The 115,343-nt window shown below is 58.8% G+C and carries 98 protein-coding genes and 1 pseudogene (2 of these 99 only partly in view); 47 read left to right on the top strand and 52 right to left on the bottom strand.

Annotated features, from left to right (window positions below; all coding sequences use genetic code 11):
- Positions 1-497, top strand: partial view of a 50S ribosomal protein L3 N(5)-glutamine methyltransferase gene (prmB, locus tag JQR87_RS11330; RefSeq protein WP_407297126.1) — the 3' portion only. 424 nt of this gene lie to the left of the window's left edge; 497 of the gene's 921 nt are visible here — the last part of the coding sequence; its start codon lies beyond the left edge, outside the window; it ends in the stop codon at positions 495-497.
- A gap of 20 nt (positions 498-517) precedes the next feature.
- On the opposite strand, the gene JQR87_RS11325 is transcribed toward prmB, so the two are convergent.
- On the bottom strand, positions 518-1,303 hold the full coding sequence (locus tag JQR87_RS11325; protein ID WP_407297127.1) for a hypothetical protein: 786 nt from the start codon (positions 1,301-1,303) through the stop codon (positions 518-520).
- 67 nt (positions 1,304-1,370) lie between these two features.
- Entirely contained in the window at positions 1,371-2,348 is a 978-nt protein-coding gene (locus JQR87_RS11320) for an alpha/beta hydrolase (RefSeq protein WP_407297129.1), read from the bottom strand.
- A 152-nt stretch (positions 2,349-2,500) separates the two neighbouring features.
- Here JQR87_RS11320 and aroC point away from each other — a divergent pair, with 152 nt between their 5' ends.
- The 6 genes from aroC to JQR87_RS11290 all read left to right on the top strand — a co-directional run bounded on the left by aroC (position 2,501) and on the right by JQR87_RS11290 (position 6,660).
- Positions 2,501-3,592, top strand: coding sequence for a chorismate synthase (gene aroC, locus JQR87_RS11315; RefSeq protein ID WP_407297131.1), 1,092 nt, complete (start codon positions 2,501-2,503; stop codon positions 3,590-3,592).
- 89 nt (positions 3,593-3,681) lie between these two features.
- Positions 3,682-4,830: an MFS transporter gene (locus tag JQR87_RS11310; RefSeq protein WP_407297133.1), complete on the top strand. Its 1,149-nt coding sequence runs from the start codon at positions 3,682-3,684 to the stop codon at positions 4,828-4,830.
- Between the two features lie 151 nt (positions 4,831-4,981).
- A complete protein-coding gene (locus tag JQR87_RS11305; protein ID WP_407297135.1) occupies positions 4,982-5,527 on the top strand; it encodes a 1,2-dihydroxy-3-keto-5-methylthiopentene dioxygenase in 546 nt (181 codons plus the stop codon).
- Positions 5,528-5,699: 172 nt separating this feature from the next.
- Positions 5,700-5,909 (top strand): PLD nuclease N-terminal domain-containing protein, encoded by a 210-nt coding sequence (locus JQR87_RS11300; RefSeq protein WP_021207933.1) that lies wholly within the window; start codon positions 5,700-5,702, stop codon positions 5,907-5,909.
- 3 nt (positions 5,910-5,912) lie between these two features.
- On the top strand, positions 5,913-6,104 hold the full coding sequence (locus JQR87_RS11295) for a PLDc N-terminal domain-containing protein (protein WP_407297138.1): 192 nt from the start codon (positions 5,913-5,915) through the stop codon (positions 6,102-6,104).
- Entirely contained in the window at positions 6,082-6,660 is a 579-nt protein-coding gene (locus JQR87_RS11290) for a histidine phosphatase family protein (protein WP_407297140.1), read from the top strand. Before JQR87_RS11295 ends, JQR87_RS11290 begins: the two co-directional genes overlap by 23 nt.
- On the opposite strand, the gene JQR87_RS11285 is transcribed toward JQR87_RS11290, so the two are convergent.
- Complete coding sequence (locus JQR87_RS11285; protein ID WP_407297141.1) at positions 6,657-7,547, bottom strand: DNA-3-methyladenine glycosylase family protein; 891 nt, start codon at positions 7,545-7,547, stop codon at positions 6,657-6,659. The two genes, JQR87_RS11290 and JQR87_RS11285, sit on opposite strands and share 4 nt — an antisense overlap.
- 161 nt (positions 7,548-7,708) lie before the next feature.
- On the opposite strand from JQR87_RS11285, the pseudogene speE reads away from it, so the two are divergent.
- Together speE and JQR87_RS11275 are read left to right on the top strand one after the other, a co-directional pair.
- Positions 7,709-8,568 (top strand): annotated as a pseudogene (gene speE, locus JQR87_RS11280) (polyamine aminopropyltransferase).
- A 384-nt stretch (positions 8,569-8,952) separates the two neighbouring features.
- Complete coding sequence (locus tag JQR87_RS11275) at positions 8,953-9,294, top strand: ribonuclease E inhibitor RraB (protein ID WP_407297143.1); 342 nt, start codon at positions 8,953-8,955, stop codon at positions 9,292-9,294.
- A gap of 10 nt (positions 9,295-9,304) precedes the next feature.
- Here the strand turns inward: JQR87_RS11275 and JQR87_RS11270 are convergent, their stop codons facing one another.
- Entirely contained in the window at positions 9,305-10,261 is a 957-nt protein-coding gene (locus JQR87_RS11270; protein WP_407297144.1) for a LysR family transcriptional regulator, read from the bottom strand.
- Positions 10,262-10,363: 102 nt separating this feature from the next.
- Here JQR87_RS11270 and JQR87_RS11265 point away from each other — a divergent pair, with 102 nt between their 5' ends.
- The gene (locus tag JQR87_RS11265) at positions 10,364-11,119 is read left to right on the top strand and encodes a sulfite exporter TauE/SafE family protein (RefSeq protein ID WP_407297146.1); all 756 of its coding nucleotides are present in this window, start codon (positions 10,364-10,366) and stop codon (positions 11,117-11,119) included.
- A 21-nt stretch (positions 11,120-11,140) separates the two neighbouring features.
- On the opposite strand, the gene JQR87_RS11260 is transcribed toward JQR87_RS11265, so the two are convergent.
- Complete coding sequence (locus JQR87_RS11260; RefSeq protein ID WP_407297148.1) at positions 11,141-12,529, bottom strand: MATE family efflux transporter; 1,389 nt, start codon at positions 12,527-12,529, stop codon at positions 11,141-11,143.
- Between the two features lie 119 nt (positions 12,530-12,648).
- Between JQR87_RS11260 and pdxB the strand changes: the two genes are divergently transcribed.
- The 8 genes from pdxB (at position 12,649) to JQR87_RS11220 (ending at position 20,669) form a co-directional block, all read left to right on the top strand.
- Positions 12,649-13,794 (top strand): 4-phosphoerythronate dehydrogenase PdxB, encoded by a 1,146-nt coding sequence (gene pdxB, locus JQR87_RS11255; protein WP_407297149.1) that lies wholly within the window; start codon positions 12,649-12,651, stop codon positions 13,792-13,794.
- A gap of 114 nt (positions 13,795-13,908) precedes the next feature.
- A complete protein-coding gene (gene dnaX / locus JQR87_RS11250; RefSeq protein ID WP_407297150.1) occupies positions 13,909-16,065 on the top strand; it encodes a DNA polymerase III subunit gamma/tau in 2,157 nt (718 codons plus the stop codon).
- A gap of 15 nt (positions 16,066-16,080) precedes the next feature.
- Complete coding sequence (locus JQR87_RS11245; RefSeq protein ID WP_025241324.1) at positions 16,081-16,407, top strand: YbaB/EbfC family nucleoid-associated protein; 327 nt, start codon at positions 16,081-16,083, stop codon at positions 16,405-16,407.
- A 125-nt stretch (positions 16,408-16,532) separates the two neighbouring features.
- On the top strand, positions 16,533-17,132 hold the full coding sequence (recR, locus tag JQR87_RS11240; protein WP_407297152.1) for a recombination mediator RecR: 600 nt from the start codon (positions 16,533-16,535) through the stop codon (positions 17,130-17,132).
- Positions 17,133-17,335: 203 nt separating this feature from the next.
- Complete coding sequence (locus tag JQR87_RS11235; RefSeq protein ID WP_407297154.1) at positions 17,336-18,325, top strand: ABC transporter substrate-binding protein; 990 nt, start codon at positions 17,336-17,338, stop codon at positions 18,323-18,325.
- A 95-nt stretch (positions 18,326-18,420) separates the two neighbouring features.
- Positions 18,421-19,164 carry an ABC transporter ATP-binding protein gene (locus tag JQR87_RS11230; RefSeq protein ID WP_407297155.1) on the top strand — a complete coding sequence of 248 codons (744 nt, stop codon included), beginning with the start codon at positions 18,421-18,423 and terminating at the stop codon, positions 19,162-19,164.
- Positions 19,164-19,937, top strand: coding sequence for an ABC transporter permease (locus JQR87_RS11225; protein ID WP_407297157.1), 774 nt, complete (start codon positions 19,164-19,166; stop codon positions 19,935-19,937). The genes JQR87_RS11230 and JQR87_RS11225 overlap by 1 nt, the downstream gene beginning before the upstream one ends.
- Before the next feature lie 48 nt (positions 19,938-19,985).
- Positions 19,986-20,669, top strand: coding sequence for an amino acid ABC transporter substrate-binding protein (locus JQR87_RS11220; RefSeq protein ID WP_407297159.1), 684 nt, complete (start codon positions 19,986-19,988; stop codon positions 20,667-20,669).
- A 6-nt stretch (positions 20,670-20,675) separates the two neighbouring features.
- Here JQR87_RS11220 and JQR87_RS11215 read toward each other — a convergent pair whose 3' ends face one another.
- The 4 genes from JQR87_RS11215 to hemN all read right to left on the bottom strand — a co-directional run bounded on the left by JQR87_RS11215 (position 20,676) and on the right by hemN (position 24,075).
- Positions 20,676-21,242, bottom strand: coding sequence for an SCO family protein (locus JQR87_RS11215; protein ID WP_407297161.1), 567 nt, complete (start codon positions 21,240-21,242; stop codon positions 20,676-20,678).
- A 53-nt stretch (positions 21,243-21,295) separates the two neighbouring features.
- Positions 21,296-21,844, bottom strand: coding sequence for an adenine phosphoribosyltransferase (locus tag JQR87_RS11210; RefSeq protein ID WP_407297163.1), 549 nt, complete (start codon positions 21,842-21,844; stop codon positions 21,296-21,298).
- A 10-nt stretch (positions 21,845-21,854) separates the two neighbouring features.
- Entirely contained in the window at positions 21,855-22,589 is a 735-nt protein-coding gene (fnr, locus tag JQR87_RS11205; protein ID WP_407297165.1) for a fumarate/nitrate reduction transcriptional regulator Fnr, read from the bottom strand.
- Between the two features lie 103 nt (positions 22,590-22,692).
- Positions 22,693-24,075, bottom strand: coding sequence for an oxygen-independent coproporphyrinogen III oxidase (gene hemN / locus JQR87_RS11200; protein WP_407297167.1), 1,383 nt, complete (start codon positions 24,073-24,075; stop codon positions 22,693-22,695).
- Positions 24,076-24,266: 191 nt separating this feature from the next.
- On the opposite strand from hemN, the gene nadE reads away from it, so the two are divergent.
- Positions 24,267-25,094, top strand: a complete 828-nt coding sequence (nadE, locus tag JQR87_RS11195) for an ammonia-dependent NAD(+) synthetase (RefSeq protein ID WP_407297169.1) — start codon at positions 24,267-24,269, stop codon at positions 25,092-25,094.
- A 49-nt stretch (positions 25,095-25,143) separates the two neighbouring features.
- Here the strand turns inward: nadE and JQR87_RS11190 are convergent, their stop codons facing one another.
- From JQR87_RS11190 to ccoN (JQR87_RS11135), 12 genes are all read right to left on the bottom strand, one after another.
- On the bottom strand, positions 25,144-25,869 hold the full coding sequence (locus JQR87_RS11190; RefSeq protein WP_407297171.1) for a sulfite exporter TauE/SafE family protein: 726 nt from the start codon (positions 25,867-25,869) through the stop codon (positions 25,144-25,146).
- Positions 25,862-26,071 (bottom strand): cbb3-type cytochrome oxidase assembly protein CcoS, encoded by a 210-nt coding sequence (ccoS, locus tag JQR87_RS11185; RefSeq protein ID WP_407297173.1) that lies wholly within the window; start codon positions 26,069-26,071, stop codon positions 25,862-25,864. Before ccoS ends, JQR87_RS11190 begins: the two co-directional genes overlap by 8 nt.
- A 42-nt stretch (positions 26,072-26,113) precedes the next feature.
- Positions 26,114-28,561 (bottom strand): heavy metal translocating P-type ATPase, encoded by a 2,448-nt coding sequence (locus JQR87_RS11180; protein WP_407297175.1) that lies wholly within the window; start codon positions 28,559-28,561, stop codon positions 26,114-26,116.
- Between the two features lie 7 nt (positions 28,562-28,568).
- Complete coding sequence (locus JQR87_RS11175) at positions 28,569-29,072, bottom strand: FixH family protein (protein WP_407297177.1); 504 nt, start codon at positions 29,070-29,072, stop codon at positions 28,569-28,571.
- Positions 29,073-29,080: 8 nt separating this feature from the next.
- Positions 29,081-30,493: a cytochrome c oxidase accessory protein CcoG gene (ccoG, locus tag JQR87_RS11170; protein WP_407297179.1), complete on the bottom strand. Its 1,413-nt coding sequence runs from the start codon at positions 30,491-30,493 to the stop codon at positions 29,081-29,083.
- A gap of 143 nt (positions 30,494-30,636) precedes the next feature.
- Positions 30,637-31,554, bottom strand: a complete 918-nt coding sequence (ccoP, locus tag JQR87_RS11165; protein WP_407297181.1) for a cytochrome-c oxidase, cbb3-type subunit III — start codon at positions 31,552-31,554, stop codon at positions 30,637-30,639.
- Positions 31,555-31,737, bottom strand: a complete 183-nt coding sequence (locus JQR87_RS11160; protein WP_407297183.1) for a cbb3-type cytochrome oxidase subunit 3 — start codon at positions 31,735-31,737, stop codon at positions 31,555-31,557. It abuts the gene before it with no gap.
- Between the two features lie 6 nt (positions 31,738-31,743).
- Positions 31,744-32,355, bottom strand: coding sequence for a cytochrome-c oxidase, cbb3-type subunit II (gene ccoO, locus JQR87_RS11155; RefSeq protein ID WP_407297184.1), 612 nt, complete (start codon positions 32,353-32,355; stop codon positions 31,744-31,746).
- 12 nt (positions 32,356-32,367) lie between these two features.
- Positions 32,368-33,795 (bottom strand): cytochrome-c oxidase, cbb3-type subunit I, encoded by a 1,428-nt coding sequence (ccoN, locus tag JQR87_RS11150; RefSeq protein ID WP_407297186.1) that lies wholly within the window; start codon positions 33,793-33,795, stop codon positions 32,368-32,370.
- A gap of 341 nt (positions 33,796-34,136) precedes the next feature.
- On the bottom strand, positions 34,137-35,072 hold the full coding sequence (gene ccoP, locus JQR87_RS11145; RefSeq protein WP_407297188.1) for a cytochrome-c oxidase, cbb3-type subunit III: 936 nt from the start codon (positions 35,070-35,072) through the stop codon (positions 34,137-34,139).
- A 98-nt stretch (positions 35,073-35,170) separates the two neighbouring features.
- Positions 35,171-35,782 carry a cytochrome-c oxidase, cbb3-type subunit II gene (gene ccoO, locus JQR87_RS11140; protein WP_407297190.1) on the bottom strand — a complete coding sequence of 204 codons (612 nt, stop codon included), beginning with the start codon at positions 35,780-35,782 and terminating at the stop codon, positions 35,171-35,173.
- Between the two features lie 11 nt (positions 35,783-35,793).
- Positions 35,794-37,218, bottom strand: a complete 1,425-nt coding sequence (gene ccoN, locus JQR87_RS11135; RefSeq protein WP_407297192.1) for a cytochrome-c oxidase, cbb3-type subunit I — start codon at positions 37,216-37,218, stop codon at positions 35,794-35,796.
- 82 nt (positions 37,219-37,300) lie between these two features.
- Here ccoN (JQR87_RS11135) and JQR87_RS11130 point away from each other — a divergent pair, with 82 nt between their 5' ends.
- Complete coding sequence (locus JQR87_RS11130) at positions 37,301-37,984, top strand: alpha/beta family hydrolase (protein ID WP_407297193.1); 684 nt, start codon at positions 37,301-37,303, stop codon at positions 37,982-37,984.
- A 65-nt stretch (positions 37,985-38,049) separates the two neighbouring features.
- Here JQR87_RS11130 and JQR87_RS11125 read toward each other — a convergent pair whose 3' ends face one another.
- Both JQR87_RS11125 and acnA read right to left on the bottom strand, forming a co-directional pair.
- Entirely contained in the window at positions 38,050-39,618 is a 1,569-nt protein-coding gene (locus JQR87_RS11125; RefSeq protein ID WP_407297195.1) for a methyl-accepting chemotaxis protein, read from the bottom strand.
- 231 nt (positions 39,619-39,849) lie between these two features.
- Entirely contained in the window at positions 39,850-42,525 is a 2,676-nt protein-coding gene (acnA, locus tag JQR87_RS11120) for an aconitate hydratase AcnA (protein WP_407297197.1), read from the bottom strand.
- 305 nt (positions 42,526-42,830) lie between these two features.
- On the opposite strand from acnA, the gene rlmM reads away from it, so the two are divergent.
- Positions 42,831-43,880 carry a 23S rRNA (cytidine(2498)-2'-O)-methyltransferase RlmM gene (gene rlmM, locus JQR87_RS11115; RefSeq protein ID WP_407297199.1) on the top strand — a complete coding sequence of 350 codons (1,050 nt, stop codon included), beginning with the start codon at positions 42,831-42,833 and terminating at the stop codon, positions 43,878-43,880.
- A gap of 65 nt (positions 43,881-43,945) precedes the next feature.
- The gene (tusA, locus tag JQR87_RS11110; protein ID WP_407297201.1) at positions 43,946-44,197 is read left to right on the top strand and encodes a sulfurtransferase TusA; all 252 of its coding nucleotides are present in this window, start codon (positions 43,946-43,948) and stop codon (positions 44,195-44,197) included.
- 28 nt (positions 44,198-44,225) lie between these two features.
- On the opposite strand, the gene JQR87_RS11105 is transcribed toward tusA, so the two are convergent.
- The 3 genes from JQR87_RS11105 to coxB are packed head-to-tail and all read right to left on the bottom strand — an operon-like array spanning position 44,226 to position 48,006.
- Entirely contained in the window at positions 44,226-44,585 is a 360-nt protein-coding gene (locus JQR87_RS11105; RefSeq protein ID WP_407297203.1) for a hypothetical protein, read from the bottom strand.
- Positions 44,585-47,116 carry a cytochrome c oxidase subunit I gene (ctaD, locus tag JQR87_RS11100; protein WP_407297205.1) on the bottom strand — a complete coding sequence of 844 codons (2,532 nt, stop codon included), beginning with the start codon at positions 47,114-47,116 and terminating at the stop codon, positions 44,585-44,587. Before ctaD ends, JQR87_RS11105 begins: the two co-directional genes overlap by 1 nt.
- Positions 47,113-48,006 carry a cytochrome c oxidase subunit II gene (gene coxB / locus JQR87_RS11095; RefSeq protein ID WP_407297738.1) on the bottom strand — a complete coding sequence of 298 codons (894 nt, stop codon included), beginning with the start codon at positions 48,004-48,006 and terminating at the stop codon, positions 47,113-47,115. Before coxB ends, ctaD begins: the two co-directional genes overlap by 4 nt.
- Before the next feature lie 144 nt (positions 48,007-48,150).
- Here coxB and JQR87_RS11090 point away from each other — a divergent pair, with 144 nt between their 5' ends.
- Positions 48,151-48,615 (top strand): DUF2231 domain-containing protein, encoded by a 465-nt coding sequence (locus tag JQR87_RS11090; RefSeq protein WP_407297207.1) that lies wholly within the window; start codon positions 48,151-48,153, stop codon positions 48,613-48,615.
- A gap of 72 nt (positions 48,616-48,687) precedes the next feature.
- Here JQR87_RS11090 and JQR87_RS11085 read toward each other — a convergent pair whose 3' ends face one another.
- Together JQR87_RS11085 and JQR87_RS11080 are read right to left on the bottom strand one after the other, a co-directional pair.
- Complete coding sequence (locus tag JQR87_RS11085; RefSeq protein ID WP_407297208.1) at positions 48,688-49,101, bottom strand: CopD family protein; 414 nt, start codon at positions 49,099-49,101, stop codon at positions 48,688-48,690.
- 134 nt (positions 49,102-49,235) lie between these two features.
- Positions 49,236-50,099 (bottom strand): ion transporter, encoded by an 864-nt coding sequence (locus tag JQR87_RS11080; protein ID WP_407297209.1) that lies wholly within the window; start codon positions 50,097-50,099, stop codon positions 49,236-49,238.
- A 253-nt stretch (positions 50,100-50,352) separates the two neighbouring features.
- On the opposite strand from JQR87_RS11080, the gene moaA reads away from it, so the two are divergent.
- The 6 genes from moaA (at position 50,353) to JQR87_RS11050 (ending at position 61,599) form a co-directional block, all read left to right on the top strand.
- Complete coding sequence (gene moaA / locus JQR87_RS11075) at positions 50,353-51,348, top strand: GTP 3',8-cyclase MoaA (RefSeq protein WP_407297210.1); 996 nt, start codon at positions 50,353-50,355, stop codon at positions 51,346-51,348.
- Between the two features lie 283 nt (positions 51,349-51,631).
- Positions 51,632-55,120 (top strand): chromosome segregation protein SMC, encoded by a 3,489-nt coding sequence (gene smc / locus JQR87_RS11070; protein ID WP_407297212.1) that lies wholly within the window; start codon positions 51,632-51,634, stop codon positions 55,118-55,120.
- Between the two features lie 180 nt (positions 55,121-55,300).
- Complete coding sequence (zipA, locus tag JQR87_RS11065) at positions 55,301-56,122, top strand: cell division protein ZipA (protein WP_407297214.1); 822 nt, start codon at positions 55,301-55,303, stop codon at positions 56,120-56,122.
- 259 nt (positions 56,123-56,381) lie between these two features.
- Positions 56,382-58,748: an NAD-dependent DNA ligase LigA gene (ligA, locus tag JQR87_RS11060; protein WP_407297740.1), complete on the top strand. Its 2,367-nt coding sequence runs from the start codon at positions 56,382-56,384 to the stop codon at positions 58,746-58,748.
- A gap of 310 nt (positions 58,749-59,058) precedes the next feature.
- Complete coding sequence (locus tag JQR87_RS11055; protein ID WP_407297216.1) at positions 59,059-60,375, top strand: Na+/H+ antiporter family protein; 1,317 nt, start codon at positions 59,059-59,061, stop codon at positions 60,373-60,375.
- Positions 60,376-60,504: 129 nt separating this feature from the next.
- Positions 60,505-61,599: an AI-2E family transporter gene (locus JQR87_RS11050; RefSeq protein WP_407297218.1), complete on the top strand. Its 1,095-nt coding sequence runs from the start codon at positions 60,505-60,507 to the stop codon at positions 61,597-61,599.
- Positions 61,600-61,604: 5 nt separating this feature from the next.
- Here the strand turns inward: JQR87_RS11050 and JQR87_RS11045 are convergent, their stop codons facing one another.
- The gene (locus tag JQR87_RS11045; RefSeq protein WP_407297220.1) at positions 61,605-63,593 is read right to left on the bottom strand and encodes a PhoX family protein; all 1,989 of its coding nucleotides are present in this window, start codon (positions 63,591-63,593) and stop codon (positions 61,605-61,607) included.
- Positions 63,594-63,749: 156 nt separating this feature from the next.
- On the opposite strand from JQR87_RS11045, the gene zapE reads away from it, so the two are divergent.
- Positions 63,750-64,892, top strand: a complete 1,143-nt coding sequence (gene zapE, locus JQR87_RS11040) for a cell division protein ZapE (RefSeq protein ID WP_407297222.1) — start codon at positions 63,750-63,752, stop codon at positions 64,890-64,892.
- Here zapE and JQR87_RS11035 read toward each other — a convergent pair.
- Positions 64,880-65,158, bottom strand: coding sequence for a peptidylprolyl isomerase (locus tag JQR87_RS11035; RefSeq protein ID WP_407297224.1), 279 nt, complete (start codon positions 65,156-65,158; stop codon positions 64,880-64,882). The genes zapE and JQR87_RS11035 overlap by 13 nt on opposite strands.
- A 241-nt stretch (positions 65,159-65,399) precedes the next feature.
- Between JQR87_RS11035 and JQR87_RS11030 the strand changes: the two genes are divergently transcribed.
- From JQR87_RS11030 to JQR87_RS11015, 4 genes are all read left to right on the top strand, one after another.
- Positions 65,400-66,539, top strand: a complete 1,140-nt coding sequence (locus JQR87_RS11030) for a gluconokinase, GntK/IdnK-type (protein ID WP_407297741.1) — start codon at positions 65,400-65,402, stop codon at positions 66,537-66,539.
- A gap of 43 nt (positions 66,540-66,582) precedes the next feature.
- Positions 66,583-67,860, top strand: coding sequence for a TRAP transporter large permease (locus JQR87_RS11025; RefSeq protein ID WP_407297226.1), 1,278 nt, complete (start codon positions 66,583-66,585; stop codon positions 67,858-67,860).
- Positions 67,861-67,912: 52 nt separating this feature from the next.
- Positions 67,913-68,929, top strand: a complete 1,017-nt coding sequence (locus tag JQR87_RS11020; RefSeq protein ID WP_407297228.1) for a TRAP transporter substrate-binding protein — start codon at positions 67,913-67,915, stop codon at positions 68,927-68,929.
- Positions 68,930-69,042: 113 nt separating this feature from the next.
- Positions 69,043-70,062 (top strand): LacI family DNA-binding transcriptional regulator, encoded by a 1,020-nt coding sequence (locus JQR87_RS11015; RefSeq protein ID WP_407297230.1) that lies wholly within the window; start codon positions 69,043-69,045, stop codon positions 70,060-70,062.
- A 39-nt stretch (positions 70,063-70,101) separates the two neighbouring features.
- On the opposite strand, the gene JQR87_RS11010 is transcribed toward JQR87_RS11015, so the two are convergent.
- Positions 70,102-71,016: a LysR family transcriptional regulator gene (locus JQR87_RS11010; protein WP_407297232.1), complete on the bottom strand. Its 915-nt coding sequence runs from the start codon at positions 71,014-71,016 to the stop codon at positions 70,102-70,104.
- 146 nt (positions 71,017-71,162) lie between these two features.
- Here JQR87_RS11010 and JQR87_RS11005 point away from each other — a divergent pair, with 146 nt between their 5' ends.
- Positions 71,163-72,389 carry an acyl-CoA dehydrogenase gene (locus JQR87_RS11005; RefSeq protein ID WP_407297234.1) on the top strand — a complete coding sequence of 409 codons (1,227 nt, stop codon included), beginning with the start codon at positions 71,163-71,165 and terminating at the stop codon, positions 72,387-72,389.
- A 241-nt stretch (positions 72,390-72,630) separates the two neighbouring features.
- On the opposite strand, the gene xylB is transcribed toward JQR87_RS11005, so the two are convergent.
- The 10 genes from xylB to xthA form a co-directional block, all read right to left on the bottom strand.
- Positions 72,631-74,154 (bottom strand): xylulokinase, encoded by a 1,524-nt coding sequence (gene xylB / locus JQR87_RS11000; protein WP_407297236.1) that lies wholly within the window; start codon positions 74,152-74,154, stop codon positions 72,631-72,633.
- Positions 74,155-74,164: 10 nt separating this feature from the next.
- The gene (locus tag JQR87_RS10995; protein WP_407297238.1) at positions 74,165-75,643 is read right to left on the bottom strand and encodes a mannitol dehydrogenase family protein; all 1,479 of its coding nucleotides are present in this window, start codon (positions 75,641-75,643) and stop codon (positions 74,165-74,167) included.
- Between the two features lie 97 nt (positions 75,644-75,740).
- Positions 75,741-76,844, bottom strand: coding sequence for an ABC transporter ATP-binding protein (locus JQR87_RS10990; protein ID WP_407297240.1), 1,104 nt, complete (start codon positions 76,842-76,844; stop codon positions 75,741-75,743).
- A gap of 38 nt (positions 76,845-76,882) precedes the next feature.
- The gene (locus JQR87_RS10985) at positions 76,883-77,716 is read right to left on the bottom strand and encodes a carbohydrate ABC transporter permease (RefSeq protein ID WP_011913322.1); all 834 of its coding nucleotides are present in this window, start codon (positions 77,714-77,716) and stop codon (positions 76,883-76,885) included.
- A 10-nt stretch (positions 77,717-77,726) separates the two neighbouring features.
- Entirely contained in the window at positions 77,727-78,671 is a 945-nt protein-coding gene (locus JQR87_RS10980) for a carbohydrate ABC transporter permease (protein ID WP_407297243.1), read from the bottom strand.
- A 73-nt stretch (positions 78,672-78,744) separates the two neighbouring features.
- Positions 78,745-80,055: an ABC transporter substrate-binding protein gene (locus JQR87_RS10975; RefSeq protein WP_407297245.1), complete on the bottom strand. Its 1,311-nt coding sequence runs from the start codon at positions 80,053-80,055 to the stop codon at positions 78,745-78,747.
- 308 nt (positions 80,056-80,363) lie between these two features.
- A complete protein-coding gene (locus tag JQR87_RS10970) occupies positions 80,364-81,269 on the bottom strand; it encodes an AraC family transcriptional regulator (RefSeq protein ID WP_407297247.1) in 906 nt (301 codons plus the stop codon).
- A gap of 68 nt (positions 81,270-81,337) precedes the next feature.
- Positions 81,338-82,273 carry a carbohydrate kinase family protein gene (locus JQR87_RS10965; RefSeq protein WP_407297249.1) on the bottom strand — a complete coding sequence of 312 codons (936 nt, stop codon included), beginning with the start codon at positions 82,271-82,273 and terminating at the stop codon, positions 81,338-81,340.
- 107 nt (positions 82,274-82,380) lie between these two features.
- Positions 82,381-83,751, bottom strand: coding sequence for a substrate-binding domain-containing protein (locus JQR87_RS10960; protein ID WP_407297251.1), 1,371 nt, complete (start codon positions 83,749-83,751; stop codon positions 82,381-82,383).
- 157 nt (positions 83,752-83,908) lie between these two features.
- Positions 83,909-84,721 carry an exodeoxyribonuclease III gene (gene xthA, locus JQR87_RS10955; protein ID WP_407297253.1) on the bottom strand — a complete coding sequence of 271 codons (813 nt, stop codon included), beginning with the start codon at positions 84,719-84,721 and terminating at the stop codon, positions 83,909-83,911.
- A 140-nt stretch (positions 84,722-84,861) separates the two neighbouring features.
- Here xthA and JQR87_RS10950 point away from each other — a divergent pair, with 140 nt between their 5' ends.
- From JQR87_RS10950 to JQR87_RS10925, 6 genes are all read left to right on the top strand, one after another.
- Entirely contained in the window at positions 84,862-85,500 is a 639-nt protein-coding gene (locus JQR87_RS10950) for a GNAT family N-acetyltransferase (RefSeq protein ID WP_407297255.1), read from the top strand.
- Between the two features lie 185 nt (positions 85,501-85,685).
- Positions 85,686-87,371: an autotransporter assembly complex protein TamA gene (locus JQR87_RS10945; protein ID WP_407297743.1), complete on the top strand. Its 1,686-nt coding sequence runs from the start codon at positions 85,686-85,688 to the stop codon at positions 87,369-87,371.
- Positions 87,368-91,060 (top strand): translocation/assembly module TamB domain-containing protein, encoded by a 3,693-nt coding sequence (locus JQR87_RS10940; RefSeq protein WP_407297258.1) that lies wholly within the window; start codon positions 87,368-87,370, stop codon positions 91,058-91,060. The genes JQR87_RS10945 and JQR87_RS10940 overlap by 4 nt, the downstream gene beginning before the upstream one ends.
- A 402-nt stretch (positions 91,061-91,462) precedes the next feature.
- On the top strand, positions 91,463-92,815 hold the full coding sequence (locus JQR87_RS10935) for an alanine/glycine:cation symporter family protein (RefSeq protein ID WP_407297260.1): 1,353 nt from the start codon (positions 91,463-91,465) through the stop codon (positions 92,813-92,815).
- A gap of 47 nt (positions 92,816-92,862) precedes the next feature.
- The gene (gene tpx, locus JQR87_RS10930) at positions 92,863-93,363 is read left to right on the top strand and encodes a thiol peroxidase (RefSeq protein WP_407297262.1); all 501 of its coding nucleotides are present in this window, start codon (positions 92,863-92,865) and stop codon (positions 93,361-93,363) included.
- Between the two features lie 304 nt (positions 93,364-93,667).
- Positions 93,668-94,846, top strand: a complete 1,179-nt coding sequence (locus JQR87_RS10925; protein ID WP_407297745.1) for an NAD(P)-dependent oxidoreductase — start codon at positions 93,668-93,670, stop codon at positions 94,844-94,846.
- Between the two features lie 147 nt (positions 94,847-94,993).
- Here JQR87_RS10925 and JQR87_RS10920 read toward each other — a convergent pair whose 3' ends face one another.
- The 5 genes from JQR87_RS10920 to JQR87_RS10900 all read right to left on the bottom strand — a co-directional run bounded on the left by JQR87_RS10920 (position 94,994) and on the right by JQR87_RS10900 (position 99,033).
- The gene (locus JQR87_RS10920; protein WP_407297264.1) at positions 94,994-96,289 is read right to left on the bottom strand and encodes a TRAP transporter large permease; all 1,296 of its coding nucleotides are present in this window, start codon (positions 96,287-96,289) and stop codon (positions 94,994-94,996) included.
- Positions 96,279-96,755, bottom strand: coding sequence for a TRAP transporter small permease (locus JQR87_RS10915; protein ID WP_407297266.1), 477 nt, complete (start codon positions 96,753-96,755; stop codon positions 96,279-96,281). The genes JQR87_RS10920 and JQR87_RS10915 overlap by 11 nt, the downstream gene beginning before the upstream one ends.
- A 45-nt stretch (positions 96,756-96,800) precedes the next feature.
- The gene (locus JQR87_RS10910; RefSeq protein ID WP_407297268.1) at positions 96,801-97,799 is read right to left on the bottom strand and encodes a DctP family TRAP transporter solute-binding subunit; all 999 of its coding nucleotides are present in this window, start codon (positions 97,797-97,799) and stop codon (positions 96,801-96,803) included.
- Between the two features lie 288 nt (positions 97,800-98,087).
- Positions 98,088-98,492 (bottom strand): hypothetical protein, encoded by a 405-nt coding sequence (locus JQR87_RS10905; protein WP_407297270.1) that lies wholly within the window; start codon positions 98,490-98,492, stop codon positions 98,088-98,090.
- Positions 98,493-98,634: 142 nt separating this feature from the next.
- Positions 98,635-99,033, bottom strand: a complete 399-nt coding sequence (locus tag JQR87_RS10900) for a DoxX family protein (protein ID WP_407297272.1) — start codon at positions 99,031-99,033, stop codon at positions 98,635-98,637.
- Positions 99,034-99,344: 311 nt separating this feature from the next.
- Here JQR87_RS10900 and tig point away from each other — a divergent pair, with 311 nt between their 5' ends.
- The 6 genes from tig to JQR87_RS10870 all read left to right on the top strand — a co-directional run bounded on the left by tig (position 99,345) and on the right by JQR87_RS10870 (position 107,775).
- Positions 99,345-100,655 (top strand): trigger factor, encoded by a 1,311-nt coding sequence (gene tig / locus JQR87_RS10895; protein WP_407297275.1) that lies wholly within the window; start codon positions 99,345-99,347, stop codon positions 100,653-100,655.
- Positions 100,656-100,742: 87 nt separating this feature from the next.
- On the top strand, positions 100,743-101,381 hold the full coding sequence (gene clpP, locus JQR87_RS10890; protein WP_407297277.1) for an ATP-dependent Clp endopeptidase proteolytic subunit ClpP: 639 nt from the start codon (positions 100,743-100,745) through the stop codon (positions 101,379-101,381).
- 118 nt (positions 101,382-101,499) lie between these two features.
- Positions 101,500-102,780: an ATP-dependent Clp protease ATP-binding subunit ClpX gene (gene clpX / locus JQR87_RS10885; RefSeq protein ID WP_407297278.1), complete on the top strand. Its 1,281-nt coding sequence runs from the start codon at positions 101,500-101,502 to the stop codon at positions 102,778-102,780.
- Positions 102,781-102,912: 132 nt separating this feature from the next.
- A complete protein-coding gene (gene lon / locus JQR87_RS10880) occupies positions 102,913-105,309 on the top strand; it encodes an endopeptidase La (protein ID WP_407297280.1) in 2,397 nt (798 codons plus the stop codon).
- 133 nt (positions 105,310-105,442) lie between these two features.
- Positions 105,443-105,715, top strand: a complete 273-nt coding sequence (gene hupB, locus JQR87_RS10875) for a nucleoid-associated protein HU-beta (RefSeq protein ID WP_019339231.1) — start codon at positions 105,443-105,445, stop codon at positions 105,713-105,715.
- Between the two features lie 206 nt (positions 105,716-105,921).
- Positions 105,922-107,775, top strand: coding sequence for a SurA N-terminal domain-containing protein (locus tag JQR87_RS10870; RefSeq protein WP_407297747.1), 1,854 nt, complete (start codon positions 105,922-105,924; stop codon positions 107,773-107,775).
- A 59-nt stretch (positions 107,776-107,834) separates the two neighbouring features.
- On the opposite strand, the gene fabI is transcribed toward JQR87_RS10870, so the two are convergent.
- The 6 genes in view from fabI to JQR87_RS10840 are tightly spaced (at most 2 nt apart) and all read right to left on the bottom strand, a layout consistent with a single transcriptional unit that may run on beyond the window.
- Entirely contained in the window at positions 107,835-108,629 is a 795-nt protein-coding gene (fabI, locus tag JQR87_RS10865; protein WP_407297283.1) for an enoyl-ACP reductase FabI, read from the bottom strand.
- Positions 108,610-110,259 (bottom strand): ABC transporter ATP-binding protein, encoded by a 1,650-nt coding sequence (locus JQR87_RS10860; protein ID WP_407297285.1) that lies wholly within the window; start codon positions 110,257-110,259, stop codon positions 108,610-108,612. Before JQR87_RS10860 ends, fabI begins: the two co-directional genes overlap by 20 nt.
- Before the next feature lies 1 nt (position 110,260).
- Positions 110,261-111,280 (bottom strand): ABC transporter permease, encoded by a 1,020-nt coding sequence (locus tag JQR87_RS10855; RefSeq protein ID WP_407297287.1) that lies wholly within the window; start codon positions 111,278-111,280, stop codon positions 110,261-110,263.
- A 1-nt stretch (position 111,281) separates the two neighbouring features.
- Positions 111,282-112,355: a microcin C ABC transporter permease YejB gene (locus tag JQR87_RS10850; RefSeq protein WP_407297289.1), complete on the bottom strand. Its 1,074-nt coding sequence runs from the start codon at positions 112,353-112,355 to the stop codon at positions 111,282-111,284.
- A 2-nt stretch (positions 112,356-112,357) separates the two neighbouring features.
- Positions 112,358-114,229, bottom strand: coding sequence for an extracellular solute-binding protein (locus tag JQR87_RS10845; protein ID WP_407297291.1), 1,872 nt, complete (start codon positions 114,227-114,229; stop codon positions 112,358-112,360).
- On the bottom strand, positions 114,226-115,343 hold the 3' portion of the coding sequence (locus tag JQR87_RS10840) for an extracellular solute-binding protein (protein ID WP_407297749.1). Its footprint extends 712 nt past the window's final position; 1,118 of the gene's 1,830 nt are visible here — the last part of the coding sequence; its start codon lies beyond the right edge, outside the window; the stop codon is at positions 114,226-114,228. Before JQR87_RS10840 ends, JQR87_RS10845 begins: the two co-directional genes overlap by 4 nt.

The following is a 115,343-nucleotide window of genomic DNA, read 5'->3' as shown; positions in this document are numbered from 1 at the left end:
GTATTGCCTGTGCCTATGAGTTTCTCGACGCGGAAGTGGTGCTGGCCGATCTATCCTTCGAAGCGCTGGAGGTCGCCAACCGCAACATTGAGCAGCACGGCCTTGAAGATCGGGTCTACACGGTGCAGGGAGATGGTTTCGAAGGGTTGCCCAAGCAGCGCTTCGACCTCATTGTCTCCAATCCTCCCTATGTGGACGCCGAGGATTTCGCCGACATGCCCGCTGAGTTTCATCATGAGCCTGCGCTAGGATTGGCCTGCGGTGAAGATGGGCTCGATCTCGTAAGAAGAATGCTGGCCGAGGCGGCGGACCACCTGACGGAGACCGGTAGCCTCGTCGTCGAGGTCGGCAATAGTCAGGTCCATGTAGAGGCGCTGTATCCGGAGGTGGACTTCACTTGGCTGGAGTTCACTGAAGGCGGCCACGGCGTATTTCTGCTTGCTGCCCGTCAGTGTCGGGAGTATCAGGCGCTATTCCGCGAGCGGCTTGTGCGATAGCAGGTTGGCAGAGGTCGATGTCAGCGGGTTGCGATCCAGATCAGCAGCCCAGCCTGGAATAGAGCAAAGACGACCAGGCAGGCGATGGTGAACCGGAGGGTGCCGTCCTCCCGGCGAAGCTTGCTCAAGCGTTCCTGAATGTCGCGAATCCGGTTTTCCTGCTCGAGCAGATTGCGGTCAGCTAGTTCGAGCATTGCCGCGGCGTCCTGCAGATCGATGACTTGAACCTTCTCGCTATTCCAGTCGGGCCGCAACGCACTGACACGAGGCGCACTGTAGGTTGCCTTGACCTGCTGGGACTCAGGATAAACGACATCGAAGCCCTGGCTCAGCAGGCACTGATCCCGCCGCAAGCGCGCGTCCTCTGCGTTTATATCCTTGCCCGGCAGGGCGCCACCCTCAACCAGATAGTGCGCCCAGCGTTTTTGGGCCCAGCGTACGCCCTGCGCGATCAGAAAGCGTCCGAGGCCGCGGTTTACCGGCTCCAATCGAAGACCTGTATCGGGTCCGAAGCGCAGCTCCTTGGCGCGATGGTCTGCCCAGATCTCAAGCACATTATGCTGCTTCGAGGTCAACTGGCCCGGTTGCCTTACGTAGAGCTTCAACAGGCTCTGCTGTGGCGTATGCCGCTCGACTTGAGCCAACTCCACGAACCTTAGCGGGCGAGCTCCAGTTTCACGATCAGTGGGCAGGGGAGACAGGCGAAGCAGCCGGAAACGATCCGGGGCAACCTCGGCCCATGGATGTGGCTGGGCAGGGGGAGGTGTTTGGGCTTCGCTTTCGGTAGTGTCTAGAGAATCGGTCATCTCGGCGTCCATGGCCTTCGCGGTAGTGGCGTTGCGGCAGGCAACTAGCGTATCGGCCGAAATCACGCTAACTGGATGCTGGCAATACGCTATGGGTGCGGAGGAACTGAATGATCCGATCCGGCAGGGCACGAGCTATGGGCAACTCGGGCTGATTGTAGGTGACCATCTGTTGGGCGTGCTCCTTGCTGGTGATGCGCAACACATGGCCCATCCCTTCTATAAGCGCCAGCTCAGCATCTGGTCTGGCCCGGTTAAGTAAAACAGCGTCCAGCGGCTCAACCTGGATGTCGTGAGTGCCTTGAATGATCAACGCTGGCGCTGTGGTCCCAGCGAATGCTCCAGACGGGTCCTGCCGAAACAGAGATATCAGGTACGGCTGCACGCTGGGGCGAAACAGAATCTGTAGAACGTCGGGCACCTGCTGGTGAACTCTTCCTGCCTTGAGCTCGTCGATCAGGTAGTTTGCGGTTGCCAGTAGTGACGGGGGCAAGCGGCCCTGAAGCTGCTCGCGCAGTAGCGTGTCGATCGAGCGACCACTGCCTGCGAGCGTGATCAGGGCAGCCGGCTTCACCGTGGGCTCGGCCAGGCTGGCTATCAACGCACCCTCGCTGTGACCAATCAGTACGACCGATGAAAATCGCGGGTCAGCCTGCAACTGCTTCGCCCAGGCCACTGTATCATCAACATAATCTTCTACGGCTAGTTCGCTCTCATTGGGCGCCAGGGCGCTGCTCTGGCCAACTCCACGCTTGTCGTAGCGAAGACTGGCGACGCCGCTCCTGGCTAGGGCGTGTGCCAGCCGCTTGAGACTGTCGTTGCGGGCCATAGGGTTGTTGCCATCTCTGTCGGTCGGGCCCGAACCGGCAATGAGCAGGGCGACCGGCACGGGCGCATCGGTTTTCGGCAGCACCAAGCTGCCCTGGAGACGGCCATCCGGTACCTCAAGGCTCATCTCCAGATTTTGTAGCCTCTGGGCTTGGGCTTGGGCTTGGGCGAGAGCGGGGAGCATATTGATAAGTGTGAGCAATATGAGAAAACGCATGAGCTAGGATCAACCATCGCGAAGCGGGTGAAAGCGGGGCGAGGACAGTGTTTCGCTGCCCATGAGTATGCGCCGGCTCCTGAAACAGTGAAACCTGCAGCGGCTCGGGTATACTTCGGCCCCCTCTTTAGGTCGATCGCGGAGCGCCCTGCATGTCCGGCAATACTTACGGCAAGCTGTTCACCGTTACCACGGCTGGCGAAAGCCATGGGCCGGCACTGGTCGCGATCGTCGATGGCTGTCCGCCAGGCCTGGAACTGAGTGTCGCGGATCTGCAGCGCGACCTTGATCGGCGCAAGCCTGGTACCAGCCGACACACTACTCAGCGCCAGGAAGCTGATGAGGTCGAGATTCTTTCTGGTGTATTCGAAGGGCGCACGACCGGCTGCCCCATCGGTTTGCTTATCCGCAACACCGACCAGAAATCCAAGGACTATTCGGCGATCAAGGATCAGTTCCGTCCTGCTCACGCCGACTACAGTTATCACCACAAGTACGGCCTGCGTGACTACCGCGGCGGTGGACGCAGTTCAGCGCGTGAAACGGCCATGCGCGTTGCGGCCGGAGCCATTGCCAAAAAGTACCTGGCGACCCTCGGAATTCAGGTGCGCGGCTACATGAGCCAGTTGGGGCCAATCGAAATCCCGTTCAGGACCTGGGACAGCGTCGAGCAGAACGCATTCTTCAGTCCGGACCCGGACAAGGTCCCCGAGCTTGAGGCTTATATGGACCAGTTGCGTCGTGATCAGGATTCGGTCGGCGCGAAGATCACTGTCGTTGCCGAAGGTGTCCCGCCGGGACTAGGCGAACCGATCTTCGACCGTCTCGATGCTGAGCTGGCACATGCCCTCATGAGCATTAACGCGGTGAAGGGCGTTGAGATCGGTGCCGGCTTTGCCAGCGTCGCCCAGCGTGGGACAGAGCATCGTGATGAGATGACCCCGGGCGGGTTTCTCTCGAACAATGCAGGTGGTGTTCTGGGGGGCGTTTCGTCAGGCCAGCCGATTATCGCGCATCTGGCGCTTAAACCGACATCGAGCATCACCACACCGGGTCGCTCCATCGACATTGACGGGAACCCAGTGGAGGTTATTACCAAAGGCCGCCATGATCCATGCGTAGGTATCCGCGCTACACCCATTGCTGAGGCGATGATGGCGATCGTTTTGCTGGATCAGCTACTGCGCCACCGCGGCCAAAATGCCGATGTGCTCGTCGCTACGCCAGTGCTAGGACAGCTCTGAGCGTGATATTGGAGCCTGGAGCGGGTGACCGGGCAGACTATTTGCTCCGGTACTGATTCCACCGGCCACTGACTCATGGCTCCTCGCTTATGGCCGCTCTGATTCCATACTGGCGTTTATCCGGTTTCTACTTCTTCTACTTTGCGCTGCTTGGCTCGGCGGCGCCGTTCCTAGGCCTCTACTTCAATCACCTTGGCTTTAGCGCCGAGCGTATTGGCGAGTTGGTCGCCATCCCCATGTTGATGCGCTGTGTGGCCCCGAATCTTTGGGGTTGGCTGGGTGATACGACTGGCCAGCGCCTCACGATCGTGCGTATCGGTGCGGTCTGCACGCTGGTTTCGTTCAGTTTGATCTTCATCAGTAAAAGCTACGCCTGGTTGGCTCTGGTGATGGCGCTGCATGCGTTCTTTTGGCACGCCGTTTTGCCGCAGTTTGAAGTCATCACACTGGCGCACCTCCACAGGCAGCCGTCTCGCTACAGTCAAATCCGCCTGTGGGGCAGCATCGGGTTCATCGCGGCGGTCGTCGGCCTTGGTGCGCTGTTCGAGCGTTTGAGCCTCGATATTTACCCTGTGGCGGTCATGGTGGTGATGGCCGGGATCGTGATCAGCAGTGTCTGGGTTCCCGATGCGGTGCCTGAAGTACGTACCGAGCCGGAAGGGCAAGGCGGCTTTTTACGTCAGCTATGCCGACCGGGCGTATTGGTGTTTTTCGTCTGCGTCGGTCTGATGCAGGTCAGCCATGGCCCCTACTACACCTTCTTTACGATTCATCTCGAAGCGCTTGGGTATGGTCGCGGTACGATCGGCCTGCTATGGGCGCTGGGCGTCGTAGCTGAAATCCTGATTTTTCTGATAATGGCTGCGCTACTGAAACGCTTTTCGCTGCGCCAGGTTCTTGCCGCTAGTTTCCTGCTGGCAGCGCTGCGCTGGCTACTGCTGGGCACGCTGGCTGATCATTTGAGTGTGCTGCTGGTCGCCCAGCTGATGCATGCCGCGACATTTGGGAGCTTTCACGCAGCGGCTATCCATTTCGTACAACGTAGTTTCGGCCACAGGCAGCAAGGGCAGGGGCAGGCGCTATATGCGACGCTGGCCGGCGTGGGAGGGGCGCTGGGTGCACTTTACTCTGGCTACACCTGGGCCAGCCTTGGGCCTGTGTGGACCTTTGCCATCGCCAGTCTGGCCGCCTTGACCGCTGCCATTATCATTGTCATTCCAACCCGGACGCGGGCGTGACTGATTTCGTTATTACAGCATGACCGAGGGCGGCTCAGCAGTTAAGCGAGGCCTTCCTAGACGGATGGGATCATTGGCGTCTGAATGATTTGCACACATACACTTTTGACAAGCCAGGGTGCAGCCATTCCCAGGCTGGAGAGAAATCAGCATGAGCATCCTTAGTGTTTATCTGGACAGTGCACCCGAGCAACCGCTGAAGGTGCTCACTCACCTGGAGGATATCGCCAGCACTCTGGCCGAAGCCGGTATTCACATCGAGCGCTGGGAAGCGAGAGCAACCCTGAGCGCGGGAGCAAGTTCCGAAGAGGTCATCGCAGCCTATCGTCCTCAGATAGAGCAGCTGATGAAGGAGCGCGGTTACGTCGCGGTTGATGTAATGAGCGTGAACCGCAATCACCCACAGCAGGCGGAACTGCGCGCCAGGTACCTCGAAGAGCAGAGACAGGGCGGGGATGAGCTGCGATTCTTCGTTGTAGGGAGAGGGTTGTTCATGCTGCATCTCGACGACAAGGTCTATGCGGTGCTGTGCGAGAGGAATGATCTGATCTCGGTTCCAGCCGGAACCCGCCACTGGTTCGATATGGGCGAAGACCCTCGTATCGTCGCCATTCGCCTGTTCAACACGCTCGATGGATGCCAGGCAGCGTTCACCGGCGACGATATTGCTGGCCGCTTTCCGCGTCTGGATGATTGAGCGCAGCGATAGGTAGCCTCCGAACGCTGGTTGATGGCGTGGCTGGCAGGGGCTTCGGGGCGTTCTCCCCCTCGTCATGCCTGCGCTCGGCGCAGCAGGCGGACCAGCGTACTGAACCCTCATACAGCCCAGGCATCCTAATTACGAATTCACTGTAATCTGGAGCCTTGTCATGACCGATGCATTCGGCGGTATCTTTGGTCTGCTCATCCTCGCATTGGATATCTGGGCCATCGTAAGCGTGTTACGCAGCGACAGCACCACCGGCAAAAAGGCCCTTTGGGTCCTGTTGATCGTCATCCTGCCGGTATTGGGACTGATCATCTGGGGCATCATGGGACCACGCGGCAACCGCCCGGACGACCGTAACCTGAGGCCCTGATCCATGGAAACATGGAGTACGGTGCTAGCCCTGGTGGTACTGGCGGCCGATGTGCTGGCTATCGTGCAGGTCTGGCGAAGCCGAATCGAGGTAGGTCGTAAGATCATCTGGAGCCTGGTCATCGTATTGCTGCCCGTCGTGGGACTGATCATGTGGTGCCTGGCAGCAACGCATGTCGCTAAGGTCCGGCTGTAGCGTGCGCGTCGCCGTCACCGTTGCGCTGCTGTTTTGGCTCAGCATCGGCTGGGCAGGTGACGAAGCAGCATGGGCAGCGCTACGCGAGGGCCGCGCCGCGCTACTCATGCGACATGCCACAGCGCCAGGCATCGGCGATCCGCCTGGCTTCGAGTTAGAAGATTGTTCGACGCAACGCAATCTGAATGAGGCAGGGCGCCAGCAGGCACGGCGGTGGGGTGAGCTGCTGCGACAAAACGGTATTGCCGAGCCGAGATTATTCAGCAGTCGTTGGTGTCGGGCGTTGCAGACAGGAGAGCTGATCGGAATTGCTCCGGTGGAACCCTTGCCCGTTCTGGACTCGTTTTTTGCTGAGTCGGATAAGAAAGGACAGCAGACCCAGGCTTTGCGCAATTTTCTCGACTCCCTGACCGGGGCGTCACCCGTTGTATTGGTCTCTCATCAGGTCAACATTACAGCGTTAACTGGCGTATTCCCTCGATCGGGTGAGGCACTGATACTGGCGCTGCCTCTCAGCCATCCACCTAAGGTGCTGGCGACGATCTCGCCGCCTTAGCCTGCAGCGACATTGGTGTAGTTCCGCCAGATGTGCACGGCCGCGTAAGCCCGCCAGGGTCGCCACTGCTCCGATCGTATCAGCAGTTCCTTGGGCGTGATGCCATTGGCGCCCCACAATGGGGCTTTAAGCAGCCCAAGATCGGTAGCCGGAAAAGCGTCCGGTTCGCCGAACCCTCGTAGCGCAATGTATTCGGCCGTCCAGGGCCCGATTCCAGGTAGCTCACACAGCCGACGTATCAAGGCACCTGGTCCATTATCGATCCGTAGATCAAGTGCGCCATTGGCCACAGCGGAAGCCAGTCGTTGTAGTGTTGCAACCCGTCTAGCCGGCATACCGATGCTGTCCAGCGTTGCAGAGGCAATGATCTGCGGGCTTGGGAACAGCTTGAACAAGGTCGCAGGCCCCGTTCCCTGAGCGCAGAGCCATGTCGGTCCATGTCGCTCAACCAAGCGTCGCGTAATGGTTACGGCTGCCTTCACCGTGACCTGCTGGCCAATGACTGCGCGCACGGCCTGCTCGAAAGGATCGAAGGCGCAGGGCAGGCGCAGCCCTGGTTCGGCGGTGACCAGAGGCAGGAGTAGCGGGTCCGCAGCGAGATGCCGGCTTATGGCTGTAGGGTCTGCATCAAGATCAAACATCTTGCGGACGCGATGCGTGAGCGTAAAAGCGTGATCGATCAGCGATTCACTGATGTTCAGTTCGACTACGGATTGCCCCGGTAGCGGCCTCACGCTTATCCAACCTACCGAGCCATCGATGCTGACGGTTCGGCAATAGTGATCGGGTGCCAGTGTTTCGACACCAGGCAGAAGGCGTGGCGCGAAGTACTCGTGGAATTGATGCCAGCCCCACGGCGCCATGAATCGAAGGTAGAAGGTAAGCATGTGAGGACAATAGCCAGCGATGATGGCGCTGTCTTCACGATACCGGCTTTGAAAGCGGCTACGTTTGATCTGTCATACGACCAAAGTAGAATGCGGCGCTTCGTCAAGAGTGCTGCGCGGGCCGCATGCGCTTCCGATTGCGAACCCATAGGAGTCATCCCATGAGCGATTATCAGGAAACTCTGTACGAGGGATATGGCCAGCGCTTCAAAATCGACAAGCTGCTGCATGAGGCTAAGACGGAGCATCAGCATCTAGTTATTTTCGAAAATGCTCGTATGGGTCGCGTGTTGTCGCTCGACGGGGTCATACAGACCGCCGAGGCAGACGAGTTCATCTATCACGAGATGCTGGCACATGTACCGATTCTGGCTCATGGGCTGGCGCGGCGTGTGTTGATCATCGGTGGCAGCAACGGCGGCGTGCTACGTGAGGTTACCAAACACCGGGATGTGGAACGTGTCATCTTGGTCGTAGGTGATGGTTCACTTGTCGAGCTCTGCAAGGAATTTCTGCCAGAACATTCGAAGGGCGCTTTCGAGGATCCGCGGCTGTCGTTGGTGAATGACGATGTTATGCGTTTCGTCGAGACGACCGACGAGACGTTCGATGTAATCATTTCCGATACGCCCCATCCAATCGGGCCTGGTCACGCTCTGTTTTCGGAAACGTTCTTTCAAGCGTGCCGGCGATGCCTCGGCGAGGGCGGCGTTCTGGTTGCGCAGAATGGCGCTCCGTTCATGCAACTGGACGAAGTGCAGGCCACCGCAAGGCGATTGACTGGATTATTCCCAGACTGGCATTTCTACCAGGCCGCAGCCCCAACCCATATCGGCGGCGCCATGACGTTCGCTTGGGCCGCATGTGATTCGAGCAGTCGCAAGCTTTCACTTGAGATTCTGAATCAGCGTTTCGCCGGCAGCGGAATCGTCACTCGTATTACAATCCGCATGTTCCTGTTGGTTCGTTCGCGTTGCCCCAATATGTTCTGCATGCGATCAGCAGGCCGAATAACGACTGACGCGGAACAATGCTGATCCGCGTTTATACCCAGCTCGTGCACTTCGAGGCCGGGTCTTCCTGACCGGTGAAAGCTGAACGCGGGCGTTGCAGCTACGATTCAGACGTCGTATGTTCAAACGGCAACTACGTCTCGCGCCCAGCTTCGCCTTGTTGGCCATCCGGTCATAGGTGTGGCAGCCAGCGATTCGTAGTCGCATCGCATCGAACTCCTTGGCGCTGCAGGAGCCTATTGAAAATGCACTGGGCTACTTGTCTTTTGCCGCTTCGGTTTTCACAAACAACCTGGTACCCAGTGACTGGCTGCTCAGCCTTATCCGTAATGAGGTAACGCAAGGGCTTTCCATTACCAAATCGTCATCCATGAGTGAGAGGAGGTTGTTTTATGAGTACCACCTTCCATGAGGATGTAAGCAGCAATGTTCTTCTGAGGATGAAAGAGGGTGGCTTCGATTTTGCCCGCGTCCATCCGATAGAGTTCTATGCCGTGTTTCCTGATCGTGAACGTGCTTGCGCCGCGGCCAGCAATTTCCGGGGCGAATGCGTCAATACACAAATTGCACCGCGTGACGACGGCGCCTGGGACCTACAGGTCAGCAAGGTGATGTATGCAACTTTCGATGGTATTGGTGACTTCGAACAGGACCTGGAGAACCTGGTCGAACCGCTGGGTGGTGTGCTTGACGGTTGGGGCGTAACTCAGGAGCTATCCGGCTGCGCTGTCTGACGTTCACTCTTCAAGCAAGGCCGAGTCCGCTCTGCAGTGCCTGGTCCCATGGCGGGACCGGGCCAAAGCGTCCCTTCAAAAACTCCAGCAACAATCGGCTGCGCGAATCGGCTTCTCGGGTCAGACGTAAGGCATAGATTCCGCTAGGTTCGGGTTCTGGCAAGCCTCGTTCACAGAACAGCGGTAGCAGATCGCCCCGTAGCAGATGGTCGCTAATCAGCCAGGTTGGGAGGTGAGCGACGCCGAGGCCCGCCAGCGTGCCAGCAAGCAGCGCTTCCGCATTATTAGCGACCATTCTTACCCGTTTGGGCCGTAACAACTGTCGTTTCCCTTCGTGCTCGAATCGCCATGCGTGCGGCGGCGCCAACGCATCCCAATCCAGCCCATCATGCTCCGGCAATTCAGCAACGGTTCGTGGCAAGCCTCGCCGCTGCAGGTAGCTCGGGCTTGCGCAGACAATACGCGTCAATGGCGCCAGCGGCGTCGCAACAAGGCGTGTATCCGCGAGCGGGCCGATGCGTAACACAAGATCAACCTCGCTTAGGTGTTCACCTTGCAGATCGACAAAGCTGTCTATCAGGCGTAGCTGAATATCGACCCCCGAATACGCTTGCAAGAACTCCGCAAGCGCCGGCGCCAGATGTCTGCGTCCGAAAGGAGCCGGTGCATCGATACGGATACGCCCTTCGGGTGCGGTTTGCAGTGAGCTCATCTCGGCGCGGGCCAGCTGCAGCTCTTGAACGATGCGCCTTGCTCGTTCGGCAAATGCATGACCGGCAGCGGTGGGCTTGATCGAGTGATTGCTGCGACTGACCAGCTTGCAACCCACTGAGCGTTCCAAGGCATCTATCCGGCGTGCAACCGAAGAGGGTGCTAGTGCACGCAATCGACCCGCTGCAGAAAAGCTACCGGTGTCGATAACGTCGATGAACAGCTTGAACTGATCGGTAAGCGCGTTGGTGTCCATGGGCTCGCTCTGTTTTGCATAAGTTGCAAAGCGATTGTGCGCGCTTGTGCATATGCTTGCCAGGCAATGCTAAGTAGCATTGCGGTTTTCGTGGGAGGCGTCATGGATCTGGTTGGATTCGTGCTGAACGTGGTGCTGGGGCTAGCGTTAGGAACGCTTGGTGGGCTGTTCGGCATAGGTGGTGGATTGATCGCGATTCCGGTGCTCGGTGTGTTATTCAATCTCGACCAACAGGTGGCGCAGGGCACTGCCCTGGTCATGGTAGTACCCAACGTCCTGCTCGCCATTTGGCGTTATCACCAGCGCAACCGCATTGATATTCGACACGCGGCGACGTTGGGCATCGCCAGTTTCGGTTTCGCCATTGTCGGCGCTGCGGTGGCCGTATCCCTGGATGCTGAGCGCATGCGGATCGCCTTTGTCGGCTTTCTGGTCGCCCTGGCTGTCTACACGTTGTCCCGCGTGTTCTTTCGGCCCCCATCCGGCGGAAACGAACTGCGCCACCCCTGGCCCTGGTTGGGCGTGCTGGGCGCCGGTGCGGGGGCGCTGGGTGGCTTGTTTGGCGTAGGCGGTGCGGTACTCGCAACGCCGGTGCTCACAGCAGTATTTGGAACGTCACAAGTGGTGGCGCAGGGCCTTTCGCTGTCACTGGCCGCACCAAGTACCGCTGTCACGCTGGTTACCTACGCTACCCACGGTCAGGTCAACTGGATGTTGGGCTTACCTCTCGCTATTGGGGGGCTGTTGAGCATCAGTCTGGGTGTCAAGCTGGCGCATGCGCTACCAGAGCGGATGTTGCGTCTGCTATTCAGCGGCTTCCTGCTGCTGAGTGCTGTCCTGCTGGCGTTGGAAGTCTGAAACGCTCATGTCACCTATGCTTTAGGTCACAGCGTGGGTCGGCCCACGGCGGATCTCCCGACGCGCGCTTCGCACCAGGCGGATAGTCAGCAGGATCGCGGCGCAGCTCAGGCCGGCTATCAGGCCTTGCCACAGCCCGGCCGGGCCATTGGGGGCGCCGATCCTGTCCGTAAGCCCGAGCAGATAGCCCACCGGGAGGCCGATGCCCCAGTAGGCGAAGAGCGTGAATATCATGGTCATGTGCGTGTCCTGATAGCCTCGGAGGGCGCCCGCGGCTGTCACCTGCACCACATCTGAAAACTGGAAAAGCGCGGCGTAGAAGAACAGGCCGGAGGCGACCGTAATAACCGCCGGGTCGGTTGTGTAGATGCGTGCGATCGGCTCGCTGAACACCAGCATGGTACCCGCCGAGAAGCAGGCATAAACCAGACTCGAAGCTATTCCCAGCCCGGCAACGAAGCGCGCATCTCTTGGGGCACCGCGCCCCAGCGCCTGGCCGATACGTACGGTAATGGCCATGCCCAGCGAAAGCGGAATCATGAAGATCAAAGATGTGAAATTCAGCGCGATCTGGTGCCCGGCCACGACGGTCGCACCTAGCCCGCCGATCAGCAACGCGATGACGGAGAAGATGCTTGCTTCGGCAAAGACTGCGACTCCGATGGGCACGCCAACGGAAAGCAGGTGGCTCAACACTGACCATTCCGGCCAATCGAAACGGGCGAACAAGCCGCTTGACTGGTAATAGTCTGCGCGGCGCACCCAGAACAGCATCGCCATGAGCATGAAGCACATGACCACCGCGGTTGCCCAGCCGCAACCGACCCCGCCCAGGGCAGGTAGCCCCAATTTGCCATAGATAAAGATGTAATTGAGGGGGATGTTCAACATCAGCGCAAGGATGCCCACCACCATGCTAGGTCGGGTGTGGCCGAGACCATCGCTGTAACAGCGTAGTACCTGGTACAGCGCCACCGCAGGAAACCCGCAAGCGACAGCACGCAGGTAGGCCATGGTGGGGTCGATCAGTATCGGTTCGACCGCCATGAGGTGCAGCACCGGTTCGGCGTTCCACATCAGCACTGCGAACAGCGTGCCCACACCCAGACCCATCCACAGGGCCTGGCGTACTACCGGACCGATCTGTGCGTGCTGATCTTGACCGAAGTGGCGAGCGACGTTGGGGGTCGTCGCCAGGATGATTCCGGTCACCAGCAAAAATACCGGCACCCAGATCGAGTTGCCCAGTGCGACCGCAGCAAGGTCGTGCGGGCTGACGCGGCCGGCCATCAGGGTATCGACAAAGCCCATGGCGGTGTTTGCCAATTGAGCGATCATCATTGGCAGGGCGAGAGCGAGTAGGGTTCGCAGTTCCACGCGAACCCTCTGGAGTCTCAACTCGGTGGGCATTGCTGGCGTCCGGATTGTATACAGAAGCCGCCTAGTCTACGACGCGACGGAGGCCGGCGTGAAGGCAGCAGAGCGGCGCGACCCAGTCTAGAATGGAGAATCAAAGACGGAGTTCCGCAATGCACATCCTGGCTGACGAAAACATTCCTCTGGTCGAACCTTTCTTTGCCGAGTATGGCGAGATTCGCCGTATGCCCGGGCGGAGCATCAACAAGGCGGCCGTTGCCGGGGCTGACGTACTGCTGGTTCGTTCAGTAACCCGAGTTGATCGAGAGCTGCTGGAAGGCAGTGCGGTTCGCTTCGTGGGCACTTGCACCATTGGAACCGATCACCTGGACATCGACTTTTTCGAGGAAAGTGGAATTAGCTGGGCCAGCGCGCCGGGGTGTAATGCACGGGGTGTCGTCGACTACGTGCTTGGTAGCCTCCTGGCATTGGCCGAAGGCGAGGGCGCAGATCTGGGAAAACGCCGTTATGGTGTGGTCGGTGCCGGTGAGGTCGGAGGCAGACTGGTGGAGGTTCTGCGTGGTCTGGGCTGGAACGTCCGTGTTTGCGACCCCCTGCGCCAGGCTCGCGAGCTGGGAGAGTTCGTCGGGCTGGATGAAGTTCTCGCCGAGTGCGACGTGATCAGTTTACACACACCCTTAACGCTTGACGGTGAGCACTCGACCTTTCATCTATTGGATCGGACTCGCCTGGAACAGCTGCGCCCAGGCACCTGGCTGATCAACGCGTCCCGTGGTGCCGTGGTCGACAACGCGGCCCTGCGCGAACAGCTGGCGATGCGGCCGGATATTCAGGCAGTGCTCGACGTCTGGGAGGGGGAGCCGCAGGTGGATGTCGAGCTGGCCGAGCTGTGCTGGATCGCCACGCCGCACATTGCAGGTTACAGCCTGGATGGGAAGCTGCGCGGAACGGCCCAGATCTACGAAGCGTTCTGCGCTACCAAGGGTCTGGAGCCGAAAATCGAGCTGGTAGATCTGATACCGTCAGCGCCCCTACGAGGCTTGTCGTTTGACGCTTCTGCTCAACCGGACGAACTACTGACGACAATTTGCCGGTCCGTTTATGACCCGCGCCGCGATGACGCTGCCTTTCGCCGCAGTCTGAGCCTGAGCGAGGAGGAGCGTCGAGCGGCGTTCGATCAGTTGCGCAAGCAGTACCCGCCGCGTCGGGAGATAGATGGGTTGCAGGTCGAGATTGCCGGCGGCCAACCCCGGCTCGAGAAGGTTGTGCGAGCCCTTGGCGCGATCCAGAAACGTTAGACGAGCGGGGCCGCGTTTGCCTCACGTGCTGCCGTGTCGGACGACAGGCCGGATGCAATTTGCGGCCTGCTCCGCTAGGATTAGCCGCTCTCTGCTTTGTTCCGCGATGGTGTTATGAGTTATCAGGTACTCGCCCGCAAATGGCGTCCGCGCTCGTTCCGCGAAATGGTCGGCCAGACGCATGTGCTCAAGGCTCTGATCAACGCGCTGGACAACCAGCGGTTGCACCATGCTTATCTGTTCACCGGTACTCGTGGGGTAGGCAAGACCACCATCGCGCGGATCATTGCCAAGTGCCTCAATTGCGAAACCGGCATCAGTTCTACCCCCTGCGGCGTATGCTCGGTCTGTCGCGAAATCGACGAGGGTCGGTTCGTCGACCTTATTGAAGTGGACGCCGCGAGCCGCACCAAGGTCGAAGATACTCGGGAATTGCTGGATAACGTCCAGTACGCCCCCAGCCGCGGTCGCTACAAGGTCTACCTGATCGACGAAGTGCACATGCTCTCGTCGCACTCATTCAACGCGCTGCTCAAGACGCTTGAGGAGCCGCCGCCACACGTCAAGTTTCTGCTCGCTACCACGGACCCGCAAAAGCTGCCGGTGACCATTCTGTCGCGCTGCCTGCAGTTCTCGCTGAAGAACATGCCGCCCGAACGTGTCGTGGAACACCTGACGCACGTGCTTGGCGTCGAGCAGGTGCCCTTCGAGGAGGATGCACTCTGGTTGCTCGGCCGTGCCGCAGACGGGTCAATGCGCGACGCCATGAGCCTGACTGACCAGGCTATTTCCTTTGGCGAAGGCAAGGTGCTCGCTGCTGACGTGCGCAGCATGCTTGGCACGCTGGATCATGGCCAGGTCTATGGCGTGCTGCAGGCACTGTTGGAGGGTGACGCCCGAGGAGTACTCGAAGCGGTGCGCCATCTGGCAGAACAGGGCCCCGATTGGGGCGGCGTGCTTGCCGAAATGCTCAATGTCCTGCACCGCGTCGCTGTTGCCCAGGCTCTGCCGGATGCGGTGGATAACGGGCAAGGCGACCGCGACAGGGTGTTGGCGCTGGCCCAGGCATTACCCGCCGAGGACGTACAGTTCTATTACCAGATGGGCCTGATTGGGCGGCGAGATCTGCCGCTGGCCCCCGATCCGCGAAGCGGCTTTGAGATGGTTCTGCTGCGCATGCTCGCGTTTCGGCCCGCCGACAGTGAAGGCGCTCCGCGAACACCGCTAAAGACAGTCGGAATCAGTCAGGCCACGACTGATTCCAGACCAGCGGATGTGGCCGGTTCGGCAACTATGGCTGCGCCGGTTCTTGATCAGCCTCGGGGGGCGGTGGCCCAACCGGCAGCACCGGCTGATTCAGTTGAGCAATCGTCGAGCCCCGCGCCCGTTCTGGCGGGCAGCGTTGGCGAACCGGCTATAGCCACCGATCCGGCGGATACCGTTGCCGATAAGGCTATAGCACCCGACGGGGCGGATGCAGTTGCCGAACGCACGACAGCACCCGCTCCAGCAGATACCGTTTCCCGACTGGAGCCGGCATCTCCAACAGGCACGAAGCCTGTCCCCCCATCGGTCGAAACCGCGAACGCGGAAGTTGAGCCGATGTTAGTGGATGTGCCATGGAATGAGCCCCCAGATACGCCACCTGTGGCGGTGGAAAGCGAGGCGCTTGATCAATGGACAGAGCCTCTTGGCCAGCCCGCGCATCATGCTGCTGTAGTTGAAGTGAACGAGCCGGACGATGACGAGCCGCCGATCACTGACGAAGATTATTTCGAAGTCGAAACACAGGCGGAAGCCTACCTGGGTGGACTGGATGATTTCGAACCTGAACAGCAGATGGCCGAGCCGACACCTGCTATCGAGCCTGCGACCGGTCTGGCAGCCGAGTGGCTCGACATTTATCCAAAGCTTGGGCTAGGTGGGCTGACCGGAAGTATCGCAGCTAACTGCACCTTGATCGCCGTTGAAGGTGACCGCTGGCTCATGCATCTGGACCCGGCGCAGAGTGCGCTATTCAACGCCACTCAACATAGACGTCTGAACGATGCACTGAATCAATACCACGGGCGCACCTTGCAGCTGGATATCGAGTTGCAGACCCCTCGGCAAGAGACTCCGGCTCAGGCTGCTGCCCGACGCCGTGGCGAACGTCAGCGGGCCGCAGAACAATCGATCCAGGCAGACCCCGTAGTGCAACAATTGATGCAACAGTTCGCTGCCGTCATTCGCGACGGTACCATCGAACCCGTAGAACACTCTGAACCCTGATCCGAGGTGATCCCCATGATGAAAGGTGGCATGGCCGGCCTGATGAAGCAGGCGCAGCAGATGCAGGAAAAAATGCAGAAGATGCAGGAAGAGCTGGCCAATGCGGAAGTTACCGGTCAGTCCGGTGCTGGCTTGGTGAGCGTTGTGATGAACGGTCGACACGACGTCAAGCGCGTCAGTCTTGACGATAGCCTGATGCAGGAAGACAAAGAGATTCTTGAGGATCTGATTGCCGCTGCGGTAAACGACGCAGTTCGCAAGATCGAACAGAACAGCAAAGAGAAAATGGCCGGTATGACCGACGGCATGCAGTTGCCACCAGGTTTCAAAATGCCCTTCTGATTCTTCAAATGCCGTTCTGGCAGCCTGTCAGCGTTTCCGGTGAAGGTCGTTGAGATCAGCGACTTTCACCGGTCATGTCGCCTCCGTGAAAAATCTGCATCCTTGCTCCTCGCTTCGGTGAATCTATGTCCTTCAGTCCGCTCATTCGCCAACTCATCGACGCGCTACGCATCCTTCCAGGCGTGGGACAGAAAACGGCGCAACGTATGGCTCTGCAAATGCTTGAGCGCGACCGCAGCGGCGGACTGCGACTGGCTCAAGCACTGACACGGGCGATGGAGGAGGTGGGCTATTGCCGGCAATGCCGCACATTGAGCGAGGATGAACTTTGTCCGCAGTGCGCCGACCCACGGCGGGACGATACTCTGCTTTGCATAGTACAGAGTCCTGTGGATGTTTTTGCGGTAGAGCAGACCGGTTTTCGTGGGCGCTACTTTGTGCTCAAGGGGCACCTGTCTCCGCTCGATGGACTAGGGCCTGAAGCAATCGGCATCCCTGAACTCTTGGGGCGAGTGGCGGAGTCCAATTTCAGCGAAGCGATACTGGCTACTAACCCCACCGTGGAAGGCGAGGCCACCGCGCATTACATCGCCCAATTGCTGATACCCAAAGGTCTCACCCTCAGTCGCATCGCACATGGTGTGCCGTTGGGTGGTGAGCTTGATCTGGTGGATGGCGGCACGTTAGCTCACGCATTCGCAGGTCGAAAAACTATCACGCTGTAACCGTCTGAGCGCGCCTGAACATCCCCGAAGCCCGCCCCTTTCGTCCGGCTTATATAACCGCCTGTTCGCAGATTATGACTGCTCAGCAGTGTCTGGAGCGGGCCATTTCGTGTAAAGTTCTAAGCCATAAATCATTAATAACTAGATCGAATTAGGTGCTTCGATTTGGTTATAAGGCTCTGCCTACTTACTTGAGGTTAACAATGAAAGCGAAACACTTGCTGGTTCCCGCTCTGCTGCTGCTGAGTGCATTCGCGCAGGCTCAGGAAAAATTCAAAGTCGGCTACATCCGCGTGATGGACGATGCTCAGGCGATGGTGGCTTACGAGGGTGAGTTCTATAAGAAGCATGGCCTGGATGTCGAATTGGTCGAGTTCAGTTCCGGTACCGATCTAATCAAAGCCATCATTGGCGGTCAGTTGGACACAGGGGTGCTCGGGTTTACAAATGCGGTTGCTTGGGCATCGAAAGGTGCTGATCTCAAAGTTGTTGGTGGAGCTCAGCAGGGCTATCACTCAATCGTTGCTCGCGAGGGAACCGGCATTGAGAAGATTGCCGATCTGAAAGGCAAAATACTGGCTTCGCAGAAAGAGGGCAGCACTGCCGATGCGGTACTGCGTGGCGTGACCTTGAAGACAGCAAATCTGACACCCAGCGATATAAACATCATGGGGACCAGCCCTGCGGTCGCAGTTCAGTCGCTGGTGTCAGGTCGCGCTGATGCGGCGTTTCTGTTCGAGCCCTATGACCGCATCGCCCAGCTCGTGGCTCCGGTTAAGCAGATCTATGAGATCGGCGAGGTCTGGCCGTTCCCTTGCATGGTGGTAATCACCGCAGGTGAAACTCTCGAGAAGCGTAAAGAGGCAGTATGGAAGTCGCTCGACGCCCAGCGTGACGCCATCGAGATGCTGGAAAACCAGCCGGCAAAAGCGGCAAAGCTCATTGCTGATTACTTTATCGCCGAACCGACGCTCAAGACACTGAATCGTGGTGAGCTGCCCCGTGAGGTTGTCATCGAAGAAGCCATCGCTACGCAGACCTTCGCCGCCAAGCTCGATAGCGATGACCTGAAGCGTATTCAGGAGCTGGCTAACATTCTTCAGGAACTCGGCTCGCTCAAGACTCGCGACGGCAAGCCATTCGATACGAGCGCTATTCTCGATTTGTCGTGGCAGCAGGCTCGCGAACTCTAACGTTGACGTAGACGACCCTCCAACTGCCCGGCCATCGCGCCGGGCAGTGTCATTCAGCCGCCGATCGGCCAGTTTCATGAGGTCTTCAGAGCGATATGCAGCTCAGGTTTGAGGAAGTAGACAAGCGTTTTGGGCAATTGGAGGTTATCAAGGGCTTCAGCGGTGAGTTCGCCCAGGGCGAGTTGGTCGCGTTGGTAGGGCCTTCCGGTTGCGGCAAATCGACGTTGTTGCATCTGGTTGCAGGACTCGAAAACCCAACCGCAGGGCGCGTGTTGGCCAATGGCGAGACGATTCCAGGCCCAAGTCCACGGCGTACGCTGGTGTTTCAAGAACATGCGCTGTATCCCTGGCTTTCGCTGCAGGCAAATGTCGCGATGGCGCTGGAGTTGCAGGGGGTTGCCAAGGCCGATGCCTTTGATCAAGCCAAGGTCTGGCTTGCCCGGGTCAGCCTGGATGGGTTCGAACATTACTACCCGCATCAGGTGTCCGGGGGTATGCGCCAGCGCACCGCACTGGCGCGCGCGTTCATTGCCAAGCCCGAAGTGTTGTTGTTGGACGAGCCATTCGGGGCGCTCGATGCGCTAACGAGAATGGCACTGCAAGACGTACTCCGTGAACTGATCGATGAGCATCAGCCCACCGTGCTACTGGTCACGCACGATGTCGACGAGGCGTTGTACCTGGCGGACCACGTGGTGGTATTCAGTGCGCGTCCGGCCAAGGTGTTGAAGACCTTCAATTTCACACATTGCGAAAAAAGCCATGATCTTTCCGAATTCGCTGCTGAGCGGCGAGAGATCCTTCGGCTGTTGGGTATCAAAACAGAGGTAGGGCAGTGATGAGTCAGGGACGCCGTCTGACCGGTCCAAAAAAGTATGTCGCCGTGGTGTTGGCGGTTCTGTTCATATTGCTAATCTGGCAGATAGCTGCATGGAGCCTCCCAGCGTTTCTGATGCCTGGTATTCCCGCGGTATTTGAAAGGCTTCTCGATACTGTCCAAGAGCCTGCATTTCGCGATGGGCTCTACGGCAGCATGAGTCGTCTGGGGAGTGGTTACAGTTTCGCACTGCTGTTTGGCATCGGCTTCGGTTTGTTGGGTGGCGTGCTGTTCTTCTTCCGCGAGATCTTGCGGTCGGCCATCGTGATTCTCCAATCGATTCCATCGATCGCTTGGGTGCCGCTTTTCCTGATCGTGATGGGCTTCGGTAACCTGCCGATCATTGTGGTGGTGGCTCTTGCAGCGTTCTTCCCGATGGCATTGTCTGTCATGAACGCGACCGAAAGCGTACAGCCGGTTCACGTGGCCGCTGCTAGGGTGATGGGCGCTTCGCGCTGGCAGCTGGTGCGGCGCGTCTATCTGCCGGCAGTAATGCCGGAGCTGATCACAGGCGCACAGCTTGCATTTGGGAATGCCTGGCGGGCGTTGATTTCCGCGGAGATGCTGATTGGGTTCGGTCAGGGTCTTGGGCGCTCGCTTGCGTACTCCGGTGAGATTGCTGATATGACCGGTGTAATGATGAACATTCTGGTCATTGCCATTCTCGCGACATTGATCGATCAGGTGGTGCTGGAGAAATTCAAGCAACGGATGCTGCGCTATCAATATGTGTGAGTGAGCGAAGTGAAAATAGGGCTGTTACTCCGGTCACGATTCTTGTCCGTGCTCCTGTCGATGTGGCCGGTGTATATCAACGCGGCTGTCCTTGAAGCTGAGCCGGTTGGAGCGTACCACCCATTGAAAGCAGCCGAGGCAGAGTCGATCGCAGAGGGCTTCGAGGCGGCTTGGCTTGCTCAGGTCGGCAAAGCCCTGGGCACAGACATTGCCGTTAATGACGGACCCGCCGCGGCAGATCTTCGCTTCGGTACGGTCACTAGCGGCGCTGTCTATTACTCCAGCGACACCGCGGCGCTTACAGCGGCCGTTACAGGTCCTGCGGACTGGGTCGACCTTGCTGGAGAGCCTTTCTGTGTGACAACGGGATCCCCGCAAGCAGGAGCTGTAGCGTCCCGCTTCCGTGGTGTGGCGCGGGCCTACCCCAGCGCCGCGCAAGCGCTAATCGGGCTGAAACTCGGCGAATGCCAGGCAGTGGTGGGCGACAGGGTTTTGCTGGAGCAGATTGCCTTGCTACCCGAATGGCGCCGATTCAACCGGTTACTGCCTGTACTCGAGGATAGCCAAGTGACTTTACGGATCCAGGCGTCCGACGCAGCGTTACAACAGCGAATCGACGAGCTCAGCGCGAGCCGGAACGGGCAGGAGACACTTGCAGAGGTCACGCAGACCTGGATCGACGAGGTTGCGTTTCAAGCCTACGTGCTAGCCGATACGCTGGATTGCCACTAGTCGGCACTACTCGGGATTGATCAACTGCGGCAAGACCTGGCTCAATCCATCCAGCTTCAAGGGGCTGCGGATATGTCCCCTCAACGTGCCTTCGGGGGTGACAATAGCTAAGTTGCCGCTGTGGCTCACACTGTAATTTCCAGACGTTTGCGTTGCCGGAACAAAGGGAAGTCCGAGCCCTTTAGACAGTTTTTGGAGTTCTGCCATTTCGCCCGTCCATCCTTTGAAATCTGCCCGGAAATAATCCAGATAGGTACGCAACGCTTCGGGGGTATCTCGGGCAGGGTCAGCGGTTATCAAGACCACTTGGAGTTGCTCACGCACTGTGGCGGGCAGCTGACCCATCAAGCGACGGATGTCACTCAAGGTTGTCGGGCAAACGTCCGGGCATGCAGTGAAGCCGAAAAACAACAGGTGCCACCGGTTGCGCAGTGCATCGGTTGTGACGGTCTGGCCTCGCTCGTCAACGAGTCGGAAGTTCGGCAGCTGTCGCTCCCGTGGAAGCAGCGGTAGGTTCGCTTCATCCAGCGTGGCTGCTCGGTCAAGTGAAAATGAAGAGGAACAGAACGCCATCAGGCAGAGCAATGTGACCCAGCGCAAGGCTGTCGTTCTATTTCCTAGCACGATCAGCGCTCGTTTAGCTCGAATGCGGTCAGGGTGAAGGTCGGAATACCCATGTCCTGAAGCTTGCGCGACCCGCCAAGTTCCGGGAGATCGATAATCGCAGCGGCCTCATGAATCTGCGCCCCCATCCGACGAACCAGCTGGGCGGCAGCTACCAGTGTGCCGCCGGTTGCGATCAGATCATCCAGCAGCAGGACTGAATCTCCCTCACACAGGCTGTCTGCGTGCACTTCAAGGTAGGCCTCACCGTACTCGGTGCTATAGGACGCAGCCAGCACGTCAGCAGGCAGCTTGCCCTTCTTGCGGAACAGAATCAGGGGTCGGTTCAGTTCGTAGGCGATAATCGAACCTATGATGAAGCCCCGCGCGTCCAGTGCACCGACGTGGCTGAAACCGCTCTCAACATAGCGCTGTATCAGGCTGTCGGCCACCATGCGTAGCGCTTTGGGTGACTGTAAGAGCGGGGTGATGTCACGAAACACCACGCCAGGCTTCGGAAAGTTCGGAACCGGTCGGATCAGGGTCTTGATGGAGAATTCGTCGAAAATCATGAGAGCTCCGTTAGGCCTCCATGTTGCCGCCCGCCAGGGCGCATAGACGAATGGAATCGAGAATCCGTACTTCCTTGCCTTCAGCCTCAAGCAAGCCACTCGCCTGGCAGCGAGTGAACACCCGGGAAACAGTCTCTACCGCCAGGCCAAGGTAGTTGCCAATCTCATTGCGCGACATGGGCAGACGGAACTGATTGGCGGAAAAACCCCGCGCACTGAATCGGGCAGAAAGGTTGATGAGGAAGGTTGCGATACGCTCGTCGGCCGTTTTCTTCGACAGCAGCAACATCATCTGCTGATCATCTCGAATTTCTCGGCTCATGATACGCATCAGCTGGCGCCGCAATTGTGGCAGCAATACGCTCAACTCATCGAGGCGCTCGAAGGGAATTTCACATACTGACGTGGTCTCGAGCGCCTGTGCCGATACAGGATAGGTTTCGGTATCCATGCCTGACAACCCGACCAGTTCGCTGGGTAGGTGAAACCCCGTGATCTGTTCTTCGCCTGCATCGGTGACGCTGAACGTACGCAGTGCCCCAGAGCGGATGGCGAATACCGAACTGAAAGGGTCACCTTGGCGGAACAGCGTTTCGCCTTTCCTGAGCGGGCGCCCGCGCTTGACGATCTCGTCCAGCGATTCCATGTCCTGCATGTTCAACGAAAGGGGCAGGCAGAGACCAGAAAGGCTGCAATCCTTGCAGTTGGCCTGCGGCTGTTTGCGAACCTTGATCGACTCGGACATTGCGGAATCCTGAAAAACCTTACGGTGCGCAAGATTAACCCACGCAAGCGCCTCTGGCCAATCGGTACAAGGGTCGCAGTCTGAAACCTCGTCGTGCGATTGCTCAGACAGCGCGAGAAAACTGTGAGGCGGGGCGAGGTGGCAAACCGTGATCGAATTGCATGCAGACCGCGTGCGTTAGCAGACGGCCGACCGGCAGTATGGTGATCGCATCGGCTTTTAATTGTATAAGCCCATCGGACGCCATCTGCTCCAAAGCCGGCCAGCAATCATTGAAGTAACGCTTGAAGCTGATATCGAAGCGACTCTCGATTTCCTCGAAACGTAGCTCGAATGCGCAGCACAAAGCCTGGATCGCTTGGCGTCGAATCTGGTCATCTTTGCTGCATCGTAGCCCGCGGATCGTAGCGAGCTGGCCGTGCCCCAGCGACTGTTGGTAGAGCGTGATATCGCTGTTGTTCTGACAGTACAGATCGCCGAACTGGCTGATTGCCGATACGCCAAGACCGATCAGGTCGCAATGGCCATGGGTTGTATAGCCATGAAAGTTGCGATGAAGGGTCCCATCTTCCTGCGCCATGACCAGCTCATCGTCAGGGAGAGCGAATAGATCCGTACCGATATAACGATAGCCCGACCGTGTCAGCTGCTCGACGCTGTGTCGCAGCATCGCCAGCTTGTCCAGTCGGGACGGGAGGTCGGCAGGGTTTATTCTTCGTTGCGCCATATGGCGTTCGGGTGAATGCACATAGCTTGAAAGGGACACTCGATCAGGTAGCAACGCCACCACGGCGTTGATCGTGCGAGTGAAACGTTCAGGAGTTTGTAGCGGCAATCCATAGGCTATATCGATATGGATCGTGCGGAACTGCAGCGTCCGCGCGGCCTCGATGACGGTCTGCGTCTCTTCCAGCGTCTGCACGCGGTTGATTGCCTGCTGCACATCCGGATCCAGATCCGGTAAGCCAATGTTGATGCGGTTAAAGCCAAGCTCCCGTAGTAGCCCCATCGTAGGCCAGTCTGCTTCTCGCGGGTCGATATCGATGCTGAAGTCGGCATGATCGTCTTCTTGCAGACAAAAGTGCCGTCGCAGATGAGTCATCAGGCTGCGCAGTTGGGCATGGCTGCAAAATGTGGGCGTAGCGCCGCCGAGATGTAACTGTTCGACAATTTGATGCGGGCCAAGATGGCGGCCGATCAGTTCGATTTCATCTGCCAGTCGATCCAGGTATGACAATGTGCGCCCGCGGTCTGCCGTGATCACTTTGTTGCGGTGACAGTGGTAGCAAACATTCGCGCAGAACGGCAGGTGAATGTACAGCGATAGCGGTCTTGTAGCTTGACGGCTGCTGCGCAGTGCATGCAACAGGTCAAACGAGCCCAGATTGCCACCAAACTGAAGAGGGGTCGGGTAGGTGATTGCGCGCGGCCCGTCCTGATCGTAACGATGAATCAGGTCGGCATCCCAGCGAATGGCGTCAGGCATCATACGGTCTCGGTTGATGGCAGTGACCGGATTCTAGAATTCGGACCTCAACGTAGACTTGACTTGTATCAAGCGAGTCCTGACCCTGCTGCGCTATCCAAGACAGGTGGTCATCAACAGAGATTTATTCGCCGAGATATGGTCGGATTAGAACCTGAGCCACAACCTCACCCTTTTGATAGGAGAATCCCATGCATCCTCGTCAGCAAGAGATCGCTGCTGCGCTGAACGTTTGCGCCCCTTTCGACGGTCCGGCCGCCATTCAGGCCGAGATTGATCGACGAGTCGACTTCATCAAGAAATGTCTGCGTGAATCAGGTCTCAAGACGCTCGTGCTTGGAATCAGCGGCGGCGTCGACTCGACAACGGCGGGATTGCTCGCGCAGCGCGCAGTCGAACAGATGCGAGCCGCGGGGGAGGGAGACGATTACCGATTCATTGCCGTCAGGCTTCCTTATCAAGTGCAACTCGATGAAGATGAGGCGCAGCTTGCGGTCGACACCATCCAGCCGGACGAATGCCATACAGTGAACATCGGCGCTGCCGTGCAAGGATTGACGCGTGCTACTGAGGCGCTTGACGAACTGACGCCGGAAAAACGCGATTTTGTCATCGGTAACACAAAGGCCAGGATGCGCATGGTCGCTCAGTACACCATCGCCAACGCGCGCCAAGGGCTGGTTATCGGCACCGATCACGCCGCTGAAGCTGTGATGGGCTTTTTCACCAAGTTTGGCGACGGAGCCTGCGACTTGACACCCCTGGCGGGATTGGTCAAATACCAGGTTCGAGAGCTGGCGGCTGCGTTGGGTGCCCCTGAACAACTCGTCAAGAAAGTGCCGACTGCCGATCTCGAGGAGCTTTCTCCAGGCAAGCCGGACGAAGATGCACATGGGGTGAGCTACGAGAACATTGATGCCTTTCTGCAAGGCCGACCGGTGCCCGAGGATGCGGCGCGCATTATCGTCGACACCTACGACAAGTCGGCGCACAAGCGTCAGCTGCCGAAAGAGCCCTGAGATCAACGAGCGAGAGCTGACGTCAGAGCCGCTCCTTTTTCAGCAGCGTTCAATGGTGATGGTGTGCAGGCTGATCTGGTAGCGCGCCACCACCATGGCCCATCAGCCATTGCTGGTGAGGCCCTGGAAGCGTCCACAAACCAAAAAGAATGACGGTGATACCGCCGAGAACTCTGACGCCCCGTTTCCTGAGTAATGCGGTTAGCCGTTCGGCAGCCAGCCCGGTCGCCAACAGAACAGGCCATGTGCCGATGCCGAACGCCAGCATCAGCAGAGCGCTGTCCAACGCATCACCCTGGCTAGCAGCCCACAGCAAAGTACTGTAGACCAGGCCGCAAGGTAACCAGCCCCATAGCGCGCCGAGCAGCAGCGCTCGCGGCACGCTTTTGACTGGCATGAGTCGCCTGGCAAATGGTTGGATATGGCGCCACAAGCCTCGCCCAATCGCTTCGACGCGAGTCAGGCCGGCCCACCAGCCCGCCAGGTAGAGGCCCATGCTGATGAGCAGCAGCGCCGCCAACACCCGCAATGCCATCGCCGCAGGACTGTTGGCGACGGCCCACCCGGCGAGGCCAATGATCAAACCAGCACTGGCGTAACTGAACACTCGGCCCAGGTTGTATGCAATTAGCAAACGCAGGCGCTTGCCCCGCTGTTCAGCTGGGATGGCCATGGTCAGGGCACCCATCAAACCACCGCACATGCCCAGGCAGTGGCCGCCACCAAGCAGGCCGAGCACCAGGGCCGATACAATCAGCGGAGCCAACTCAGTCACGATCGGACTTCTTTTCGGCGCGGTCGTTGTCAGCTTCCTCTATCCCTGCACGATGCTTGGGGTCCTCTTCATCAAACAGGATGCTATGAGCGGGGCCGTCCAGGTCATCGAACTGGCCGCTGTCAACGGCCCAGAAGAACACCCATATAGCCAGCGCGACCAGCACAACGGCTACAGGGATCAAGATATAAAGTGCGGCCATAAAGCCCTCTGATACGGTGCGGCAACAATCCGAGCCGGTACGTTACCAGGCTACGCCAGGCCGAGCGGACTCTTGAGTAGGCGACTGTTTTGGAAGACGGCTCAGCCTTAAGGCATTCAAAACCACCAGCAACGAGCTGGCGGACATACCCAGCGCTGCCCACATCGGCGTTACCCAGCCGATAGCTGCGAAGGGCAGAATCAAGCCATTATACAGGCTCGCCCAAGCGAGGTTCTCGATGATAATGCCGCGGCTGCGGCGTGCTACTTCAAACGCCTGTACCAGGCTTTCGAGTCGGTTGCTGAGCAGTACTGCATCAGCGCTTGTTTTTGCCAGGTCGGTCGCTGAACCCATTGCTACGCTGATGTCTGCGCCAGCCATGACCGGAGCATCGTTGACGCCGTCGCCAAGCATCAGGACGCGACGGCCATCGGCTTGCAATTGTTGAAGATAAGCGAGCTTGTCAGTCGGCGTCATGCCGCCATGTGCGTCTTCGATGCCTAATTGCTTGGCAATCTCGCCAACCATCGGCGAGCTGTCGCCAGACAGCAAGACCGTTTTCCAGCCCCGCGACTTGCATGCCCGCAGCAGAGCAGGTGCGTCGTTACGCAGCCGGTCGTGGAGCACGAGCCATGCCAGCGGTTGCTGTGTATCGCCCAACAGCAACCATTGACCCTCATTGCCGGGAATCCGCGGCGGCACGCCGCCATAGCCGGCCGCTACAAAATCAGGTTGACCGATTCGCAGCGTACGCCCTGCGACCGAGCCCTGAAGGCCCAGCCCCGGGGCGCTATTGACCGCCTCAGCTGCTTGTGGTGCTCGTCCGAATGCTTTGGCGATAGGGTGCTCGGATCGGTTTTCTAGTGCGGCTGCCAACTCAAGGCAGGCATTGCCATCCAGATCGGCGAGGGGTCGCACCTCTGCCAGTGTGAGGCGTCCTTCGGTCAGGGTACCGGTCTTGTCGAAAATCACTGTGTCGATATGATTGAGCCCTTCCAGAACGTGCCCGCGGGTAAGTAAAAGCCCAAGCTTGTGCAAGGTTCCGGTGGCTGTAGTCAGGGCGGTTGGCGTGGCCAGCGCCAACGCGCAAGGGCAGGTGGCAACGAGTAGCGCGAGCACGATCCAAAAGGCGCGTTCCGGGTCGATCTGCCACCAGACGATGCCGACTACAGCAGCGCTCAGCAGTACGACAATCAAAAACCATTGCGAAACCTTATCCGCGAGTTCGGCCAGGCGCGGCTTATCGGACTGGGCACGTTCAAGAAGTCCCACAATGGCGGACAAACGGGTTTCATCGCCCAACGCCAATACTTCAATGGTCAAAGCGCCTTCGACATTCAGGGTGCCAGCGGTGACAAGGTCACCGACCATCCTCGCCTGGGGGAGGTACTCCCCGGTAAGGACAGATTCGTCGACGCTTGATCGCCCGTCGCGGATCATGCCATCGGCTGGAATCAGCGCGCCTGGGTGGACCAGTACGCGATCACCGCGCTGCAGTTCTTTAAGAAGAACCCTCGAGGTCTGGCCGTCTTCGGTCAATCTTAGGCAAGATGCCGGCAATAGATTAACCAGCTGGGCGGTCGCCATGGCCGTGCGTTCCCGGGCGCGCCGCTCGAGAAACCGGCCGGCCAGTAGAAACAGTGCAAACATACCCACGGCATCAAAATAGAGCTCGCCTTGACCCGTTACGGTCGACCAGATTCCCGCGATATAGGCGCCGCCGATTGCCAAGGAAACCGATAAGTCCATGGTCAGGTGGCGAGTGCGCAGGTCTCGCAGCGCACCTTTGAAAAAATCAGTGCAGCAATAGAAGACGATAGGGGTGGTCAGCAGCAGGGCGGTCCAACGAAGAATGCTGGCCATGCCTGGCGTGAGATCAACGTTGAATTCGGGCCACGTTGCCATTGTTGCCATCATCACCTGCATCCAGAGCAGGCCGGTCACGCCCAGTTGACGCATGCTGCGACGATTATCTCGTGCCAGCCGCTCAGCAGCCTGATCCGCTTGATAGGGATGCGCTGCATAACCGATGCGGCGAAGTTCAGCGAGCAGTTCGCTGAGCGGCAAAATGGAATCATTCCAACTGACCCGCAAGCGGTGATTGGAAAGATTCAAACTTGCTTCGCTGATCCCGTCTAACCCGCGCAGGTGTCGTTCAATCAACCATCCGCAGGCGGCGCAGCTGATGCCTTCGATCAAGAGAGCCGTACTGGCAAGCTCTCCGTCATGCTGAACGAACGGCTCTTGCACATCCCTGCGGTCGTAGAGTGCCAGTTCCTCAGTTAATGCTTGTGGAAGCGAGCCGGGGTTAGAGGAGGCGTCACTGCGATGCTCGTAATAACTTTCGAGGCCGCCCTCCACGATGGCTTCAGCGACCGCCTGGCATCCTGGGCAGCACATGGCCCGCTGCTCGTTCAGCACGCGAGCCTGAAAGACGCTGCCAGCTGGGACTGGTAATCCACAGTGATAGCAGGGGACTGGGGTCGCCATCCGCGGATCAGTAACCCAGTTCGACGGGTTGTCCGCTTACCAGTTCCTCTTCTTCGAACAGGCGCCAATCGTGGTCCCCCTCCCGGCCGAGAAGCTCAACAAAGCGCCTACCGGTGATCGGCTCCTGCATTTGCCCCTGATAGAAGCCGTTGCCTTGGGGTTGGAGGACGATTCGACGATCGCGTTCTGGCTGGGTAGGGGAGATCAGGTTGAGTACCACCTGTTGAGGCCGGCTCGCTCCGTTCAGTTGAACCTCAGCCAGTCCGCGCTCGTCGTTCAGGGTCAGTTGCGCATTCATTTGCAGACGCTCGGCGAGCGTCTCACGTTCCAGTGACTGGTTGATGCCCTTGCCGGCATCGTAATAGTTGTCTGAAACTAGGCTGTCGGCGTTGCGGATTGCGATTGTAAGCAATGAGGTGCCCAGAATGACCGCGAACAGCAGGATGCCAATGACAAACCAAGCCCAGAATTGCTTATACCAGCGCGTGTTTTCGTGTTCGGAAATGGTCATGTACTACCTTAGCGAATGCTTGGACCAATGAAGCGGCTCTCCGCTTCATCTTCGATTGACGGATCATCTGCCGACCTTACATGGAAGACGACATCGTTGGTGCTCGATGGGAGTTGCTCAGGTGCAACCGAGAGCTCTACGGGAACGGTAACCAGCTCACCGGCGTCGGCGCGAATTTCATTCCGGCCTTCATACTGCAGTCCGTTCAGACCGCCAGCCTCAATGATAAACGTCTGCTCGCTCTGAGCCTTGTTCATAAGTTTCAGGGTGTAAACGTTTTCGATCCTCCCTTGCTCGTTCTCTCGGTACAGCACACGATCTTTGAGCACGTCGAGTTTGACCAATGAACGATCAGATACGGCATAGGCGAAAACACCCATCATGGCAATCAGTGCTACGGCATAACCGATCAGTCGTGGCCGGACGAGGTTGGTTTTTTGGCCGGACAGATTGTGCTCGGTGGTGTAGCTGATCAGTCCGCGTGGGTAATTCATCTTGTCCATGATGGTGTCGCACGCATCAATGCACGCGGCGCAACCGATGCACTCGATCTGAAGCCCGTCGCGGATATCGATGCCGGTGGGGCATACCTGAACGCACATCGTGCAATCGATGCAGTCGCCCAACCCCATGGACTTGTAATCGGCGTCCTTCTTTCGTGGACCACGGCGCTCGCCACGACGCGGGTCGTAGGAGACGATCAACGTATCCTTGTCGAACATTACGCTTTGGAACCGGGCGTACGGGCACATGTAAATACACACTTGCTCCCGCAGATAACCTGCGTTGCCGTAGGTGGCAAGCGTAAAGAAGCCCACCCAGAACAACGCCCAGCCGCCTACCTGGAAGGTCAGAAGGTCGGGTACCAAATCCCTGATCGGAGTGAAATAGCCAACGAATGTAATCCCGACGACCAAAGACACGGCGAGCCAAATCGCGTGTTTGGCGGCTTTACGCAAGAGCTTGTTGGCGGTCAGGGGCGCCTTGTCGAGTTTCATGCGCTGGTTTCGGTCACCCTCGGTGACCTTTTCCGCCCACATGAATACCCAGGTGAAAACGCTCTGAGGGCAGGTATAGCCACACCAGACGCGCCCAGCAAAAACGGTGATGAAGAACAGTCCAAACGCGCAGATGATCAGAAGTGCTGAAAGCAGGATGAAATCCTGGGGCCAGAAGGTAGCGCCGAAGATATAGAACTTACGTTCCGGCAAATCCCACCAAACCGCCTGGCGACCGTTCCAGTTGAGCCACACAGTACCGAAATAGAGTAGGAACAGCAGCGAGCCGCCTATGAGTCGCAGGTTGCGAAACAGGCCGGAGAAGGATCGGGTGTAGATTTTTTCACGAGCAGCGTACAGGTCGCCTGACGCCTGGGATTTCGATGGCGGGGTTACATCACGAACGGGGATCTGCTGGGTCATCAAATGCGTACCGCGGCGGAGGGTGAGTGTCCCGGTCGATACGTGCCGACCGGGATCTTTTGCTTACCTGCTGCGAATGGTACGCCTCGTCAGCCGAAGTCAGGTGCGACCGTCAGTCGCGCCTGTATTTGATTGGAATCAAATCAGTCCTTTGGCTGCTGCGAGAGGCTGTAAACATAAGCTGCAAGCAGGTGCACCTTGTCGTTGCCAAGGATGTGCTCTTGGGCGGGCATACGACCATTCCGGCCGTAACGCAATGTCTGCTGGATCTGTGCAAAGCTCGATCCGTAAAGCCAGACGTTGTCGGTCAAGTTAGGTGCACCCATAGCCTGTGTGCCTTTGCCTTCAGGGCCATGACACGCTACGCAATTGGCGGCGAAGATTTTTTGACCCTGCTCAATGTCGGAGGCGATACCCTCAGGAATATCGCGGCCCGACAGGCTGCGAACGTAACCGGCCACATTGCGAATACCTTCTTCGCCGATCACGTCGAGCCATGCCGGCATTGCTGCCTGACGCCCGCCCATGATGGTGGTCTTGATGGTTTCCGGTGCGCCGCCCCAAATCCAGTCATCGTCGGTCAGGTTAGGGAAGCCGTAAGCGCCCTTGGCGTCCGAGCCGTGACATACGGAGCAGTTCGAAGCGAACAGGCGTCCACCCATTTTCAGGGCTTGCGGATCCTGAGCGACCTGCTCGACGGGCATCGATGCGAACTTGGCATACAGCGGACCGTACTGCTCGTCAGCCTTGTCCATCTCGCGCTGCCATTCCTTGACCTGAGTCCAACCACCTTCGTAACCGGGCAGCACACCCTTCCAATTACCCAGTCCCGGATACAGCGCCAGATAACCCAGAGCGAAGACCACGGTGCCGATGAACAGGAAGAACCACCAACGGGGAAGCGGGTTGTCATACTCCTCGATGCCGTCATAGGTATGGCCTACGGTCTCTTCGGTACTGTCGTGGCGTTGTCCCTTGCGAGTCGCGAGCAATAGCCAGACCAGTGCGGCAATGGTCCCCAGGCTCAGCAGGGTGATATACCAACTCCAAAACGAGGTCATTTATTTCTTACTCCTGGAAGCTTCTTCATCACGCTCCTTGGTTTCGGGTTCGTCTGCGAAGGGAAGGTTGGCCGCTTCATCGAAGCTTTTCTTGCGCTTGCTGCTATAAGCCCAGAGCACGACGCCAATGAAAGCGACGACAACTATGATCGTACCCAGGCCGCGAAGAGTCCCGATATCCATGGTGCGTTACCGTTTGTTGGTGAGTGCAGTGCCAAGTACCTGCAGGTAGGCGACGAGGGCGTCCATTTCGGTATTGCCCTTCACCGCTTCCCTGGCACCGGCGATGTCTTCCTCGGTGTAGGGCACGCCTACGCTGCGCAAGGCAGCCATCTTCTTGGCGGTGTCCCTGCCGTCGATGCTCCGCTCGACCAGCCACGGATATGACGGCATCTTAGATTCCGGAACGACGTTGCGCGGGTTGTACAGGTGCGCACGGTGCCAGTCATCAGAATAACGGCCGCCAACGCGTGCCAGGTCCGGACCGGTACGCTTCGAGCCCCACAGGAATGGATGGTCGTAAACGCTTTCACCCGCTACCGAGTAGTGGCCGTAACGCTCGGTTTCTGCGCGGAACGGACGGATCATTTGCGAGTGACAACCGACGCAGCCTTCGCGGATGTAGATGTCGCGGCCTTCCAACTGCAGCGCAGTGTAAGGCTTCATGCCTTCCACTGGCTCGTTGACCACGTCCTGGAAGAACAGCGGGACGATCTGAGTCAGACCACCGATGCTCACTGCCAGAACCATGAACAGGGTCAGGAGACCAATGTTCTTTTCAAGTATTTCGTGACGTTTCATTTATCGGTTCCCTCAGGCGATCTGCGCAGCGGCTTCGAATTCAGCCGCCTTGGCGGCACGCACTGTGCGCCAGGTGTTGTAGGCCATCAGCAGCATGCCGGTAAGGAAGAAGGCGCCACCGATCCAGCGGACGATAAAGCCTGGGTGGCTGGCTTCAAGCGCTTCGACGAACGAATAGGTAAGGGTGCCGTCTTCGTTGATTGCACGCCACATCAAACCCTGAGTGATGCCATTGACCCACATCGAGGCGATGTAGAGCACGGTGCCGATAGTGGCCAGCCAGAAGTGGGCGTTAATCAGACCGATGCTGAACATTTGCTCACGAGCGAAGACTTTCGGAATCAGGTGGTAAATGGCGCCGATGGAAATCATCGCCACCCAGCCGAGCGCGCCGGCGTGTACGTGGCCGATGGTCCAGTCGGTGTAGTGGGACAAGGCGTTGACGGTCTTGATGGCCATCATCGGACCTTCGAAGGTCGACATGCCGTAGAACGCCAGCGAGACCACCAGGAAGCGCAGGATCGGGTCGGTACGCAGCTTATGCCAGGCGCCCGAGAGGGTCATCATGCCATTGATCATGCCACCCCAGCTCGGTGCCAGGAGAATGATCGACATCACCATGCCCAGGCTCTGCGCCCATTCGGGCAGAGCGGTGTAGTGCAGGTGGTGCGGGCCGGCCCAGATGTAGAGGGTGATCAGTGCCCAGAAGTGCACGATCGACAGACGGTAGGAATAGACCGGACGGCCAGCTTGCTTGGGTACGAAATAGTACATCATCCCCAGGAAGCCGGTGGTCAGGAAAAAGCCCACAGCGTTGTGGCCGTACCACCACTGAACCATCGCATCGGTTGCGCCAGCGTAGATCGAGTAAGACTTGAACCAGGTAACCGGTACTTCCAGGTTGTTGACGATATGCAGCATCGCCGTCACTAGGATGAACGCACCGTAGAACCAGTTGCCCACATAGATATGAGCGGCCTTGCGCTTCATGATCGTGCCGAAGAACACCACTGCATAGCTGACCCAGACAACAGTGATCAGGATATCGATGGGCCACTCAAGTTCGGCATATTCCTTCGAGCTGGTGAAACCTTGCGGCAGTGTAATCACCGCCAGGACAATGACTGCTTGCCAGCCCCAGAACACGAATGACGCCAGGCCGTCGGAGAACAGGCGGACCTGGGACGTTCGCTGGACCACATAGAACGATGTGGCCATCAGTGCACACCCACCAAAGGCGAAGATCACCACATTGGTATGCAATGGGCGCAAACGACCAAAGCTGGTCCAAGGCAGGTCGAAGTTGAGTTCAGGCCACACCAGCTGTGCTGCAATGAACACACCCAGGCCCATTCCGATAATTCCCCACACCACCGTCATGATGGCGAATTGGCGAACCACCTTATAGTTATATGCAGTCTCACTTATTGCTGTGCTCATGCAAGGCTTCCACGCTATGGCATTTCAAGGGGGCAAAAACGGCGGCAAGTATGGAGAAAGGAGGGGGGCAATGCAATCAAGGCCCAGGCCGTCTCATGCCGTTCGGACCCTGAGTTTCAGCGCTTTCCATGCTCTTTGAAGGGTCGTTTAGCACATCATGCCGATGTGTCGAGTCGAGGGCCTCGCCTTGTAGTTCTAGGGGGCTTCGGCGAGTAGGGGAGAATATTAGGGCAGCGAGGGTGAAGGGCAACTGGACGAGGCGCGGGCGGTATGCGACAGAGCGTCGCATAGAGACAAAATTGATTCAGAACAGGGCGGCTCGGATGCCGCCCTGTAAAAGATCACTGCTTTGCCACAGGTTCCGGCTGCTGCGATAGGCTCCAAACGTAAGCGGCCAACAGATGTACCTTGTCGTTACCCAGATATTGATCCTGTGCAGGCATCTGGCCGTTGCGTCCGTGACGGATGGTTTGCTGCAGCTGAGTCAGGCTTGACCCGTAAATCCATCCGGCAGGGTGGGTCAGTTTCGGCGCGCCCATTACTGCCATGCCCTCGCCATTGGCGCCATGGCAGACCGAGCAGTTCTGCGTATAGACTTCCCGACCTGCCGCAATATCCGCGTCTGAACCTTCCGGCAACGTCAGCCCTGCCAGACCAGTACGCACGTAGGCCGCGACGTTCTTTACATTGTCTTCACCGATGACCGGGCCCCATGCCGGCATTGCTGCGATGCGGCCATGCAGAATCGTGGTCTTGATGGTTTCGGCGTCTCCGCCCCAGCGCCACTCGTTGTCCGCCAGGTTCGGGAAGCCGACCGCCCCTTTAGCGTCAGAGCCGTGGCAAACCGAGCAGTAGTTGGCGAAGAGGCGGCCGCCAATCTTCAAGGCCCGCTCATCCTGAGCGACCTGTGTCACGCTCATGGCGGAGTACTTAGCGAAGATCGGACCGAACGCTTCTTCAGCCTGGTCAACTTCACGTTGCCATTGCTTGGTCTGGGTCCAGCCGTCTTCATAGCCCGGCAATACGCCTTTCCAATTGCCAAGGCCGGGATAGAGCACCAGATACAGAATGCCGAACACCAGGGTACCGATGAACAACAGGAACCACCAGCGGGGCAGTGGATTGTCGTACTCCTCGATGCCATCGAACGAATGGCCCATGGTTTTGTCGGTCGTGCTGGCAGACTCGCCCTTGCGAGTGGCGAAAATCAGCCAGAACAGAGCGACAATGGTGCCCAGCGTCAGCAGGGCGATGTATCCACTCCAGAAAGTGTTCATGTGTTACTCCTGGGCAGCCCGAACGCTCGACCTGCCCGCGATGTTGGTTCTGTGACGGCTGGCCTGCAGCGCGCCGTTGTCGATAGCTTGCAGGGGATTCAGCGCTTGTTCTGAAGCGCGGTCCCGAGCACCTGCAGATAGGCCACCAAGGCGTCCATTTCGGTCTTGCCCTTCACTGCTTCCTTGGCACCCGCGATGTCATCTTCGGTGTACGGCACGCCGACGGTGCTCAACGCTTTCATCTTCGCAGCGGTGTCCTGGCCATCGAGGGTGTCCTCTACCAGCCATGGGTAGGACGGCATCTTCGATTCAGGCACGACATTGCGCGGGTTGTAGAGATGCGCGCGATGCCAGTCATCCGAATAACGACCGCCTACGCGGGCCAGGTCCGGACCGGTACGTTTGGAGCCCCACAAGAAGGGGTGGTCGTAAACACTTTCACCCGCAACCGAGTAATGTCCGTAGCGTTCGGTCTCCGCGCGGAACGGGCGGATCATCTGTGAATGACAGCCCACACAGCCTTCGCGAATGTAGATGTCGCGACCTTCCAGCTGCAGCGCGGTATAAGGCTTCATGCCCTCTACCGGCTCGTTGACTACGTCCTGAAAGAACAGTGGGACGATCTGTGTCAGACCGCCGATGCTCACGGCCAGGATCATGAACAGGGTCAGCAGACCGACATTCTTCTCGAGTAATTCGTGCTTCTTCATCTGTCGGCTCCTCAGGCGATCTGCGCGGCGGCTTCGTATTCGGCCGGCTTGGCAGCCTGCACGGTGCGCCAGGTGTTGTAGGCCATCAGCAACATACCGGCGAAGAAGATCGCGCCCCCGATCATGCGAACCACATAGCCGGCATGACTGGCTTCAAGCGATTCGACGAAGGAGTACGTGAGGGTGCCGTCTTCGTTGATAGCGCGCCACATCAGGCCCTGGGTGATACCGTTGACCCACATCGAGGCGATGTAGAGCACGGTGCCAATCGTTGCCAGCCAGAAATGGCCATTTATCAAGCCGATGCTATGCATCTGGGCACGACCGAACACTTTCGGAATCAGGTGATACAGCGCACCGATAGACACCATGGCAACCCAGCCGAGTGCGCCGGCGTGTACATGGCCAATCGTCCAGTCGGTGTAGTGGGACAGGGCGTTGACGGTCTTGATCGCCATCATCGGACCTTCAAAGGTCGACATGCCGTAGAACGCCAGGGAGACCACCAGGAAACGCAGAATCGGGTCGCTGCGCAACTTATGCCAGGCGCCCGACAGGGTCATCATGCCATTGATCATGCCGCCCCAGCTTGGTGCCAACAGGATCAGTGACATCACCATCCCCAGGCTCTGGGCCCAATCCGGCAGGGCGGTGTAGTGCAGATGGTGCGGGCCGGCCCAGATGTAAACGGTGATCAGTGCCCAGAAGTGCACGATTGACAGGCGATATGAGTACACCGGGCGCTCAGCCTGCTTCGGTACGAAGTAATACATGATTCCGAGGAAGCCAGCCGTCAGAAAGAAACCGACGGCGTTGTGGCCGTACCACCATTGCACCATCGCGTCGGTCGCGCCCGCGTACAGCGAGTAGGATTTGGTCAGGGTAACCGGGACTTCCAGGTTGTTGACGATGTGCAGAATCGCCACGGTCAGGATGAAGGCGCCGAAGAACCAGTTGCCCACATAAATGTGTTTGACCTTGCGCGTCGCGAGGGTACCGAAAAACACCACGGCATACGCGACCCAGACGATGGTGATCAGAATGTCGATGGGCCACTCCAACTCCGCATACTCTTTGGAACTGGTGTAGCCAAGCGGCAGACTGATCGCTGCCAACAGGATAACCAGCTGCCAGCCCCAGAACGTGAAGGCTGCTAGCTTCGGTGCGAACAGCGTGGTCTGACAGGTACGCTGGACGGAGTAGTAGGAGGTCGCGAACAATGCGCAACCTCCAAAGGCAAAGATCACCGCGTTGGTGTGCAAGGGCCTGAGGCGACCGAAGCTGGTCCACGGCAGGTCAAGGTTGACGGACGGCCAGACCAACTGGGCTGCGATAAAGACGCCGACCGCCATCCCGACGATTCCCCACACCACCGTCATGATGGCGAATTGGCGGACCACCCTGTAGTCGTAGGCGGTACTGGTTGCTGTGTTCATGTATGGGCTTCCATCCACGGTAATGAGCATGTTTTTTGTTGCGTTGAGCAGACATTTCTTTCGATAGAAAGCGGGGGCAAGGATGGGCAATGGGCAAATGGCCGGTATTGACGCCGATCAATACTCACAAGACGGTGAAATTCCGCTCGTCCGAGGCGACCTCCCGCGAGAGGCTGTCTGTGGAAGTTTGATTCTTGCTCATGGAGCGGGCGCCCCTATGGATAGCTCGTTCATGCAGCGGATGACTGAACGGCTGGTTGCTCGTGGCGTAGCGATCTATCGCTTCGAGTTCTCGTATATGGCCGAGCGGCGTCAGGGCGGGCGCAAGCGGCCCCCCAATCCCCAGGCGCAGCTGTTGCAGGAGTGGCGGGCGGTATATCGTGCAGTGCGACAACAAACCGCAGGGCGGTTGGCGGTCGGCGGCAAGTCGATGGGCGGGAGGATGGCGAGCTTACTGGCCGACGAGCTGGAAGCCGATGCGCTGGTGTGTCTGGGTTACCCATTTCATGCCGCGGGCAAACCGGACAAGCCGCGCGTTGCGCACCTTGCCCAGTTGCGCACCCCGACACTCATCATTCAGGGAACGCGCGACGCCTTGGGCAATCGGGATACCGTGAACGGTTATTCACTGTCCTCGGCCATCCGCATCAATTGGCTGGTGGATGGGGACCATGATCTCAAGCCGCTGAAGCGCTCGGGGTATACCCACGATCAGCATCTGGAAAATGCCGCGGATGAGGTCGCGGCGTTCCTGGGTTGTCCCTAGCCCCGCCAACCGATAGTTCGTCAGGCGTAGATCAACGCTTCAGGCCAGGCACGGTGAGCTTTTGTTCATCGGTTGAAGCGCTCCACCAGGCTGTACTGCGACTTGGCTGTCGCAGCCAGGTCTTCAGAAAGCAGCGCCGAGCGCTGCGCGTCGCCGGAGGTTTGATCTGCGAGCCTGGCGATATTGCCGACGTTATGGCTGATTTCTTCCGCCACTGCACTCTGCTGATCGGTGGCGGAGCCAATTTGCGCGGTCATGTCTATGATGCGTGCCACTGCCTCGCTGATGCCGGCGAGTGCCCTGTCCGCCTCGATAACGCGTTCAACCCCGCGGCCTGCCTGCTCGCGACCTTGTTCAGTGGTGTCCACGGCTTGGCGTGCCTGCTGCTGCAGCTTCTCGATCAGCTGGTGAATCTGTCCCGTGGCCGCCGCCGTGCGCTGTGCCAGCTGACGAACTTCATCGGCGACCACTGCAAAGCCGCGCCCGCTCTCGCCGGCACGAGCTGCTTCGATGGCAGCATTAAGCGCAAGCAGGTTGGTCTGGTCGGCGATGCTCTTGATGACATCGACAACGGTACCGATCTCATTGCTGTTCTGCGCGAGTGCCGATACGGCGTCGCCTGTTTCGGTAACGGCTTCGGCTAGCGACTCGATAGCCTTACGCGTATCGGAGCCAATCTTCTGGCCGTGCGCCGTGAGCTGGTTGGCTTGTTCAGTAGCGTCCGCTGCAAGCGCCACGTTGCTGGCCACTTCCTGTGTGGTGGCCGCCATCTGCGTAATCGCTGCGGCAACCTGTTCGGTTTCATGATGCTGACGCGACAGGCCATCCGAACAGCTATGCGCCAGCTCGTCAGCCCGTTTCGCCTGCTGCTGTAGTTGCACCGCACTGTCCTGCAGGCGCGTGAGGCAGGTTTTCAGTCGGGCGTGCTCACTGAGCATGGCCATCTCCAGTTGCGCCTCGACACCCTGACTGTCGGTATACATCCGCGCGATCAGTGGGTCGCTGGTCGATTGCCGCGCCAGGCGCAACAGGCGGTTCATTCCACGCATCTGCCAGTGCCGCCCGGCCAGGCCGAGCGGAACCGAGAGCAACGCCGCCAGCGCGAAACCCCATCCGTGGTTGAGCCAGGCACCTATCATGAACCCGATCTGGCTGATGATGATGAACGGCAACCAGTTGATTGCCACCGGCAACCATTTCTCGCGCCTCGGCACGCCACTCTTGCCAGCGTTGAGCCGGGCGTAAAGCGCTTCGGCGCGCTGGACCTGTTCGCGGGTCGGCTTGGTCCGGACAGACTCATAACCGATGACCGTACGCTGCATGTCCAGCACTGGGGTGACGTACGCATTTACCCAATAGTGGTCGCCGTCGATACGACGGTTTTTCACGATACCCATCCACGGCTTGCCATCCTTCAGTGTGGCCCACATGTGGCCGAATACCTGAGCGGGAACATCGGGATGACGGATCACGTTGTGCGGCGCGCCGATCAGCTCTTCACGATCGAAGCCGCTGACCTCGGCAAAGATGTCGTTGCAGTAGGTAATCTTGCCGCTGAGGTCGGTGGTGGAGATCAGCCGCTGCTGATCGGGGAATGCATATTCGCGTTGGGTAACGGGTTGGTTGTTTCGCATGACGAGGCCTGGCAGTCGAAGTGGCCGAAGCCACGCTTATCAAGAGGGTCGAGCCGTTCGAGCGGGGCATTCTTCGGGTGATGTCAATTTGACGTCAAACCTGTGACCGTTTTGCTAAATAACGTAACGGCTGCGGATTCAGGGACTTAAGGGCCAATCGATGATCGGTGATAGAAAGAGGCCCGCTGCAGACTGGCTGCAGCGGGCCTTGCGAGGCACTGGGGTTGACGCTCAAGCCTCGATGAGCTGACGGAGCACGAAGTGCAGAATGCCGCCGGCCTTGAAGTACTCGACCTCATTGAGCGTATCGATACGGCACAGGACCTGGAAACTATCGCGCGCACCGTCGGCCCGCTCGACATCCACGGTCAGTAGCTGCCGCGGTTTGATGTCAGCATCAAGGCCGCGAATCGACAGCTTCTCCTTACCGGTCAGACCGAGCGACTGACGTGTCTGGTCGCCGACGAACTGCAGCGCCAGTACACCCATGCCGATGAGGTTGGAGCGGTGGATGCGCTCGAAACTTTCGGCGATCACCGCCTTTACGCCCAACAAATTGGTGCCTTTTGCGGCCCAGTCGCGGCTGGACCCGGTGCCATACTCTTTACCAGCGATCACGACCAGGGGCACGCCTTCCGACTGGTAGCGCATCGCGGCGTCATAAATGGACATCCGCTCGCCACTTGGTTGATACAGCGTATTGCCACCTTCCTCGCCACCAAGCATCTCGTTCTTGATGCGGATGTTGGCGAAGGTGCCGCGCATCATGACTTCGTGGTTCCCTCGGCGTGAGCCGTAGGAGTTGAAATCTTCCGGCTTTACGCCCAGCTCTTGCAAATACACGCCTGCGGGGGAGCTGGCCTTGATGTTACCGGCCGGGGAAATGTGGTCGGTGGTAATCGAGTCGCCGAACAGCGCGAGAATTCGAGCATTCTCGACATCCTTCGGCGGGGTCAGCGGTTGGCCAATGTCCTCGAAGAAGGGCGGGTTTTGCACATAGCTCGAGTTGTTGTTCCACTTGTATGTGTCGCCCGCAGTGACCGCGATGGACTGCCAGTGCTCGTCGCCGCTGAACACGTCGGCATAGCGGGTGCGGAACATTTCTCCGTCGATCTTGCTGACTGCCTCGTTTACTTCTGCGCTGGTCGGCCAGATGTCCTTGAGGTAAACGGGCTGGTTCTGCTCGTCGTAGCCAAGCGGATCTTTTTCCATGTTGATCCGCGTGGTGCCGGCTAGAGCGAATGCAACCACAAGCGGCGGCGATGCCAGCCAGTTGGCTTTTACCAGGGGATGCACGCGACCTTCAAAGTTGCGGTTGCCCGAGAGCACCGAGGACACCACCAGATCGTTATCGGTGATCGCCTGGCTGATGGCCTCGGGCAGCGGTCCGGAGTTGCCGATGCAGGTGGTGCAACCGTACCCGACGAGGTTGAAGCCGAGCTGGTCGAGGTAGGTGGTCAAGCCGGCGCGTTCGAGGTAGTCGGTAACGACCTTGGAGCCTGGCGCCAAGGACGACTTCACCCAGGGCGCGCGCTTGAGGCCGCGTTCAAGCGCCTTTTTCGCCACCAAGCCCGCGGCCATCAGCACGTTCGGGTTGGATGTGTTGGTGCAGGATGTGATGGCTGCGATCACCACTGCGCCGTGCTTGAGGCTGAAGTCTTCGCCGGCCACCGGAACCGAACTCTCGGCCTGCTGGGTCTTGCCACTGGTTTCCAGCAACAAATCGAAGTTGGCGCCGATGTCTTCGAGCGAAACGCGGTCCTGGGGGCGTTTGGGGCCGGCCAGTGAGGGTTTGACCTCGGCCAGATCCAGCTCTAGCGTGGCGGTGAAGACAGGGTCTGGAGAGTTGGAATCGCGCCACATCCCCTGAGCTTTGCTGTAAGCCTCGACCAGGGCGATGCGGTCTTCGTCACGTCCGGTCAGTCGCAGGTAATCAATGGTGACTTGGTCGACCGGGAAGAAGCCGCAGGTCGCTCCGTATTCCGGTGCCATGTTGCCGATGGTCGCGCGATCGGCGAGCGGGAGGTGATCCAGGCCGGGGCCGAAGAACTCGACGAATTTACCCACCACGCCGTGCTTGCGCAGGATTTGCGTGACGGTCAGCACCAAATCGGTGGCCGTCACGCCTTCGTTGAGCTTACCGGTCAAGCGCATCCCGATCACTTCCGGGATCAGCATCGAGACCGGTTGGCCGAGCATTGCCGCTTCCGCTTCGATGCCGCCCACGCCCCATCCCAGGACGCCGAGGCCGTTGATCATGGTGGTGTGTGAGTCAGTGCCGACCAGTGTGTCGGGGTAGGCGATGGTCTGGCCGTTCTCCTCCTTCGTCCAGACGACCTGACCCAGATACTCAAGGTTGACCTGATGGCAGATCCCGGTGCCTGGCGGGACGACACTGAAATTGTCGAACGCCTGCTGGCCCCAGCGTAGGAACTCGTAGCGCTCGCCGTTGCGCTGCATCTCGATCTCGACGTTCTGCTCGAAGGCCTGGTCATTGCCGTAACGATCCACCATCACAGAGTGGTCGATCACCAAGTCGACCGGCGACAGCGGGTTGATGCGCTGCGGGTCGGCACCGGCTCGGGAGACCGCGTCACGCATGGCTGTAAGGTCGACGACCGCTGGTACGCCCGTGAAGTCCTGCATCAATACCCGCGCGGGCCGGTACTGAATCTCGCGTTCAGAGGTATGCGTCTTGAGCCACACGGCCAGTGAATTGAAGTCATCGGCCCGAACCGTGACGTCATCTTCCCAGCGCAGCAGGTTTTCCAGCAGTACTTTTAGCGAGGTGGGCAACCGGCTGATGTCGCCCAGTTGCTTCGCGGCTTCAGGGAGGCTGTAGTAATGATAGGTCTTGCCGTTCACGTCGAGGCTGCGGCGGCAATTCAGGCTGTCCAGGGATGGCATTCGTCTCTCCTTGTGCCCGCACGGTCGGGCTGATTGAGTCGGGAGCGTTCTTTAAAACCTAGCTCCTGGCGAAATACTTCGCCACGAAACTGGCCGCCAATCGATATGGCGAAGGTGCGGGAGACGAGCCGCGGCAGGTGGTCCGCAACGGCGCAATCGCGCTGCTTGCCGGGGCGCATCAAATTCCTGCAACTGTTCACTGGACCGAAGCAGCAAGCCCACGGTTCCCCACTGGGCTATCATGTGCGGCTTTTGTCGTAGTGGGCGGCGCCGACGCGCTATGCGCCGCTTATAGGGTCAGTACCATGAATACTTTGCTGCTGCATTGCCGTCCCGGTTTTGAAAACGAGGTGTGCGCCGAAATCAGTGACCAGGCCGCTCGCCTCGATGTGGCCGGCTACGCCAAGGCTAAAGCCGACAGCGCTTGTGCGGAGTTCATCTGCAACGACGCCGCCGGACCGGAGCGCTTGATGCGCGGCGTCCGTTTCGCGCGGCTGATATTCCCGAGGCAGTGGGCGCGCGGCGAGTGGCTGGTGCTTCCGGAAACCGATCGGATCGGTGTACTGCTCGATCGGCTGAAATCCATGCCGGTGTGCAGCAGCCTGTGGCTGGAGGTTCTGGACACCAACGAGGGAAAAGAGCTGTCGCAGTTCTGTCGAAAGTTCGAGGTGCCCCTGCGTAAGGCCTTGGAAGGGGCTGGCAGGCTGAGGGAGGGCGGCCAAGGGCCGCGACTGTTGCTCACGTTCAAGAGTGGTCGAGAGGCCTTCGTTGGGCTCGCCGATGCCGAAAACAGTGCCATGTGGCCCATGGGAATCCCTCGGCTGAAATTCCCTCGGCAGGCGCCGAGTCGTTCGACCTTGAAGCTCGAGGAGGCGTGGCATCATTTCATCCCGCGTGAACAGTGGGACGAGCGCCTGGCTCCTGGCATGACGGCCGTTGACCTCGGCGCCTCGCCAGGCGGCTGGACCTGGCAGTTGGTCAACCGGGAAATGGAGGTCATGGCGGTCGACAACGGGCCGATGAATGAGGAGCTGCTGGAGTCTGGCCTGGTCGGTCATTACCGTGCCGATGGTTTTGCCTTCCGCCCGAAGCGTCCTGTCAACTGGATGGTTTGCGACATCGTCGAGAAGCCTGCAAAGAATGCCGCTTTGCTCGAAACCTGGATTGGGGAGGGGTTGTGCCGCGAGGCGGTGGTCAACCTTAAACTGCCGATGAAGCAGCGCTATGCCGAGGTAAAGCGGCTATTGGAACGCATCGCTGATGGGCTTGCCGAACGAGGGGTCAAGGCGAGCATCGGCTGTAAACAGCTCTACCATGACCGCGAGGAAGTAACCTGCCATCTGCGTCGGCTGTAGCGCTTACCGAGTGACTGTCTGGCTGGCATACGCGACAATGTCGTCCTGTTTTTGTGGAGCCTGTAATGTCTCGATCTACCGAACTGTCCGCCGATGCGTTACTCGATGCCAGCGGCCTCAATTGCCCCGAACCGGTGATGATGCTGCACAACAAAGTTCGCGACTTGCCTGCCGGTGAAATCCTGAAAGTCATCGCAACGGACCCATCCACCCAGCGCGATATCCCAAAGTTCTGCGTGTTCCTGGGTCACGAGCTGGTCGGCCAGGAAGTCGAAGACAGCACTTATCTGTACTGGATTCGCAAGAAGCTCGACTAGGCGCTCCACAAGTTACGGAGCGCCTCGTTCAGACACAGGGAGGCAGAAAGACCAGCTGCATACCGACAAAGAGGGTCGCCAAAGCCGCGATGAAATGAATCCCGGATGACACCTTGGTCACGAAAACCTGCCGATCATTCAGATCATTCGGTTCCTGTGACAACTTCCAGGTTCGGCGTCCCAGCCAGAGCAGCAGAATAATCACCAGTACGGTGAACAGGCCAAAGCACGCGTTGAGCCAGTTGAACACCCCGTGGCTGGGGTCCGGTGGAGCAATCCCGCAGACCACTGCGTGTGATCCGTACATGGTGGCAAACCATAGGCTCCAGATCGTCAGCCCGAACGGAATCTGAATGGGGTGGAAGACAGATGTGCGGTTGTACTTCATCAGGCACCTCCCCACGCATTCGGGAACAGGACGATCGCCGCATAGGCACTCCAGATCACGCCGAGGTTGTAGTACCAGAGCTGCTCGACCACCACGACCTCATAGGGCGCCTTGTCACCGACGTAGCCGTACATGACCCGCAGTGCCTGGAGCAGCGTGAGGATCGTCGCCAGCCCGCAGTGAATCAGGCCATAGGCCAGGATCACGAACACGACCGCATCGTGCGCCGTCTCGGTGACCTCAAGGTTCGCCGTCAATAGCAACCACAGCAGCATTGCCCACTGCACCGCGCCGATTACGGTGATGGCGCCGAGATTAAGCATCAGGCGCCCGCCATTGCCGCGGCGCAGGCGGCCGGGCACGAGTCGCATCCACAGCGTGCCCACCGTCAGCAGCACAGCGCTTGCGAGCATCAGCCAGCCGTTCAGGCCGGAGTGCTCCGGCACCATCCACTCCGGCGACACGGTCCATAGGTAAAACCAGCCGAACAGCAATGACAGATACAGCGTGCCGTTGGCCAGCAAAGTGACGCCCATGCCCCATAGACCAGGCCCGTCAAAGGTCCGTGAGTGAAGGGGCGGTTCGCCGGGTTGTGTTTGGGCATCGGGCGCGGCGGCGGGGTGCGCGCCGTTTTCCCAGGACCAGCGGAACAGCACGATCAATGTAGCGACCGTGGCGATCAGCGCGACCCAGTAAAACTTGTTCAGCAAACTCAAGCAGAGCACCGCCAGGAACACCGAGGCCACGAACGGCCACCAGCTGTTGCCAGGCAAATGGATGACCTCACGAACGTCCCCGCTTAGCGGGTCCGAACCCCAGGTCTCGCGTCGGCCATGGTCGATGGCCTTCAACGCGTGCTCGGCGCGAGCGATGCTGTTGGGCAGGTCAGGGTCTTTCCACAACGGATGACGGTCGGTAACGTCCGGTAAGCTGACGAAGTTGTACGGGCTAGGCGGCAGGGCAGTCGCCCACTCCAGCGTATCGGCATTCCAGGGATTGGTCTTTGCTGGCTGGCCGAAGCGGAAGTGCAGAACGATATCCAGCAGGATGGTCGCGATGCCGATGGCCATGATGAAGCTGCCGATCGATGAGATGAGATTGGGAAGGTCCCAACCCAACCCTGTGTCGTAGGTATAAACCCGTCGAGGCATGCCGATCAGACCCGTCCAGTGCATGATCAGAAAGGTGGTGTTGAAGCCGATGAATACCAGCCAGAAGCCCCAGCGACCCAGACGCACCGACGGCATGCGACCGGAGAAATGCGGCAACCAGTAATAGAGACCAGCCATCAGCGGGAAGAACATGCCCCCCACCAATACGTAGTGCATGTGCGCGACGACGAAGTGGGTGTCATGCACCTGCCAGTCGAACGGGACCAGTGCCACCATCACACCCGTCAGGCCACCGCAGACGAATATGATCAGAAAACCCACCAGCCAGAGCATCGGCACATGAAACACGGGTTTGCCCAGCCAGAGCGTCGCGAGCCAGGCGAAGATCTGCACCCCGGTGGGAATCGCCACGAGCATGCTGGCTGCCGAGAAGAAGCCCAGCGCCAATGCCGGTATCCCCACGGTGAACATGTGATGGACCCACAGCCCGAAGCTGAGGAAGCCGGTGGTGAGCACACCGAGGACCACCCAGCGATATCCCACCAGCGGCCGCTGGCAGAAGACCGGTAAGAGCGTCGAAACGATACCGGCGCCGGGCAGGAAGATGATGTAAACCTCCGGGTGGCCGAACAACCAGAACAGATGCTGCCAAAGCACCGGGTCGCCGCCCCTGGTGGGGTCGAAGAACGGAAGGCCCGCGGCACGTTCCAGCTCCAGCAGAATGCTGCCCAGGATCAGCGGCGGGAAGCCGAAGACGATCATCACGGCCATGACCAGGATGTACCAGGCGTAGAGCGGCATCTTATGCAGCGCCATGCCATTGGTCCGCGTTCTCAGGATCGATACCACCAGCTCCACGCCGGCGCTCACCGCTGAAATCTCGACAAAGGTGATGCCGAGCAGCCAGAAGTCGGAGTTGACGCCGGGCATGTGCGAGGTGCTGGACAACGGGGTGTACATGAACCAGCCGGCTTTCGGTGCTACGCCCAGGAAAACGCTGGAAAGCAGAATGATGCCGCCGAAGAGATAGCAGAAGTAACCGAGCGAGGACAGGCGCGGAAAAATCAAATCGCGAGCGCCGATCATCTTTGGGATCAGGTAGACCGCCAACCCTTCCATCATGGGCACGGCGAACAGGAACATCATCACCGATCCATGCATGGTGAAGACCTGGTTGTAGACCTCGGGCTCCATCAGCACATAGCCGGGCAGGGCGAGCTGCGTACGGATCAGCATCGCCATCAAGCCGCCGATCAGGAAAAACACCGCGCCGGTGATAAGGAAGCGCAAGCCGATGCTGGTGTGGTTGACGATGGTCAGTGCGCGCCATCCGCGCGGGTTGCCCCAAACGTCGTTGAACTGGTCGTGCAGCTGATCCGGATCGGTGGAGGGTGCGTTGTCCCTGATGGAGGAATTCATGGAGCGAGCGTCTCCAGCCAATCGGCAATCTGATCGAGGGTTTGCGGCGGAATGTCGTCGTGTGCGGGCATCCCGTTGCCGAACTTGAGGGTCTTGTGTTCGCGCAGCCAGCGGCGAAGGCCGTCATGGTCGTTTGTAATCACGCCTGCGCCGAGGTTCGGCCGTGTGGCCAAGTCGGTGAGGTCAGGCGCACGATCACCCGACGTGATGCCGGCGACACGGTGACACTGACCGCATCGTTCATCGAACACACGGCCGGCGTCCCCCGGTGCCCGCTGATTAATGCTGAGGTTTTCCCGAGCGGCGATCCAATCATCGAAACCCGCTTCGTCCAGCGCTTCGACGTGCAATTTCATATGGGCATGCTGCAAGCCGCAGAACTCCGAGCATTGACCATGAAAAACACCGGTGTGCCCGGCTTGCAGGCGGATGACATTGACACGACCTGGCACCATATCCATCTTGCCGCCGAGCCGCGGTATCCAGAATGAATGGATGACATCGGCGCTGGTGACATTCACGTCGATCAGGCGTCCGGCAGGAATGATCAGCTGGTTGGCTGTGGTGACGCCGCTATCGGGGTAGTGAACCTCCCACCACCACTGATGGCCAGTGACCTCTACCTTAAGCGGCTGCTCCCCCTCGACCGGTAACGGCATCATGCTGCGGCCGGTGGGAATGCCGAATATCAGCAGAACAATGATGCTGAGGCTCGGCAATACGATGCCGCCCCCAATGACCCAGCGGCGATTGATACGGAGCGCCTGTTCCTTGCTGGTTTCACGTGGCTTGCGTGCCAGCGCGTATATCCATAGGGCGCTCACGACAACCAGCACCAGCGTGGCGAAGGCGAACATGCCCCACCAGACGTTGGCGATCTGACGCGCCATGTGGCTGGCTGGGTTGAGTGACGACAACGGACCGCCGCAGGCACTTAACAAAGGAACTGCCAGCGCCAGTGTGGTCCATTTCAAGAGGCTGCCGGCTCGTTTGGCGCGGCAGCCGGCCCCCCATAAACGCTGCCGGAGCGCCGAATGGCCCGATACAGAGACTCCATCCACAGCCGCGCTGCGATAGCCGGCCATCCGCTGCACCCCATGTTGATTCACTTTCCCGTCGCCGCGCTGACCGGCTTGCTGCCGGTGGATCTTGCACACTTCTGGACGCTCGATGATTTCTGGTGGCGTGCAGGCTTGTGGTTGTCCGGTGTGGGCGCGCTGGGAGGTTGGATCGCCAGCATCTTTGGTCTGATCGATCTGGTGACCGTGCGCGAGATCCGCCACAAGATCACCGCCTGGTGTCACGCAATTCTCGCCGTGATGATGCTGTCGCTGGCATCGTTGAACTGGCTGCTGCGCTATCAGAACGATGCTCAGAGCATGCAAATGTGGGCGCTCTACCTTTCGGCTATCACCGCTGTACTGATTTCCCTCGCGGCCTATCTTGGGGGACGCCTTGTCTACGAGCACGCCGTCGGTGTCGATCTGGAGAAAGTCTGAATCGATAGCGGCGGGGTATTGGGATCGTTCGGTCATGGGCATCTTCGATTTGATCGAGCGGTTCGGGTACGGCTAGAAGGGCTTCGCCAGGACTAGCCAAAGCGTCGCGGTTATGAATGTCGCGGCGATCGCGCCCAGGAAGCGGCAACGAATACTTACGCTTTGCTCAGGGGCGCGCTCGACGTGGAGAACCAGAACACCGCATAAGGTGTGGCAGATGACCATCCCGGCCACAGTGCTGAGCTTTACAATCAGCCAGCCCTCAACGAGTCCCTGGCGCAGAAACAATGCGGTGCCCGACCCGATTGCGACCAGGGCGGCAGGCGTGCCGATGAGGTTGAACACCATGCGTGTCAGGTGGGCATGGTCACGGTAGAAGAGTGGATCACTGCGCCGAGTGCCAGCGGCTACGAGTGCTGGCAGGTAGAGCAGAGTGCCGCACCAGCAGAGCAAGCCTGCGAAGTGCACAAGTTTGAGCAAGGGCATTCATGTCTCCATCCAGCCCGTGGCGAGTCAGAGGTTGTGACAGCCTCGTGCCTGAGCGGTTCGGAGCGGATGCGTAGGCGTCAGGGTGCGGCGGCTTTGCAGCCCGAACCGCGCGCCTTAGTCTGCCTGGGTGTTTACGTGTTCGGAGTGTCTTGTTCGTCCAGACCCTTGCGTTGGAATAGCTGCGTACCGCAGCGGCTGCAGAAGGATGCGTTGGGTTCGTGGCTCAGTTTTTCGCAGCTGGGGCACCGGTGTTGGAGGCTGTCTGCGCGCATCGCGGTGGCCAGTTCGGCTGTGAAGATACCGGTGGGCACGGCAATGATCGAATAGCCGGTGATCATGACAAGCGTCGCCAGCGCTTTGCCGATCGGAGTCTGCGGCGTGATGTCGCCAAATCCGACTGTTGTAATAGTCACGACAGCCCAGTAGATGCTCATCGGAATGCTGGTAAAGCCGTGAGGGGGCCCTTCCACAACGTACATCAGCGTTCCGAAGATCAACACCATGGTGGTTACGCTGAGCAAGAAGACGATGATCTTCTGCTTGCTGCCGCGAAGCGCGACCATCAGGAAATTGGCCTGGCTCAAATACTGCGTCAGCTTGAGCACGCGGAACACTCTGAGCATGCGGATCGCGCGAATCACCAACAGGTACTGAGCATCCGGCAACAGCAGAGCGATGAAGGCGGGCAGCACCGACAGCAGATCAATGGCACCGTAGAAACTGAAGATGTACTTGCGTGGCTCCGGGTGCGTATAGATACGGAGCAAATATTCGATGGCAAATACGGCAGTGAAAAACCATTCAAGACCAGCCAGCAGCGGCCCATACGCTTCACGATAGGCTGCGATACTGTCGAACATCACGACCACGAGGCTGGCAAAGATGAATACCAGCAACCAGGTGTCGAACCGTTTGCCGGCCGAGGTGTTGGTAAAGAAGATGATGACGTAGAGTCGCTCGCGCCAGCCCATCGATCGGAGGGCTTCGTTATCCATTTGCTCAGGCTCCCGGTTCGGCAAAGAAACGAATTATCGTCGAATATGACTCACGTTCCTAAAGCCTCGTTGCGAACCGATTGCAGCGCGTGTCATCGAAAAGGGTCTACAGGCGCTTAGACGGTGCGCTTCGGCATGATCCATTCGCCGTGATTGGCGTTATCCGAAGTCCACCTTCCAGCTTGCCGGCTTTGCCTCGGAGCGCTTTCAGGCATAGTCTTGCACCATGCGCATCAAGCCGTTGGAGGGCGACATGCCAGATTCAAAGTTGGTCGACCCGTTCGGCCGACGCATCACCTACCTGAGGCTGTCGGTTACCGACCGCTGCGACTTTCGCTGCACCTACTGCATGAGCGAAGACATGGTGTTCGCTCCCCGCGCGCAGATCCTGACGCTGGAGGAGCTCTACGCAGTAGCCGACGCGTTCATCGGTCTTGGTGTCAAGCGTATCCGTGTGACTGGCGGAGAGCCGCTGGTGCGCAAGGGGTTGCCTGGCCTGCTGGCGCGTTTGGGGGCTCGGGTGGAGCTCGAAGATCTGGCGATCACCACTAACGGTTCGCAGCTGCATACGCTTGCTCCGGTTCTGCGTGACGCTGGAGTCAACCGGTTGAATATCAGCCTGGACTCTCTGCGCCGAGACCGTTTTGCAGAACTCACTCGCCGCGACATGCTTGAGCAGGTCATTGCGGGAATCGATGCGGCTCGTAACGTCGGCTTTGATCGAATCAAGCTCAACAGCGTGATTCAGAAAGGTCATAACGACGATGAAGTGCTCGATCTCGTCAACTTCGCGGTTGAGCGAGGCCTGGATATCAGCTTTATCGAAGAGATGCCGCTTGGGAACGTCTCCAGCCATGAGCGGGAGATCACCTTCTGTTCGAGCGAGGAGGTTCGTGAGCGAATCGAGGTCGGGCACCAGCTGATCCGCAGCAGCCACAGTACCGGTGGTCCTTCACGCTATTGGCAGGTTGCCGGTAGCGAAACCCAGGTCGGTTTCATCTCGCCACACAGCAACAACTTCTGCGGCAGCTGTAATCGCGTGCGAGTCACCGCCGAAGGCAAGCTGGTGCTCTGCCTCGGGCATGAGGGTGCGCTGGATCTCAAAACCTTGATGCGCCGCTATCCGGGCGACAGCGAGCGGCTGCGCCAAGCGCTGGTCGATGCGCTCCAGCTCAAGCCCGAAAAGCACGAGTTCCGCACGGACGAGCAGGTTCAGGTGGTGCGCTTCATGAGCATGACCGGCGGCTGATCGATACGGCGCGTTATCGAAGTGACGATCAAGTCCGGGCTGGTCAGCAGCGCTTCTCTCCGCACATGTCCAGCAGAGTGATTGTCTAAGGGGGCGAGCGTTGTATTGCTGCAACTATTCACCTGTGTGTTTGTGCTCCAGGCCCTGAGAGGCGCGATTGGTGCCGTGATAAACTCCGCGGCCTACCGCCAACACGACTCCAGCGAATGCTCCGGGAAATCCACCAAGCCCACCGCGAACTCAGCGCTTCGGTTCACCTCCCGGTTGCCACGGATAGGCCTCCATGCGTCTGAAAAGCATCAAGCTTGCCGGCTTCAAGTCCTTTGTCGATCCGACCACGGTCAGCTTTCCCAGCAATATGGCGGCGGTGGTTGGTCCGAACGGGTGCGGTAAGTCCAATATCATCGACGCCGTACGCTGGGTGATGGGCGAAAGCTCGGCAAAGAACTTGCGCGGCGAGTCGATGACGGATGTCATCTTCAATGGCTCGAACACCCGAAAGCCGGTGACTCAGGCCAGCATCGAACTGATCTTCGATAATTCCGACGGGACCCTGCTGGGCGAGTACGCGGCGTTCGCGGAGATATCCATCCGCCGTCGGGTCACGCGCGACGCGCAAAACACCTATTTTCTCAACGGCGTGAAGTGCCGTCGGCGCGATATCACTGACATCTTCCTTGGCACCGGTCTGGGGCCGCGCAGTTATTCGATCATCGAGCAGGGCATGATCTCCAAGCTGATCGAGGCCAAGCCGGAAGACCTGCGAAACTTCATCGAAGAGGCGGCGGGCATCTCCAAGTACAAGGAGCGCCGCCGGGAAACCGAAAATCGCATCCGCCGCACCCATGAAAACCTGGCTCGCCTGACCGACCTTCGCGAAGAGCTGGAACGGCAGCTGGAGCGCCTGCATCGCCAGGCGCAGTCTGCTGAGAAATACCAGGAGTACAAAGCCGAGGAGCGGCAGCTCAAGGCACAACTGTCAGCGTTGCGCTGGCAGGCGTTGAACGAACAGGTTGGCCAACGTGAGCAGGTGATTGGCGACCAGGAGGTCAGCTTCGAGGCGCTGGTGGCCGAACAACGAAATGCCGACGCCAGCATCGAGCGTCTGCGCGACGGCCATCATGAGCTGTCAGAGCGCTTCAATCTGGTCCAGGGCCGTTTCTATTCGGTCGGTGGTGATATCGCCCGCGTCGAACAAAGCATTCAGCATGGTCAGCAGCGTCTACGTCAGCTGCAGGACGACCTGCGCGAGGCCGAGCGCGCCCGGCTGGAAGCCGAATCGCATCTCGGTCATGACCGTACTGTGCTGGCAACCCTCGGTGAAGAACTGACCATGCTCGTACCGGAGCAGGAGATCGCAAGCGCTGCGTCCGAAGAAGCTGCAGGCCAGCTCGAAGAGGCCGAGACCGCGATGCGGCATTGGCAGGAGCAGTGGGAAAGATTCAACCTGCAGAGCGCCGAGCCGCAACGAGCGGCGGAGGTCCAACAGTCGCGGATCCAGCAGCTGGAGCAGAGTCTGGAGCGCCTGGCGGAACGGCAAAGACGTCTGGAGGATGAGCGCGCCTCGCTCGCTAGCGATCCAGATGATGCAGCAGTGATGGAGTTGAGCGATCAGCTCGCGACTGGCGACCTGGAGCTGGAAGAACTTTCCGCAGCGCAGGAGGAAACCGGACATGCGCTTGAACAGCTCCGTGATCAGTTGCAGCAGGTGGGCCATGCCGAGCAGGAAGCGCTAGGCCAGTTGCAGCGCATGGAGGGGCGTATCGCCTCGCTGGAGGCATTGCAACAGGCGGCCATGGACCCTGGAAAAGGCGTTTCCGAATGGCTGAGCGAGCAAGGGCTGGATCAGCTACCCCGTCTCGCTGAGGGCCTGCGTGTCGAGCCGGGCTGGGAATTGGCCGTCGAAACCGTACTGGGTGCAGATCTTCAGGCGGTACTGCTGAATCGCTTCGATGGGCTCGATTTGAGCGGCTTCGAGCAGGGCGATCTGCGTCTGGTCAACGCGGCGCATGCGGCGGGCTCGGTCAGCGGCAGTCTGCTGGATAAAGTCCAATCCACTGTCGATCTTTCGTCCTGGTTGGGCAGGGTGCGACCGGTAGACGATCTCGATCAGGCGCTCGCCGCCCGCGGATCACTCGCCGACGGCGAAAGTGTGATCAGTCGTGATGGTTACTGGGTCGGTCAGCATTTCCTTCGGGTTCGACGGGCCTCGGAGGCCGAGTCCGGGCTGCTTGCCCGAAGCCAGGCGCTTGCTCAGCTACAGACCGAGCGTGACGAGCAGGCTGCGAGCCTGGCTGTGCTCGCCGAGCGACTAGGGCAGCTGCGCGAGGAGCAACGCGAGCTGGAACAGGCTCGTGACCAGCAGCGCCGTCAGCATCAGGATCTGTCACGTCGGCAGGGCGAACTGAAGGCTCGTCTGTCCGCCAGTCAAGCCAAGCTGGAACAGCTAAGTCTTCGCCGCCGGCGCCTGGAGGAGGAGTTCGCTGAACTCTCCGAACAGCGCGCGCTGGAAATAGAGCAACTGGGCGAAGCGCGTCTGCATTTGCAGGATGCGCTTGATGCAATGGCAGTCGACACCGAGCAGCGCGAGACGCTGCTGGCGAGCCGTGACGGGCTCCGCGAACGATTGGACCGGGTCCGCCAGGAGGCGCGGCGGCACAAGGACCACGCGCATCAACTGGCTGTGCGGATTGGCTCGCTGAACGCACAGCATGACTCGATCCGCCAAGCGCTTGAACGCCTTGAGCAGCAGTTCGAGCGTGCGGTGGAGCGCCGCGAACAGCTGAGTCTGAACCTGGAGGAGGGCGAGGCGCCCCTCGAAGAGCTGCGCATGAAGCTCGAGGAGCTGCTCGAGCGGCGCATGGGCGTCGAAGATGAACTCAAGCTGGCACGCCTGGCCCTGGAGGATGCTGATCGCGAATTGCGTGACGCTGAGAAGCGCAGAACCCAGGCCGAGCAGCAGGCCCAATTGTTAAGAGGGCAGCTCGAACAGCAACGGATGGATTGGCAAGCGCTCAGCGTCAGGCGCAAGGCGCTCCAGGACCAACTGCATGAAGAGGGCTTCGATCTACACGGCGTAATCGCTACGCTGCCGGGTGAGGCCACGGAATCGGCATGGGAAGGCGAGCTTGAGCGATTGGCCGCGCGAATTCAGCGCCTTGGCCCGATCAATCTCGCGGCAATCGAAGAGTACCAGCAGCAGTCGGAGCGCAAGCGCTACCTGGATGCACAGAACGAGGATCTTACCGAGGCGCTGGACACGCTGGAAAACGTTATCCGCAAGATCGACAAGGAAACCCGGAATCGCTTCAAAGAAACGTTCGACCAGATCAACAGCGGTTTACAGGCGCTTTTCCCAAAGGTTTTCGGGGGCGGCAGCGCTTATCTGGAACTTACCGGAGAAGATTTACTCGATACCGGGGTAGCGATCATGGCGCGACCGCCCGGCAAGAAAAACAGCACCATTCACCTGCTGTCAGGTGGTGAGAAAGCACTGACGGCTCTTGCACTTGTGTTTGCGATCTTTCAGCTCAACCCAGCGCCGTTCTGCATGCTCGATGAGGTGGATGCGCCCTTGGATGACGCCAACGTCGGACGCTACGCACGTCTGGTCAAGGAGATGTCGGAGAAGGTGCAATTCATTTACATCACGCACAACAAGATCGCGATGGAAATGGCTGACCAACTGATGGGGGTCACCATGCACGAGCCGGGTTGCTCAAGGCTGGTCGCAGTGGATGTCGAACAGGCGGTGGCGCTCGTTGAGGCTTGAGCGGCGCGTGTTTGAGAGGTAGGCGAAGGTTGGCTAAGACCAATAAAAGAGCCAAGGCGAGCGGTGTAAATCTACCGTTCGTCGTGCTAGTTTAGGGCGCAATTTTACGATGCGCAGATGAGCCTGTTCAGCGGCTGTGAGTTTGCGTCTTTATCATCGAATTCAGGGGTTCAAGCATTAATGGATATCGGTCTGCGCGAGTGGCTGATCGTCATCGGCATCATTGTCATTGCCGGCATTCTTTTCGATGGCTGGCGGCGGATGCGGGGTAGCAAGGGCAAATTGAAATTCAAGCTGGACCGCAACATCGCGAACAGTCTTCCAGATGAAGATGAGTCGACCGAGCTGCTGGGCCCGCCCCGGGTCGTGAGCCGCACCAACGAGCCTTCTCTGGACGAAACCGACCTTCCCTCGATGAGTGCGCGTGAATCTGGCAAGCGTCGTACGGCTGAGCCGCGGCAAGGCGACCTTCACTTCTCTAATGACGACGTGCCGGTTCCTACGCTGCTCGATCCCGTGATGGACGAGGACCAGGAAACAACCAGTGATCTCGGCGAGGACTTACCGCCGGTAGAGGAGGTGCTGGTCATCAATGTCATTTCGCGCGATCAGCATGGCTTCCGCGGCCCGGCGTTGCTGCAGAACATTCTAGAGAGTGGTCTGCGCTTCGGTGAGATGGATATCTTCCACCGCCACGAAAGCATGGCGGGTAACGGGGAGGTACTGTTCTCCATGGCCAACGCGGTCAAGCCAGGGACCTTCGATCTGGATGACATCGACCATTTCACCACGCCGGCCGTGAGCTTCTTCCTGGGTCTGCCAGGGCCTCGTCATCCCAAGCAAGCTTTTGACGTTATGGTTGCAGCGGCACGCAAGTTGTCGCAGGAGCTGAACGGCGAGCTCAAGGACGACCAGCGCAGCGTGCTGACGGCGCAAACCATCGAGCACTATCGCCAACGAATCGTTGACTACGAGCGCCGGCAGATGACGACCAAACGCTGATAAAAAGAACCGCTCGTTTGAGCGGTTTTTTTTTGGGCTCCTATCATCATTTGCAGCTATTCGAGTCGACAAGGTCCGCCGAGCGGATCAATCGCTTCGTTCCGGCTTGCTATATACACATCCCAGCATGCCCCGTCGCCCACCCCGATGCTCCATGCCGCCACGTAACAGGCTAAAATCCTGTCCAGAATATGAACTCAAGGTCGCCCGACGCGCTGGATTTTCGCCCGGTCGGCCTGCAGATATGGCCTCTCATACCATGACGTCCGCCCAGACCGCCGCAGAACGCATCGCCGAGCTGCGCAGCGAAATCGACGCCCATAACTATCGCTACTACGTGCTGGACGAGCCCAGCGTTCCCGACGCCGTATATGATCGTCTCTTCAACGAGCTCAAGGCTCTGGAGGCCGAGCATCCTGAGCTGGTAAGTCCGGACTCACCAACGCAGCGCGTCGGTGGTGAGGCGTTGGCGGCTTTCGGGCAGGTGCGCCATGAAGTGCCGATGCTGAGTCTCGGCAATGCGTTCGACGAGCAGGACTTGATCGACTTCGACCGACGCGCCCGCGAAGGCCTGGATATCCCGTCTGGCGATCTTTTCGGAGGTGACGCCGAGCTGGAATACAGCTGCGAGCCCAAGCTCGACGGTCTGGCCGTAAGCCTGCTTTACGAAGAGGGCAAACTGGTACGTGGCGCGACTCGCGGCGACGGTACCACTGGTGAGGACATCAGCAACAACGTACGTACCGTGCGAAACATCCCGCTGAAGCTGCATGGGGAAGACTGGCCAGCGGTGCTCGAGGTACGCGGCGAAATCTTCATGCCCAAGGCAGGCTTCGAGGCCTTGAACGCGCGTCAGCTGGAAGCGGGTAACAAGCCCTTCGCCAATCCAAGGAACGCAGCAGCCGGCAGCCTGCGCCAGCTGGATTCGAAGATTACCGCTAGCCGCCCCCTGGAGCTCTGTGCTTACGGTGTAGGTCGCTGCGAGGGGGCTCTTCCCGCTACCCACACGGGAATTCTCGAAGCGTTGAAAGGATGGGGCCTACCCATCAGTCGAGAGCTGAAGACAGCCAAAGGTGTCCAGCAGTGTCGCGACTATTTCGAGGCCATTGGAGCAAAGCGGGACTCACTGCCCTATGAGATCGATGGGGTGGTGTTCAAAGTGAACTCCACGGCGCAGCAGCGTGAGTTGGGCTTTCGCGCTCGCGAGCCGCGCTGGGCGATTGCTCACAAATTTCCCGCCCGAGAAGAAGTGACGCAATTGCTGGACGTAGAGTTTCAGGTTGGCCGCACCGGCGCGATCACGCCGGTGGCGCGGCTGCAACCGGTACAGGTGGCAGGCGTAACGGTATCAAATGCGACCCTGCACAACATGGACGAGGTGGCACGGCTGGGGCTGATGATCGGTGATACGGTTATCGTCCGTCGCGCTGGGGACGTCATTCCGCAAATTCTCGGGATCATTCCAGAGCGCCGCCCCGATAGCGCCCGTGCAGTCGAAGTCCCTTCGCATTGCCCTGTCTGCAATTCGGCCGTTGAACGCACCCAGCTGATCAAGCGCAGTAAAGGCCGCGAATCGGTCAGCGAGGGATCGATCTATCGATGCGTAGGCCGGCTGGCCTGCCAGGCTCAGCTCAAGCAGGCCATCATTCATTTCGTATCACGGCGGGCAATGGACATCGATGGCCTCGGTGACAAGATCGTCGAGCAGCTGGTCGATGTCGGGTTGGTCAGCTCGCCGGCTGACCTCTATCGCTTGAGCTTCGAGCAGGTCCTTGCGTTGGATGGCTTTGCCGAGGTTTCGAGCCGTAACTTGCTCAACTCCATCGATGCCAGTCGCAAGCCGTCACTTGCGCGCTTCGTCTTTGCCCTGGGTATCCCCGACGTGGGAGAGGGCACCGCGAAATTGCTTGCGCGGGCGTTGGGTTCATTGGATCGCATCAGCCGCGCGTTGCCCGACGTGCTGGTCTATCTGCCGGACATCGGTCTTGAAGTTGCACACGAAATCCACAGTTTCTTTGAGGACGAACATAACCAGTCCGTCATCAATCAATTGCTGGAGCGTGGCGTGCAACTTCAGGAAGAAGGGGACGTACATCCCGAGTTCGCAGCCTGCGCGACCCTCGCCGGTGTGCTCGACCGGCTGAATATTCCGTTTATCGCCACTACCGGCGCCCAACGTCTTGCCGATCGTTTCGGTAGTCTGACCGGCATCATCGAAGCCGACTGGCTGGACCTGCGTCAGGTCGAACGCCTTACCGAGAAGGCGGCACGCGCGTTGCGTGACTACTTCGACGATCCGGCAAACGCCGCGCGCGCGCGGGCCATCGAGGCCCAGCTGAAGGAATTCGGCATGCACTGGGAGAGCGAGCGGAAAGCGGCCGAGGGCCTGCCATTGGCTGGCCAGACCTGGGTGCTCACGGGCACGCTGGAAAGCATGAGTCGAGACGAGGCCAAGGCGCGTTTGGAGGCATTAGGCGCGAAGGTGTCGGGTTCGGTTTCGGCAAAAACCACTGTCGTGGTGGCAGGCCCGGGCGCAGGTTCGAAATTGGCAAAGGCCAACGAACTTGGGCTTTCGGTTGACAATGAAGCGTCGTTTCTTGAGCGCCTGACCAAACTCGAAGCCTAGCCGGATATCCGTGACGGTATACAGGCACGCCATTGCCGGTATCCAGTTGGAGGCTTAATGATGTCCATGGTGATCCCGGCGCCGCCACCCGCCGCAACGGCGGGTGGAAATGAAGGCTGTAGCGCTCCCGATGTGTGATTTTTTCTGATTCTCGGCCTGTACCGCCTGACACAATCCCCTCATGTTCGTCATATCTCTTGGCCAGCCAGCAGTGGACCTACGGGTGGGGTCACGGCTCTTTTGACACTCCGTCGGGGTTGGGGCAAAGTGCCCGGCTTTTTATCGGCGTTCGCCGCTTCGGGGAGTAGAAATGAATGCAGTGGTAGCGGCAGTCGGCATCATGCTGATTCTTAGTCTTTGCAGGGTTCATGTAGTGGTCGCGTTGATCGCCGGGGCACTTGCTGGTGGCGTTATGGGCGGGTTGGGGCTGGACGGAACGCTTGCCGCATTCAACAAGGGGCTTGGCGGCGGCGCGACAGTCGCGCTTTCCTACGCCTTGCTGGGTGCTTTCGCTGTTGCGATTGGCAAGAGCGGATTGGCCCACGCGCTGGCTGATCGAGCACTCGCCATGGTGGGTAAACGCGAATCCGAGTCGGCCGGTGCCGTAAAGTGGCTGATGATCGGGCTACTGCTTGCGGTCGCGGTGTCGTCGCAGAATATCCTGCCTATTCATATCGCCTTCATTCCTCTGCTGGTTCCGCCGTTACTCTACGTGCTGAGCAAGCTGCAGATTGACCGACGCCTCATTGCCTGCGTCCTCGCGTTCGGCCTAGTGACGCCCTACATGTTCCTGCCGGTCGGTTTCGGTAGCATCTTTCTCCATGAGATTTTGCTGGCCAACGTAGCCAAAAGCGGTGCAGATATCGCTGGGATCAACGTCAGCCATGCGATGCTGATTCCTGCCCTTGGGATGCTGTCCGGCTTGCTGATCGCCCTGTTCAGCTACCGCAAGGCGCGACCCTACGACCTCGCCAGAGTCGACGAGTCGAAAGCGGTGAGCGTCAGCTATAGCCCGCTGACCTTGCTGGTCGCAGGGTTGGCAGTGGCTGCTGCCTTCATCGTTCAGCTGTGGCTGGATTCAATGATCATCGGTGCACTGGTCGGTTTCGTGACCTTTTCAGTGTCCGGCGTGGTGCGCTGGAAGGAGGCGGACGACCTGTTTACCGAAGGCATGAAGATGATGGCGATGATTGGCTTCATCATGATTGCCGCCGCGGGCTTTGCTGAGGTCATGCGTGAAACGGGCGAGGTGAAAACGCTGGTCGATGCGTCAGCCGAGTGGATTGGCAACAGCAAAGCCATCGGTGCGCTACTGATGCTGCTGGTGGGGTTGCTGGTCACCATCGGCATCGGCTCTTCGTTTTCGACCGTTCCTATCATCGCCGCGATCTTTGTCCCGCTCGGGCTCGAGCTCGGATTCAGTCCGCTGGCGATCGTTAGCCTGGTCGGCACCGCTGGTGCACTCGGAGATGCGGGCTCACCAGCTTCTGACTCAACGCTCGGCCCCACCGCCGGGTTGAACGCCGATGGTCAGCACAATCACATCTGGGACACCGTCGTGCCAACCTTCCTGCACTACAACCTGCCGCTTCTTGCATTCGGCTGGATTGCCGCAATGACGCTGTAAGGCCTGTCGGGTACCTCGCGCGCCGTTATCGCAACGGCGCGGTTGCACCATTGATATGTGATACCTCGATCAGCACTCCTGACGACAATCGCTGACTAAGGGATACAACCGCAGCGATAGGATGCATTCGTGAAATCAACCCTCGAGCAGAAGGTCTTTCTCTCTCTGCTGGTCGTCGTAAGTATTGCTTTCGGCTGGATACTGTACCCATTTTACGGGGCGGTATTCTGGGCCGTCATTCTTGCAATCATCTTTTCGCCGCTGCAACGCCGTCTGCAGCGGCGCATGGGCGAGAAGAGGAACCTGACGGCGCTTATCACCTTGTCGGTTTGCCTGGTCGTAGCGGTCTTGCCGGTTATCTTCATAACAGGTCTTCTGGTCCAGGAAGGCTCATCGCTCTATCAGCGGATGGAAAGTGGCCAGCTGGACGTCAGCGAGTTCATCGGTGGTGCCAAGCAAATGCTGCCCGACTCGCTACAACAGCAGTTGCAACGCTTTGGGTTGGGCAGTATCGATCAGATGCGCGAGCGCCTTGCCAGCGGAGCGTTGCAAGGAAGTCAGTACCTTGCCACCAAGGCGTTCAGTTTTGGGCAGGGCACCTTTCAGTTTCTGCTCAGCTTTTTCGTGATGGTGTACCTGTTGTTCTTTCTGATACGGGACGGTCGCGAGCTGGTCGCAAAAATCCGCCGTGCGCTGCCCTTGAGTGATAACCAGAAACGCAGGCTGTTCAGCAAGTTCACCCGTGTGGTCAGGGCCACCGTGAAAGGCAACATCGTGGTTGCCGCTACGCAAGGCTTTCTCGGCGGGGTGATCTTCGCCATTCTGGGGATTCCAGGCGCTTTGCTCTGGGGCGTCCTCATGGCGTTCCTGTCTTTACTTCCGGCAGTGGGTGCCGGATTGATCTGGACCCCGGTCGCCATCTACTTCCTGATGCAGGGCATGGTCGTGCAGAGCGTGATCCTGACGCTCTACGGCATTCTGGTGATTGGCCTGGTAGACAATTTTCTCAGGCCGATTCTGGTGGGCAAGGACACCAAGATGCCTGACTATCTAGTGTTGATTTCAACACTCGGCGGACTCGCCCTGTTTGGCCTGAACGGATTCGTGATAGGCCCACTGGTTGCCGCCTTGTTCATGTCGTCATGGGGCTTGTTCATCAGCCCTGACACAAAGCCGTCCTCTCAACCTCAGACTGGAGGCGCCCGGCCGGAGCCGGACGCCTAGACGGGTTAGAGCACCCGTCCGCCATCGTCTCGGGTGATGATCACGGTCGCCGAACGTGGCCTGCGACCGGGACCATCCGGCCATGTGCTGGTAAATTCGGTTGGCGTGGAGCCTTCCCCCGGATGCTGAATGTTGACGAACAGCGTGCGGAAGTCCGGCGTGGCGGTTATGCCTGTTACCTCGGCACCTTTCGGCCCGACCAGAAAACGCTTGGTTTCGCCGCTCTTCGGATCCGAAACCAGCATCTGATTGTTACCAAAGGGGCCACTGCTCAGTTGGCTACCGCTCATGTCGGTCTGGATCCAGAGCCGGCCTTCCTGGTCGAACCAGAGCCCGTCCGGGCTGGCCATGATGTTCTCTTCGGTCAACGGGCGACCGCGCGGATCACGACTGTCGCTCTCTGGCCCGGCTAGCAGATACAGATCCCATTGAAACTGGGTGCCGATCTGATTCTTGCCCATCTCACGCCAGCGGATAATGTGTCCGGTGGGGTTGGGGGTGCGAGGGTTGGCGGCGTTTGGTTCCTCGCGCGAGCTGTTGTTGGTAAGTGTGAAGTACACCTCACCGGTATCGGGATGGACGGCGCCCCATTCCGGGCGGTCCATCTTTGTCGCACCGACGATGTCCGCGGCGAGACGTGTGTTTATCAACACCTCACCTTGATCGGCGAATGTGACGTTTGCGGCGGCGCAGGCTTGCTGGAAGGCTGCGTCTTCGATGTCCAGCGCCAGCCAGTCGCCGCTACCGTCCGGGTTGAAGCGGGCAACGTACAGAGTGCCCTCGTCGAGCAGACGACCGTCGCTGCGCTGCGGGCGGTACTTGTCGCGGCTGACATACTTGTAGATGTATTCATTTTGGGAATCGTCGCCTGAATAGCAGACGAGCGGCCAGCCCGGCTTGGCTGGTGCGAACACCACGCCCTCATGGCCAAAACGGCCCATCGCGGTGTGTTTGACGGGCGTCGAGTCGGGGTCGAATGGGTCGATCTCGACAATCCAGCCAAAGGTGTTGGGCTCGTTACGATAGTCGGCGCTCGGATCTGCGGCCATAGTGGTCGCATCGAAACGCTCGAACTCGTCGCCGCGAATGGTCTCCCAGCCGTAACGCCCGCGTGAGCGAAGGCCGTAGCGCTCCAGGTGACGAGGCAATTCGCTGTCGCGGACTGCAAAATAGCCGGCCCAGTTTTCCTCGCACGTCAGGTAGGTACCCCAGGGGGTGTAGCCGTTGGCGCAGTTGTTCAGCGTGCCGCGGGTCGATGTGCCGCTCGGGCTGTAGCGGGTCTTCATCAGCTCATGGCCACGGGCCGGACCCTCGATCCGCATCGGCGTCGCGCCGGTTATGCGGCGGTTGCGTGAGGAGGGCAGTACTGACCAATCCCCCTGCGGCCCCCGGCGCACCTCCACGACTGAAACGCCGTGAGCATTGATCTCCTTGCGCACTTCGTCAGCATCGACGCGTTTGCCATCGACAACGGTCGGGCCGTTTGGATGCAGGAGCGGGGCGTCAATGTATTCATGGTTCAGCACGAGCAGGCCGTGGTCGCTCTTGCGGCCCCTGAAGCGGGCATCCATCGGGAAGAAGTGCATACCATCGTGATGCATGCCGGTCTGCTGGGCCTGGTCTTCCGCGCTATTGCTGGCGTCTTCCAGAAATGCCGGATAGCTTCCGCAGATCGGGGTACCCCATGGGATGAAGGTCTTAGCTGAAAAGCCAGCAGGCACGGTAATGGTGTCGGCTCGGGTGACTGAGACCGCACCGAAGGGGAGGCGGTTACGAAGCTGGAAGGGCTGTCCATTGCCAGCCTTGGCCGGTTCGGCCGCTGCTGCGATCGACGGCAGGCCGCCCAGGAAAGCCAGCGCTCCGAATGCTGCTCCGCTAGCCACAACCTTACGGCGTCCCTGGTTGATGACATCCTGAATGTGAGGGTTTCTCGAATGATTGCTCGGCAGCTCATCTCCATTGCCGAACAGTATGTTTTGGCTGTTGTCAGTCACGGTGCAGCTCCACAGGAAAATCGACGGAACTGTGACGTTATGTCCGGCCTGCGACAGGTTTATGACACGCGTTCTGCTGTCGACGAGCGGTTATGTCCGCTATTCCAGAACTTCTCTGCGCTACCATGCGGTCCTGTTTCGGATCGACCGGTCTCCATGAAACCTATCGCCACGCTTGCCTTGTATCAGCAAGCCATCACCCAAGAGGGCTACGTCAGTGACGCAGCCCAGCTGCGTGCGGTGGAGCGGCTGCAATGTTGCTACGTCAGGCTGCATGGTCCAGCAAACAACGAATCGCTTCGCGGCGTCTATCTATGGGGGCCGGTCGGGCGCGGCAAGACCTGGCTGATGGATATCTTTCATCGCAGCCTGGAGGTTCCAGCAAGGCGCCAACACTTTCATCATTTCATGCGCTGGGTACATATCCGCCTGTTCCAGCTCAATGGCACCCCTGATCCGCTACAGGCGTTGGCGAAGGAACTGAGCGAAGACGTGCGGGTGCTGTGTTTCGACGAGCTGTTTGTTGCTGACATCGGCGATGCGATCATTCTGGGGCGCTTGTTTCAGGTCATGTTTGAACAGGGCGTGGTGATCGTCGCGACGTCGAACCAGCCACCCGATCAGCTCTATGCCGAGGGTTTCAACCGTGAGCGTTTCCTGCCCGCGATTGATGCGATCGAGCGGCACATGGAGGTCCTCGCCGTCGATGGGGGCGTTGACCATCGTCTGCGTCCAGGCGTGGCCGAGCAGCGCTACTGGGTCAGCGACACAAAAGCAGACGGGGTGTTACGTTCGGTTTTTGACAGGCTGAGCGGGAGCGAGAAAGCCTCTACCCAGCCGGTGCACATTGGTCGCCAATCGCTGCAAGTCGTATGCAGTAGCGACTCTGTGTTGTGGTGCCGCTTCGCTGCGCTGTGCGGGCAGCCATTCTCCGCTCTCGATTTCATTGCGCTCTGTGATCGCTATTCGGCGATTCTCATTGGCGAAATACCGCGGTTGGGCGGTGAGCAGCGCGAAGGACGCATCGCTCGAGGTACCGAGGATGGCACCGCGCGAATAGAGGCGGGTGACCGCACGTTACCGAAGCTGGCCGTCCACGACGACAGTGTCCGGCGCTTCATAGCGCTGGTCGACGAATGTTACGACCGCGGCGTGCCGCTGTACCTCGAGGCCCAAGTCGTCATGGATGAGCTCTACACCGAGGGCTACCTATCCTTTGCTTTTCGCCGAACGCTGAGCCGATTACGCGAGATGCAGTTGCAACGTTTCGGTAAGGCCGGCGCGACTCAGTCGCGGTAGAACACCTGTACCAGGTGATAGCCAAATTGACTTTTGACGGGGCCGTGCACCTCGCGTAGCGGTTTTTTGAAAATCACCTGATCAATGCTGCGCACCATTTGCCCTGGGCGCACTTCGCCTAAATCACCGCCTTTCTTGCCCGACGGGCATGTCGAGAATTTTTTCGCCAGCACATCGAAGGCTTCGCCATTGGCGATGCGCTTTTTCAACTGCACCGCTTCGGCTTCGGTTTTCACCAGGATGTGACGGGCCATTGCTTTGGGCATTGCGAATCTCCTCGGAAGCGGCGGCGATTGTAGATAGACAGCCTCGAAAACCAAAGCGCAAGCGCAGGGTGCTATACCGTTCGGCTGTAGGGAAACCCGACAAACGGTGGTTATGGTCGTTGTATGTTAGCGCTACCATCCGATCCACAAACATAATGTGGCACTACGATGCCGCTGGAGAGCGACAGTGGATTCACACTCCCACAGCGAATTTCCCGCAAATCGCCGCGCATTGGTGGTCATGGGTGTCAGTGGTTCGGGCAAGACCGAAATCAGCCATGGCGTAGCCGATGCATTGGGCTATCGACACATCGAAGCCGATCATTTCCATCCTGAAGAGAATGTCGCGCGCATGCGTGCAGGCACTCCCTTATCGGACGCCGACCGCGTTGAGTGGCTGCAAAAGCTGGTTGTCGAAATGCAGCGCGCCATCGATGACGATGTCAGCTTCGTGCTGGCCTGCTCTGCCTTGAAGCGTCGTTATCGCGACTTGCTGCGTGATGCCGTGCCTGGCCTGTGCTTTGCGCACCTTTCGATTGATTACGACACGGCTGTTCAGCGTGTTGGCGGACGAGCCGGGCATTTCATGCCGATTTCGCTGGTGGACAGCCAGTTCGCGACGCTTGAACCGCCTGCAGGCGAACCCCACGTGCTTGTGGTGGACGCCAGCCAGCCGCGCGATCAGGTTGTTGACCAGATCACCACGTGGATCAATCAGGACGACGGTTCCGGCATCAACGCCCGTGAAGATCTGTCCGCGGCTCCGCTTGATAGCGCTAACAAGCGCGGCGGCCAGGGGGCTGGTGTGCCCGGCCACCGAGCCAATTTGAAGGATGTCGAGCCCAAGGGGGCCGAGCTAACCACTCAGCCGATCTACGGCGGCAAGCTTGCACAGGGTTTCGACCGGATTACGGATTGGCTGATGGCGGCGTTATTGGCCTTCATGGTCATCGTGGTGTTCAGCAGTGTGGTATTGCGCTATGCCTTCGGCACGGGATGGACGGGTGCCGAAGAGCTTTCTCGGCTGGCCTTTGTCTGGCTGGTCTTCGTTGGTGTGGCCTCGAGCATGCGCCGTGGCGAGCTGATGGCCTTCAGCATGGTCCGCGACCGGTTTCCGCATCTGCTCCGCCGATTGGTGGACTCGATCAGCTGGATAATGGTTGCGGTCGCCAGCGCGCTGGCAGCGCTGGGCGGATGGAATCAGATGCAGTTCGGCTGGACCATCAACAGCCCCGTGGTGGGTTATCCGCTGGCCGTGGCGATGGTTCCGGTCGCCGTCAGCATGGTCGCGCTTACGGTTCTGGCGCTCATCCAGCTAGTCAATGTCTGGCGTCGACAGCCGCCGTTACCCATCGCCGAAGCCAACGTAACGGCCGATTGATCACTGATAACAACAAGGGCATACGCCCATCCGAGGTCCGTCCATGACTGTCGTCGTCTTCCTATCGTCATTGTTTGGCTTCATGGCCTTCGGTATGCCGATTGCCTTCGCGCTGATTCTTACCGGCGCGGTGCTGATGTGGTATCTGGATTTCTGGGACGTGCAGCTGTTGGCGCAAAATCTTCAGGCCGGGGCCGACAGCTTCCCCCTATTGGCCGTGCCGTTCTTCATTCTGGCTGGCGAACTGATGAATGCGGGCGGCATCTCGCGCCGGATCATCAACATGGCGCAGGCCTACTTCGGCCATAAGCGTGGTGGCCTTGGCTATGTCGCGATTGCGGCATCAGTCCTGTTGGCGAGTATGTCCGGGTCCGCGCTGGCCGATACCGCGGCGCTGGCAACGCTGTTGCTGCCCATGATGCGTGAGCGCGGCTATCCGCTGAGCTCATCGTCAGGGCTCGTAGCAGCGGGCGGCATCATCGCGCCGATCATTCCGCCGTCGATGCCATTCGTTATCTACGGCGTTGTCACTAACACCTCGATCAGCCAGCTGTTTCTCGCCGGCATGGTTCCGGGCCTGATCATGGGCGTCGGGCTGGTCGTGGCGTGGACGCTTATTGCCCGCACAATCGAAGAACCGCCACAGGAGAAGGCAAGCGGCGCTGAGCGCCGCAAGGCACTGGTTGATGGCGCGGCTGCGCTGATGTTGCCGGTAATCATCGTGGGCGGATTGCGTTTCGGCCTGTTCACGCCTACCGAGGCGGCAGTGGTAGCCGCTGTCTATGCCTTGCTGGTGTCGACTTTGCTGTACCGCGAACTGAGCTGGAGCGGTGTGGTCGAGGTGCTGACTCGTGCCAGCCGCACCACGGCTTCGGTGATGTTCCTTTGCGCAGCGGCAATCGTTTCCGCCTATATGATCACGTTGGCTCAGCTACCGGACGAAATTGCCTCGATGCTTGGCCCGCTGGCTGAAGATCCCAAGCTACTCATGGTCGCCATCATGGTGCTGATGGTTGCGATCGGCATGGTGCTTGACCTGACCCCAACCATCCTGATTCTCGGGCCGGTGTTGGCGCCGATTGCGGTGAAGGCCGGAATCAATCCGGTGTACTTCGGCGTGATGTTCGTGCTGATCGGCTCGATCGGGCTGATCACGCCACCGGTCGGCACCGTACTCAACGTCGTTGGCGGAATAGGGCGGCTGCGCATGGAAACGCTGGTGCGCGGGGTCGTTCCGTTCTTCCTCATCTATCTGGCCATCGTCGTCCTGCTGATCGCAGTGCCGTCGATCATCACCGTGCCCTTGGCTTGGCTGCGGTGAACGACCCGCTTGAGCTTCATCCTTCATTCACAACAACAAAAGGTAAGAGAGCATGAAACGATTTCTCATCGCGGCCCTGGCCGCCACCACACTCAGCAGTGCTATCACCGCCGTTACCGCTCAGGCAGCGGACGATATCCGGCCACGGATGATTCGTTTCGGCTACGGGCTCAACGAAGACAGCAACCAGGGGCGCGCTGCGAAGCTGCTCGCCGAGGAGATCGCCAAAGCGTCCGACGGCAAGCTCAAGGTTCGGACCTTCGGTTCTGCCAGCCTGGGTTCAGATGATCAGATGCAGAATGCGCTGATAGGCGGCGCTCAGGAAATGATGGTCGGGTCGACAGCAACGCTCGTCGGCGTGGCTGAAGAGATGGCGGTCTGGGACACGCCGTTCCTGTTCGAGAATGAACAGCAGGCCGATTACGTGCTGGATGGCCCGGTCGGTCAAAAGGTCATGGATGCGTTGGAAGAGAAGGGGCTTGTTGGCCTGGCTTACTGGGAGAACGGCTTCCGTAACCTGACCAACAATGTGCGTCCGGTCGAGACGCTGGAAGACTTCAACGGCATCAAGCTGCGCGTGATGCCAAACCCCGTGTTCATCGATACCTTCAAGCAGATGGGGGCCAACGCAGTCCCGCTGCCGTTCTCCGAGCTGTTCACCGCACTGGAGACCAAGGCAGTCGACGGCCAGGAAAACCCCTATAACACTATCCTCTCGTCCAAGTTCTACGAGGTACAGAAGTACCTGAGCGTGACCAACCACGTCTACAGCCCCTGGATCGTGACGGCTTCCAAGCGCTGGTGGGATGGCCTGTCGAAAACCGAGCAGGACATCATCATGAAAGCGGCGAAGACAGCGCGTGATTCGGAGCGTGAAGACACCCGTGCGGAAGCCCGCGAAGCCCTGGCGAAAATCAAGGAGCAGGGCATGGAAGTGAACAAGGTCAGCCCGGAAGAAATCCAGCGCATGCGCGAGCAGGCCAAACCGGCCATTCAGACGGTGATCGATACGGTTGGCGAGCCGCTGTTCAACGAAGTTCAGGCCGCCATCCAGAAAGCGCCGAAGTAAGCGGATGCGTTCCGTCCAGGCCTTGTGAACCCTGACGTGTGTCGGGGCTCACATGGCCTGCTTCGGTTCGGCATCCCATATAGAATCACTGCCCCTCGCCGTTGGATCCAACCATGAGTTCTCGCCGCCGCCGCTCGCTGGAGCGGGCCACGTTGTCCGACGTAGCTCGCAGTGCCGGTTGTTCATTGATGTCCGCCTCGCGCGCGTTGTCGCAACCCGAACGGGTGTCGGACGCCTTGCGCGAGCGGGTGATGACAGCGGTCAAGACCCTGGGTTACGTCCCCCATACGGCTGCGCGCAACCTGGCAAGTGCGCGTTCCAACCTCGTCGCCGTGATCATTCCCTCGCTGTCCAACGCAGTGTTCGTCGATACCGTCGAAGCGATTCAGCGCGTGCTGATGCCGGCCGGTTATGAGTTGATGATCGGCGTCAGCCATTACCATCCTGAGGAAGACGAGCGGCTGTTGCGCGCTTATCTGGCTCATCAGCCGGCGGGCCTGTTGGTGACTGGTTTCGAGCGCAGTGATGCTGCCCGCGAAGTGCTAGGCAGCTACACAAGCCCGATCGTTACGCTGATGGAGCTGAGTGACGCCGAAGAGGAGTATTGCGTCGGTTTTTCCCAGTCCGAAGCCGGCGCGGCGATGACCCGCAAGTTGCTGGAACGTGGCTACAGGAACATCGCATTTGCGGCCGCACAGCTTGATCCGCGCACCTTGCAGCGCGCCGAGGGCTATCGCAGCGTGATGCGAGCGGCGTCTCGCTATGACGCTGCATTGGAAATCCTGACACCCGAGGTGTCGTCCATCGGCCTGGGTGCCGAATTGCTTGATCGGCTGCTGGCGCAGCATCCCGAAATCGACGCTATATTCTTCAACAACGACGACCTGGCTCTGGGTGCACTGTTTCGGGCGCGTCAGCTGCAGCTCGCCGTGCCGCAACGCCTGGCAATTGCAGGCTTCAACGATTTGCCTGCGGCCGCATGGATGAATCCTGCGCTAACTACCGTACGCACGATCCGCGGTGAGATCGGCAAGCTCGCCGGGCAAATGCTGCTCAGCCTGATGCGCGGTGAGCCGCCACCGCAACGACGCATCGATGTGGGCTTTGAAGTGGTGATGCGCGACAGCGCCTGAAACGGGACCGGCAAGCGTTGCGCTTGCCGGCATTGAGCTTCAGTTGGCCTGCTGCGAAGCGGTGACTTGCTGAGCGATTTCAATCATCTGCTCGCGCATCCAGCGGTTGGCCGGGTCCTGGTCGGTACTCTCGTGCCAGTAGATGTGTGTTTCCAGCGGTGGTATTTCCACGGGCAACGGAATCTGATGCAAGTCATGGCGGCGGGCGAAACGCTCGGGGACGGTGACCGCCATGTCGGTCTGTTGAATCACTTGCGTAGCCATCATGTAGTGCTGTGAGCGCAGCGCGATCTTGCGCTGTTGCCCCATCTTGCCAAGTGCCAGGTCAACCATCCCGAGCCCGCTGCGCCGGCTGGAAATGTGAATGTGCGATAGCGACAGGTACTCCTCAACGCTGAGCTGCTCCTTCGCCAGCGGGTGCCCGCGACGCATCGCACAGACATAACGATCTTCCAGCAATTTGACGTGGCGTACCTGGGGGTCAGTGTTCAGCGGCGCGTCCATGGCAAAATCCAGTCGGCCGGCGGCCAGCTCCTTCGTCGTCTCGCGCCGCTTGGCGAGCATGCTTTCGATCTTTACGTTCGGCGCCAGTCGGCGCAGACGTTGAAACAGCGGTGGCAAGACGACGGCTTCGGTGAAGTCGGTCATGCTGATGCGGAAGGTCTTGTTCGCCTGCGCCGGGTTGAAAGTGCGGCTTTCCTGCACCGACACCCGTAGCAGCTGCAGCGCATTACGCACCGGTCCGATGATGTTCTGCGCCATCGGTGTGGGCACCATGCCCTGGGCGGTGCGCACGAAGAGCGGGTCGTTGAAGGTCTCGCGCAGGCGAGCCAGCGCGTTGGAAACGGCAGGCTGGGTGATCCCGACAATCTGTCCGGCGCGGGTCAGATTGGCCTCGGTGTAGATGGCGTCGAAGACAATGAAGAGATTCAGATCGACCTTGTTCAGGTTCATTGTTGTGCTCTCTGGCGTGTATCGGAATTCGCCGATCCTATATCGGTGATGAATGTTTATACACGAGGAAAATAGCTTCGATAAATCCCTGAGGGTCCTCTAGCATTCAAAAACTACAAAACATTACCTGCAGAAGGTTGTCGCCCATGGATTTCGCTTATTCCCCCAAGGTTCAAGAGCTGCGTGAGCGCGTCCAGGCGTTCATGGATGCGCACGTCTATCCCGCCGAGAAGGTCTTTTACCAGCAGGTGAGCGAGGGTGATCGCTGGCAGCCCACCGCCATTGTCGAGGAGCTCAAGGCCAAGGCCAGGGCCGAAGGCCTCTGGAACCTCTTTCTACCGGACTCCGAACTGGGCGCAGGGCTGACCAATACAGAATATGCGCCGCTTGCCGAAATCATGGGCAGCTCGGGCCTCGGCCCGGAGGCCTTCAACTGCTCGGCTCCGGATACCGGCAACATGGAGGTGCTGGTTCGTTATGGCAGTGAAGAGCAGAAAAAGCAGTGGCTGGAGCCTTTGCTGCGTGGCGAGATCCGTTCAGCCTTCGGTATGACCGAGCCGGGTGTTGCGTCTTCCGATGCGACCAATATGGAAGCGCGTGCCGTACGTGAGGGCGACGAGTGGGTCATCAACGGCCGTAAGTGGTGGACCTCCGGAGCATGCGATCCGCGCTGCAAGGTCATGATTTTCATGGGCCTCACCAACCCTGATGCGCCGCGCCACCAGCAGCATTCGATGATTCTGGTGCCGATGGACGCGCCGGGCCTTAGAGTTCTACGCCCGCTGCCAGTGTTCGGCTATGACGATGCGCCGCACGGTCATGCGGAAGTCCTGTTGGAAAATGTCCGCGTACCATACGAGAACGTGCTGCTGGGCGAAGGACGCGGTTTCGAGATAGCCCAGGGCCGCCTCGGTCCAGGTCGTATTCACCATTGCATGCGATCCATCGGCTGCGCGGAACGTGCATTGAAGCTTATGTGCGAACGTTCCGTGAATCGCACCGCGTTCGGCAAGCCATTGGCGCGACTGGGCGCTAACCTCGATCACATCGCCGAGTGCCGAATTGAAATCAACATGGCGCGCCTGTTGACGCTCAATGCGGCGTATATGATGGACACGGTGGGCAACAAGATCGCTGCGAGCGAGATTGCACAGATCAAGGTCGTGGCGCCAAACGTCGCGCTGAAGGTGATCGACCGTGCCATTCAGATTCACGGTGGCGCTGGTGTTTCCGAGGATTTCCCGCTGGCGCATTGGTGGGCCATGCAGCGCACCCTGCGCCTGGCTGACGGCCCGGATGAGGTGCACCGTGCTTCGATCGCCAAGCATGAACTGGGCAAGTACTTTCCAAAGGAAATGCTGCGCAGCCGCTGACAGTTCGCTGGCCTAACCCGAAGGCAGAGCCGTGCAGTATGGCTCTGCCTTTTTTGTGTGGTTTGGCGCGCAGTAGATGATGAATAGACGTCAACCGCTGCTGTCGGTGCGACGTGGTGGAGTTGCTTCGCGCGTGAGCTTGATCTCGATGAAGCGGCGAGAGTTTGGCAAGGATCAACAATGCGCTGGCAGCCCGGACCTACGCGCTTCGCGCTCCAGTGTAAGGACCATGTTCAATGGATCACGGCGCAACCGTCGTCAGGTCCGGCGGCGTGCTCTGACCGTAAATGGTGCTAACCAGACTTCGGTAACACCGGTAGGCCTGTTCATAGCGCTGAACCGCGCTGGGGTTAGGCTCGGCGGTGGTTGTTTCGTCAACACTGACGCAGCGCTCGCATAGTGCTGCGAGGCTGGCATGCGGATCGCTCTGTCTCGCATGGCACCAGGCCGCCTGGATCGCGCCGCCTAATGCAGCAGCTTCACCGTGACGAGTGCATACCACCGGTGTCGCCATCATGTCGGCAATGATCTGTCGCCAAAGGGGGCTCTTTGCGCCGCCGCCGATCAGCTGAATCCGCTCGCTGCGGATGCCACTGTCACGTAGCAGATCCAAACCGTAGCGCAGGCCGAAACTCACGCCTTCGATGACCGAGCGACACAAATTGGCGCGGGTGAGGTTATCTGCCGTCAGGCCATGCAGGCTGGCCGTGGCCTGGGGCAGGGCGGGTACGCGCTCGCCATTGAGGAACGGCAGCATGATCACGCCTTCAGCCCCAATCGGCGCCTTTGCAGCCAATGCGTTGAAGTGTTCGAGGTCAAGTTGCAACAGGTCACGAATGACGCCGTTTGCGTTGGTCAGGTTCATGGTGCAGATCAGCGGCAGCCAGCCGCCGCTGGACGAACAGAAGGTGGCAACTGAAGGTTGCGAGCTGATACGCGGCTGGTCGGCATGGGCATACAGCGTGCCTGAAGTGCCGAGGCTCATGGTGATCGCGCCGGGGCTGATATTGCCCGTGCCGATCGCACCCATCATGTTGTCGCCGCCACCGCTCGATACGATGGCCTCGGGGTTCAAACCCAATCGCTTCGCCAGCTCTGGGCGCAGCCGGCCGACCGGCTTGTCTGACTCAATCAGCTCGGGCAGAGCTGCCTCAAGGCGGCCGCTTGGATCGATATGCCGCAGAACCGCGAAATCCCATTCCCGGGTACGTACATTGAAATAGCCGGTGCCGGAGGCGTCCCCGTATTCACTGCAGCAGCGGCCGGTCAGCCAGTAGTTGAGGAAGTCGTGGGGCAGCAGCACGTGCCCGATGCGTTCGAACAGCAGGGGATGCTGTGCTTTCATCCAGAGCAGCTTGGAAACGGTGTAGCCCGGCGCGATAACCACGCCAAGGCGCTTGAGCGAACCCTGGTCGCCGCCCAGCCAGTCGAGCAATAGCTGGTTTTCGTGGGCGGATTCGGTATCGCACCAAAGCTTGGCTGGCCGCAGAACCTGGCCTTCGGCATCAAGCGTGACAAGCCCATGCTGTTGTCCTGAAACACCGATCCCGAGCACCCGGCTCCCGTCCACGCCAGCTTCAGCCAGAGCGAGCACGGTGGCCTTTTCAAACGCTGAAACCCACTGCTCGGTATGCTGTTCGCGGCGCCCGTTCGGCCCGCTGATCAGTTCATGGCTAGCCGAGCCCTGGCCTAGGACCCGCCCGCTGGCTGCATCAAGAAGCAGTGCTTTGGTGCCTTGGGTTCCGCAGTCGATACCGAGATACATGGAACCGTCCTCAGCGCGTCAGCAACAGATCGAGCGTGCCGCTGACACCGAGCGTCCGTAGCCGTAGGAGGTTGCGCTCGAAGGCCTCGCGAAACGCCATTGAACGGGGGATGTGCGTGCCGAAGATTTCTTCACGGGCCAGCAGCCGCTCCATGAGCCCATTATCTTCCTCTACCAGGCCCTGACAGAACTCGGCGCGTGGATCGGGAATGCTGTATCGCGCACCATTCTCGTCGACACCCTTGAGATACATCGCCCAGGCAGCCACCACCAGTGAGGCACGGTCCAGCTCAGCGTTGTCGGCAATGAGGCGGTTGATGGTCGGCACCGTGAACTTGGGAAATTTCGATGAGCCGTCGGAACAGACCCGCTCCAGTTGGTCGGCGATGGCACAGTTGGAAAATCGATCAATCAGGGTCTGTTTGTACTTGGCCAGGTCGATGCCGGGTACCGGGGCCAACTGCGGCGTAACGTCGTCGTCCATGTAGCGGCGGATGTACTCGACGAACAGCGGGTCGGCCATGGTTTCGTGCACGAAACGATAGCCGCGAAGAAAGCCCAGGTAAGTCAGCGCTAGATGACTGCCATTGAGGAGCTTGATCTTCATCTCTTCGTAGGGGGCAACGTCATCGGTGAATTGCACGCCAACCTTGTCCCAGGCGGGCCGGCCGGACACGAAATTATCCTCCAGCACCCACTGTACGAAAGGCTCGCAGACCACCGGCCATGCGTCGTCGATACCGTGTTGCTGCTTGAGGTTCTTACGGTGCGATGCGCTGGTCATCGGTGTAATCCGGTCGACCATGGCGTTTGGAAAGCTGACGTTGCTTTCTATCCAGCTGGCCAGCTCGGGATCGACCAGGCTCGCAAAGGCCAGGGTCGCCTTGCGGGTAACGTCGCCATTGTGGGGCAAGTTATCGCAGGACATGACCGTGAATGGCCCCGTACCTTCGCCACGACGGCTGGCGAGCGCAGCGCAGATCAGGCCGAAGACGCTGATTGGCGCGCGAGGGTTCTCCAGATCGTGCTGAATATGAGGCAGCGCGGCGTTGAACTGGCCAGTGCTGTCATCCAGACAGTAGCCGCCCTCGGTGATGGTCAGCGAGACGATCCGGATGGCTGGATCGGCAAGCCGGGCGACAACGGCCTCCGACCCGTCGCGAGGAACCACAACCATTTCGCGAATGCTGCCGATGACCCGGACTTCCGTATCCGGCCGGTCGTCGAGTTCGACCAGCGTGTAGAGGTGGTGCTGTGAGGCGAGTGCGTCACGCATGGGCAGCTCATCGACACGCGTGCCGATCCCGCAGATGCCCCAGTCGAGTCCTTCGCCGGTATTCATCAATGCGTCGGTATAGGCCGCCTGATGGGCGCGGTGGAATCCTCCGACACCGATGTGAGCGATACCGGACGTTACCGATTCAAGCGCATAGGCGGGCCGGGCGATATGTGCCGGCAGCTGCGGCAGGTTCTGTTCATTCAGCTTCATGTCAGGCCTCGCTAGGCGTGGAAGGGATGTGGCTGAGGAGCGGACCGCAGCGCCCTACAGGCTGCGGTTCGCTAGCGAACTGGCTCCTAGACGAGCGTCAGGCAACCTGTTGCAGCGACTGGCCGACCGCCAGTCCTTCGCTGTTGAACAGGTGGCAGTGACTGGCATCCAGCTCCAGGGTCAACGGCTCGCCATAACGCGGGGTAAAGTCACCGCGGATGCGCATCGTCAGCGGTTCGCCGGTCTGGGTAATGACATGGCAATAGGTGTCGCTGCCCAACCGCTCGCTCACGTCTGCTTTGACGGTCAGCTGACAATTGCCCTCGCTGCCGCGGTTGAGATGCTCAGGACGAATGCCCAGGGTAACCGGGTCGCCCACAGCCAGAGCGGCGCCTCCCAGCGGTAGGTACAGACGGCAGCCGGCGTCCAGCTCGACGTCGACGCCTGCTGCATCGGCCCGGCTGATGCGGCCTTTGAGAAAACCCATCTTCGGTGTGCCAAGGAAGCCTGCAACAAACAGGTTCGCCGGATGATGGTAGAGCTCCATCGGTGAGCCAACCTGCTCGATCCGGCCACCGTTAAGCACGACGACCTTGTCGGCGAGGGTCATTGCTTCGACCTGGTCATGGGTCACGTAGATCATCGTTGCCTGCAGTTCCTGATGCAGGCGGGACAGCTCCAGACGCATCTGCACGCGCAGGGCCGCGTCAAGGTTCGACAGCGGTTCGTCGAAGAGAAAGATCTTGGGGTTACGCACAATCGCACGGCCAATGGCGACCCGCTGGCGCTGTCCACCAGAGAGCTGGCGCGGCTTGCGTTCGAGAAGCGGTTCCAGCTCAAGCGTACGAGCCGCGGCTTCGATCTTGCTGGTGATTTCGTTCTTGTCTGCCCCGGCCAGGTCGAGCGCAAACGACATGTTTTTGCGCACCGTCATGTGCGGATACAGCGCGTAGGTCTGGAAAACCATGGCCAGGTCGCGCTTGGCCGGGCTGAGGTCAGTGATGTCGCGGCCGTCGAGTTCAATCTTGCCGCTGCTGACTTCCTCCAACCCTGCGATCAGGCGCAGCAGCGTGGACTTGCCGCAACCGGAGGGGCCAACGAAGACGACGAATTCGCGATCGCGGATATCCAGGTCGATGCCCTTGATGATGTCGTTGCCGTCGAAGCTTTTCTTCAGCTTATGGATCTTCAGGTCTGCCATGTTCGAATCCTCAATTGTTCTTCTCGTCTCGGCGTTTTCTATTTCACGGCGCCGAACGACAGGCCGCGGACCAGCTGTTTCTGGCTGATCCAGCCGAAAATCAGGATGGGTGCGCAGGCAAGGGTGGAAACGGCCGAGAGCTTGGCCCAGAACAGCCCTTCCGGACTGGAGTAGGAGGCGATCAGCGCAGTCAGCGGCGCGGCGTTGGACGAGGTCAGGTTCAGGGACCAGAAGGCTTCGTTCCAGCACAGGATCAGCGACAGCAACATGGTCGAGGCGAGCCCCCCCTTGCTGATCGGCAGGAGCACGCGAAGCATCTCCTGCAGCAGGGTGGCGCCGTCCATGCGAGCCGCTTCGAGAATGTCGCGAGGGATGTCCTTGAAGTAGGTGTAGATCATCCATACCAGGATCGGCAGGTTGATCAACGTGTAGATAATGATCAGCACCGCGCGGCTGTCGAGCAGGCCGAACTGCTTGGCCAGCAGGTAGATAGGCACCAGCACGCCCACCGGCGGCAGCATCTTGGTCGAGAGCATCCAGAGCAGCGTGCCCTTGGTTCGCTTGGTCTCGTAGAAGGCCATCGAGTATGCGGCGGGAATGGCGATCAGCATGCCCAGGGCGGTCGCGCCGAAAGAGATGGTCACCGAGTTCCAGGCGTACTTGAAGTAACCGCTGCGGTCCTGGATGTGCAGGTAGTTTTCCAGCGTGGGCGTGAAGATGAACTGCGGCGGCGTGGCGAAGGCGTCAATCTCGGTCTTCAGGCTGGTCAGCAACATCCAGAAAATCGGGAAGAACAAGAGCAGCGCCACGGCCCAGGCGAACAGCCCGACCACCAGCGTGTTGAGGCGGCGACTTTGTTTGAGCGTCAGCATCGGTCTGTCCTCAGTATTTCTCGGTGAGATTCTTGCCGAGCATCCGCACCAGGATGATCGCCGCGATGTTGGCGATCACCACCGCGATCAATCCTCCGGCCGAGGCCATGCCGACGTCGAACTGCAGCAGCGCCTGGTTGTAGATCAGGTAGGCGAGGTTGGTAGAGGCGTAGCCGGGGCCACCACTGGTGGTGGTGAAGATTTCAGCGAAGACGGAAAGCAGGAAGATGGTCTCGATCATTACCACTACGGCGATGGGGCGGGCCAGATGCGGTAACGTCAGGTGCCAGAAGATGGCTATCGGGCCGGCGCCATCGAGGCGGGCGGCTTCCTTCTGCTCTTGATCAAGGGACTGCATGGCCGTCATTAGGATCAGGATCGCGAAGGGCAGCCATTGCCAGGACACAATGATGATGATCGACAGCAGTGGGTGCTGAGCCAGCCAGTCAATTGGCTGCGCCCCGAAAAACTTCCAGACAGCGGCGAGAATGCCCGAGACCGGATGGTAGATCAGGTTCTTCCACACCAAGGCACTGACGGTTGGCATGATGAAGAACGGCGAAATCAGCAGGACGCGAACAATGCCCCGGCCGGCGAAATCTGCTGCCTCCAACAAGGCAGAGATCAGTACGCCGAGCACGACGCTGATCAGCAGCACGCTGCCCACCAGCAGAAGGGTGTTGATCATGCCGGGCATGAAGCCCGCATCGGTCAGGAAGTAGTGGAAGTTTTCCAGCCCGACGAAGTCATTCTCGCCGGGGTAAAGCAGGTTGTAGCGGATCACCGAAAAGTAGACGGTCATCGACAGCGGCACCAGCATCCACAGCAGCAACAGCGCAACGGACGGGCTGACGAGGAACCAGCTGGGAGCAAACCGACGCCGCTTGCGCTCGTGCGTCTCGCTTGCCGTATCGGTAGCAGGGGCCTTGGGCAAGGCGGTTGAGGTGGTAGCCATGGGCGTGCTCCGGCTGAAAGAAGGCCATGAGGGCTCGGGTGAGCCCCGTCCGGTGGGTATGCCTACTCGGGGCCTACTTGGGGTAGCCGGCGCGCTTCATTTCACGCGCGGTAGATTGCTGCACAGCCGTGAGCATCTGTTCTACAGGCATTTGTCCTGTGAGCGCCGCAGAGAACATCTTGCCGACCTGGGTGCCGATGGCCTGGAATTCCGGAATGGTCACCAGCTGAATCCCCACGTAGGGCACCGGCTGGGCGGACGGTGAGGCTGGATCAGCCTGCTTCAGTGACTCCAGAGTAATCTTGGCAAACGGCGCAGCGGCCATGTATTCGTCGCTGTAGGTCGATTCACGAGTACCTGGCGGCACGTTCGCGACACCGTCGGTCTCGGCGACCAGGTTCGCGTACGACTGTGACGTGGCCCAGGCGGCGAACTCCTTGGCGGCGTCCTTCTTCTGAGAGCTGGTCGGGATAGCCAGCGCCCAGGAGTAGAGCCATGCCGATCCCTTGTCGGTCACTTCTTGCGGGGCGAACGCGAAACCAACCTTGTCGGCGACCTTGCTCTGCGATGCGTCTGTTACGAAGGAGCCGGCAACAGTCGCATCGACCCACATCGCGCATTTTCCGCTGTTGAACAGCGCAAGGTTTTCATTGAAACCATTGCTGGACGCGCCCGGTGGGCCGTAGTTGCTCAGCAGGTCGACATAGAAGTTCGCCGCTTTGGTCCATTCGGGTCCGGTGAATTCTGGCTGCCACTTCTCATCGAACCAGCGCGCGCCGAAGGCATTGGCGATCGTGGTCACGAGCGCCATGTTCTCGCCCCAGCCGGCCTTTCCTCGCAGGCAAATGCCGTACTGTTCTTCGTCTGGCTTGTGCAGCTTTTCGGCATATCCGGCAATCTGCGACCAGGTTGGATGGTCGGGCATCTCCAGCCCGGCTTGCTGGAACAGGTCCTTGCGGTAGTAGGTCATCGAGCTTTCGGCGTAGAACGGCAGAGCATAGAGCGTGCCGTTCACCGAGAGCCCTTCACGAACCGAAGGGAAAACGTCGTCCAGCTTGTAGCTTTCAGGGAGGTCGGTCATAGGAGCCAGCCAACCCTTGGCGCCCCACAGTGAGGCTTCATACATGCCGATGGTGAGCACATCGAACTGGCCGCCCTGGGTGGCGATGTCGGTGGTCAAACGCTGACGCAGGACGTTCTCTTCGAGTACGACCCAGTTGATATCCACATCGGGATGCTGTTCTTCGAAGGTCTTCGAGAGCCGCTGCATGCGGATCATGTCAGCGTTGTTGACGGTAGCGACCGTAATGGTTTCGGCAGCAGCGTGCGTCGCGCCGATCATCGCAATACAGGTGGAACCGAGCAGCAAATGCGTCAATTTCATCTGGGACTCCTCTTCCGCGGCCAGAGGGCGGAAGCGCTTATTGTTTTTGTTGTTGCTCGCGTACTGCGATACGAGCGGCTCGCGGGCATTACAACGCCGGGGGTGTCGGAGCTACAAAGCCCTGACAGCACATCATCTGATATTTTTTTGCACTCCTCGGGTGGATGATAAGAACAAAAAGCGACGCTTATTGAAGCGCCGCGGGAGCGATGACGATGCGTCAATTCTTAGGGCGGCAGCTGTCGACCTGGCCGAGATGCGCCGAATCGCAACGCCATTGCCGGTGCGGCAGGGTGAGAGTATGCGTATCAGCTGGCGAGGTTCTGTTCGGTCAGCCGCTGTTCGACCAGGCGGCGATAGCAGGAGGGCGTCATGCCCTTGAGTTGCTGGAAGCGGCGATTGAAATTGGACAGGTTGTTAAAGCCCGACTCGAAGCACACGTCAGTGACGGGCTTTTCCGCGTCCAGCAGCAACTCGCAGGACTTACTGATGCGCAAGCTGTTGACGAACTCGACGTAACAGCGCCCGGTGGCCCGTTTGAAAAATCGTGAGAAGTAGGTGGGCTTCATGCCCAGGTGACCGGCGACTTCTTCGAGCGGCAATTCGCGCATGTAGTTGTCGAATATGTAATTGACCGCCATGTTGGTGCGGTCCGCGTGGTGTTCATCGCCCAGTTGCGCAGAGGTGGCGCCAGATAGCAGCTGGTAATCGTCACAACTGGCGAGCAGTTCAAGCATGATCAGAAAATAACCGAGGCGGGTGGCGCCACGGCTGTCGGCAACCCTGTGCATCAGCTGACTGGCCTCAGAAACCGTGCTCGAGCAACGAAACTCGATGCCGTAGCGAGAGCGCTCAAGCATCGGGGTCAGGCTTCGCAGTTCGGAGAATACGCTGTTGCCCGCTTCGAACAGCTCATCGGTGAAATTGACCAGCATGTCGCGCTTGGCGACCACCTCACCCTCATCGACCTGGCTGATCCAGTTGTGAGGCAAGTGCGGGCCTGTGAGAAACAGGCTCTCCGGCCCGAAGTTACCTACATAGTCACCGACGAATACCTTGCCCGAGCTCGCGACGATCAGATGGAGCTCGTACTCCTTGTGGTTATGCCAGCGCACCAGCGGGCAGGGAAAACCGTGCTCCCGATAGATCAGTGAATTGCCGTGGTGATCGTCCATCAACTCGTAGGATGGGTCGGAGATCTTCAGCGCTTTCATGCCCGGTTCCGTTGTCCTTATTCTTGTCCCCTGGGTTTATAGACGTTCGCAGCGCGGTGGCCAACCGATCACGCTATTTCGTATCGATACGGCAAGTCCGGGCCGCGACGGGTGCATGTGACAGCCGCTGCCCGAACGGCAAAAGACAGCAGTGCTTGAAGCTCATCGCGCTCCATCTGTTCTACCGCTACGGGGGAATCCAAACGATGGGCGTGCAGGTAGCTGAGCAGCGCCGCCTGGAAGGTATCGCCAGCGCCTACTGTATCTCGAACATCAACTGTCATAGCCGCTTCGTGGAGCTCACCGTGGTGGGCGCTGAACAGCCGAGCACCCTGGCCACCCCGAGTCAGCAGGACCAGCTTGCAGCTACCCTGCAGCCAACGACGAGCGATGGCTTGCGGGGCTTCGTCGGGATACAGCAGCGCCAGGTCCTCATCGCTGACCTTGATCAGATGCGCGAGCACGGCGATCGCCTCGACACGCTCTCGCCAGCGGTTGAGGTCCGGTTCGACGTTGAGTCGGATGTTGGGATCGAGCGAGATGAGCCGGCGGTCGCTTTCACGGCGAACCAACGACAGCAAAGTATCAGCCATAGGGGCAGTCACGATGGAGTAGGAGCCGACGTGGATGCCGTGGATCTCATCGCTGAGCGGCGCGAGATGCTCATCACGTGGCAGCCGATCTGCACAGCCTTCGCCGCGAAAGCTGTAGATGGGCGAGCCGTTAGGGCCCAGAGCCACCATCGCCAGGGTGGTCGGTGCGTCGAAATCGATCAGATAGCGCGTATCGACCCCTTCATCCTTGATCACTTGTCGTAGCTGCTGCCCTAAATGGTCGCGGGAGATGCCGGTGAACAGAGCAGACGGCGTCCCCAATCGTGACAGGCCTATCGCAACATTGAAGGGTGAGCCGCCAGCCACCGCTTCGAGGGTCAGGCGATTGCGCTGGGGCCCTGCCGGACCCGCGAAGACGTCGAACAAAGCCTCGCCACAAACCAGGTACATGATCGTTTCCGCAGAAATAAATCATTGGAGCTTAGTCGCGCCAGTCCTGATGTAACAGTACGTTGCAGGCTATCGATCGATACGATTTCACACTGGCTGCGTACTGCTCAATACACCCACACCTCCACGCGACGGTTCTTTACACGGCCGCTCTGCGTGTTCGATGCAACTGGAAGATCATCTCCTAACCCGTTGATATCTTTGACGAGTATCCCGCCCCGTGCGAGCTCTCTACGCACCGCCATGGCGCGAAGTTTGGAGAGCAAAGCGGTACGCGCTGTATCACCCCTGGGGTCGCCAAACCCCACCAGCACCGCCGCGCTCATCGTTTTGTTAGAACTCTTCAAGTACTCGATCAACCGTTCCACGTCACGCTGGGCCTTGTTGTCCAGTCGCGCGCTGCCTTCGTCGAATCTGAAGTTCACCGTCAAACGCTGCGCCTGGGTGGCGAGATTCTGGTATGCCTGCGGCATGTCGGGGGACGGAGACAGCGTAATCGCGTCGATGGATTGTCCTATGTAGCCGGACTCCGCAACGATAGCCTGGCCGGCTGCGCTGTGAACGAAACGTAGGAAGGTTCGGGTCCACTCCGACTGTTGCGCCGGGTTCGCATAGAAAAACAGCCGACGCGACAATGGATAGTCTTCGGTGGCGACCAGCGCTGTGCTTGGCAGCATGGGTTGTGAATTGCCGTCCACTATTGCCAGCGCACGGGCTTTTCCGACTGAGGCGAGGCCAACGAAGCCAATTGCGCCAGGACGGCTGCTAACGATCTGCGAGAGCTGGTCATTGGATTCATAGCGTGCTGCGTCGGCCACCAGCTTCTTGCCCTGTGCGCCAAGCACCAACTCCTTGAAGGTGTCATAGGTGCCGGACTGGTCATCCCGTGCATGTACCTCCACAGGCATATCCTTTCCGCCGAGCACATTCCAGTTGCGTATTTCACCGGAAAAAAGGCTGGCTACCTGCTCAACGCTCAGCGAAGAAACCGGATTGTCCGGGCTGACGATGATTGCCAAGCCATCGATGGCAATCACATGCTCGGCAGCTGCGCTGCGCATATCCCCGATGCCGGATAGGCTTGAATACTCGCTGTCTTTGATAGGGCGCGAAGCGGCAGCAAGATCGGAGGAACTGTTCTTTAGCCCGGCAAACCCTGTACCGGTGCCATGCGCAGCAACCAGAGCATGGTAGCTTCGGCCGGAACCATCGAATGCGCTGATGCGCTGCTCGTTTTCTTTGCCGGCCGGCGTGATTCGAATGGAGTTCAGACCCTGCGCTTCGAACATGCCTGCGATAAGCATTGGGGCAAGCTTGGCGCCAACGGTGTTGGAACCTTGAATACTCAACACCGGACCGCTAGTTGGAAGGGTTGGGACAGGGGCGCTCATCGCAAGCTGGCTGGCACAGAGGAGCCCGGCCATGATCAGGCTCAGCGCCCGTCTCCCCGTGATGCGTACGGTCGTTAGATAGGCCATGCAATGAGTCTCCCCCTCCAAAGAAGCGGGGAGATTAAGAAGGTTTCATTACCATTATGTGACTGGCGCCGAGCGTTTATTCAGGCTGAGGATCGGTTCGCATTTCGACGATACGACTGGGCTAAAGCGCGCGGTTCGTATCGGCTGGCCTCGGTTATCACCTCAACTTAATCCAGACGGGGCAATGGTCTGACGGTTTCTCCATGCTACGAATGTCATAGTCTACGCCGCAGCTGGTTACACGTTTATGCAGCCCGGCGGTGGTAAGGATTAGGTCGATGCGCAGCCCTCGACGAGGGTTGTCTTCGAAGCCGCGGCTGCGGTAGTCGAACCAGCTGAAGCGATCGACCACTTCAGGGTTGAGCGTGCGAAAGCTGTCCTGCAAACCCCAATTCTTCAGGCGTGCCAGCCACTCGCGTTCCTCCGGCAGGAAACTGCACTTGCCGGTACGCAGCCAGCGCTTGGCGTTGACCTCGCCAATACCGATGTCGCAGTCCTCGGGCGAGATATTGAAGTCACCCATCACGGCTACGGATTGCTCGGGGCTGAAACGCTCTTCGAGTAGCGCCTGAAGATCGGCATAGAACTTGGTCTTGGCGGGAAACTTGGTTGGGTGGATGCGGCTCTCGCCCTGAGGGAAATACCCGTTCATCACGGTAACAGGCTCGCCGGTGGCGTCGGCAAAACGACCCCAGATGAAGCGCTTTTGCGATTCCTCGCTGTCTCCCGGAAAGCCCTTGTGGATTTCGAGTGGCGCCTGTCGTGATAACAGCGCGACACCGTAGTGTCCTTTCTGGCCATGAAAGTGGACGTGATAACCCAGCGCTTCGATGTCGGCTTGGGGAAACTGTTCGTCAGCGACTTTGGTTTCCTGCAGGCCGATCACATCAGGCTGATGCTTTTCGATAAGTGCAGAAAGCTGGTGAGGTCTAGCGCGCAAACCATTGATATTGAAAGAAACAATCTTCATCGAAGCAGCTCCGGAAAAACCGTGATTCTACTGGCTACAGCGCTGGCGAGGCGAGTCATATGCGCAAGCGATCAAGCCTGCAATACAGCGTGGAGGTGCTAACGTGAAATAAGTCTTGCAGCTATCAGCAGAGAACCGCCATGCCGACGACCGCCGAAGTACGAATGCTCGACAGTGGTTACGCCAAGGAAACACGTTCGCTGCTTTACAACGCTTACCGACACGAACCGATGTTCGCTTACCTTTTCGAAGCGGATCGTCCCGGCTACGACCAGCGAGTGCGTGCAACCGTGCGCGAGTTGGTTAACCAGCATTTTCTGCAGGATCAGCCCGCGCTCGGTTTGATGCTCGATGATCGTCTCGTCGCTGCCGCGCTCATTGCCCCACCGCAGCGCCGGCTGGACATTACAGAGAGTTGGGCGTGGCGTATGCGGATGGTCCTCACGGCCGGCTTTCGCTGCACGAGGCGCTATCTGGACTACCACGCCGCCGTGCTGGGATGTCTACCGCCCGGTACGTTCCACGTCTTGCCGCTGATGGGTGTGCATCCGCAGTTTCAAGGGCAGCACTACGGCGAGCAGTTGCTCGAAGCCTTGCACAACTGGTGTGCGGCCGATCCCACATCCGAGGGCCTGATGATCGATACGGGCAATTCACGCTATCTGAATTTCTACGAACGACAAGGCTACGAAGATATTGGACAGGTCGCCATCGGCCCGGTGGTCGAGCATGTGTTCTTTCATCCGGCACCGGGCCAAGTGAGGGAGCGAAGCGGCTGAGCGAATTTTACGGAGCCTCGCAAGTCGTAGTGAAAGGTTGCTCAACGATGTGTCCGAATGCGCTTGTCTGATGCTGTTTTGCCGGGCAACACGTTTCGACACCTCGCCGAATCTGGGTGCACAACGTGCTAGCATCCCGTTCCATGTGTATTTGTATCCTTCGCCGTGTCGTTCCGGCAGGCTTCATGTTGTGCTGTGCCTCATCGGTATTTGCAGCAGAACTCGACGTAAACGTCGTGCCATCCAACGGTGCGCTACGTGAAAACGTCGAGAACTATATCGGTGATCTGGGTGATCGCAGCGAAGACGAGTTGTTGCGCTATAGCCGTATCGCCCAAGACCAGGCCAACAAAGCACTGCAGGCGTTGGGGTATTACCATGCCGAAATCGAATCCGAGGTCACCGGAGGCGACACCCCGCGCCTGACGCTGCGAATCAGACCCGGCGAGCCAGTGCGTCTGCGCGACATCACCGTCCGGGTAGAAGGGCCTGCCTCTCGACTCAAAGCGTTTCGCGTCCCTCGCAACACCCTGAAGAAGGGTGCCAGGCTAAACCACGGCAAGTACGAGGCTACCAAGCAGCAGATCCTTAATCAGGCCTCGCGCTATGGCTTCTTCGATGGCCGCTTCGAGCAACAGCGACTCGCTATCGACCCGTCCACCAATGCGGCCGATGTCGAGCTCGTGTTCAGCAGCGGTCCGCGTTACATGCTTGGGGACGTCCGCTTCGAAGGTGATTCACCTTTCGATCCGGACCTGCTGGCGCGTATGGTCCCGTTCGATGCCGGGACACCCTATGACTCGGAGCTCATTGCCGAGCTCAATCAGGCGATGCAATCCAGTGGCTACTTCGAAGGCGTTCGGGTCGATGCCAATCCAGTCAACGCCGAGCAGCAGCGTATTCCGGTCGCCGTACAGCTCACGACACGGGAGCCGCGCACGCTCGGGTTTGGCCTGGGCTATTCCACTGACGTCGGGCCGCGCATGCGATTCGACTTCACGCGGCATTGGGTCAACCCGCAAGGTCACAGCTACGGCATTGAGTCCGAACTCTCAGCACCACGGCAAAATGTCGGGCTGTTCTACGACGTGCCGCTCGACCCTCCGCTGACCGATAAACTGCGGTACGCCGCGGGGTATCAGTACGAGGAGCTGGGTGACAAAGATAGCCTCAGCCGTCTGCTGACAGTCGGTCCCGAGTGGCACCGCAAATTGCCCAGTGGCTGGCAACGGGTCTGGTCGCTGAAATGGCGGCACGAGCAATACGAGCTCGGCGACGACAGTGGCATCAGCACCTTGCTGATGCCGGGTGTCGGCTACACCTTTCTGCGCAGTGACAACCGCCTGGACCCGAGCCGCGGTTATCGCTTGAGCTTCGAGCTGTCAGCTGCAAAGGAGGGTCTGTTATCCGATGCGGACCTGATACATGCCACGGCTACGGTGAAAGGGCTGACGACCTTGGGTGGCCGACATCGGTTTCTGGGGCGGGTGGAAGTCGGTGGCAACTGGACTGATGAATACACCAACGTCCCGCCGTCGATGCGCTATTTCGCTGGCGGTGACCAGAGCGTTCGAGGCTATGACTACCAGAGCCTTTCGCCTACCAACTCGGACGGTGACAGGATCGGTGGGCGCTACCAATTGGCTGTCAGCGCGGAATACCAGTATTCGCTGACCGAGAAATGGCGGGTGGCGACCTTCGTTGATCAGGGCAACTCCTTCAACTCGTTGGAGCTGCCGAGCCTTAAAAGCAGCGTAGGCGTCGGGGTTCGCTGGGTCTCGCCGGTGGGCCCGATTCGCGTGGATGTGGCTCATCCGCTGGACAGCGAAGGTGGCGTTCGGTTGCATTTTTCCATGGGGCCGGAGCTTTGAGGCGTAACGCAAAAATTCTGAGCTGGGTCCTGCTGCCCCTGCTGGCCTTGCTTTTGGTAGTGCTGCTGGTGCTCGGGTTGGTACTCGGGACGAGTGCCGGAAGCCGATGGGCCTTGACTCATGTCCCTGGGCTGGTGGTCGAGCAGTTCGCCGGTCGTCTGGGCGGTCGCTGGCAGGCGGAGCGTCTGGTCTGGGAACAGGACGGCCGCCGGATCGAGGTCGCGTCGCCACGGATGAACTGGTCGCCCAGTTGCTTGTTGCGCAGAACCCTTTGCATCGAAGAACTCGCAACGGGCGATATCAACCTGCAGTTCCCGCCGGCTGCTGCGGACGACCCGGCAAGCGAGCCCTTCGATCTTCCTGACCTTGATCTACCGCTTGCGCTGCGCGTTGAGCACGTCGACATCGGTGCGGTCACCTTCAATGGCGTACAACAGCTGCAGGGCGCTGAACTGCGAGCGGACTGGGACGAGCAGGGACTGGTCATCAGGGCGTTAAAGGTGCGGCGCGAGGACGTCATGCTCGAGCTGGCGGGCCGTTTGCAAACCAACGAAGACTGGCCGCTGGCGCTAGGAGGTACCGCCGCAATCCGCTCGCCAAACCAGGAGCCTTGGGCGCTGAAGTTCGAGGTCGACGGCGAGCTGCGTGAACATCTCATGCTGGACGTGCAGAGCCAAGGTTATCTTGACGCCAAACTCAGTGGATGGGTGCGTCCACTTGAGCCGGATTTGCCAGCGAATCTGCTACTGGCCTTGGAACGCTTCAAGGCCAGCCCGGAGCTGCCGGATGCGATGCGTCTGGAGGCACTGGAGCTGACCGTCAAAGGCAATATAGAACAGGGCTATCGCCTGGAAGGTGACGGCAGCCTGCAAGGCGAGGGCGGTGCCGTGGCTATTGCACTCGACGGGTTGGTAGACGCAACACATGCTGAGATAGCAACGTTCAGCCTGGATGCCGGCGAGCAGCGGCGTCTCGAATTGAACGGTGCTGTTAGCTGGCAGGAAGGGCTTGATGCCGAGGCCCAGTTGGCCTGGCGTGATTTCCCTTGGCGCCGCCTCTATCCAGATATCGAAGAACCGCCAGTCGCTCTGCGGACTCTTGACGCGCAGATCCAATACAACGATGGAAATTATCTCGGAAACTTCAATGCTGCGCTTACGGGGCCCTCTGGCGACTTCACGCTAGTGAGCCCCGTCAGCGGCGATCTTGAAATCGTGCACCTGCCGCAGCTGGAACTACAGGCCGGGCAGGGCCAGGCCGAAGGCAGTCTTAGCGTCGGGTTCGCAGAAGGGGTCGACTGGACCACTCGGCTCGAGCTGAGCGGATTCGATCCCTCCTACTGGGTCGCCCAACTACCAGGAAAAATCGGCGGCACGCTCAGCAGCAGCGGCGCGTTGCGGGATGAGAATCTACAGGCGGAAGTTGCCCTTGACCTGGATGGTTCGCTCCGCCAACAGCCGCTCAAGCTACAGTTGCAGGCGAGCGGTGAAAACGCCACTTGGAACCTGCCTACGGTCGATTTGCGTCTGGGCGACAATCGTGTTCAAGGCAGTGGTCGCTGGGCCGAGACGCTCGAGGCGAAACTGGCACTCGACCTCTCGCGCCTAGGTCAGCTCTGGCCTGACCTGAGCGGCAGGTTGACGGGCAACCTCGATCTGGCTGGCACACCAGCCGCACCCCGAGGGGCACTGGCGCTGAGCGGCGCCGATGTTGCCTTCCAGGACAATCGAATCGAGCGTTTGCAGCTGGGCGCAAGTCTGTCCGAGGGCGAGCGTGGCCAGCTCAGTCTCGACGCAAAAGGCTTACAGGCCGGGGAGACTCACATTGGCGAGCTTCAGCTGAACGCCAGCGGCACGCAAGCGGCGCATCAGGCGAGACTAGAGTTGCAGGGTCCGCTGCTTGACCTGTCGCTGGCGTTGACCGGCGGGCTCAACGGTGGCGATTGGCGGGGCCGGTTGGTGGAAGCCGAGCTGGATGCCCAGGGACAACAATGGGCATTGCGAGATGCTGCGGCGTTGCGGCGTCTGGAAAGCGGGAGGATCACCTTCGGGGCCCACTGCTGGGTCTCAGGTCAGGCCTCGCTGTGTGCCGACGAGCAGCGCCTGCAGCCTGACCCACAGCTGCGTTACCGCCTGCGCAACTTTCCGCTTGAGTCGCTTGCCGATTACCTCCCGGACAACCTGATCTGGCAAGGCGAAGTCAATGCTGATCTGGCACTCGAGATTCCGAACGCGGGCCCAAGCGGGACCATCCGTGTCGACGCCGGCCCAGGCGTCTTGCGCATGCGCGATGGTCAGCAGTGGCTGGATTTCCCGTATCAGACCCTGTCGCTGGATAGCCAGCTGGCCCCGCAACAGGTCGACAGTCGGCTGCGCTTCGAGGGAGGCGACCTCGGTGACCTGGATGTTCGGTTGCGGGTGGATCCCCGCGGCGAGGTCAAGCCGATCTCTGGCAATTTCCAGCTGAGCAATTTTGATCTCTCGGTTATCCGACCCTTCGTGGCTCAGGTTGAGCGACTTGATGGGCAATTGAACGGCAATGGTCGGATCTCGGGCACGCTGCAGAAGCCAGAGGTCGATGGAGAGCTGAGGCTCACCGAAGGGGAGATCGCGGGTGCTGAGCTGCCGGTCAGCTTCGAGCAACTGCAGATCACAGCCCTCATTGATGGCGAGCGGGTTCGGCTCGATGGAGACTGGCGCAGCGGCGAGCAGGGCCGAGGGCAGATCGCAGGTACCCTCGATTGGGAACAGGCACTTGATCTCGATCTACGCATCAGCGGCAGTCAGCTGCCCGTCATCGTCGAGCCCTATGCCGAACTCGAAATTGCGCCCGATCTACGCATCCAGTTGGCTGATGAGCAACTGGCGGTAAGCGGGAACCTGCGCGTGCCACGCGGTGAAATCACCGTCCGTGAGCTGCCACCCTCGACCGTCAGGGTATCCGAGGACGCCGTCATCGTCGGCGCTGAAGCGGAAGAGACGAAGCCACCCTTGGCGATTCGTATGGACGTGAATGTTGAAGTCGGGCAGGACAGACTTCGCTTCTCAGGCTTCGGCCTTACTGCTGATCTGGCCGGTTACCTGCACATAGGCGACGATTTCGATGCGCGCGGCGAGCTTAATCTAAACAAGGGTCGTTACCGCGCCTACGGCCAACGTCTTACGATCCGCCGCGCCAGGTTGTTATTCACGGGTGTACTGTCGCAGCCCTACCTGGACATCGAAGCCATTCGACGCATCGAAGAAGACAACGTGATTGCCGGCCTGCGTATAACCGGCAGCGCCGAACAGCCGCGAGTTGACGTTTTCTCCGAGCCCGCCATGAGCCAGGAGCAGGCGTTGTCTTACCTCGTGCTTGGCCGGCCGCTCGGCGCCGATACTGGCGACAGCAATCTCCTGGCCCAGGCGGCGCTTGGACTTGGGCTGGCCGGTAGCGCTTCGATCACCGGTAACGTCGCGCAACGCCTGGGTATCGAAGACTTCCAGCTGGACACCGAGGGTAGCGGAGCGGATACCAGCGTAGTAGCCAGCGGGCGGCTTACGGATCGGCTAACGCTACGTTATGGCGTTGGAGTGTTCGAGCCTGCCAGTACGGTTGCATTGCGCTATCAACTGACCAAACGGATATTCCTCGAAGCGGCCAGTGGGCTCGCCAGTTCATTGGACGTCTTTTACAGGCGCGATTTCTGACCGTTCAACCTAAGTATTGCCGCGGATCGACTGGCATTGGTGCAGGCTTGGGCTACGCTGAAACGCTTCCGTATGCGGCAACCTGTCGGTGGTTCTCAGACTGACCAATTGGTCGCCCGCCCGCGCCACTCGCGTGTTGCAGATCCCCTGCGAAGGGTGTGACGCCAAGTGGTGAAGGTGGTGGTAGGATCGCTCGGTCGCTCCTTGCATGGCGGCTGATGCGAGGCTCTAGCACGAGTCTTGCAGGTTGTCGGTAGTGCTCCGGACAGTGAAGTGGGGGCTCTATCGGGTCGTTTGGGCAGGCATAGGGAACTGGCGCGCAGGGCGCGACGGTTCCTGACGCTGTGCCGGCTCGGCCCGCCCGGGCAAGGATGTCTAACATAATGAATAAGGGTGCCTTGAATGGAATTCCTGCAAAACCTGGTTAATAGCGTTAACGGTCTCGTCTGGGGGCCGCCCATGCTGGTGCTGATTCTTGGTACCGGCTTTTTTCTCATGGTCATGCTCAAGTTCATGCCGCTGGTGCGTATCGGCACTGGTTTCGCACTGATCTGGCGCGGACGCACCAAAGGCGACGATGACACAGGGGAGATCAGCCCATTCCAAGCGCTGATGACTTGCCTGGCTGCAACGGTAGGTACCGGTAACATCGCCGGCGTCGCGACGGCAATTTTTCTGGGTGGCCCCGGCGCGCTGTTCTGGATGTGGTGTACGGCCCTGGTGGGGATGGCGACGAAGTACTGCGAGGTGGTACTCGCCGTTCATTACCGGGAGAAAGATGACCGAGGCGAGCACGTTGGTGGACCGATGTACGCCATCAAGAACGGGCTGGGCAAGCGCTGGTTATGGCTGGGTGGCGCGTTTGCCATCTTCGGTGGCTTCGCCGGTTTCGGTATCGGCAACATGGTCCAGGTAAACAGCATGGCCCTGGCTCTGCAATCGACCTTCTCGGTGCCGCTGTGGGTGACAGGCCTTGGGACAATGCTCTTGGTCGGGCTGGTGATTCTCGGCGGAATCAAGCGTATCGGCGCTGTCGCTGCGGCACTGGTCCCGTTCATGTGCGTCGCCTACATCATTGCCGGTATCGTGGTATTGGTGGTTCATGCCGCAGAAATTCCAGCAGCGTTCGATCTGATCTTCACCCATGCGTTCTCACCGATCGCGGCGACGGGCGGCTTCGCCGGTGCCGCGGTGATGGCGGCCATTCGCTTCGGTGTCGCGCGAGGTATCTTCTCGAACGAAGCGGGGCTCGGCACTGCCGGTATCGCACAGGCCGCCGGTACCACTCAGAGTTCGGTGCGCTCAGGCCTGATCGGCATGATGGGGACCTTTATCGACACCATCATCATCTGCTCGATTACGGGACTGGCAATCATCTGCTCGGGCGTCTGGACGGGTGGCGAAAGTGGGGCGGCCCTGTCTGCGGCGGCGTTCGAGTCGGCTATGCCTGGCGTGGGAGCGGCGCTGCTGACGGTCGCGCTGGTGGTGTTCGCATTCACCACTATTCTCGGCTGGAGCTACTTCGGCGAAAAATGCTGGGAGTTCTTGGTCGGCACGAAGTCTATCTGGCCGTTCCGCGTAATCTGGGTTATCGCCGTGCCGTTCGGCGCCATCGCTCAGCTTGATTTCGCTTGGCTGCTGGCGGATACGCTGAACGGTCTGATGGCGATTCCCAACTTGGTTGCGCTGCTGCTATTGAGTCCTGTGGTAGTGAAGCTGACCAAGGAATACTTCGCTCGTAACCACGCTGCGTGATAACCGGGCTGCGACTGTCTCGCAGCCCACGACTGAGAGGAATTCACATGACCGAAGTCACCCTTAAAGGCAACCCGATCCAGGTTGCCGGCGAGTTTCCGCAGACTGGCCAGAAGGCCAAGCCGTTCTCCCTTGTTGGAGGTGATCTGTCGGATGTCACGCTCAGCAGCTATGCGGGCAAACGCAAGGTGCTGAATATCTTCCCCAGCATCGATACGCCAACATGCGCGACCTCGGTACGTAAGTTCAATGCCCAGGCCAACGAGCTAGCCGACACCGTGGTGCTGTGCATCTCTGCTGACCTGCCTTTCGCACAGAAGCGCTTTTGCGGCGCCGAGGGTCTGGAGCACGTGGTCAATCTGTCGACCATGCGTGGACGGGAGTTCTTGGAGGACTACGGTGTGCTGATCGCCAGTGGACCGCTTGCCGGGGTTTCTGCCCGCGCGGTTGTTGTGCTGGACGAACAGGACCAGGTCGTTCATAGCGAGCTGGTGTCTGAAATCGGCAACGAGCCGAACTATGAAGCGGCCATCGCAGCCCTTAGCTGAACCCGACAATAGTGGGGCTGTGCAACGCCGCCCCCTTCGCGCCAAAATTTATGGCGACAACAGTTCGCACGGCTTCCCCTTGCGAACTGCGGTTAATCAATTGGATCAAATGCGGTAATGACGCTTAGCTAACGTATCAGAACCCCGTTGACGCAACCGTGCCAGCCGATAGCGACCGGTCTGATTTGGATTTCGTGTAAATCTTTCTAGGCCGCTGCGGTCAGAGCATTCGTTGCCCATCTGAATGGATTCGCCTATGTCTAGCACGCAAGTAAAAAAGAAGATCGGTGTATCAGGCACAGGGATGATTGCTCATTGCTTCATTCGACTGATCAGCCAGCATTATCACGATCTCGAAGTTTCGCGCGTCCTGACTCGCCGCCCTCTCAACTCCTTTAACGATTTTCCGCTGCCCGAGCGGCTTACCAACTCAGTCGATCGTTTGATCGACGAAGCTGACTTGATCGTTGAGTGCAGCGGTGATGTATTTCATGGTACGGAGGTCATAGAGCGCGCGTTCGAGGCAGGCTTGCCGGTTGTGACAATCAATGCCGAGCTACAGGTCACTACGGGTTCGTATCTGGCTGGAAAAGGCTTTATTACCGAGGCTGAGGGCGACCAGCCAGGCTCGCTGGCAGCGCTGCATGAAGAAGCCTTGATGATGGGTTTCAAGCCTCTGGTCTACGGCAACATGAAGGGCTATCTCAACCACGATCCCTCGATTGACGACATGAGGTACTGGGCAAAGCGCCAAGGCATAAGCGTAGACCAGACCACTTCGTTTACTGACGGCACCAAGGTGCAGATCGAGCAGGCGATTGTCGGCAACGGGCTGGGCGCAACGATTACCAAGCAGGGGCTTGAAGGTCTGGCTTCGACCAACCTGACTGAATCGGGCAACCTTCTAGGGATGATGGCCGAAAGGCTTGGAAAGCCCTTCGTCGATTATGTGATTCCTTCCGGTTACCCAGCCGGTGGTGTTTTTCTGGTCTGTCGTCATGATGACGACCAGCGGGCTGCAATTGAGTACTTCAAACTGGGCCCTGGGCCGTACTACACGCTGGTTCGTCCTTTCCACCTCTGTTCGCTGGAAGTGGGCAAGACTGTGCGCCGGGTACTAGCTGGTGGTGATGTGCTTCTGAATAACTCCACCACACCGACCCTGGGGGTGGGGGCAATTGCCAAACGAGCCATGCGCGCGGGTGAGCTGATCGAAAGAGGAATCGGTGGTTTTCAGTTCCGAGGCGAGGCGCTGAAGCTTGAGAACCATCCAGATCATGTTCCGATTGGCCTGTTGCGTAAGACCGCGCTCAAGCGCGCGGTCGAACCGGGTCAGCTAATTACCTTCGATGACATCGACATCCTGCCCAGTCGTGCGCTGGATATCGTAATGCAGCAGCGAGCGGAACGCGCGCTCCAGGCCTCACAGCAGCTGTCGGCGAACCAGAACCGCGCCGCCGAGCTCGCTGTACTTGGGAGTTGATCCTCGGGGTGTTGAACACAGTCCAGTGGTGGCTTGGCACTGGTAACCTTGATTTCGCTTGCAGTAGAGCGATTCCAGTGACCGAAAACGCTCTTCCTCGCAGAGCGTTTCGTTATAGCCGGGGCGGTAGGCGTGAGGTCGATACAGCTACACGGCGTATCCCAGCGTCCGTGGTAGCCAAAGCGCAATTTCGGGAAAGAGCGCGACCAGGGCCAGTGCGCTACCCATCACTACTACAAACAGCAAGGCCCAACCAACGGTCTGCTCCAGGCGAATCTTGGCCACCTCGGTAGTCACCATCAGGTTGATCGCCACGGGCGGGGTGAACTGGCCAATGGCGATGTTCATCGCCAGCAAAATGCCAAACCAGACTGGGTTCCAGCCGAAGTGCTGCATCACTGGAATCAGAATCGGCATCAGGATCAGATAGATCGAAATCGCGTCGAGCAGCATGCCTGCCAGCAGCACCGCAATCATTACCAAAATCAGCAGCACGGCGCCGTTATCCGAAAGCGAAATCAGCCATTCGGCAAGATGACGGAAGGTGCCGAGCATGGTGCCGGCCCAGGCGAAGATTCCGGCCAGGGCGATGATCAGCATTACTACCCCCGAGACGATGGCCGCCTCGCCGCAGAGTCGCCAGAGGTTGCGCCAGTCCAGCTCGCGCGTCACAAACAATCCGACCAGAACACCGTAAGCGACACCTACAACCGCCGCTTCAGTCGGCGTGAACAGGCCACTACGAAGGCCGCCGAGGATCAGCACTGGTGCGAACAAAGCCGGCAGCGCCTGGCGAAAGCTCTCGCCCAGCGGGGGGCGCTCGGCGCCCTCAGGGTTTTCCCACCCATGCCGGCGGGCCAAAAGCCAGGCCGGCAACAACAGGACCAGACCAGCGATAATCCCTGGGAACAGTCCCGCGGCGAACAACGCTCTCAAATCAACGCCGGGCACCACGATGGAGTAGAGGATCAGCGCGATAGACGGCGGAATCAGGATCGCCGTGGACGCCGAAGCAGCGATCAGCGTTGCGGAGAATGGTTTGGGATAACCGGCGCGAGTCATGCTCGGTAACATGACCATCGCCACTGCGGCAGCATCAGCTGGGCCGGAGCCGCTCATCCCGCCCATGATCAAACAAACAAAGATGGCCACCATGGCGAGGCCACCGTGACGTGGGCCGATCAAGGCCTGAGCAAAACGCACCAGGCGTAGCGCGACGCCGGCTTTCTCGAATACGAGGCCGGTGAGAATGAACAGCGGAATCGCGATCAGCGGGTACTTGGCGACGCCGTTGTAGGTATTGGTGCCAAGCGTGGCGAGCATGTCCGGCGAAAGCCCCGCAATGATGCCGATTGCACCGGACAGCGCGAGAGAAAACGCGACCGGTACACCGAGCAACAACAGCAGCAGAAAGCTGGCCAGCATCCACAGATCAGGGCTCATCAGCGAGCCTCCCGCGCAGGCGGTCCAGCGTCATCTGGCTGAGACGTACAATCGTCAGCAAGGCGAGCAGCGGTAGCCAAACCACGTACCACCAGTTTGGAAGGCCAAGTCCAGGTGATTCTGATTCCCACTGGTATTCCTCCAGTGCGAACAGCCCTCCATGCCAAACCACCAGGCCAAGCACCAGCATGCTGGCCAGCCACTGCAGCAGGATTAGCGGGACGCGCAGACGAGGAAATAGCCGTTCCATGATGCCGATCCGAATATGCCGGTTGCTGCGCATGGCCACCGACGCACCTGCGAAGGTAAGGATGACCAGGAGAAAAACGGAAATTTCTTCAGTGAATGCGAAAGAAGCATCGGTGAAATAGCGCACCACAACGTTGGCTAAGCTGATCAAGCCGATGATCACCAGCGCCAGCGTAGCCAGCACGCGTTCAAGGCGCGCGTCCTGTCGATTGTTCATGATTTTCCTCGAGTCCCGGCGGCGGGACACCGCCGGGTAGAACGGTTACTGCCCTGTAACAGCTGAGCGGGCGGCTTCGATCAGGTCGGCTCCGATTTTTGGCGTCCACTTTTCATGCACGCTGCGGGTTGCCTCGACGAAAGCCCGATGCTCTGCGTCACTCAGCTCAGTGACCTCAACGCCACGAGCGCGAATGTCCTCGAGGCGCTTGGCTTCGCTGTTGCGCGACAGCTCGATTTCCCACTTGCCGGCGTCAATGGCCGCCTGGCGCAGCAGCTCGCGGTCGGCTTCCGCCAGCCCTTTCCAGACCCGCTGGTTGACCGCGAAAATCAGCGGGTCAGCCATGTAGTGCCAAAGCGTCAGATACTTCTGCCCAACCTGATCGACACGCGCAACGTCGAACACCGACAGCGGGTTCTCCTGGCCGTCGACGGCGCCTGTGGTTAGCGCCGGTTTGGCATCGGCCCAGCTCATTTGGGTTGGGTTTGCACCCAGGGCTGTGAAAGTGTCCTGAAAGAGCGGCGACCCGACTACACGAATCTTCAGGCCGGCAAGGTCTTTGGGGGTCTTCACAGGCTTGACTGAATTGGAGATTTCGCGAAATCCGTTTTCACCCCACGCAAGGGGAACGATCCCGCGCTTTTCGATTGCTGCAAAGGCCATCTCCCCGGCCTCGCCTTGGGTGATGGCATCGAGGTCCGCGCTGTCGGCCATCAAAAAGGGCAGGGAGAACAGATTGAGCTCCGTAACTTGCGGCGACCAGTTGATGGTCGAGCCTACGGCCATATCGATCAGACCTGAGCGCATGGCGGAGAATTCTTTGGTCTGGTCGCCAGCGACCAGTTGCGCGTTTGGATACACACGCAACGTGATCTCACCGTTTGAGCGCTCCTTGACGAGGTCAGCCCATTTCTGGGCGGCCTGGCCCCAGGGGAACGCATCGGACAGCACGGTGGAAACGGAGTACTCACGGGCTGAAACGGTAAACGTGGCGCAAATTGCCACAGCGGCAGTGAACGCAGTCAAGCAGCGGGGAAATGTCATGGAGGCGTCCTTGTTCGGATCTGTCTTCTGGTTGTTATTGGCGAACGGCCTGGCGCTTGTCAGCAGCGTTAGGCTCGAAGATGGCTGTTGCCATCAAGACGCGCGGATAGCGCGAAGACGCGGGAAGCTGCGAAGGTAGGTGCAGCGAGACTCGCAAGGCGTCAGAAGGGCCGCTAGCCTTTTGGGTGAACGGCCTGCCAGCGTTATTCGACTGGTTGGGCAACTATCGCAGATGGCAGCGGCAAGCGCCATTGCCAGGCGCGTCGTCTTTGGTAGGAGCGCGCTGAATCAGGCGTCGCGCAGCAGGTCGTGCGCGTTCAGCAGGCCGAACGCGATCTCTGGGCGCCTTTCCAGACCGCGGCGGATGGCTGCTGGAATAGATTGGCGGGTTTTCCGGCACAAGCCTGGCAAATCGGCAATGTCGATGCGGATCCCGCGCATGCTGCGGACTTCATTGAGGCCCGGCTCGATATGCACGCGAATCCCCAGTTGTTCGTACATGCGTTGCTGCATACGCTCAAGATCGGCCAGATCTTCGATGTGCTCCAGTCTCGCCAGGAGGCGATTTTCCTCCTGGCGGGTCAGGCGCAAGATGCGAAGTTCATTTAGGTTGGGCGTATCGAGCATGTGCTCACGACCGCATATGCAAGCAGCAGGAGGGCAGGGTTGACGTATCGGCACGGAAGCGGTCATGGCTCAAAACATACAGGCGGTCACAAGGCAGGTGTCAAAGCGCATAACACCTGGCACAGAGCGGGTTCAATCGGTAAATCCATCGCGGTCCCAGCACCTCGCGCGGCCGAGGTCACCCGCGGCCGCTTCTACATACCGTCTATTAGTTGTAGCGGCCACGGGCCCCGCCCACGCTGAACCTGCCAGCACCGAGCAGTCCAACCGAAATCGATGCAAACAGAAACATGCCCTGTAGCTCAAGAGCCCAGCCGCCCATTTGCCCGAGTGAAAAAAGCTCAGGCATATGCGCTAGAGCAACCGCGACAAGCATATTGACGGCAATGAGCATCGCGCCAATCCTGGTGAACAGGCCAAGAATCACAAGAACGGGGCCAATTACCTCACCGATGTATACGCCGTAGGCCAGAATCCCTGGCAGTCCATGATTACCTAGCATGCCGACAATCCCGCCGACGCCGTTTTGTAGCTTGAAAATGCCATGCATGAGGATCAGCACGCCTACCGAAACCCTCAGCACCAATTTTCCCAAATCGTCGGTCATCGCTCGTCTCGTCCTTCAATGCCCTGGTTTGGCCGCAGCGTTGCTAGAAACATAGACCACTCGGATGTTGGCTGCATAGGTAAGTTCCACTCTACAAGCGCCTGGTAGTGGGTCGTGTCGAGTGGGCACGGCAAATTCACGACTTGGGGGAGTGATACGCCTGCGCAACGTCGGCAGCGGTGTGCGGCGCTGCCTCTTGCCGTTTGATTACGCCGGCAGACGCAGGGTGACTTCTACGGTACGAGCCACTAGAATGCTTGCCCATTCTGGGGCCGGAACGCCGGCTTATGTCTGTGCAACGAGGAAGATCCATGCAAGTTTCTGTTGAAAGCACCTCCGCTCTAGAGCGCCGCATGACCATTGGCGTGCCGGTCGAGCGCATCGAGACCGAAGTCAACAAGCGTCTGCAGCAGACCGCCAGCCGTGCAAAAATCCCAGGCTTCCGTCCCGGCAAGGTGCCGATGAGCGTGATTCGCCAGCGCTACGAAGCGGCTGCGCGCCAGGAAGCGTTAAGTGACCTGATCCAGGCTACGTTCTATGAAGCTGTTGTTGCGGAGAAGCTGAATCCGGCTGGCGCTCCAGCGGTCGAGCCTAAAGTGTTCGAGAAAGGCAAGGACCTGGAGTACGTCGCAACTTTTGAAGTGTTCCCTGAGTTCAAGGTTGCTGGCCTCGAAGGCATCGAAGTAGAGCGTCTATCGGCCGAAGTTGCTGATTCGGACGTAGATAACATGCTGGAAATCCTGCGCAAGCAGAACACCCGCTTTGAAAAAGCTGATCGCGCTGCTGAAGACGGCGACCAGCTGAACATCGATTTCGTGGGCAAGATCGACGGCGAGGCGTTCGCTGGCGGATCAGCGAAAGGCACTCAGCTCGTACTGGGCTCCGGTCGCATGATTCCGGGTTTCGAGTCCGAACTGGTTGGCGTAAAGGCGGGTGACGAGAAGGTCATCACTCCAACGTTCCCCGAGGACTACCAGAACCTTGATCTGGCTGGAAAGACGGCCGAGTTCACCGTTACTGTCAACAGCGTTGAAGCTCCTCAGCTGCCCGAGCTGAACGATGAGTTCTTCGCTCAGTTTGGCGTGCAGGAAGGCGGCCTCGAAGGCTTCCGTGCCGAAGTCAAAAAGAATATGGAGCGTGAGCTCCGCCAGGCCATCAAGACCAAGGTCAAGAATCAGGTCATGGAAGGTCTGGTGAGCGCTAACCCGATCGAAGCGCCCAAGGCACTGATCGACAACGAAGTGAACCGTCTGCGCGTTCAGGCTGTTCAGCAGTTTGGCGGAAATATCAAGCCTGACCAGCTGCCTGCTGAGCTGTTCGAAGAGCAGGCCAAGCGCCGTGTCGTGTTGGGTTTGATCGTTGCCGAAGTGGTCAAGCAGTACGAGCTGAAGCCAGATGACGCTCGCGTCCGTGAGTTGATTGAGGAGATGGCTTCGGCCTATCAGGAGCCGGAGCAGGTGGTGTCCTGGTACTACAAGAACGACGAGCAGTTGAACGAAGTCCGTTCGGTTGTGCTCGAAGAACAAGTTGTGGATACTGTCCTGCAGCAGGCAAAAGTGACCGACAAATCGGTCTCCTACGAAGAAGCAGTGAAGCCTGCGGAAGCCCCGCAAGCAGCCTGAGTTCCTTCAACCGTTTAATGCACATACATAAGCCAGCCTCGAGCTGGCTTATGTCTTTGCGGCGTACCATAGGGAGTATCGTTGGACATGTCCGGCAATCCGTTTATGCAAGCACCAGACATTCAGGCCGCTGGCGGCCTCGTGCCGATGGTCATCGAGCAGTCAGCTCGTGGCGAGCGGGCGTATGACATCTATTCCCGTCTCCTGAAGGAGCGGGTGATCTTTATGGTTGGCCAGGTTGAAGACTACATGGCCAATCTGATCGTCGCGCAAATGCTGTTCCTCGAAGCGGAAAACCCTGAGAAGGACATCCATCTGTACATCAACTCCCCAGGTGGGTCGGTGACCGCTGGTATGGCTATCTACGACACCATGCAGTTCATCAAGGCGGACGTCTCTACCACCTGTATTGGTCAAGCTTGCAGCATGGGCGCGTTCTTGCTTGCTGGCGGAGCGAAAGGTAAGCGTTTCTGCCTTCCTAATGCGCGGGTTATGATCCACCAGCCGCTTGGCGGCTTTCAGGGGCAGGCGTCCGACATCGATATTCATGCCCGCGAGATCCTGTACATCCGCGAGCGCCTGAATCAGCTGTTGGCCCACCATACGGGTCAGGATCTGGAAACGATTGAGCGCGACACCAATCGTGACTACTTCATGAGTGCTACCCGAGCGCTCGAATATGGGGTTGTCGATGCGGTTCACGAAAAGCGCCAGCTGCCGGTCTAACGTTGCTCTAGGAGGGCGTAGTTAGCGGGCATCCGTCATGTGCGCTTTGCGCGCCCTTGAAAATGCCTGCATTTGCCTTCATCTTGTATTACAAGCCTTCCCCGATTGGATCGATCGAATGACTGACACCCGCAACGGCGAGGATTCCGGCAAGCTGCTCTATTGCTCTTTCTGCGGCAAAAGCCAGCATGAAGTACGCAAATTGATTGCCGGTCCCTCGGTTTTTATCTGCGACGAGTGCGTCGACCTGTGCAATGACATCATCCGTGAGGAGGTGCAAGAAGCACAGGCAGAAAGCACATCGCAAAAGCTGCCTGCCCCTAAGGAGATCAGCGGCATCCTCGATCAGTACGTGATTGGTCAGGAACGCGCCAAGAAAATTCTGGCTGTGGCTGTGTACAACCACTACAAGCGGCTCAATCAGCGCGACAAGAAGGAAGAAGTCGAGCTGGGCAAGAGCAACATATTGCTCATCGGGCCGACCGGTTCGGGCAAGACGTTGCTAGCCGAGACGCTTGCGCGTTTATTGAACGTACCGTTCACCATCGCTGACGCGACTACACTGACCGAAGCGGGTTATGTAGGCGAGGATGTGGAAAATATCATCCAAAAGCTGCTGCAGAAATGCGACTACGACGTGGAAAAGGCCCAGATGGGCATCGTCTACATCGACGAGATTGACAAGATTTCGCGCAAATCCGACAACCCGTCCATCACACGTGACGTGTCGGGCGAGGGTGTACAGCAAGCTTTGCTGAAGCTTATCGAGGGCACCGTCGCCTCGGTACCCCCGCAAGGTGGCCGTAAGCATCCGCAGCAGGAATTCTTGCAGGTTGATACACGTAACATTCTGTTTATTTGTGGCGGCGCCTTCGCAGGCTTGGAAAAAGTCATCCAAGGGCGTTCGGCAAAGGGTGGAATTGGTTTCAATGCAGAAGTCCGCAGCATGGACCCAGGCAAGAAGATAGGCGAATCGTTGCGCTCTGTTGAGCCGGACGACTTGGTCAAATTCGGTTTGATCCCTGAATTCGTAGGCCGTCTGCCAGTAATCGCCACGCTCGACGAACTTGACGAAGCTGCGCTTATTCAGATTCTTACCGAGCCCAAAAATGCGCTTACCAAGCAATACAGCAAGCTGTTCGAGATGGAAGGTGTCGATCTAGAGTTCCGGACCGACGCGTTGAAAGCTGTCGCTACACGTGCGCTGGAGCGCAAGACGGGCGCGCGGGGTCTGCGTTCGATCCTCGAAGGTGTGTTGTTGGATACCATGTACGAGATTCCTTCCCAGAAGGATGTCAGCAAGGTAGTCATTGACGAGAGCGTTATTGAAGGCACCTCTCAGCCGCTGCTGATCTACGAGAACAGCGAGCCGCCTGCGAAGGCTGCGCCTGACGCGTGATAGAACAGGGGCCCTCCGGGCCCCTTTGCTTTTGTAAGGCATCCTTGTTTTTTATATCGTGCGCCCTCATCTTGGTAGCCAAGGGTATGTATTTCCCGTTCACCGCCGTATGGCCGTCGTAGAGCTGAATTTATGAAGACAACCATCGAATTGCCCCTTTTGCCGCTGCGCGACGTAGTGGTCTACCCGCACATGGTGATTCCGCTGTTCGTTGGGCGGGAAAAATCCATCGAGGCGCTAGAGGCCGCCATGGCGGGTGACAAGCAGATATTGCTGCTTGCCCAGAAGAACCCTGCCGATGACGACCCAAGCGAAGAAGGCTTGTATCGCGTGGGTACGGTCGCGACCGTGCTGCAGCTATTGAAGCTGCCCGATGGCACCGTCAAGGTCCTCGTCGAAGGTGAGCAGCGTGGAGTCATCGATCGATTTTTCGAGATCGACGACCATTGCCGCGCCGAGGTGGCATTGATCGACGAGTCGGATATCGATGAGCGTGAAGGGGAAGTCTTCACTCGTAGTCTTTTGAGCCAGTTCGAGCAGTATGTGCAGTTGGGCAAGAAGGTGCCCTCGGAGGTGCTTTCCTCACTTGCCAGCATCGACGAGCCCGCGCGACTGGTCGATACCATGGCCGCCCATATGGCGCTGAAGATCGAGCAGAAGCAAGCGATTCTCGAGATTACCGATCTGCCTGCTCGTGTCGAGCATGTGCTCGCTTTGCTTGATGCCGAGATCGATCTGCTACAGGTCGAGAAACGGATCCGTGGCCGAGTCAAGAAGCAGATGGAGCGCAGCCAGCGTGAGTACTATCTGAATGAGCAGATGAAGGCCATTCAGAAGGAGCTGGGTGATATCGATGAAGGCCACAACGAAATCGATGACCTGAAAAAGCGCATTGAGAATGCAGGCTTAAGTAAAGACGCGTATGCCAAGGCGAACACCGAGCTGAACAAGCTCAAGCAAATGTCGCCCATGTCGGCTGAAGCTACCGTGGTCCGTACCTATATTGACTGGCTGGTCAATGTGCCGTGGAAAGCCGCGAGTAAGGTCCGTCTGGATCTGGCCAAGGCAGAGGAAGTTCTCGATGCCGACCATTACGGGCTTGAAGAAGTCAAAGATCGGATTCTTGAATACCTTGCTGTCCAGAAGCGCGTAAAGAAGCTGAAGGGTCCGGTTCTATGCCTGGTAGGCCCGCCTGGGGTGGGTAAGACCTCTCTGGCCGAGTCTATTGCGCGTTCTACAAATCGGAAGTTCGTGCGGATGGCTTTAGGTGGGGTGAGAGACGAGGCTGAGATTCGTGGGCATCGACGGACCTACATTGGCTCCATGCCGGGCCGGTTGATCCAAAAAATGAGCAAGGTCGGCGTCCGCAATCCGCTCTTCTTGCTGGATGAGATCGACAAAATGGGCAACGACATGCGCGGAGACCCTGCTTCCGCATTGCTTGAAGTGCTCGATCCTGAACAGAACCACAATTTCAATGACCATTACTTGGAAGTCGATTACGACTTGTCCGACGTGATGTTCCTCTGTACAGCCAACTCCATGAATATTCCGGCGCCGCTGCTGGATCGCATGGAAATTATTCGCCTGCCCGGTTACACGGAAGACGAAAAGGTCAATATCTCCACTCGCTATCTTGTACCGAAGCAGGTTCAGGCTAATGGGTTGAAGAAAACCGAACTGCTTTTCGACGACGAAGCCATTCGAGACATCATCCGATACTACACGCGTGAAGCAGGCGTTCGCGGCTTGGAGCGTCAGATAGCGAAAGTGTGCCGCAAGGTCGTCAAGGAGCATGCTGCGGAGAAGCGCTTCGAAGTCACCGTTACAGCTGAGTCGCTTGAGCATTTCCTTGGTGTACGCAAGTTTCGGTACGGGCTTGCCGAACAGCAGGACCAGGTGGGTCAAGTTACCGGTTTGGCGTGGACCCAAGTTGGCGGCGAGTTGCTTACGATCGAAGCGGCAGTGGTTCCAGGCAAGGGAAGGTTGACCAAGACCGGTTCGCTGGGCGATGTGATGGGCGAATCTATTACTGCAGCTCTAACGGTTGTCCGTAGCCGTGCGAAGAGCCTTGGAATTCCGGTGGACTTCCATGAGAAGCAGGATATCCATATCCACGTCCCTGAAGGCGCTACACCGAAGGATGGCCCCAGTGCAGGTATTGGCATGTGCACGTCGCTGGTATCTGCTCTGACCCAGATACCAGTTCGCGCAGAAGTTGCCATGACCGGAGAGATAACCTTGCGCGGACAGGTGTTGGCCATTGGAGGCTTGAAGGAGAAACTGCTTGCGGCTCACCGAGGCGGCATCAAGACGGTGATCATTCCGGAAGAGAACCAACGTGATCTGAAAGAGATTCCTGAAAATATTAAGCAGGACCTGCAGATTAAACCGGTGAAGTGGATTGACGAAGTCCTCCAAATTGCGCTGCAATACGCGCCGGAGCCCTTGCCCGATGCGGCTCCGGATGTAGTTGCAAAGGATGACAAGCGCGAGTCTGATTCCAAGGAGCGAATCAGTACGCATTAGTCTTGAACGCTTTATTGACACATTTTCGGTGGCCTTGATATAAGCCGGCCTTTTGGCTCGTTGCTATTTCGACGTCGCTTGCTTACACCAAAAAAATCAAAGATACGACTCAACAGAAATAAGGGGACTTAGAGTGAACAAGTCGGAACTGATCGATGCCATCGCTGCATCTGCTGATATCCCGAAAGCTGTTGCTGGCCGCGCGCTGGATGCAGTGATTGAATCTGTCACAGGCGCTCTGAAGGCTGGTGATTCCGTGGTGCTGGTTGGTTTCGGTACTTTTGCCGTCAAGGAGCGCGCTGCTCGCACTGGCCGTAACCCCCAGACTGGTAAGCCGATTGACATCGCTGCAGCTAAGATCCCGGGTTTCAAAGCAGGTAAAGCTCTGAAAGACGCTGTCAACTAAGCGTTTTCGATTCGGCCAGTGGCCAGTTCATACGGGCCCTGGTTTGGGGCGGTTATGCGAACAGGCAGTGCTTGTTGCGTTCGGGCTTGGGGGATAAAGTCCAACTGCTCCAATAAAGCTCCGAGAAGGCGCATCCCTGGATGCGCCTTTCTTTTTATCCGGATTCCCGTGCTGCAGCGATTGCGCAGCTGACTCCTGGGGGACGCATGCTTCAGAACATCAGGGACAATTCACAAGGCTGGATTGCCAAAACCATCATCGGCATCATCGTGGTGCTGTTGTCATTGACAGGCTTCGACGCCATTTTCAATGCTGCCAGCAATAGCCGCACTGCCGCTGAGGTCAACGGTGAGCAAATCTCACTGGACGAGCTCAATCAGGCCATGAACATGCAGCGTCGCCAGCTTGCTCAGCAGCTCGGGGGTAACTTCGATCCTTCGATGCTCGATGACAAGCTGGTGCGTGAGTCATCGTTGCGTGCACTTATTGATCGCGCGCTGCTGCTGCAAGGTGCCCGAAACGCAGGTTTCGCTTTCTCGGAAGCTGCGCTTGATCAGCTGATCCTGCAGACCCCTGAATTCAGCGTGGATGGTAGATTCAATGCTGCACGATTTGACCAAGTCATCCAGCAGATGGGCTATACCCGGTTGCAGTTCAGGGAGCTACTGAGGCAGGAAATGCTCATTGGCCAGCTTCGTGCGGGCATATCCGGTTCCGGTTTCGTCACGGACGAGCAGATCGAAGCATTTGCGCGTCTGGAACAGCAAACCCGTGATTTCGCAACGATTACTGTACCTGCGGATATGGATGCTATTTCAGTCAGCGAAGACGAGGCACGCGAGTTCTATGAACAGAACACGGATCGGTTTCGCTCCCCAGAGCAGGTTGTCATCGAGTATCTCGAGCTGAACAAGGATTCGTTCTTCGATCAAGTCGAAGTTTCAGACGAGCAGGTGCAAGATCTGTATCAGCAGCGCATCGCAAATCTCGCGGAGCAGCGCCGCGCGGCGCATATTCTCATCGAAGCGGGAGATAGCGGAGACGCCGATGCGAAGGCGAAGATTGATGACATCTCCAAGCGCTTGGCTAGCGGGGAGGATTTCGCTGCGCTGGCCAAGGAATTGTCCGAGGATCCAGGGTCCGCAAAAGAGGGTGGCGACCTTGGTTTCGCCGGTCCGGGCGTTTACGACCCAGCGTTCGAAGAGGCACTTTACGGGCTCGAGGAAGGGCAGGTTTCAGAGCCGGTTCGCTCCGAGTTCGGTTGGCACCTGATCAAGTTGCTAGGCGTCCAGTCGCCCGAGGTCCCGACGCTGGAAAGCCTCAAGCCAGAACTGGTTCGAGAGCTGAAAGCCCAGCAAGTTGAACAGCGTTTCGTCGAGGCCAGCAAGCAGCTCGAGGATTCGGCGTTCGAATCATCGGATCTGGCCCAGCCGGCGCAGGAGCTGGGGCTCTCGGTGCAAACGACCGATGCGTTTGGCCGGGAGGGCGGCACTGGCATTGCGGCAAATCGTCAGGTTATCCAGGCAGCGTTCAGCGATGAAGTGCTTGTCGACGGGGCAAATAGCGGCGTCATTGAGCTCGATCCGGACACGGTAGTTACTGTGCGGGTGAAACAGCACCTGCAGCCAGAGGTGCTGCCGTTCGACGCGGTTAGAGATGACATCGTCGCTCAGTTGAAGCGCAGCAAGGCAGAAGAGCAAGCGCTCGATAAAGGTGAGCAGTTGATCGCTTCGTTGCGTAATGGCGAGCAGGTTGAGCAGCAATGGCAGCCGGTCGAAGCGGCATCACGCGGTCAAGAGGGTGTTGAGCCGGCTGTGCTTCAGCAGGTGTTCCGCATGCCTAAGCCTGAGGCAACGGACAAGCCGAGCTTTGGTAGTGCCCGCCTGCCAAATGGCGACTTCGTTGTGGTTCGCCTGACCGGGGTAAACGAGCCAGACGCTCAGCTATCTGAGGAAGATAAGCAGAACTATCGTCGATTCCTGGCTTCGCGTAGCGGTCAACAGGATTTCGCTGCTTATCGGCAGATGCTGCATAAAAATGCAGAAATCGAAACCTTCTGATAAGTGCTGAAAGCAGCAAAAAAACCCGCTTCGTAAGCGGGTTTTTTTATTAGCAGAGATCAGTCCTCTATCGCGCCCATCGCAGTGGTATTGAAACCGCCATCGACATAAAGAATCTCACCGCTGATGCCAGAGGCAAGATCTGAGCACAGGAACGCGCCTGCGTTGCCCACTTCCTCAATGGTAACGTTGCGGCGTAGCGGGGTCTGCTTTTCGTTCGCCGCCAGCATCTTGCGGAAGCTCTTGATACCTGATGCCGCCAGGGTGCGGATGGGGCCCGCTGAGACAGCATTAACACGGGTGCCCTCAGGGCCCAGGCTGCCTGCCAGATAGCGAACGCCCGCCTCGAGACTGGCCTTGGCCATGCCCATCACGTTGTAGTTGGGCATGGTGCGTTCTGCGCCCAGGTACGAAAGGGTAAGGATGCTGCCGTTACGGCCTTTCATCATTGGCCGGCCGGCTTTGGCCAGGGCGACCAGGCTGTACGCGCTGATATCATGGGCGATGCGGAAGCCGTCACGTGTGGTGACCTCTGTGAAGTCGCCGTCGAGCTGATCGCCTGGAGCAAAGCCGACCGAGTGCACGATTCCGTCCAGGCCGTCCCACTTATTGCCCAGCTGCTCAAATACGCTGACGATCTCTTCATCACTGGCTACATCGCAGGGGAAGCACAGCTCCGGGCTCGAGCCCCAGGATGCGGCGAACTCTTCAACACGGCCTTTGAGTTTCTCGTTCTGATAGGTGAAAGCCAGTTCGGCACCTTCGCGATGCATGGCGGCAGCGATGCCTGAGGCAATCGATAGTTTGCTGGCCACACCGACGATCAGTACGCGCTTACCGGTAAGAAAACCCATGTCCTTGTTCCTCTTCTGGTTGTTCATCAGCGGCTGGGACCATGAAGGCAGACTCCAGCAGCTGCTGTGTATACGGATGTTGAGGGGCGGCGAAAATTGCGTCCGCCATTCCCTGTTCTACGACCTTGCCCTGCTTGACCACCATCATCTGGTGGCTCAACGCCTTAACCACCGCCAAGTCATGGCTGATGAACAGATACGTTAGGTTGTACTTGGCTTGAAGGGACCGCAGCAGCTCCACAACCTGTCGCTGTACAGTCCGATCCAACGCGGAGGTTGGCTCATCGAGCAGTATCAAGTCCGGCTTCAACACCAAAGCCCTGGCTATGGCGATCCGCTGTCGCTGTCCTCCGGAAAATTCGTGAGGGTAGCGATGACGGCTCTCCGGATCGAGCCCAACCTCCACCAGCGCATCGATAATCGCCTGCGCTTGTTCACTCGCAGTACCCATGCCATGGATACTCAGCCCTTCTCCGACAATCTGGCCAACCGACATGCGAGGGCTGAGGCTGCCGAAGGGGTCCTGAAACACAACTTGCATCTGCCGCCTCAAGGGGCGTACTTCCCTTTGGGACATTCTTTCGAGCGCTTGGTCCCGGAATCGGATCTTACCGGTGCTCGACAGCAACCTGAGGATCGCAAGCCCAAGCGTCGATTTTCCCGATCCACTCTCACCGACAATCCCGAGCGTTTGGCCTTTGGGAAGGGTGAACGTGACGCCATCGACCGCCTTGATATGATCTACGGTATGTCTAAACAACCCCTTTTTGATGGGAAACCAGACTCGCAGATCATTGACTTCCAACAACGTGTCGGACGATGACGTAACGGGTACCGGGCCGCCGCTAGGCTCCGCCGCGAGCAGCTCTCGCGTGTACGGATGTTGCGGTGTACGGAACAATTGCTCGCAAGGTGCCTGTTCGACGACAGAACCGCTCTGCATGACACATACGCGGTGCGCAATTCGACGAACCAAATTCAGATCATGGCTGATCAGTAGCAATGCCATGCCCAGGCGAGCCTGAAGATCCTTGAGCAGCTCAAGGATCTTCAACTGCACGGTTACGTCTAGCGCCGTCGTCGGTTCATCGGCAATCAGTAGCTCTGGTTCGTTTGCCAGAGCCATGGCGATCACAACGCGCTGACGCTGGCCGCCGGACAGCTCGTGAGGATAGGCTCGGATTCGTTTGGTCGGTTCTGGGATACCAACCAATTCGAGCAGCTCAAGCGTGCGCATCGTGGCAGCCTTGCCAGTGAGTCCTTTATGAATCTGAAGGACCTCATTGAGTTGCTTACCAATGGTATGCAGTGGGTTGAGCGAAGTCATCGGTTCTTGAAAAACCATTGCGATGCGGTCGCCGCGTATACCGCGCATGCGTTTTTCGGTTGCTTTGAGCAGGTCTTCGCCGGCATAGCGAATCTCACCGGTCGGATGCTGCGCGAGCGGGTAGGGAAGCAGTCTTAGGATCGAGTGGGCTGTGACCGACTTGCCGGAGCCGCTTTCTCCAACCAACGCCAGCGTTTCGCCTTTGCGGATATCGAAGCTCACCCCAGTCACCACGCGCTGAACCTGACTGCCAGTGACGAACTCGACGGCGAGATCACGAACTTCGATAAGGGGGTCGGTCATGCTATTTCCTTGGGTCGAAGGCATCACGTGCTGCCTCTCCGATGAAAACCAGCAGCGTCAGCATGACGGCAAGCACCATGAATGCGCTGACACCCAGCCAGGGCGCCTGCAAGTTCGCCTTGCCTTGAGCAACCAGTTCGCCCAGCGATGGAGCGCCAGGAGGTAGGCCGAAGCCGAGGAAGTCCAGCGCGGTCAACGTTCCGATCGCGCCAGTCAGGATGAATGGCATGAACGTCATGGTTGAAACCATCGCATTCGGCAGAATGTGGCGAAACATGATCGCCCCATTGCGCATACCCAAGGCACGCGCAGCACGCACGTATTCAAGATTCCGGCCACGAAGAAACTCGGCCCGAACCACGTCGACCAGGCTCATCCAGGAAAACAACAGCATGATGCCGAGCAACCACCAGAAGTTGGGCTGCACGAAGCTTGCGAGAATGATGAGCAGATAGAGCACGGGGAGACCGGACCAGATTTCCAGCACCCGCTGTCCTACCAGATCGACCCAGCCGCCGTAGAAGCCTTGCAACGCACCCGCGATCACTCCGATCACCGAGCTGATCAGGGTCAGGGTCAAGGCAAACAGAACCGAGATGCGAAACCCGTATATGACCCTTGCGAGCACGTCGCGCCCTTGGTCGTCGGTACCGAGCCAGTTGTCCCAAGATGGCGGGGCGGGCGCCGGGACCTGTAGGTCGTAGTTGATACTCGAATGGTGGAAGGGGATTGGTGGCCAGAGCATCCAGCCGTCCTTCTCTTCAATCAGTTCCTGGATATATGGGCCCTTATAGTCGGCCTGCAGCGGAAACTCGCCGCCGAAAACCGTTTCTGGATAACGCTTGAATACCGGGACATACCATTCGCCATCGAAACGGACCAGGATCGGTTTGTCGTTGGCGATCAGCTCTGCACCCAGGCTGAGGATGAACAGCGTCAGGAAGATCCAGAGCGACCACCAGCCGCGTTTATGGGCCTTGAACAGTGCGAAGCGGCGCTGGTTTAGCGGGGACAGCTTCATATCAAGCCTCCCTGCTTTCAAAGTCAATTCGCGGGTCCACGAGGGTGTACGTCAGGTCACCAATCAGCTTGACGACCAGGCCCAGCAAGGTGAAAAGGAAGAGGGTGCCGAACACCACGGGGTAGTCGCGGTTGATGGCTGCCTCAAAGCTGAGCAGGCCGAGGCCGTCAAGCGAGAAGATCACTTCAATTAGCAGCGAGCCGGTGAAGAACATCCCGATAAAGGCAGATGGAAAGCCAGCGATGATGATCAGCATCGCGTTACGAAACACGTGGCCGTACAGCACCCGGTTTTTGCTCAGGCCCTTGGCGCGCGCAGTGATCACGTACTGTTTGTTGATCTCGTCCAGAAAACTGTTTTTTGTCAGCAGCGTAAGAGTCGCAAAGTTGCCAATCACCAGTGCTGTAACCGGCAGCGCAAGGTGCCAGAAATAGTCGATGATTTTTCCGCCGAGTGTGAGTTCTTCGAAGTTGGCCGAGGTCAGCCCCCTCAGTGGGAACCAGTTCCAGTAGCTACCACCGGCAAACAACACGATGAGCAGGATTGCAAAAAGGAATGCTGGTATCGCATAGCCAACGATGATCGCCGAGCTGGTCCAGACGTCGAACGCGCTGCCATGCCGAGTGGCCTTGGCAATACCCAGCGGGATGGACGCCAGATACATGATGAGCGTGCTCCACAACCCAAGTGATATCGACACCGGCATCTTTTCGAGTATCAAATCGGTCACGCTGGCGTCGCGGAAGAAACTTTCCCCGAAATCCAGCCGCAGATAATTGCTCAGCATGATCCAAAAACGTTCATGTGCCGGCTTGTCGAAGCCGTACAGTCTTTCAATCTCGGCGATCAATTCTGGGTCCAGTCCTTGCCCGCCTCGGTAGCTGTTGCTACCAATGGCGACCTCCGACCCTCCGCCAGCAATACGGCTCGTTGCGCCTTCAAAGCCCTCCAGTTTGGCGATAGCCTGTTCGACCGGTCCACCTGGGGCGGCCTGGATGATGACGAAGTTGATCAGCAATATTCCGAACAGCGTGGGGATAATCAGCAGCAAGCGCCGGAAAACGTACGCAAGCATGCTTATTGCTCCGTCTCTTTGACGACACTGTCGGTATCAGCCGAGCCCTCATCGATTGGCATCGGGTCAGGTCGCTCTACCTTGGGCTTGTTCCACCAGGTCATCAAAGCAATGTCGTAGAGAGGGGGCGTTTCCGGATGAGCCAGATGATTCCAATAAGCTACACGCCAGGTTTTGATGTGCCAGTTCGGAACCACATAATGGCCAGCGAGCAGTACACGGTCCAAGGCACGAGCGCGGGTAATCAACTCATCACGCGAGTCGGCAGCGATAAGCTTTTCAACTAGCACATCGATCGCGGGGTCTTTCAGCCCGATGAAGTTGCGGCTTCCTGGATTGTCTGCGCTACTTGAATGCCAGTATTCGCGCTGTTCGTTGCCAGGCGAGCTGGACTGACCAAAACCACTCACGATCATATCGAAGTCGCGTGAACGCAACCGGTTCATGTACTGCGATACGTCTACGCGGCGTAACTCCAGATCAATACCGAGGCTAGCAAGGTTACGCTTGTACGGGAGCAGTACGCGTTCAAACTCCGCCTGGGTAAGCAGGAATTCCAGCGTGACAGGCTTGCCGTTGGCGTCCACCATACGATCGTTTTCAATTTTCCAACCCGCCTCCTTAAGTAACTCGTAGGCACGACGCTGCTGAGCACGAATCATCCCGTCGGCATTGGTTTGCGGTAATTCGTAGGGCTTGTCGAAAACCTGGTCGGGGATCTGGCCACGGAGCGGTTCCAGAACACTTAACTCTTCCTCGCTGGGCAGGCCCCTGGACGCAAGTTCCGAGTTGTCAAAATAGCTGGTGGTCCGTGTATATGACCCATTGAACAGCTGGCGATTGGTCCATTCGAAATCGAAGAGCAGCCCCAATGCTTCTCTTACTCGGGGATCTTGCAGGCGGTCCCGACGGGTGTTGAAGATAAAGCCCTGCATACCTTGCGGATTGTGATTATCGATCTCTTCCTTGATGATCCGACCATCTCTGACCGCAGCGATATCGTAGGCAGTCGCCCAGTTCTTGGCTGTGAATTCCTGCCAATAGTCAAAATGCCCAGCCTTGAATGCCTGAAGTGCAACTGTTCTATCGCGGTAGTAATCGATGTGGACGTGATCAAAATTATAGAAGCCGGCGTTTACCGCAAGGTCTTTGCCCCAATAGTTCTCAACACGGGCATAGCGGATAGATCGCCCTGGTTCCGCACGCTCTACACGATAGGGACCGCTGCCGAGCGGTGCCTCCATATTTCCACTTGTGAAGTCCTTGTCTGCCCACCAATGCTTAGGCAAGACAGGTAGCTGTCCAAGGATCAATGGAAGTTCTCGGTTGCCCGCGTGCTTGAAATCGAAACGGACGCGACGAGGCGCTTCTATCACAGCTTTCTCTACGTCAGCGTAATAACCACGGTAGTGAGGCGCACCTTTGTTCACAAGCGTTTCAAAGGTGAAGACCACATCCTCGGCCTTAACCGGCTCACCATCATGAAAGCGCGCCTCGGGTCGGATATAAAAGCGCACCCATTCATTATTGGGCCCCTTTTCGATTTTTTCCGCCAGAAGACCGTACACCGTGAAAGGCTCGTCCAGGCTGTTAATCGTCAGCGTGTCGTAGACGAGCCCTATTTGGTCGGCTGCTACTCCTTTGTTTATAAATGGATTAAGCGAATCGAAGCTGCCGAAACCTGCTTGCCGTAGGGTTCCGCCTTTCGGGGCTTCCGGGTTCACATAATCGAAATGAGTAAAGTCTGCGGAATATTTCGGTTTCTCTCCGTACAACGTGAGCGCATGTTGGCCAGCCGCTTCGGCCAGTCCCGAAAACAACAAGAAGGCGAGGGTGCCCGCTTGGAGAATCGACAGTCTTACGGTGCTAGTCATTGAGCCTTCTCCAGGTCTTTCAACCACCACGCGCGTAATCCGAGGGTATAGGGCGGGGTGGTGACATGGGCGAACCGGTTGCGGTATGCCAGACGGTGGTAACTGATGTACCAGTTGGGGATGGTGTAGTGGTTCCAGAGCAGTACGCGATCAATGGCGCGGGTAGCAGCAACCTGCTCTTCGCGAGTTTTCGCTGCAAGCAGCTTTTCGATAAGCGAGTCGACGATCGGGTTGTCGATGCCGGCGTAGTTGCGACCACCTTTGACGTTTACCTGGCTGGAATGAAAGTACAACCATTGTTCGAGCCCTGGGCTCAAGCTTTGGCCCAGCGTGGTGAGGATCATGTCGAAGTCGTATTGGTCTAGCCGCTGTTTATATTGTGCTGCGTCGACGCTACGCAGGCGGGCGAAGATGCCAATCCTCGACAGGTTTTCCACATAAGGCTGCAGTATGCGTTCGAGTCTTGGATTTACAAGCAGGATCTCGAAGCTGAAGGGGCGTCCCTTTTCGTCTCGTAGCCCGTCGGGCGTGAGTTTCCAGCCGGAATCCTTGAGTAAAGATAGAGCTGTGCGCAAGGTCTCACGCGGGATCCCTCGGCCGTCCGTTTCCGGTAGTTTGAATGGCTCGGTGAAAAGTTGCGCCGGAAGTTGGTCTCTATACGGTGAAAGCAGCAGCCATTCACCGCCCTCTGGCGTGCCGGTCGCCGAGAAGTCGCTGTTCGGGTAGTAGCTTTCGCTACGCTGGTAGGCACCATAGAACAGCGCGCGGTTGGTCCACTCGAAGTCAAACAGCATGCCCAGTGCCTGGCGAACCCTGATGTCAGCGAAAGCCCCACGGCGCCCGTTCATGAACAGCGCCTGGGTCTGGGTGGGTATTTGATGCGGAATTTCTTCGCGTATTACGTCTCCGCGTAGCACCGCTGGAAACTGGTAGCCGTTTGCCCAGTTCTTCGCCTGGTGCTCGATATAGAAGTCAAACTCGCCGACCTTGAAGGCCTCGAAAGCGACGGTCGTGTCGCGATAAAACTCAACGTCGACCCGATTGAAGTTGTACTTGCCGCGGTTAGCCGGCAGATCGGCACCCCACCAGTTCTTAACTTTCTCGAAGGTGACGC

The organism is Stutzerimonas stutzeri, from assembly GCF_051028275.1.
GTDB lineage: Bacteria > Pseudomonadota > Gammaproteobacteria > Pseudomonadales > Pseudomonadaceae > Stutzerimonas > Stutzerimonas stutzeri_AS.
This window is presented reverse-complemented; position numbering and strand designations above follow the sequence as displayed.

Excerpts from the sequence above, each read along its gene's own strand:
- zipA (WP_407297214.1), top strand. The coding sequence starts at position 55,301 with ATGGATATCGGTCTGCGCGAGTGGCTGATCGTCATCGGCATCATTGTC.
- JQR87_RS11090 (WP_407297207.1), top strand. The coding sequence starts at position 48,151 with ATGGCCCGATACAGAGACTCCATCCACAGCCGCGCTGCGATAGCCGGC.
- JQR87_RS11080 (WP_407297209.1), bottom strand. The coding sequence starts at position 50,099 with ATGGATAACGAAGCCCTCCGATCGATGGGCTGGCGCGAGCGACTCTAC.
- JQR87_RS10910 (WP_407297268.1), bottom strand. The coding sequence starts at position 97,799 with ATGACATTTCCCCGCTGCTTGACTGCGTTCACTGCCGCTGTGGCAATT.
- xthA (WP_407297253.1), bottom strand. The coding sequence starts at position 84,721 with ATGAAGATTGTTTCTTTCAATATCAATGGTTTGCGCGCTAGACCTCAC.
- JQR87_RS10985 (WP_011913322.1), bottom strand. The coding sequence starts at position 77,716 with ATGCTGACGCTCAAACAAAGTCGCCGCCTCAACACGCTGGTGGTCGGG.
- ccoN (WP_407297186.1), bottom strand. The coding sequence starts at position 33,795 with ATGAGCACAGCAATAAGTGAGACTGCATATAACTATAAGGTGGTTCGC.
- JQR87_RS11105 (WP_407297203.1), bottom strand. The coding sequence starts at position 44,585 with ATGAAGTACAACCGCACATCTGTCTTCCACCCCATTCAGATTCCGTTC.
- JQR87_RS10980 (WP_407297243.1), bottom strand. The coding sequence starts at position 78,671 with ATGGCTACCACCTCAACCGCCTTGCCCAAGGCCCCTGCTACCGATACG.
- ccoP (WP_407297181.1), bottom strand. The coding sequence starts at position 31,554 with ATGACCTCGTTTTGGAGTTGGTATATCACCCTGCTGAGCCTGGGGACC.
- JQR87_RS11285 (WP_407297141.1), bottom strand. The coding sequence starts at position 7,547 with ATGCTTACCTTCTACCTTCGATTCATGGCGCCGTGGGGCTGGCATCAA.
- JQR87_RS11015 (WP_407297230.1), top strand. The coding sequence starts at position 69,043 with ATGAGTTCTCGCCGCCGCCGCTCGCTGGAGCGGGCCACGTTGTCCGAC.
- aroC (WP_407297131.1), top strand. The coding sequence starts at position 2,501 with ATGTCCGGCAATACTTACGGCAAGCTGTTCACCGTTACCACGGCTGGC.
- JQR87_RS10860 (WP_407297285.1), bottom strand. The coding sequence starts at position 110,259 with ATGACCGACCCCCTTATCGAAGTTCGTGATCTCGCCGTCGAGTTCGTC.
- ccoO (WP_407297190.1), bottom strand. The coding sequence starts at position 35,782 with ATGAAGAAGCACGAATTACTCGAGAAGAATGTCGGTCTGCTGACCCTG.
- JQR87_RS10970 (WP_407297247.1), bottom strand. The coding sequence starts at position 81,269 with ATGAAAGCGCTGAAGATCTCCGACCCATCCTACGAGTTGATGGACGAT.
- zapE (WP_407297222.1), top strand. The coding sequence starts at position 63,750 with ATGAAACCTATCGCCACGCTTGCCTTGTATCAGCAAGCCATCACCCAA.
- JQR87_RS11290 (WP_407297140.1), top strand. The coding sequence starts at position 6,082 with ATGTCGCTAAGGTCCGGCTGTAGCGTGCGCGTCGCCGTCACCGTTGCG.
- JQR87_RS11175 (WP_407297177.1), bottom strand. The coding sequence starts at position 29,072 with ATGACCATTTCCGAACACGAAAACACGCGCTGGTATAAGCAATTCTGG.
- JQR87_RS11275 (WP_407297143.1), top strand. The coding sequence starts at position 8,953 with ATGAGTACCACCTTCCATGAGGATGTAAGCAGCAATGTTCTTCTGAGG.
- JQR87_RS11325 (WP_407297127.1), bottom strand. The coding sequence starts at position 1,303 with ATGACCGATTCTCTAGACACTACCGAAAGCGAAGCCCAAACACCTCCC.
- JQR87_RS11225 (WP_407297157.1), top strand. The coding sequence starts at position 19,164 with ATGAGTCAGGGACGCCGTCTGACCGGTCCAAAAAAGTATGTCGCCGTG.
- smc (WP_407297212.1), top strand. The coding sequence starts at position 51,632 with ATGCGTCTGAAAAGCATCAAGCTTGCCGGCTTCAAGTCCTTTGTCGAT.
- JQR87_RS10935 (WP_407297260.1), top strand. The coding sequence starts at position 91,463 with ATGGAATTCCTGCAAAACCTGGTTAATAGCGTTAACGGTCTCGTCTGG.
- JQR87_RS11270 (WP_407297144.1), bottom strand. The coding sequence starts at position 10,261 with ATGGACACCAACGCGCTTACCGATCAGTTCAAGCTGTTCATCGACGTT.
- pdxB (WP_407297149.1), top strand. The coding sequence starts at position 12,649 with ATGCACATCCTGGCTGACGAAAACATTCCTCTGGTCGAACCTTTCTTT.
- JQR87_RS11260 (WP_407297148.1), bottom strand. The coding sequence starts at position 12,529 with ATGCCCACCGAGTTGAGACTCCAGAGGGTTCGCGTGGAACTGCGAACC.
- JQR87_RS11245 (WP_025241324.1), top strand. The coding sequence starts at position 16,081 with ATGATGAAAGGTGGCATGGCCGGCCTGATGAAGCAGGCGCAGCAGATG.
- xylB (WP_407297236.1), bottom strand. The coding sequence starts at position 74,154 with ATGTATCTCGGTATCGACTGCGGAACCCAAGGCACCAAAGCACTGCTT.
- JQR87_RS11030 (WP_407297741.1), top strand. The coding sequence starts at position 65,400 with ATGGGTGTCAGTGGTTCGGGCAAGACCGAAATCAGCCATGGCGTAGCC.
- JQR87_RS11035 (WP_407297224.1), bottom strand. The coding sequence starts at position 65,158 with ATGCCCAAAGCAATGGCCCGTCACATCCTGGTGAAAACCGAAGCCGAA.
- JQR87_RS11210 (WP_407297163.1), bottom strand. The coding sequence starts at position 21,844 with ATGATTTTCGACGAATTCTCCATCAAGACCCTGATCCGACCGGTTCCG.
- JQR87_RS11235 (WP_407297154.1), top strand. The coding sequence starts at position 17,336 with ATGAAAGCGAAACACTTGCTGGTTCCCGCTCTGCTGCTGCTGAGTGCA.
- JQR87_RS10975 (WP_407297245.1), bottom strand. The coding sequence starts at position 80,055 with ATGAAATTGACGCATTTGCTGCTCGGTTCCACCTGTATTGCGATGATC.
- tpx (WP_407297262.1), top strand. The coding sequence starts at position 92,863 with ATGACCGAAGTCACCCTTAAAGGCAACCCGATCCAGGTTGCCGGCGAG.
- fabI (WP_407297283.1), bottom strand. The coding sequence starts at position 108,629 with ATGGGTTTTCTTACCGGTAAGCGCGTACTGATCGTCGGTGTGGCCAGC.
- JQR87_RS10965 (WP_407297249.1), bottom strand. The coding sequence starts at position 82,273 with ATGTACCTGGTTTGTGGCGAGGCTTTGTTCGACGTCTTCGCGGGTCCG.
- JQR87_RS11010 (WP_407297232.1), bottom strand. The coding sequence starts at position 71,016 with ATGAACCTGAACAAGGTCGATCTGAATCTCTTCATTGTCTTCGACGCC.
- ccoP (WP_407297188.1), bottom strand. The coding sequence starts at position 35,072 with ATGAACACTTTCTGGAGTGGATACATCGCCCTGCTGACGCTGGGCACC.
- ccoG (WP_407297179.1), bottom strand. The coding sequence starts at position 30,493 with ATGACCCAGCAGATCCCCGTTCGTGATGTAACCCCGCCATCGAAATCC.
- dnaX (WP_407297150.1), top strand. The coding sequence starts at position 13,909 with ATGAGTTATCAGGTACTCGCCCGCAAATGGCGTCCGCGCTCGTTCCGC.
- JQR87_RS11025 (WP_407297226.1), top strand. The coding sequence starts at position 66,583 with ATGACTGTCGTCGTCTTCCTATCGTCATTGTTTGGCTTCATGGCCTTC.
- JQR87_RS10920 (WP_407297264.1), bottom strand. The coding sequence starts at position 96,289 with ATGAGCCCTGATCTGTGGATGCTGGCCAGCTTTCTGCTGCTGTTGTTG.
- moaA (WP_407297210.1), top strand. The coding sequence starts at position 50,353 with ATGCCAGATTCAAAGTTGGTCGACCCGTTCGGCCGACGCATCACCTAC.
- JQR87_RS11180 (WP_407297175.1), bottom strand. The coding sequence starts at position 28,561 with ATGGCGACCCCAGTCCCCTGCTATCACTGTGGATTACCAGTCCCAGCT.
- JQR87_RS11320 (WP_407297129.1), bottom strand. The coding sequence starts at position 2,348 with ATGCGTTTTCTCATATTGCTCACACTTATCAATATGCTCCCCGCTCTC.
- JQR87_RS11085 (WP_407297208.1), bottom strand. The coding sequence starts at position 49,101 with ATGCCCTTGCTCAAACTTGTGCACTTCGCAGGCTTGCTCTGCTGGTGC.
- ccoS (WP_407297173.1), bottom strand. The coding sequence starts at position 26,071 with ATGGCCGCACTTTATATCTTGATCCCTGTAGCCGTTGTGCTGGTCGCG.
- JQR87_RS11310 (WP_407297133.1), top strand. The coding sequence starts at position 3,682 with ATGGCCGCTCTGATTCCATACTGGCGTTTATCCGGTTTCTACTTCTTC.
- JQR87_RS11130 (WP_407297193.1), top strand. The coding sequence starts at position 37,301 with ATGGGCAATGGGCAAATGGCCGGTATTGACGCCGATCAATACTCACAA.
- ccoN (WP_407297192.1), bottom strand. The coding sequence starts at position 37,218 with ATGAACACAGCAACCAGTACCGCCTACGACTACAGGGTGGTCCGCCAA.
- JQR87_RS10915 (WP_407297266.1), bottom strand. The coding sequence starts at position 96,755 with ATGAACAATCGACAGGACGCGCGCCTTGAACGCGTGCTGGCTACGCTG.
- JQR87_RS10960 (WP_407297251.1), bottom strand. The coding sequence starts at position 83,751 with ATGGCCTATCTAACGACCGTACGCATCACGGGGAGACGGGCGCTGAGC.
- JQR87_RS11005 (WP_407297234.1), top strand. The coding sequence starts at position 71,163 with ATGGATTTCGCTTATTCCCCCAAGGTTCAAGAGCTGCGTGAGCGCGTC.
- hemN (WP_407297167.1), bottom strand. The coding sequence starts at position 24,075 with ATGCCTGACGCCATTCGCTGGGATGCCGACCTGATTCATCGTTACGAT.
- JQR87_RS10870 (WP_407297747.1), top strand. The coding sequence starts at position 105,922 with ATGCTTCAGAACATCAGGGACAATTCACAAGGCTGGATTGCCAAAACC.
- acnA (WP_407297197.1), bottom strand. The coding sequence starts at position 42,525 with ATGCCATCCCTGGACAGCCTGAATTGCCGCCGCAGCCTCGACGTGAAC.
- JQR87_RS11295 (WP_407297138.1), top strand. The coding sequence starts at position 5,913 with ATGGAAACATGGAGTACGGTGCTAGCCCTGGTGGTACTGGCGGCCGAT.
- tig (WP_407297275.1), top strand. The coding sequence starts at position 99,345 with ATGCAAGTTTCTGTTGAAAGCACCTCCGCTCTAGAGCGCCGCATGACC.
- JQR87_RS10855 (WP_407297287.1), bottom strand. The coding sequence starts at position 111,280 with ATGAAGCTGTCCCCGCTAAACCAGCGCCGCTTCGCACTGTTCAAGGCC.
- JQR87_RS10850 (WP_407297289.1), bottom strand. The coding sequence starts at position 112,355 with ATGCTTGCGTACGTTTTCCGGCGCTTGCTGCTGATTATCCCCACGCTG.
- tusA (WP_407297201.1), top strand. The coding sequence starts at position 43,946 with ATGTCTCGATCTACCGAACTGTCCGCCGATGCGTTACTCGATGCCAGC.
- nadE (WP_407297169.1), top strand. The coding sequence starts at position 24,267 with ATGCATCCTCGTCAGCAAGAGATCGCTGCTGCGCTGAACGTTTGCGCC.
- lon (WP_407297280.1), top strand. The coding sequence starts at position 102,913 with ATGAAGACAACCATCGAATTGCCCCTTTTGCCGCTGCGCGACGTAGTG.
- JQR87_RS10905 (WP_407297270.1), bottom strand. The coding sequence starts at position 98,492 with ATGACCGCTTCCGTGCCGATACGTCAACCCTGCCCTCCTGCTGCTTGC.
- JQR87_RS11300 (WP_021207933.1), top strand. The coding sequence starts at position 5,700 with ATGACCGATGCATTCGGCGGTATCTTTGGTCTGCTCATCCTCGCATTG.
- JQR87_RS11305 (WP_407297135.1), top strand. The coding sequence starts at position 4,982 with ATGAGCATCCTTAGTGTTTATCTGGACAGTGCACCCGAGCAACCGCTG.
- JQR87_RS11125 (WP_407297195.1), bottom strand. The coding sequence starts at position 39,618 with ATGCGAAACAACCAACCCGTTACCCAACGCGAATATGCATTCCCCGAT.
- ligA (WP_407297740.1), top strand. The coding sequence starts at position 56,382 with ATGACGTCCGCCCAGACCGCCGCAGAACGCATCGCCGAGCTGCGCAGC.
- JQR87_RS11215 (WP_407297161.1), bottom strand. The coding sequence starts at position 21,242 with ATGGCGTTCTGTTCCTCTTCATTTTCACTTGACCGAGCAGCCACGCTG.
- JQR87_RS11020 (WP_407297228.1), top strand. The coding sequence starts at position 67,913 with ATGAAACGATTTCTCATCGCGGCCCTGGCCGCCACCACACTCAGCAGT.
- JQR87_RS10945 (WP_407297743.1), top strand. The coding sequence starts at position 85,686 with ATGTTGTGCTGTGCCTCATCGGTATTTGCAGCAGAACTCGACGTAAAC.
- JQR87_RS10845 (WP_407297291.1), bottom strand. The coding sequence starts at position 114,229 with ATGACTAGCACCGTAAGACTGTCGATTCTCCAAGCGGGCACCCTCGCC.
- JQR87_RS11055 (WP_407297216.1), top strand. The coding sequence starts at position 59,059 with ATGAATGCAGTGGTAGCGGCAGTCGGCATCATGCTGATTCTTAGTCTT.
- JQR87_RS10925 (WP_407297745.1), top strand. The coding sequence starts at position 93,668 with ATGATTGCTCATTGCTTCATTCGACTGATCAGCCAGCATTATCACGAT.
- coxB (WP_407297738.1), bottom strand. The coding sequence starts at position 48,006 with ATGGCGCGTCAGATCGCCAACGTCTGGTGGGGCATGTTCGCCTTCGCC.
- JQR87_RS11265 (WP_407297146.1), top strand. The coding sequence starts at position 10,364 with ATGGATCTGGTTGGATTCGTGCTGAACGTGGTGCTGGGGCTAGCGTTA.
- fnr (WP_407297165.1), bottom strand. The coding sequence starts at position 22,589 with ATGTCCGAGTCGATCAAGGTTCGCAAACAGCCGCAGGCCAACTGCAAG.
- rlmM (WP_407297199.1), top strand. The coding sequence starts at position 42,831 with ATGAATACTTTGCTGCTGCATTGCCGTCCCGGTTTTGAAAACGAGGTG.
- JQR87_RS10950 (WP_407297255.1), top strand. The coding sequence starts at position 84,862 with ATGCCGACGACCGCCGAAGTACGAATGCTCGACAGTGGTTACGCCAAG.
- recR (WP_407297152.1), top strand. The coding sequence starts at position 16,533 with ATGTCCTTCAGTCCGCTCATTCGCCAACTCATCGACGCGCTACGCATC.
- JQR87_RS10995 (WP_407297238.1), bottom strand. The coding sequence starts at position 75,643 with ATGAAGCTGAATGAACAGAACCTGCCGCAGCTGCCGGCACATATCGCC.
- JQR87_RS11230 (WP_407297155.1), top strand. The coding sequence starts at position 18,421 with ATGCAGCTCAGGTTTGAGGAAGTAGACAAGCGTTTTGGGCAATTGGAG.
- JQR87_RS10900 (WP_407297272.1), bottom strand. The coding sequence starts at position 99,033 with ATGACCGACGATTTGGGAAAATTGGTGCTGAGGGTTTCGGTAGGCGTG.
- ctaD (WP_407297205.1), bottom strand. The coding sequence starts at position 47,116 with ATGAATTCCTCCATCAGGGACAACGCACCCTCCACCGATCCGGATCAG.
- ccoO (WP_407297184.1), bottom strand. The coding sequence starts at position 32,355 with ATGAAACGTCACGAAATACTTGAAAAGAACATTGGTCTCCTGACCCTG.
- clpP (WP_407297277.1), top strand. The coding sequence starts at position 100,743 with ATGTCCGGCAATCCGTTTATGCAAGCACCAGACATTCAGGCCGCTGGC.
- JQR87_RS10990 (WP_407297240.1), bottom strand. The coding sequence starts at position 76,844 with ATGGCAGACCTGAAGATCCATAAGCTGAAGAAAAGCTTCGACGGCAAC.
- clpX (WP_407297278.1), top strand. The coding sequence starts at position 101,500 with ATGACTGACACCCGCAACGGCGAGGATTCCGGCAAGCTGCTCTATTGC.
- JQR87_RS11160 (WP_407297183.1), bottom strand. The coding sequence starts at position 31,737 with ATGGATATCGGGACTCTTCGCGGCCTGGGTACGATCATAGTTGTCGTC.